Consider the following 115,343-nt stretch of genomic DNA (forward strand, 5'->3'; position numbering starts at 1 on the left):
CAGATCTTCCAGGAGGTGCTGGACAAGCGCGTGGTGCAGCATGGCCGCTCGCCCAAGGGGCGCTTGTGTGCGGCCATGTCACTGGGCAGCCCGCCGGTGGTTCAAGGCCAGCAGGTGAGCGCGCAAAGCGTGGTGCTGTTGCGTGACGGCGAAGAGTTCGTGTTGCATGCGCCGCAAGGCACGCACTTTTTCGCACTCAATGTCGATGCCGTGCGCTTTGCCAAACTGGCCGCCTTCGAACTATCCAACGATCAGCTCAAACGCCTGACCAGCGTGTCTGCGCTCAGCGTGGATGAAACGTTACTGTTGCGCATTCGCCAGCGCATCCACCCGCTGTTTCGTCACTTTTTGGAACATGCAGGCGCTATAAGCCCGGCCTCGGAAAAGATGCTGGAAGACGAATTGCTTGGCGCGTTCCTCGATCTGTTCAGCCATGCCAGCGACGAGGTGCGCTGCCGGCGTGGCAATTTCGCCGTCAGTGCCTACCTGGTCAGGCGCAGCCAGGAATTGATCATTGCCAGCGGCGATACGCCGTTGAGCATTCTTGATCTGTGTGAACAGCTGCACGTCAGTCGCAGGACCCTGCAAAATAGTTTCCAGGCCGTCACCGATATGCGACCGGTCGAATACCTGCGCAATTTGCGACTCAACGCCGTCAGGCGACAGTTGATCGCAACCCCTGCGAGCGAGAAAAACATCGGTGAGATCGCCGTGGCCATGGGTTTTTTTCACCTGAGCCATTTCGCCACGCATTACCGTGAGCTGTTCGGTGAATCGCCGTCCGAAACACGCCGAGCGTCATACTGACACGACAAAGCGCGTGCCAATGCGGGTGGATCTTCAACGTTGCCAGGATGACGCAAGGAAACACACATCGGCGCAAAGTGCATCGCCCACCTGTCACGGCCTTAAGCCAGCCCCGGGTCCACGCGCTTGCCGATATCTTTGAGCCGCGCCAGTTGGTCGATCGTCGACGGCGCTTCATCCAGGCAACTGACGAAGGTCCACAAGTAGGTCATCACCGCATAGATATGCCCGGCCTTCACCTCCGGCGCCAAGGCCAATTGGCTGATGGCAACCACGAACAGCAACGCCGCCAGCAAGCCGATGGACAGGAAGGCGACGGCCTCGCGGTCGGACAACCCGATTCGCAATCGCGACAGCACGTGGTAGTGACGGCGCAGGGTGTTGGCGCCGACTTTTTCCACCAGGCCGATTTCCTTTTCCAGGCGATTGTTCAAGCGTTCATGCAAGCGCTGGTTGCGCCGTGCGAAGCCCGGCATGAGGGTAACGCACAGCAGCAGTGCGAGCAGGCAGGCCAGGCCGACCCAGGGCTCGATCACCAACAGCATGCCCGCTGCGCCGACAACCGACACCAGCGCAGTGGCTATGGTGGGCACATGCTTTTCGAAAAAATCGACGAAATCCCGCGCCAGTACCACTCGCGCCGCCGCCCTGGAGGTGCTGTGGCGTTGCAGGCGCTGGTTGAGAATTACTGGCACCGCGAGGTCGGCATAGATGCGCGTGAACGTGCGCGTATCCACGGCCCGGCGAGCCGCGCCGACCACCCAGAAACCGAGGACTACGGCGGCGTACCACACGGCACTGCCGACATCGCCACGGATGATCGAGTCGACGGCAAACCCGGCGAACAACGGGTAGGCCAGCAGCAAAGCATTCTCCAACGCAACCAGCGACAAGGTGCCGAACAGTTTGCCGGGATAGGCTTTGGCGATCGCCTTGAGGGTCTGGCTGGCGGATTGCTGCCCCAGTCTTTTACTCTCTTCGAGCAGAATCGGCGGCGTTACGGGCTGCATGGGGCACCTGCGGCGCGCGTAGTTCGCTGATAGATGCCACGGGTGACATCGAGCAAATATCGCGCTTCATCGGTCATCAATAAAAGATCGATCTGTACTTCTTCGATAATGATTTCCACGGTGATCAACATACAAATAGCGGGTGCGATGACCAGCCAGTGGTAATACGACAGCGTCACTAAAGAAACGCCCACGCCGATCAGCCACAACGCCAATACACACCGCGGCGCGTACTTCTGCAGGGGAATCCAGAAACGTTGCAACTTTCTCAATTTAAACGTGTAGAGCGTCAGTGACGCTTCCACTTGTTTAAGGTCGATAGTGTTCCGAGCTGAATGCTGTGTCGGCATAACAGTTATCCACGTAATAACGTTAAACATCAGAGCCAGGCGGCAGGCGATACGGCTATTCGCTGCCCTGGCGCTCCTGGCTTGGCAGCGTTTGGCTGAGCCAGGCGAGATTGACTTCGTTGACTTCCACCCATTCACCCCTGGCAGGAATCCCTTCGCAACTCAAGAAAACAACGCAACGTCCGTGTATGTCCAGTAAGGCAAAGTGGCGATACTTTATTGCTCTCTTGAACAGGCCAATAGAGAGACGCATGCCATCACCTTAGTTGGTATTAATTGTTTATTGGTTGTCAGGCTTGAGTAGTAAACAAGGCGCCGCATGGCCAACTCAGCTCAAACACCGTGCCGCTGTTTATCGCCGTTCGACAGGTCACTGCGCCGCCATGGGCGAGGGCAATTGCCCGCACCACGGCTAGGCCCAGGCCACTGCCGCCCTGGGCACGCGAGCGTGAGCTTTCGCCACGCTGAAACGCATCGAAAATGTGTGGGGCGAATGCTGCGTCGACCCCCGGGCCCTCATCTGTGACCCTCAGGAAGTGGCCTCGCTCGTCACCGCCCAGTTCAATGCTGACGGTGCCCGGTGTAGCGTGTTGGCAAATATTGTCCAGCAGCGCGAGCAAAGCCTGGCAGATGCGATCGGGGTCGCAGTACACCGGGCCCTTGCGCAGGTTTAATTGCAGGGCAAAACCGGCGCTGTTCAGGCTGGGCTCGAACAAGCGCGCTTCAGCCTCCAATGCATCGGCCAGCCCCACCTCCTTGAGCGCCAATTCCAGGTGACCGTTGTCGCCCATGCCCACCACGCGAAGGTCTTCGACCAGGCGGGTCAAGCCTTCGACCTGGCCCAAGAGGCTGTAGAACTGCGCGGTATCCGGCTCGAATACACCCTCGGCCAGTCCCTGCAAGCGACCGCGCAGGATGGTCAGCGGGGTACGTAGTTCATGGGCAATCGCGGCGTTCCAGAAGGCTTGTTCCTCGGCCATGCGTTTCAATCGGTTCGCCATGCTATTGAAGTCATCCACCAGCAGGGCAGCTTCGCCCAGGGAAAGATCAGGCGCCACGGCGCGGGCATCCAGGTCACCGTCGGCCAGCCTGCGCAGGCTCACGGCTACCGAGTTAAGCGGCATCAGAATACGCTTGGACAACTTGACGGCCACCGCCACGCCGACGCCCAGGCTGACGCAGGTGATCAAGCCCATCCACACCCATTCCACGCCGCTGGGCAGCCACTCATCCGACTGCATCTCCAACTCCGTCGGCGGCGAAAAGGTCCAGAGCAATGCATAGAAGATGTAGGACCCGACCAGCGCGAGGGCGATCACACACATCACCACGGCCGACATCGACACGATAATCTGCCGGCTCAAACTGTTGGCCACTTTCATGCCTGGCTCCCGAACCGGTAGCCCACGCCACGGATGCTGGCCGGTACGCCGTGCAGGCCAAGGTCTTCGATCTTGCGACGCAACTTGCTGATATGGCTGTCGACGGTCCGCTCCAGGCTGTCGCTCTCCGGCGAGCAGAGCACCAGCAGTTCGGCACGGCTGAACACGCGGCGCGGCGCCTTGGCCAACTGTGCGAGCAACTTGAATTCGGTCACCGTCAGGTGCAATGGTTGTTTTTGCGTGCCGATGTGTACGTTCACCTCATGGCTGTCGATGTCGATTTCAAAGGCGTCGACGCGCAGTACGCGGTGGTCGGCGCCATGGCCTTGATCGCTGCAGCGGCGCAGCACGGCCTGGATCCTGGCGATGACTTCTGCCGGGTTGAAGGGTTTGACGATGTAGTCGTCCGCACCAATGCGCAGGCCCATGAGTTTGTCCATGTCCTGGTCGTGTGCAGTCAGCATGATCACCGGGGTGATACCGCGATGACGCAACTCCGCCAGCACCATCCAGCCATCCAGCTTGGGCATCATCACATCGAGCAGCACCAGGTCCGGCTTGAGCAGTTGATGCAGTTCGAGCGCACGACGCCCATCCTGCGCATGGGCGGTACGAAAACCCCCACGCTTGAGGTAGGCCGTGAGGATGTCGGCGATTTCCGGCTCGTCTTCGGCGATCAGCACCAGCGCCTGGTTAGGGAGCGATGCAAGGAGTGGTTCAGTCATGGTCTGCTCGGTGGGTGCACGGTTTTTCAGCAACGGATTGAATAATGCACCGCAAGCATGCACGTTCGGCGAAGGTTTTATGGAGAAATGATGGAGAGGGGAATTAATTTTTCGCGGGAACGGGGGGAGGGCACTCAGGCGAAGCGGATGCGCTCGGCGTAGGCGCTCTGCAGCATTCGGCGCTGGTAATCGCAGGGCGTCGTACTGACCAGCTTCTTGAAGTCGCGCAGGAAATGCGACTGATCGGAAAAGCCCAGGTCCAGGGCCAGGTCTGAAAACGACACATCGTGCCGGGTGTTCAGGGTTTCCAGCGCCGCCTGGCAGCGAATGATCCGGCAGAACGTCTTGGGCGACAGGCCGGTGTCCTGGCTGAACTGGCGATGAATCGTGCGGCTAGTGTACCCGCTGAGTTCTTCCAGTTGCTGGATACGCAGGTCACCGCGATGTGCAAGCGCCTGTTGGATGACCATGGTCGTGAGTTTCGAGCTTCGGCCGATTAGGCGCGGGGCCAGGTAATCGCTGAACAGCTTTATCTGCTCCTGCAGCTGTGGGGCCTGGACGATGCTTTCGAAAATGCGCTGGGCAAACGTCGATACTTCCAGCAGATCCCATTCCTGTTCGGTCAGGTCCTCGGCCACGACGTTGATGAAACCTGGGATAACCCCCGGCGCAAAGCGCACGCCGAAGTAATGGTGACCCTGCAGCAGTTCGACCTGCTGCGCCTCCAGCGGGGTACCACAAATCCTCACACTTGGGCGCGTGGCGTCACAGTCGAAAACGATATCCACGCAGCCGTCCGGCACCGCCAGCAGATCAGCTGAGTGAGCGACATCGAAGGCGTAGAAATGCGAAATCGCCGGGTGCTCGGAAGGCATTACCGAATACCGTGAAGAGTTGAGTACGAACCAGGGTTGTTCGTAAGCGGTTTGCCGCAGCGATGGTGAACACAGGTTGGGCATGGCCGGACCTTGGGGTGGTATATGCGGGAATATTCACGCATTTATCGCGCCAACTCTGCGGACGGGGACGAACCTTGATGTCCGAAATTTACAATACCGCCAGGAAACACTCACTGATACTCGACCTCGATAGCGTGGGAGCAGCGCCTACCGCAGCGACTTCATCTTCAGTCGAGAATAATAATGTCCACTACCACAAAAATTGACTTCATCTATCTGTCCGAGCAGGACATGATTCGCGCGGGCGTAACCGACATGCTTGCCTGTGTGAATACCATGGAAGAGATGTTCGGCCTGCTCTATAGCGGCGACTACCGCATGGCCGGGCCAAACAACGATTCTCACGGCGCGATGGTGGTGTTTCCGAAGGATTCGCCTTTCCCGAACATGCCCAAGCCCACCGCTGACCGCCGCATGATGGCGATGCCGGCCTACCTGGGCGGCAGCTTCTGCACCGCAGGCGTCAAATGGTATGGCTCCAATATTGCCAACCGCGAAAAAGGCCTGCCACGTTCGATCCTGATGTTCACCCTCAACGATCCCGACACCGGCGCACCGTTGGCGCATATGTCTGCCAACCTGCTGTCGGCCTACCGCACCGGCGCGATTCCCGGCGTGGGCGCGCGCCACTTGGCACGCAAGGACTCGAAGGTGGTCGGCCTGCTCGGCCCCGGCGTGATGGGCAAGACCACGCTCGCCGCATTCATCGCCGTTTGCCCGCAGATCGATACCTTGAAGATCAAGGGCCGTGGCGAGAAAAGCCTGAATGATTTTATTGGCTGGGTGAAGGACACCTACCCACAGGTGACCACGATCACCGTGGTCGACAGCCTCGAAGAAGTGGTCCGTGGTTCCGACCTTGTTACTTATTGTAGCTCCGGTGAGACAGGCGACCCCTCAAACTACCCAATTGTGAAGCGCGAGTGGGTCAAGCCGGGTTGCTTCATGGCCATGCCGGCATCCTGCTCGTTGGACGAGGGGATGGAACGCGCCGACGTGCGCAAGGTGCTGGACAACACCGGCCTCTACGAAGCCTGGTTCGAAGAATTGCCCAAGCCTGCGCACCACTGCGTGCCGGTGATCGGCGTGCGGTTCATGGACATGATCGCCGAAGGCACGATGCAGCCCGAAGAACTCGAAGACATCGGCAAGATCGTCGCCGGTGATGCCCAGGGCCGTCGCAACGATGAAGAGATCATCATCATGTCGGTGGGCGGCATGCCTGTGGAAGACGTGGCCTGGGGCACCGTGGTGTATCGCAATGCCGTGGAAAAAGGCATCGGCGTGAAGCTCAACCTGTGGGAAACCCCCGTCCTGCGCTAAGCCATCCTTTAACCCACTGACGAGACTTACGACATGACCAAAATCATCAAGCTCAAGACCGGCTCACCCTTTGAAGACCAGGCCAGCTATTCGCGCCTGGTAGTGGTGGACAACTGGATCTATGTGTCCAATACCGCCGGGCGCAACCCGCAGACCAAACTGATCCCGGAGGACATCCTCGAGCAGACGCACCAGGTGTTCGCCAACATTGAAACCGCGCTGGCCGCCGTCGATGCAAGCCTGGCCGATGTGGTGTGCTCGCGGGTATTTATCCAGGACCCCAAGGACGTGCCGGCGGTGATGGGCCTGATCGGCGAAAAATTCCGTGGTGTCGACCCGGCCAGTACCGTCACCTGCCCGCCGTTGGGTTCGACGGTTTACAAGGTGGAGCTGGAAGTGACGGCGTATCGCAACGCCTCCAAGGCCCAGGTCGAAGTGATTCGCCTGTCGCAATAACCCGTCCTGCGGCCGCGCCCTCGCGCGGTCGACCTCTATAGTTTTGCGAGTCTTGATCATGGCCCCGACTATTGCGCCCGTGAATACGTCCACCGAATTTCCCTCCACGACCGCCGTCGTCATCATCGGCGGCGGCATCATCGGCTTGACTGCGGCACTGACACTGGCCGAACGCAATATCCCGGTGGTGGTCCTGGAAAAAGGCCGTATCGCCGGCGAGCAGTCTTCACGCAACCTGGGCTGGGTACGCAAGACCAGTCGCCACGCTCACGATATTCCGCTGGCCCTGGCCGCTGACCGCTTATGGGCGCAAATGCCCGAGCGCATCGGTGCGGATGTGGGTTATCGCCAGGAAGGCATCATGTTCGTCGCCCGCAACGAGGCGCAAATGGCGATGCATGACAGTTGGCTCAAATCGGTCGAGCACCTGTCACTGGATTCGCGGTTGCTGAGCAACCGCGAAATCGCACAGAAAGTGCCGGGCGGCGCGGGTGAGTGGGCCGGCGGCATCTACACACCATCCGACGCGCGCGCCGAACCGACCCTGGCCAGCAGCGCGATCGCCAAGGCCGCCATGGCCCTCGGCGTGGTGATCATCGAGCAGTGTGCGGTGCGCACGCTGCAGATGTCCGCCGGCAAGGTCAGCGGGGTGGTCACTGAAAAAGGCGAGATCCGCTGCGACCAGGTGTTACTGGCTGGCGGCATGTGGTCGCGGCGATTCCTGGGCAACCTCGGGGTGTCGTTGCCGACCCTGGCCTTGACCTGTTCGGTGTTGCGCACCCATCCGATGCTGGGCCCCACCGAGATTGCCGTGGGCGCGCCGGACTTTTCGTTTCGCAAGCACAAGGACGGCGGCTTCATCATTACCCAGCGCGGCAAACTGGATGCTTTCCTGACCCTCGATCACCTGTTGCTGGCCAAGCAATATATGCCGCAATTTCGCGCGCAGCGCAGCGTATTGAACGTGTCACTGGGCAAGTATTTCTTCAATGACCTGGCGCTTTCGCGACGTTGGTCGGCCGACAGTGTCAGCCCCTTCGAACGCGTGCGCGTACAGGACCCGGCGGCCAACCCGCGGCTCAATAACGACGCGATGAACAACCTCAAGGCGGCCTGGCCGGTGTTCGAACAAGCCAGGATTGCTCAGGCCTGGGCGGGCACGATCGATGTGACGCCGGATTCGAACCCGGTGATCGGGCCGGTCGCGCAAATCCCGGGCCTGACCGTGGCCACCGGTTTCTCCGGGCATGGCTTCGGTACCTCGCCGGCGGCCGGCCACTTGGCCGCCGATATGGTCAGTGGGCATACCCCGATCATCGACCCGAGCCCTTATCGGTTTGATCGTTTCTAGGTCGCATGCACCGCGACAGTCCCAGAAAAACGGTGTTTCTCCTTTACTGAGCGGCGGAGCCAGGCAATGTCCCCAGACAGCATTTTTTTCACCAATCGCGCAGGCTTGCGTCTGCATTTTCTACGCTGGGGCAAGCCGGGCGGCGTGCCCTTGGTACTGCTGCATGGTTTGCGTGCTTATGCCCAGACCTGGGAGTCGCTGGTAGAAGCGCTGGGCGATGGCTATTGCATCTATGCCCTGGACCAGCGCGGACGCGGGCTGAGTGACTGGGCACCGGCCGCCAGTTATCACACGCAGTCCTATGTGGAAGACTTGCAGGACTTTGTCGCCTATGTCGGCTTGCAGCGGTTCGTGTTGCTGGGTCACTCGCTGGGGGGCGCCAACGCATTGGAATACGCACGGCAGCACCCGGGGCGCTTGATTGGCCTGATCATCGAAGACATCGGGCCAGGTTCCTCCAGCCAGGGCGACGGTGCGGCGCGCATTCGCCGCGAGATGAACCAGACCCCGTTGCGTTTCGACAACTGGGACGCCGCCCGTGCGTTCTGGCAGGCGTCGCGTCCTGGCTTGTCGGCGCAGGGCCTGGCGTCGCGGCTGGCGCACTCGATGAAGGACAGCGCGGGTGCGATCACCTGGCGCCACGATCAACAAGGCATCGCCGAGGCACGCCTGAGCATTGAGCCTACCGATCTGTGGCCGGCGGTACGCGCCCTGGATTGTCCGACGTTGTTCATTCGCGGTATGCGCTCGGACTTTCTGCCGGCGGCGACGCTGCAAGCCATGCGCGACAGCAATGCGCACGTGCGCACGGCCGAAGTCGCGGACGCCAGCCACTATGTGCATGACGACCAGGGTGGGACGTTCAACCGGCTGGTCACCGCATTTCTTGACAGCCTCGCGATCCCCGGCCGATGAAACCGCGGGCTCGCTTGATTGTGCTGCTCTCATCCCTGACGGCCTTCGGGCCATTTTCGATTGATACTTACCTGCCCAGCTTCCCGCAAATCGCCGAGGACCTGTCGACCAGCACCGCGCAGGTGCAACACACCATCAGCGCGTTTCTCGCCGGGCTGTGCCTGGGCATGTTGTGCTACGGTCCGTTGTCCGACCGCTACGGCCGTCGCCCGTTGCTGCTCGGCAGCCTGGTGCTGTACGCGGCTGCGACCCTGGGTTGCCTGTTTGCCGGTAGCGTCGAGCAACTGATTGCCTGGCGCTTTTTCCAGGCGCTCGGCGGCGCGGGTGCGCTGGTGCTGGCGCGCGCCGTCGCCCGGGACAGGGTAGGCCTGGCGGAGGCAGCCAAAGTGCTGTCGTGGATGCACGTTCTGACGATGATGGCGACACTGGTCGCGCCGATGATCGGCACTTGGCTGGTGTTGATCCAGGGTTGGCGCACGATCTTTGCCACCTTGTTCATCCTGTCCAGCCTGTGCCTGCTGCTGGTGGCCCTGACCCTGAAGGAAAGTCTGCCGGCGCAGGATCGCGGGGCGTCCGTTGGGGCGGCCTTCGCGGCCTACCTGACCATCGCCCGGCAACCCAGGGCGATGGCGCTGATCCTGTGCATGTCCCTGGGGTTTGGCGGCATGTTCGCCTTCATCACTGCTTCGCCTTTTGTGTACGTCGTGTATTTCGGTGTCTCGCCACGGGTGTTCAGCGCGTTGTTCGCCCTGAACATCCTCGGCATCATCCTGGTGACCTTTATCAACGCGCGTTGGGTGGGCCGTTTTGGGCCGCAACGCATGCTCGGCGTGGGGGCGGTGCTGGTGAGCGGGGCAGGGTTGGCGCTGATGCTGGTCGGGTATACCGAATGGGGCGGGCTGACGAGCATCGTGTGTTGCATGGTGCTGTACATGGGCGTGACCGGTTTGATCGGCGCCAATTGCATGGCCAGCCTGATGATGCTGTTTCCGCGCCAGGCCGGTGCGAGCGTGGCGCTGGGGGTTTCGGTGCAATTCGCCACAGGGGCGTTGGCCAGCCTGTGGGTCAGCCATTTGGCTGATGGCAGCGCCTGGCCGATGTGTTGGGTGGTGGGGTGTTGCGGGATGGGCTCGTTGGTCGCTTATTGCGTGACCCTTCGCACGCCTGCCCGGGCGGTTGCCGTGACGGCCGTCGTTAAGCAAACGTGAGCCGCAGTTAAAAAAGCCAGGATATTCAAATGAAAACTACAAAAATAAATCCGATCGATACAACCTCCGTCTATGTGTGTGCAGGCTTGGTTTCGGGTGCAGGTGCCTTGTTATTGAACGTGCTACCTGTGCTGTTTGGCGCGTTTGCCGAGCGTTTCGGGCTCGGCGAGCACCAACTGGGCAACCTGGCCATGGCCATGAACCTGGGGTTTGGCGCATTCGGGCTGGCGTCCCTGCTGTGGATTCACCGGCTCAGTTGGCGAGTCATATCGGCACTGTCGTCGGCGCTGGTGGTGGGCGCGCTCGTGTTTGTGCTGCGCGATCCTTCCTATGAAGCGCTGCTGGCGATCATGGCTCTGGCGGGCGCCGGTACCGGGGCCTTGTATGCCCTGGCGATGACGATCTTCGGTGACAGTTCGCAGCCTGAACGAGCGTTTGGTTTCAAGCTAGGTATCGAGACCGTGCCGGGCGCCTTCCTGCTCATCGTGCTACCCGTGGCGGTGGCGCCGGTGTGGGGCTTTGAAGGCATGCTGATCACCATCGCCATTGCCATGGTGGTGATGGGTATCCTGCCGCTGCCTTGGGTGCCGCGCCGTAGCGAGCGACACCTGGAAGCGTCCGGTACCGCCGTGCGGATTGCCAGCGCCGAGAGTCGCACCATCGTATGGTTGAGCCTGGTGGCCAGCCTGGTTTTCCTGACCGGCATCATGTCGGTGTGGGCGTTCCTGGAGCTTATGGGCAAAAAGACCGGCTTGGCCTCCGACACCATCGGCATGGTGCTGGCGCTGGGTTTTCTGATCAATGCCGGCGGCGGCTTCATCGCCTCGGCGATCGGCTTGAGGGTGGGACGCTTCATGCCGGTGGCCGTGATTATCCTCGCCGAGTTACTGGGTCTGGTGGCACTGGCGCAGTTTTCTTCCCTGACGACCTACGTCGTAGGCGTTATTTGCTTTCTCTTTTCGATCGGCTTCGTGCTGGCTTATACCTTCGGCGTCATGGCTGAGTTCGACCTGTCGGGCAAGCTTGTCGCGCTGGGCGCGCTGTGCCTGTCCCTGGGGGCGGCGTTCGGGCCAGCCATCGGTGGGTTTCTGATCGAGGCATTCGGCTACTCGGCGGTGTTGGTGTTCTCGGGCGCCTGTTCGGTGGCGGTGCTGGTCATCTATGGCGCGGCGGTGTTGAGAGCCCAGTGGGCGTTCCAACGCATGCGGGCTTCGGGTACCGCCGTGATGTCCGGGTTGTGAGCGAGTGAAGAGGGGGAACACCCATGCGTGGTCAAGCGTTGTCGACCTGGAACGAATGTGTGCGCGCGACCTGCGGTCGTTTCGACACGCGCTATGACCATTGCCAGAGCCTTTTCATCGGGGAAATGCAACAGACGCTGGTGGGCACCACGGCGGTCGCCCACATTCGCAGCAATGCCAGTGTGATTGCCAAGGCCGCTCGCTCAAGCGGGCGCAGCTCATCGGCCCGGTGTTTTCTTGTGTTGCAACAGCAGGGCTCGATGGTCATTGAGCTGGGCGACAAGGTGCTTGAACTGCACGCAGGTGACCTGGCTTTGCTGGACTTTTCCGGTGCGGTGAAAATGACCCCCAAGGGGTTGTTCGCCCATGTGTCGATCCCGTTGCCGTGTGAGTTGCTCAAGGGGCTGGACCGTAGCCGCTTCGGCAAGCTGTCGACCACGGGGGTGTGTGGCCAACTGCTTGGCACGCTGGTACGACAGGTCGCTGCGGGTGAGCTGGCCCAATGGTCTTGCCCGCAGGATGGTGATGGTCTGCCAAGGGCGCTGGTTGCCTTGCTGGCCTCGGTGTTGGAGTACCGTGCGAGCGACCATTCGCCTGGGTGGCAGCTGCATGAAGTGCAATCCGTCATCCAGCAGCGGCTTGACTCACCCCGGCTGTCGCCGGCGTCGCTGGCCGAAGAGCTGGGCATCTCCAGCCGCCAGCTCTACAGGTTGTTTGAGGCGAGTGGCGACAGCGTCTGCCGCTATATTCTGCGTGAGCGGCTGTTGAAGGCCGCGCAGGACCTTCGCGATCCCGTTTGCGCACAGCGCTCGATCACCGATATCGGCAGCTATTGGGGCTTTGCTGATTCGGCGCATTTTTCCAAGACGTTCAAGAAGCAGACGGGGCTGACACCCAGTAGCTATCGGCGCCGCGGGCACTGAGCCTGGTTGCGGCGTGGGAGCAGGCTCCCTCGCCACAGATCCGATGTGGTCAATAGCGGATGATCACGGATTTCAGCTCGGTGTAGTCGTCGATAAACGCACTGCCGAATTCACGCCCCATGCCAGACGCCTTCATCCCGCCAAACGGCACGCTCGGGTCGACAAATGTGTGCATGTTGACCCACACCGTACCCGCCTCGATTCGCGGGATCAGGCGCAAGGCCCTGGACAAGTCGTTGGTCCAGATACTGGCTGTGAGGCCGAACGGGCTGTCGTTCATCAAGGTGACCAGTTCTTCTTCATCGTCGAACGCCAGCACGCATACCACTGGGCCGAAGGTTTCCTCATGCAGCAGCGGATCATCCTTGCCGTTGGCGATGATCAGCGTCGGTTCCACGTAGTAACCGGCACGGTCCACGGCACGCGCACCGCATACCACCTGGTTGCTCTGCAGGGCACGGTCGAAAAAGCCGAGGATCTTGTCGAAGTGCGGCTTGTTCGACAGCGGGCCGAACTGAGCATGTTCATCCAGAGGCGAGCCTATGACCATCTGCGACAACATCGCCGCCATCTTCTGCGTCACCTGCTCGACGATGGAACGGTGCACGAACAAACGCTCGGGGGCCGCGCACACCTGGCCCTGGTGCACATAGGCCGATTGCACGAAGCGCGCTACGGCGTCATCGACATTGGCATCGGCCAGCAGCGCGGCGGCATTCTTGCCGCCCAGCTCCAGGGTGACGCGGGTCAGGTCGGCGGCCATGGCGGCCTTGCCCACCGCGATGCCGGTGGGCACCGAACCGGTGAACGACACCTTGCGCACGGCCTGGTGTTCGATCAACTGCTGGCCCACCTGGCCGCGCCCGTTGACCACGTTGATCACGCCCGGCGCAATTCCCGCCTCGATCGCCAGTTCCGCCAGGCGCAACAGGGACAGCGGTGTGTATTCGCTGGGTTTGAGCACCACCGTGCAGCCGGTGGTCAGCGCGGCGCCCAGTTTCCACACGCCTATCATCAGCGAGAAGTTCCACGGCACGATGGCCGCTACCACGCCCACGGGCTCGCGCAGGGTGTAGGCGCTGTACTGCTCACCCGCCATGGAAGGGAACGACGGGGTCATTGTCTGGCCGCCGATCTTGGTCGCCCAGCCGGCGAAGTAGCGCAGGAACACCGCGCTCTGGCCCACTTCGATATGCCGCGACAGGTTGATCGATTTGCCGGAACTCAGGGTTTCCAATTGCGCCAGTTCTTCGCCGTTGGCTTCTATCAGATCTGCCAGACGGTTGAGCAGCACGCCGCGCTGGTAGGGGGTGACTTGCGCCCAGGCGCCCTTGAAGGCAGCGGTGGCGCTGTCGACGGCCAGGTTCACATCCTCGGCCTGGGCGTCACGCAGCTGCGCGACGGTCTCGCCGGTTCCGGGATCGACCACGCCGATGCGCTGGGTGGAGGCGCTGGTGTGCGCGACGCCATCGATGAAGTTGGAATGGTCGCGACCCAGGAAGGCAACGACTGAGGGCAGCAGGGCAATGTGCATGGTGGCGCTCCAATGAAGGATTCGTCGCGCCCGGGGGCGCTCGAAAGACCCTTGCATTAAAAACCGATGCACGCGTGGCTGCTTGTTCGAGCCTGCCAGGAAATTGGTTATGCCTGACAGGTTGGGCCGCCGCTGACCTAGGGTTCGCCGAGGTTGTCGAACACCGTTTCGAGCATGCGGTTCAGGCGCTGGATCTGCGCTTCGGTCATACCGGTGAAACTGCGCTTGAACAGGTCACCCGTGGCGACCTGGATACGTTCAATCGCCTCGCGCCCTTGTTCGGTGATGCGCACCTGCGTCACGCGGCCGTCGTCCTCGCAGGGCGCGGTGTCCACCAGGCCGTCTTCCTTCATGCGATACACCGTCTTGGTGATGGTCGAGAGCTTGGCGATGGCGTGGGTGGAAATTTCGGAAATGCTCGATTGGCCGTTCTCCTTGAGAATGAACAACACCCGCCAGCGCGGGATATCCAGGCCGATTTTCTTCAGTGCCTTTTCCATGTACTGGCTGTAGCGACCATGCACCATGGCCAGCCAGTAGAACGGGAAATCCTCTTTGTGAAAGTCTTCACTGCCGGGGTCGTAGCGGCCTGCGTGTTTTTTGGGTGCGCTCATGGTCTGCTCATGTCGGGGGCGGCGGCCAATCATAGACTTTTCTCGTGAATTCGGCACGGCTTTTGCCCGGACATCAGCCTGTTTGTGCTGGGGAATTTAGTTGACAATTCACGTAATATTCGGTGAGTGTGAAAAAAAGGAAAGGGCGCATCGGGCGCCCCCATTCCGCATTTCACAGTGAAGGTAACCCGACATGACCCTGGTGATTGAACAGCTTTTCCTTGGCGGCGATGGGCCGACCGTGATGGTCAAGGACACAATTGATCTGGCTGGCCTGCCTACCCGTGCATCGAGCCAGGCCCTTGAGGATGCCGCACCTGCCACGGTCCACGCCGATGTGGTGCAGGCGCTGCTGGAGAAGGGCTGTCGCCTGGTGGGGAAGACCAGCCTGCATGAACTGGCGTTTGGCACCACGGGCATCAATCACTGGACCGGCACTGCGCCCAATCCGCGTTTCCCCGGGCGTATTCCGGGCGGTTCCTCCAGTGGCTCGGCAGCTGCCGTGGCGGCCGGGCTGGCAGATTTTTCCCTGGGAACCGACACCGGCGGCTCTGTGCGCATACCGGCGTGTTGCTGTGGGGTGTTCGGCTTCAAGCCGACGTTCGGGCGGGTCAGCCGCCGTGGCGTAATGCCGGCGCACAGCAGCCTCGACTGCGTCGGTCCGTTTGCCGCGAGCCTGCCGATGCTGGTCACGGCCATGCAGGTGATCGACGCCAGCTTCAAGCCGGTGTCGGCGCCGGACTCGCCGCGCCTGGGTGTCGTGACGGTGCAGGCTGGCGCCGCCGTACAGCGAGTGATCGATGCCGCCATCGCGGTGATCCGTCTACCCGGTGAACGTCTCACGCTGCCCAGCCTCAAGGCGGCCTATGACGCTGGCATGGTGGTAATCAACCGCGAAACGTTCGATGCCTGCGGTCACTTGCTGGAAACCGGCAAGGTGGGCGCCGACATTGCCGCGCGCCTGGCCGCCGCCGGCAATACCACGGCGGCCGCGTTGGCCGAAGCCGAGCGGGTGCGCAGGCAGTTCACGGCCGAAGTCGACGCCGCCTTGCAGCATGTCGATGTGCTGGTACTGCCGACCATGCCTGACTTCCCCTTGACCCTGGCCGAGGCCACTGACACCCAGGCAGTGCTCGGAATGACCGCCTTCGTGCGCCCGTTCAATCTGTCGGGACACCCGGCGCTGAGCATTCCGCTGGCCAGCGCCGAAGGACTTCCGGTGGGCCTGCAACTGGTGGGGGCCAAGGGTGCCGATGAGCAACTGCTGGCCATTGCCGGCCGCCTGCTCGAGCGTCTGTATGCCGGGGGAGAGGTCTGAAATGAACGCAACCATCCCGCGAGCGGACCTGGAGCGACGCCTGCGCCGTTTTGAAATCGAAGCCAGCGCCCGTGCCTGCATGAACCGCTACATGGTGCTGTGTGATGCGCTCGATGCACGCACGCCACTCCTCGAACTGGCCGGTCTGTTCACCCTTGATGCCGTGTGGGAGGGCAAAGGCGCGAAGTACGCCCACAGCTTCGGTGGCTATCGTGGACGCGAAGCGATTACCGCGATGTTCGCTGGTTACATGAAAACCCCGGCGCACTTTGCCCTCAACGTGCACTTCCTCACCAGCGAGCTGATCGAGGTGCAGGACGATACCGTGCTCGGCAGTTGGGTAATGTTGCAGACGTCCACCTTCGCCAGCGGCGCCTCCCACCTTAACGCCGCGCGCCTGAACGTGCGCTTTGCCGAGGAAGACGGGCAGTGGCGCATGGCGCACTTCCAGACCGAAAACCTGTTCAGCCGCCCGGTTGAGGCATGGAACAGCGACGCCGAGTTACCGGTGCCTCGCCAATAGCGCTCACTTCCCCCCCCCCTCGTTTTGCACGCTCCCGCGACTGCCCGACAAGGGCGGTCGCGCCGTGCGCGTAGTCCCTGGAGATTGCCTTGAAACTGTTCGAATTGTTGACCTTTACCCTGCGTGTTCGCACCGTGCCTCAAGCCTTGCCGCGTCTGGAGCGGAGCTTGCGCGAAGCGGGCGAGGGCGTGCATTTGATGGGCTGCTGGGTGTCGGAAATCGGCCAGCAGAATCGCATCGCGGTCCTGCGCGGGTTCGACGATGGCGGCGCTCGCGAACGCGAGCGCGAACGGTATCTACTGGCGGCCGATGGGTTTGCGATTGGCGAATTTCTGCTTGACCAGCAGGTGGACGATTACAGCGCCTTCGCCTTCGTAGAGCCGCTGCCTCCCGGGGCTCACGGCCCGTTCTACGAATTGCGCGAATACAACCTGGTACCCAGCGGGCTGGCACCGACGTTGCGCGGTTGGTGCAAGTCCATAGAGCGTCGCACCAGGACGGATTATTCCCGGGTATACGCCGCGTTCTATGCCACCAGCGGGCAGATTCCGCGTTATCTGCATATCTGGCCCTACAGCTCGCTGGAGCAGCGCCTTGAAGTACGTACTCGCGCCGTGGTCGACGGCGCCTGGCCACCTGAAGATTCGGCGCCGCAGCTCAAGCAGATGCATTCCACGGTTTACCTGCCGGCGCCGTTCTCACCATTGCGCTGAAAGCGTTACGAAAAAACAGCATGTTTTCCGATAATCGCACAATAATTTTCTGAATTATCCTCAAAGCATAAAGACATATCTAAACGCATTTAAACCAATTAAAACAGCTACTTAAATATTTTTATTCTGGATTTGTCACTGAATTATTACGTGATTAGTGTTGTTTTTAATCGCGATAAATCAATTGACAATTCACGTAATCGAGCTCAGATTCACCCCAACGGCACCCACAAAAACAAAGGTAACCACTATGCCGATCCATCGCCCCCGTTCCGTCTCCCGTCCCAGCTCGACACTGCCTTCCTGCTCAGCCCAATACCGTTCCTGACAACGGAGTAAATGTATGCATTCGCTAAAAAAACCAGCGGTCGATACCGTGAGCTCGCTTGCCAGTGGCCCGACCTTCGACGCCTTGCTTGTCGATGTGCGTGAGCGTGCCAGGGCCGGTGAATTCGACCGCCAGCGCCACATTTCGCGGGATGTGATCGAGTCCTTCAAACAGCACGGCATTTATCGGGCGCTGGTGCCCAAGCGCTTCGGTGGCCTGGAGTGTTCGCCGGCCGAGTTCTGCCAGTTGATCGAGCGTATTGCCCAGGCCGATGGTTCTGCCGGCTGGGTTGCCAGCTTCGGCATGAGCCCGGTTTACCTTGCCGCACTGCCGCTGGACAGCATCGCCAAGGTGTATGCCGATGGTCCTGACCGGGTATTCGCCGGTGGCATCTTTCCGCCGCAACCGGCGGAAGTGGTCGAAGGCGGCTTTGTGGTCAATGGTCGTTGGAAATACTCCAGCGGCTCCCTGGGCTCCGACATTGTCGGCGTCGGTATCGCCCCGAAGAACGGCGACACCTTCGGCCTGCCACGCATTGCAGTGATGCCGCGCAGTGAGATCCGCATCGACGAAACCTGGGACACCGTCGGCCTGCTCGGCACCGGCAGCCATGACTTGGTGGTGGAAAACGTGCGGGTCTGCGAGGAGTGGACCTTCGTGCGCGGCGGCCTGCCGAACCTGGACGAGCCGTTCTTTCGTTACCCGTCGCTGTCGTTCGCCACCCAAGTGCTGTCGGTCGTCGGCCTTGGCGTCGCCCGCGCGGCACTGGATGCCCTTTCGGACATGGCCAGCGGGCGCGTCTCGGTCACCGGCGCCCCGGCGATTGCCGACCGGCCCCTGGCCCAGGTCGATATTGCCCGGGCAGAAGCCGAGCTGCGAGCCGCGCGGGCGTTTTTCTACGAGTCCATCGACCGCGCCTGGAACTACGTACTGGCCGGCGATGCGGTGCCGGTGGCCGCAACCAACCTACTGCGCCTGTCGTCGACCCATGCCACCCGCGTCGCTGCCGATGTGGCGCGCACCGCGCAGATGCTCTCGGGCATGAGCGGTGTGTACAACGACAGCCCGCTGGCACGCTGCGTCAACGACGCCCAGGTGGTGACCCAGCACGCTTTCATGGGCGACATCACCTATCAAAATGCCGGAGCCATGTTCTTCGGCAAACAGCCTTTGCCTGGCTACCTCTAACCGTCGAGGAAATGAAATGAGCGATAAAAAGACCTTGCGCGTGCTGTTCTGCATGGGCATCAACCAGAATTTTTTCGATGCCCCGCGCGATGAACAATTGCAGGTGTGGGCAGCGTTCAGTGCAATGTGGAACGGTATCCACGACCTGGCCGGGGTCAAGGTGCTGGGCAATATGGATGACGACCAGAGCATGGTCGGGCCGTCCGATGGCTTCCCCTGGACCACCTACCTGTTGGCCGACGTGCCGGATATCGAGACCGTGCATGCCGCGTGCAACCTGTTTCGTAGCACCCCGGTGGGCGATGGCCCTTACAAGCTGTGGCGCTACACCAAGGTTGAAGCCCGGGTTGGGCGCGAGCTGATCATTCAGCGTACTTGATGCCGACGAGGATACTTCCATGAGCAAGCTGATTCCCGCTGTAAACCTCGCCGTCGACCCCGCTGAACGGGTACAGGCCGATCGCGTCCACACCTCGATGTATACCGATGCGCAACTGTTCGACGCCGAGCTGGAGAAGATTTTCTATAGCACCTGGATCTGGGTCGCCCACGAAAGCGAGATCCCCGACAACGGCAGCTACAAGACCACCTATATCGGCAAGCAGCCGGTGATCGTGGTGCGTGACCGCAAGAAAGACGTGCACGTGCTGCTCAACCGTTGTCGCCACCGTGGCGCCACTGTGTGCGAACACAAAAAAGGCAAGACCAACAGCTTCGTCTGCCCTTACCACGGCTGGGGCTACGCGCTCGACGGCTCACTGCGTGGCATCCCACACCCGGAAAGCTACGGCGACTGCATCGACAAGGCCGAGCTGCCGCTGGTCAGCCTGCGTACCGAAAGCTACGCCGGCATGATCTTCGCCACCTTCAAGGACGACATCGAGCCGCTGGAAGACTACCTCGGTGCGGCGAAAAAATGGATGGACCTGTTCATGAAGCAGGGCGCCGGTTATGGCATCAAGGTGCCGGGCGAGCACCGTTTTCGCTTCCCCGGCAACTGGAAGATCCAGCTGGAAAACACCACCGACGCCTACCACTTCCCGTTGGTGCACAAGAGTTTTCTGTCGTCGGTGGATGAGCAGACCCTGGCGCTGTTCGACTTCGTCAAAGGACCTGGCTACGTCGAGGACCTGGGCAACGGCCACAGCGTGATGGTGATGATTCCCGACTTGATCGACCTCGAAGCCGACCTGGACAAGCCGATTCCCGAGCGCTTCGAAGAGCTGGCCGCCGAGCTGCGTGACGAGGGCATCGAGGAGCAGCAGGTGCGCCGGATCGTGCGTGCGGTCGGCGGCACCGGCTTCAACCTCAACCTGTTCCCCAACGTTGCATGCTCGATGGCGTTTTTCCGGGTGCTGCAGCCGATCTCGGTGACCGAGACCGAAATCCACCACTCGGTGATCACCATGGACGGCGGGCCGGCCGTGGCCAACCGCTATCGACTGCGCCTGCATGAGCACTTCCAGGGGCCGATGGGCTTCGGCACTCCGGACGATTCCGAGGCCTGGGAGCGGGTACAGAAGGGCGCCAACGCTGGTGAAGATCTATGGATCATGCTCAACCGCGGCTTGCCCGGCGAGCAGGCCAGCGCAGACGGGCTGGTATCCGACGTGAGTGCCGAAACCGGTATGCGCGCCGCCTATCAGCAGTGGAAAAAGATGATGTCGGCCTGATCCGTGGAGAACCTTATGAACCTGCAATTACTGCAAGAAGTGACCGCTTTCATCTGGCAGGAAGGCGACATGCTCGACCACGGAGAATACGACGGCTGGTTGAAGATGTGGACCGAGAAGGGCACCTACATCATTCCCATCGACCCCAAGGAAACCGACTTCGAGAACACCCTCAACTACGCCTACGACGACCATCATATGCGTGAACTGCGGGTGCAGCGCCTGACCGGCGGCGAATCGATCTCCACCAGCCCGCAACCGCGAACGGTGCGCATGCAGTCGCGGTTCCGGGTGTTGGTCGATGACGGCGTGCAGGTGACTGTGCGCTGCGCGCAGAACATCCGTGAGTTCCGCAAGGAAAACCTGAAGTTCTACAGCGCCGACCTTACCTACCAACTGATCCGCAGCGAGGGTGGTTTCAAGATCCAGCGCAAAGTGGTCAGCCTGATCAACAGTGACGATGCCCTTGCCGGTATCGGCTACATCCTTTGAGGCGCGCCGACATGAGCCATATTGCATTGGTGACGGGTGCGGGGCAGGGGCTGGGGCAGCATTTCTGCGCCAGCCTCCTGCGGGCCGGGTACTCGGTGGCGATCACCGACCTCAACCTTGAAGCCGCACAGGCGTGCGCCCACCAGTTGGACCCGGGCGGCGAGCGCACGCTTGCGCTGCAACTGGACGCCGGGAGCAAAGCCGATTTCGAAGCGGGCCTGGACCAGGTGCTGGCGCGCTTCGGCGCGCTGAACGTGGTGGTCAATAACGCTGCCGTCACCAAGACCACGCCGCTGATGCAGATCAGCCCCGAGGAATTCGACGCTGTCGTGGGCCTGAACCTGCGCAGCGTCTTCCTCGGCTGCCAGGTGCTGGGCGCGTACATGGCCGAAACCGGCTATGGGCGGATCATCAACATGGCGTCCCTGGCCGGCCAGAACGGCGGTACTGCGACCGGCGCACACTATGCCGCGAGCAAGGGCGGCATCGTGACGCTGACCAAGATCTTCGCCAAGGAGTTTGCCGCCCGCGGGGTGACGGTCAATGCCATTGCCCCTGGCCCTATCGAGTCGGCGGCGGTGCGCGCAGCCATACCGGTCGAACGCCTGCCGGGACTGCTCGCCAATATCCCGGTGCAGCGCCTGGGAGATGCAGATTTTCTCGGTGACCTGATTGTGCAGTTGGCCCGGCCCGACGCCTATTTCACTACCGGGGCGACGTGGGATGTGAATGGCGGCTTGTTCATGCGCTGACTGATAGCGGCCGCCACGGCGGCCTTTGCGAACTCCATGGAATAACGGCCATGACTGAAGAACTGTTGGACGTAGTCGTGCGCAAGCGCGAGCTGCAAGGGGACGGCGTTGTCGTCCTGGACCTGACCCGTCGCGACGGCGCACCGTTGCCCGCGTTCGACGCCGGCGCGCATGTGGATATCCATATTGCCCCGGGGCTGGTGCGCCAGTACTCGTTGTGCGGCAACCCTGCGGATCCGAGCCTGTACCGCCTGGGTGTGCTCAAGGATCCGGCATCGCGCGGCGGTTCGGTCGGGGTGCATGACACCCTGCTCGAAGGCTGCGAGGTGCAGATCAGCGTACCGCGCAATCTGTTCGCGCTTGCACCGCAGGCGCGGCGTTCGGTGCTGCTGGGTGGCGGGATCGGCGTGACCCCGATGATCGCCATGGCCTACGCGCTGCACGCGGCCGGCCAGCCCTTCGAACTGCATTACTGCGGCCGTGAGCGCGGACGCAGTGCGTTCTTGGCGGAACTGGCCGACGCACCGTTTGCCGCGCAGGTGTTTACCCACTTCGACGATGAAGGGGCCGAACAGAAGCTCGACCTGGCCAAGGTGCTGGGCGAGGGCAAGACCGGCGTGCACATGTACACCTGCGGTCCCGCCGGCTTCATGGATTGGGTGATTCAGGGCGCCCGCGACCAGGGCTACACCGAAGCGCACATCCACAAGGAATATTTCCAAGTGGAAGTGGACAGCTCGGGGGGCAGCTTCGAAGTGGTAGCGGCCCGCAGCGGCAAGACCGTGCAGGTGGCAGAAGGGCAGAGCATTCTCGCCGCACTGGCGCAGGTCGGGATCAAGATCGAGATTTCCTGCGAGCAGGGTGTGTGCGGTACCTGCCTGTGCGATGTGCTCGAAGGCGAGCCGGATCATCGTGATGTGTACCTGACGGACGATGAGAAGGCCGGCAATGATCAAATTCTAGTGTGCTGTTCACGAGCCAAATCTAAAAAACTCGTGCTGGATATCTAAGGGGAACGACAATGGTAGACGTAGGCAGCTTTCGCAATGCAATGGCCATGCTGGGCGGTGCCGTGTCGGTCATCACCACTGATGGCGTGGCAGGCCGGTTCGGCTTTACCGCCTCGGCGGTGTGCAGCGTGACTGATTCACCGCCCACGCTGCTGGTGTGCATGAACCGTTCCTCCCACTCCAATGAGCATTTCAAGCGTAACGGCACAGTGTGCGTAAACACCCTGTGCGGCGATCATCAGCATTTATCCGGTGCCTTTGCCGACCGCACGTTGAGTATGGATGAGCGCTTTGCCGTCACAGGCTGGACCACGCTTGAAAGCGGTGCGCCCGTGATGCTGCAAGCGCTGGTGAATTTCGACTGCCGGATCGTGCAGGTCCATGAAGTGGGCTCCCACAGTATTTTCTACTGTGAGGTCCAGACCATTCGCCAAAGCGGCGCGGACGAAGGCCTAGTGTATTTCAACCGTGCTTACCACCGCTTGGGCGAGGCATCGAAGGCCTGCTGAGCCTCAGCGATACCCAGTGCGCGCGCCTTCATTTTCGCTGGAGAAACGAAACAGCGGCACCAAGGGGCCGAAGGTTTCTTCAGCAGTAGGCGCCGCCGTTGTTTTGAAGCGCGCCTGAGCGGTGGACAAAACTGATGTCATTCAGCTTCAGGGCGATGTTAGGTCGCGTGTAGTGGCAGAGCCCCGCAATTGATCCGGCGTTTTCACGAGCGTTGGCCCAAGGCCTCATTGCATGTATCGGAAGGCTTGAGCACGTCGCTGCAGGAGTGGTTACTGGACGGTCGGATCCAGGTCGCCGTGGTGTACAACCAGCCACTGCTTGAGGCCTTTGATGTGCGGCCGATTTTCAGTAAACGCATGGTGCTGGTCGGACCGCCTGGGGAGACGCCGAAATCGGTGCGCATCATGGGGCTGGCGGATTTTCCATTGATCCTTCCCGGTCTGCCTCACAGCAACCGCCGGCTGATTGAACAAGTGGCGGCACAGAGCGGATTTCATTTGAATGTGATATTCGACGTGGACAGTGTCAGTCTGACCAAACGGATGGTCGCCGAAGGCATGGGCTACTCGATCCTGGCGCATGCCGCAGTCCAGGAGGATGTAGCCATGGGGGGCCTGGTGGGTCACGCGATTGAACGACCGGGCATTCGCTCCACGGTCTCGTTGACCACGCTCAAGGATCGCAGGAGCAGTCGGCTGGCCTTGAGCTGGGAAAAAATTCTGTTGGAAACCCTGGAAGAGTTGGTGACGGCGGGGGCGTGGATGGACGCTACTCTTTGGCTTGGGCGAGAGTGATTTCGAGAGAGGCTTTTTGCGGGTCGGGCTGGGGGCATCCTTTTCAAACCATCCAAAGCATGCCCTCAGATGTGCCCCCAATGTAGCAATCCACTGGAAGTGAATGGAGCTCCATGGTTTGTGGAAAGGCAGAAATGATCAGATGAACAGCTCGCCCGGCGAAACCTAGAGACTCTCAGGATCCCCAAAAAACATCTGAATCCGCGACCGCAACCACCGCTCTCCCGGATCATTGTCCTGCGACCCTCGCCAAGCCATATGCAGCTCGAACGAGCGCACCGGCAACGGCGGTTCTTCCGCGCGCAAACCACCCGCAGCGGTCAGTGCCTCGGCCGCGTAGTCCGGCACGATGGCGACAATGTCGGTGCCCGAGAGCAGGGTGCCCAGCCCGTTGAACTGTGGTACCGCCAGCACCACATGGCGCTTGCGGTCGAGTTTCTCCAACTCTTCATCAATGAACCCGCTCAAGTCGCCGGCGAACGACACCAGGGCATGGGGGCGGGCGCAGAAGTCGTCCAGGCTCAGGGAGCCCGGCACGCTGTCGGCGCGCAGCAGTTTCGGCAGGCTGCGGCGCAGTACTTTGCGCTTGGCGTTGGCCGGCAGGTCGGCGGTGTAGCTGACGCCGATGGAGATTTCGCCGGAGGCGAGCAGGCCGGGCATCAGGATGTAATTGACGCGGCGCACCACCAGTACGATGCCGGGCGCTTCGGCGCGCAGACGTTTGAGCAGTTGGGGCAGCAGGGCGAATTCGACGTCGTCGGACAGGCCGATGCGGAACACCGCGGTGCTGGTGGCCGGGTCGAACTCGGCGGCGCGGCTGACGGCGGTGGAAATCGAGTCCAGGGCCGGGGAGAGCAGGGCGAAGATTTCCACGGCGCGGGCCGAGGGCTCCATGCTGCGGCCGGTGCGCACGAACAGCGGGTCATCGAACAGCCCACGCAGGCGCGACAACGCGGCGCTGATGGCTGGCTGGCCAAGGAACAATTTCTCGGCGGCACGGGTCACACTGCGCTCATGCATCAAGGTTTCGAATACGATCAAGAGGTTAAGGTCGACACGACGCAGGTCGTTACGGTTCATCTTGTATCCTGGAAGAGTCAGCTTTACTTGACGAGAACGGTCATACAAGAGCCCTGAGGGTCCATTCAGACGCGTGACCGGTATGAATCTTACGGGGAAAGGCTGGTACTCTGCACCGGCTAATTGAGTTTTCCTACCATACTTGAGGTCTATTCCTCAGATGCGGAATCAATGACAGACATGTCGACTATTAACGGCGACCGGTGGTCTTAGCCGGAAAGCCCAGATAGAGTTCATGGCAATAGAGGTTACTTTGACGAGGTTTGCGATGTCCCGCACGATCCGTTTTCACAAGTTTGGTCCGGCCGAGGTGCTCAAGTGCGAAGAGCATGTAGCCGCGCAGCCCGCACCGGGCGAAGTGCAGGTGCGTGTCGAGGCGATTGGCATTAGCTGGTATGACATTTTGTGGCGCCAGAACCTGGCGTCTTCCCACGCACGCCTTCCATCCGGCCTTGGTCATGAGATGGCCGGGGTGGTCGTAGCCTTGGGTGACGGCGTGGATGACTTGGCAGTGGGCGATAAAGTGGCCAGTTTTCCGGCCGAGAGCCCTAATGATTACCCGGTGTATGGCGAACAGATCGTCCTGCCCCGTTCGGCCCTGACCCGCTATCCGGACGTGTTGAGCCCCATCGAAGCCAGCGTGCACTACACGCCGCTGCTGATTGCCTACTTTGCGTATGTGGACCTGGCACGGGTCAAGCCCGGGCAGTTTGCCCTGGTGACCGACGCCAGCCACTGCGCCGGCCCTTCGTTTGTGCAACTGGGCAAGGCCCTGGGCGTGCGGGTGATTGCTGCCACCAAGGACAGCGCAGAGCGCGAGTACCTGCTCTCTCTTGGCGCAGAAAAAGTCATCGTCACCGAGGAACAGGACCTGCTGATGCAAATCAACAAGTTCACCGAGAACCGCGGCGTCGATGTGGTGTTCGATGGCTTGGGTGGCCCGCAGATGTCGTTGCTCGGTGATGTGCTGGCGCCCCGTGGCAGCCTGGTGCTGTATGGCTTGCAGGGCGGTAACCAGACACCGTTCCCGGCGTGCGCGGCGTTCCAGAAGAACATTCAGTTCTTTGTGCACTGTATCGGCAACTTCACCGGCAAACCGGAGCTGGGCATCATCCAGGATCAGGTAGCGTTGCAGCGCGCGTTGCGTGACATCAACCAACTGACCGCCGATCGTGTGCTCGTTCCCCTTAAAACCACGGTGTTTCCGTTCAATCAGTTTGTCGAAGCCCACCGTTATATGGACGAATGCCCGTGCCGCGAGCGGGTTGCTTTGCAGGTTGCGGCTGTTTGAGCTGTAGGAATATTCGTAAATGAGTGCTCCGACGCCTGAGTGAATGGGGCAAATGCGCCATTTGACAGGGCTTAACCCGCCCGCTCCAGAAGCTGCCGACCTGGCGCTTTAGCCCACAAATCCGGCCCTTTCTCCCTGACGCCGCCCTGAATTCCAGCGCGGCGTCGTTGCATGTGCGCCTTTTACGCGAAATCGGTTGCTCATCTGAACTGGTTTTCGGCCCGCTTCTGTATCTATTAATCATTATTCCAGCACTGATAATTGCGCCTTCACTTTCATCTCAAGGATTGAGCAATGATTGAATCTGTGACTCGACTGCAGATAGTTATCCGAACTATCGACGCGGCACGCATGTGTGCTCAGCAAGACAGGTACTTTCATAAAGCGTACCGACCATGCAAATGGAAAAGTTGTTTGAGCCTATTGTCGGACACTTCTTTAAAAGGCTGGTTAAAAAAGCGTAGGAGCTTGTCGGAAGAGTCCTAAGGCTAGCTTTTTAAAAGGATTTTTCCATTATTTTCATTGGGTTGTGCGCTTGTGCGGGTGAGAAATGCTCACCGGCAATTCATGTCGTTTTGTTGCGCGGTGCTAGTGTCTGAACATCGACGCACAATACGGGGCGCGATTTTCCTACACGCAAAATAGGCCAAGCAAACACTGTCAGCAGTTGCTTGAAACTGATATTTCAACTCAGGTAGTAGAACTATGAGCACTATTCACGAACAGGCTATGAATCATGTTTACCAGCAAGTTCTGCAACGTCTGATCGGGCACTTCACTCGCGCGGGACGAACCGCTCTCCAGTTACTGGTCCAGCGAATCATTGTCGCGGCAGGCGGGATGGAGCAGGTAGGGGATTTCAAGGTACTGGTGGCTCACGGTGGCGGTGAAGTCAGCAGCTATACCCTGGCGCTGCTCCGAGCTGCCCAACTGACCATTGCCGGTCGCGCGCCACGCACCTTTCAACTGAGGGTCGCGACGTTACGGCACGCGGGCATGACTGAGGGGCAGCTCGATACCCTGAATCGCGGCTACGGCCGGCTGTTTCTCCACGATGATCCGCGCGTTGAGTTGTTGATGGTGGAAAATCAGGAAGTACAACCCTTCAATCACCAGCGCCCGGCCTCAGCGATCGGGCGACAGATCAGCCAGCGCAATATGTTGATGGTGGGCCATGTGAGCGCCGGAGACTGCCGCGCCACACTGTGCAACGACACTTACCTGGCCGTCGGCGATTTTTACCAGCGTGTCACCACTTGCAATGGCGGCGTCCACGCGCTGGTCAGTGGTGACTCGCCGCGTAAGCAAAGTCAGTTTCTTGCCTGGCTCAAGAAAACCGCCCAGGGCGCAGGCATCCGCGTTACCAAGGGCCATCCACTATCGCTCAACGCGTTGTTCGCGCGCATGGACGAGTGGAGTACCGGTTATTACCGTGATGTGTTCGGTGAGCATTACACGGCCAGTGATAATCCCAGTACGGTGGGGCATCGTCACTTGGCTTACATCGGCATCGCCGACCTGCTGGACGATGTCGACATCGCGTCAACCACTCTGCTGACCGAGTTCATGGCTTACGTTCCCGATCCACTGGGCTTTCACTTCAGCCATCCGACCTATTCCAATCCGTTGCTGATGGCTCATCTGCGTGGGTTACAGGCCGAATGCCTGCGTGAGCTGGATTATGAAGAAGGCGTCGAAGGTTTTGTTCAGCAGGCCGCCGCGTACATGCGCCGTCTGCGCATGCCCGACGATTTGCTCATTCAGGCCGGGACCCGCGAAGGGCGCATGTTATGGAGTGCCTACGCCCAGGAGTTCTTCGGTTTGGATGAGACCCAACTGACCTGCCTGCTGTTTTCACCGTTTCTTCATCACGGAGAGCGATTGGAAGGTTATTTGCGCCAATGTCATCCGGGCATGCTGGTGGCGTTGCCTGAGTTGCACAAAGTCCTCCAGGGCAACGGTTCCGCCGAAATGCTGCAGCAGTGGGTAACGGACACCAGCGGTTTACCGATGCCCTTGTTGCAGCACCTGTACCGCAAACGGCCGCTGGCCAGTGAGAACGGCATGCGTCGCGCCGCGCAGGCCGTGCCATTGTTCGGGCAATGACGCTGCGCGACGAGCGTCAGGCGGATTTCGCGTATCAGGCGGTCTATCGCTACATGATCAGTCTGATCAACGAGGTCAGTACTGACACTCGGGTAAAACTGCCGTCGTTACGGCAGTTGGCCGGGCGCCTGAACGTGTCGATTTCGACGATCCAGTACGCCTATGCGCTGCTGGAGAAGGAGGGCAGAGTCTACTCGGTGGCCAAATCCGGCTATTACGCCTGGCCGATGTCGGCAAACCCGCTGGCGTGGGCCGGCGGGGATCTGCTTGACCGCCTCTACGCAGCGGCACGGCGCCCCGGCATGGTGGTACTCAGTGGCGACGATCCGGCATTGCTGGGCGCCCTGGATGAAACACTGCTGCGGCTGGAGCGGGAACTGGTGCGCCAGTACCCGTCGCATTTGCAACCCTGGTCCCAGCCTTGTGGTGTGTGGGAGTTACGCGCGGCGCTGGCCGCGCGCTATACCTCGTCGCCCACACGCTGCTGGCATGCCGACGATGTGTATATCGGTGCCGACCTGCGCGGCGTGCTGGATATCCTGATCGAAGTACTGGGCCTGCGGGGTACCACCGTGATTGTCGAATCGCCCTGCGACTGGCTGATCCTGCGCCTGTTGCAGGACGCCGGGGTGCGCATCATAGAGTTGCCCTGGACGCCGGAGGGCCGCCTGGATAGAACCGCGCTGGGGACGCTGTTGCGCGATGAGCCGGTGCATCTGGTGTTGCTCTCGTCTTCCGTCAGCCTGCCCAGCGGGGTGGCCATGTCGATCGACGAGCGTCTCGACGTGGCACACCTGCTGGGTCAGTCCGGTTGCTGGTTGCTAGAAAACGACACCTTTGGTGAGCTGGGTTTCGAAGCCCCCCACACGGCATTGCGCGAACTGGTGAACCCTGAGCGGCTGATCGTGTTTTCTTCGTTCGAGAAAGTGCTCGGCTCGGAAGCTCCCTACGGCTACGTACTGTGCCGACGCATGAGCAATGAGTTGCAGCGCCAGTTCCTGCTGCGCTCATTCCGTTTATCGTCGATCCGTCAGCGCGCGATTGCCCGTTTGTACCAAAGCAGGCGGATTGACCAGCACCTGCGCACACTGCGCCAACGCTTGAGCGAGCAGGCGGGGCACATGAGCCAGCGCCTGGAGCAGTATTTGGGCGACCAGGTGACTTATCGGATGCCGGCCGCCGGTGCCGCGTTCTGGCTGGCCTCCACCCGTGCGGTGGACATGCGCCAGGCATTTCAGCGCCTGCTGGCACGGCAGGTGGTGATCGCCCCCGGTGAACTGTTCAGTGTTAGTGGGTTGCATCAACAGAACCTGCGCGTGAGTCACACCTTTCACGGGCAACCCAATCTGGATATTGCCCTGGAAGCATTGAGCGACGCATTGCGCCAGGCACAGACTGGTTGAAGTTTCTCTTAACGATGTAGGATCGATACCGTCGCGCAGTAGTCCAACTCTCAGTAAACTGCCATTTTTCCGAATCCTTCTATCCGAGGTTTATGCATGACAATCAGTCCTTTTGCGGGCAAACCGGCGCCGGCCCAGTTGCTGGTGGATATCCCGCGACTGGTCACGGCCTATTACACCGGCCAGCCTGATGCAGCGATCTCCACCCAGCGCGTAGCCTTTGGTACCTCCGGGCACCGTGGCAGTTCGTTCGAACTGAGCTTCAACGAATGGCATGTGCTTGCCATCAGCCAGGCCATCTGCCTGTATCGCGAAGCCCAAGGCATCAATGGCCCGCTGTTCGTTGGCCTGGATACCCATGCGCTGTCGACCCCGGCCGGTGCCAGCGCTCTGGAAGTGCTGGCCGCTAATGGTGTGCATGTGATGCTGGCCGAAGGCGATGAATACACACCAACCCCGGCAATTTCCCACGCCATCATCTGCTACAACCGTGGCCGTACCAGCGGCCTGGCCGACGGCATCGTTATCACGCCATCCCACAACCCGCCGCAAAGTGGTGGCTACAAGTACAACCCGCCCAACGGTGGCCCGGCCGATACCCACGTCACCAAGTGGATCGAAGCCAAGGCCAACGAGTTGCTGGCCAATAAACTGGCCGGGGTCAAGCGCATGACCCATGCACAGGCGCTCAAGGCCGACACCACCCATCGCCATGACTACCTCAACAGCTACGTGGCCGACCTAATCAACGTGATCGACATGGACGCCATCCGCAGCGCCGACCTGCGCCTGGGCGTGGACCCGCTGGGCGGAGCAGGGGTGCGCTACTGGTCGGCGATTGCCGAACACTACCGCCTGAACCTGGAGGTGGTGAACACCGAAGTCGATGCCACGTTCCGCTTCATGAGCGTCGACTGGGACGGCCAGATCCGCATGGACCCGTCCTCCAGCTACGCCATGCAGGGCCTGATCGGTCTCAAGGAGCGCTTCGACGTAGCGTTCGCCTGCGACCCGGATCACGACCGTCATGGCATCGTCACTCCGTCCGGCGGCCTGCTCGCGCCGAATAACTACTTGGCGGTGTCCATCGACTATCTGTTTCAGAACCGTCCTGACTGGCGCGCCGATGCGGCCGTGGGCAAGACCGTGGTCAGCAGCGGCCTGATCGATCGCGTGGCCGCACGGATTGGCCGTCGCCTGTACGAGGTGCCGGTGGGGTTCAAGTGGTTCGCCGATGGCCTGTTCGACGGCTCATTGGGCTTTGGCGGGGAAGAAAGCGCGGGTGCCTCGTTCCTGCGTAAGGACGGCACGGTGTGGAGCACCGACAAGGACGGCCTGATCCCGGCATTGCTGGCGGCGGAAATGACCTCGCGCAAAGGCCAGGACCCGAGCCAGATCTACCGTGGCCTCACCGATGCCTTGGGCGAGCCGTTCGCCATTCGTGTCGACGCCAAGGCTACCCCGGCGCAGAAAGCGCTGTTGGGCAAGCTGTCGCCAGAGCAGGTGACCTCCACGCAACTGGCCGGCGAAAGCATCCAGCAGATCCTCAGCCATGCGCCGGGCAATAACCAGGCGATCGGCGGGTTGAAGGTGATGACCGAAAACGGCTGGTTCGCCGCGCGGCCGTCGGGCACCGAGGACATCTACAAGATCTACGCCGAGAGCTTCATTGGCGAGGACCACCTCAAGCTGCTGGTGGAAGAGGCGCAGGTGCTGGTAGACGGCGCTATCTCCCAGTAACACCGCAACCTCAATGTGGGAGGGGGCTTGCCCCCTCCCACATTTTATTGGGCCAAAGCGCTGGATCAGGCGAGGTCGACCAGCACGATCTCGCTGTCTTCAACCGCCGTGACCCGCAACACCTGCTCATCCTCAATCGCTACCCCGTCTCGAGCTTGCGCACGCACGCCATTGACTTCAATCACCCCCGTCGCCGGCACCAGGTAAGCCCGACGCCCGCTGTCCAAGCGGTATTCCGCGCTTTCCCCGGCTTTCAGGTTCGCCGCTACCAGGCGGGCATCCGCGCGGATGCGCAGGCTCTCGCTGTCACCGGCCTTGCCACTGGCCAGGGTCACAAACCCCTCGCGATCACCTTTCGGAAACGGCTTGGCGCCCCAGGAGGGCGGCAGGCCGGCCTCGTTCGGGATGATCCAGATCTGGAAGATCTTGGTCGGCGTGGCTTCCAGGTTGTACTCGCTGTGAGCGATCCCCGTGCCTGCGCTCATCACCTGCACATCACCGGCCTCGGTGCGGCCCTTGTTGCCCAGGTTGTCGGCGTGGCTGATGGCGCCTTCACGCACGTAGGTAATGATCTCCATGTCGCGATGGGCGTGCTGCGGGAAGCCGGTGCCGGGGGCAATGATGTCGTCGTTCCAGACCCGCAGGTTGCCCCAATGCATGCGCTTGGGGTCGTGGTATTCAGCAAATGAAAAGTGGTGATGGGCGTCAAGCCAGCCGTGGTGGGCGCCGCCCAGGGCGTTGAAAGGTCGAAGTTCAAGCATGATCGTCTCCTGTTGATGGCGCTATGATCCGTGAGCTCATCATCGATAAAAAGCGTAAAAAATGCCTGATTCCTATCGGTGGATTAGATTGATTGCTGGCGCTTTGACTTTCACTTCATCGCCTAACTGCATGACCGTAAAGCAATTGGCTGGAACTGAGCGCCGATTCCGGCGACCATGGCGCACTTGTCAAACCCCAGCTCATCGCAGGAGTCCGCGTGCCGCAACACAAGCCTGATCTGCCCCCCGAACTGCGCCCATTGGCGGAAATGCCGCTGCTCAAACGCCTTGCCGCACGCCTGTTTGGCCATGGCCTGACGCGTTTGCGCGCACAGCATCGGTTTTCCTGGTTGCACGGGCAGGCCGATGGTTTTCGCAGTGGTCACGAGGCCGGCGTGGAGTATGGCTATCGCGAGGGCAAGGCCGATGGCATCGAGGAAGGTCGACAAGTCCTGTTGATCCGCGACTTCCGTTCCGATGAGCACCGCGCGCCCGGCGTCGATGACAGCCTGTTCGACGATTGGCGGCTGCCCTTGACCGCCGACGTGAAGAAACGCATCAAGGCTGATGTGGCTCGGTTGTTACCGGCCCATGCCCAGCCGAGCGCGGCGCAATGGAAGATGATCTTCAGCGACACGCCGTCAACCTCGGTGATCGCCGGTGCCGGCGCGGGTAAATCCACCTCGCTGGTGCTGCGTATTTTGCTGCTCACCCATTACCTGGGCTTCGAATTGAGCTCGATGACCGTGGTGACCTTCACCCGCGAGTCGCGCAAAGACTTCATCAACAAGCTCATGGAAATTCTCGGCCTCTGGGGCCAACCCCTTGGCATGAAAGAAGCCCAGGCGGTGGTGCGCACTTTTCATTCGCGCATCCTGCCGATGGTCCGCAGCCTGCCGGGTTTTGAACGCCTGCAGGCTTTTGAAAACCTCAGCGCCGGTTTCGAAGACGCTGACAGCAACCCGTTCGACCTGCGCATCAGCGACGCCCAGCGCCAGCAGATGAATGCCTGTTATCACCGATTGCATAGCCAGAACCCGCGCTTTCGTGAACTGATTGCACCGTTGGCACGCCACGGCCTGCAGCTGCGCGAACTGGAGCGTGATCATCCGGATGTACAGAAGCGCGTAGCGGTGACCGAGCTGGCCGCCAAGCGCGACGAAGAACTCTGCGATGTGATCGAAGACCTGTGGTTTCGTGCCGGCGCCTGGCCAATCAAGGGGATTGAGCCCAGTCGCCAGCGCTTCGAAATCAATGGCGCGCAGTTTCACTGCCACGGCTATATCCCGGAGCTGGATGCGTGGGTAGTGCTGGGCTTTGACGCCAGGGAAAACCCCCAGATCAGCCGGCCGAATTCGAAGCTGTCGGTACGTGCAGAGTGGGCGGTAAAGCGCACCTTGTTTCAAGCTTTCTGTCGTAAGCCTTTGATATGGCTGGATAGCTATGATTCGTCAAAGCGGCTTTTAAGCAGCCTCGCAGGAGATGCCAGCGCAGGTCCCGGCTTTGATTACAAGGTCAAGGGCGAGCTGGCTTCGGCACCGCTGCTGGACAATTTCGTGATGGCAGCCGGCTTTATCGAGAACCTCGGCCTGGACGTGCCGACCGCTGTCGGCCAGATGAGCTTCGCCAAGGACGACCCGGACCGGTTCTTCTTTGAAGCCCTGAGCATTTTCTGGAAGGCCCTGGAAGACCACCTGCTCGACCAATCGCCGCCGATCATGACCTATAACCGCATGTTTTCGCTGTTCGGCGAAAACACCCCGGAAAACCTCAAGCTCCTCAGCGATCAGCTGCTGCGGCCGATGTCGCACTTGATGATCGACGAATTCCAGGACGTATCGCCCCAGATCGTCTCGTGGATACGCGCCAGCCTGCGGGAAATCCGCAGCCGTGGCCCGGCGATGCATGTGGGCCGTGGTGCGCAACGTTCGTCCTTGCTGTGCGTGGGCGATGACTGGCAGTCGATCTACGGCTGGCGCGGCAGTTCGCCCAAGTACTTCATGGAATTCAACCAGGAATTCCCATCGCCGAGCACTACCCGCGTCATGCTCAGCGAGAACTACCGCAGCCATCAGCACATCATCGACGCTGCGGAACATATCGTGCGCGCCGCACCGGCTATCCCGGGTAAAAAGGCCAAGGCCAGTGGCACGCCAAAAGCGTTGGTACCGGTCACCGTACTAGAGCGGGACGATGCGGCATTGGGGCGGCAACTGCTGGAACACTATCAAAAGGGCGATTCGGTATTAATGCTGTATCGAAAAAGTAGCGATAAGCTACTGATTCAGGAGCATATTCAGTCGATTGTTAATGTTGATTCTAGCTTGCCAGCAGCCGCGCGCAGGTTGAAGCAGCTGACGTACCACAGCGCCAAGGGCCTGCAGGCGGATGCGGTGTTCCTGCTCGGTGATTGCCAGCATGTGACCAGTTCGCCCTACAAGAACCAGGTCTATCGCATGGCGGGCCTGGGCAAGGACGGGGACAGCGAACCTTATGACACTGCGCAAAAGGACGAAGTGCTGCGCCTGGCCTACGTCGGGATTACCCGGGCCGTGAGCCATTGCTACTGGTATGTGGAAAAACCCGAAGGCCAGGCGGTGAATGTGCCCAAGGCCTCGGAGCGGGTTGACGGCAAGAAAGCGTTTTTCGACGATCAGCGCCATTAGTAGGGGACAAATGCGATCCCAATGTGGGAGGGGGCTTGCTCCCGATAGCAGGGAGTCAGTCACCACCTACAGTGACTGAACCAGTGCTATCGGGAGCAAGCCCCCTCCCACAGTTGACCTTCTTTCCTGTTGGCGGGGCCGGAGTCAGGCCCTCAGCGACAACGGCGGCACAAACGACTCCAACTCATCTTCCACCGCCTCGATAATTCGCTCCACATCGGCAGCATTCATCACGGTGGCGCAGGGGATGCCGGCGATGGCAATCAGCGTCTCGCCGCTGGCCCGGTCGAACAGGCGGGCGACCATACTGCCGGGCGCATCCATGCTGCCCTCGAAGCCCATCGGATGAAAATGCCAGCGCATCAGCTGGCAGGCGTTCGGGAACGTCACTTTATTCATGTTGCCCACCTTGTTCATTGAGCGCTTCCTTTAGCTCGCGGCAGGGGGCCAGGACCGTCACTGGTCGTGGCGTCGGAGGAGTTAAAAATAGCATTCGTTCGCAAGTACAAGTTGACTTTTTCTGCCCCGTTCGGCGGTTGTCAGCCATTCACTTGACGTGGGTCAGCTCCTGCTTAGGGACGGGCAAAACGCCACTAGTAAGAAGTTCCAATTGGCCATTGTCGGCGCGGGCAAAATTCGGCAATCTCCGAGGTTTACCCGTCTCAGAGCCTTCCATGCCCGACATCGCGCCAGACGATGATTGCCATTACACCCACGCCACGCGTGATCTGGTGCTGCGCCACCACCTGTGCTGGCGTCATCGCGACCTTGAGGGCGTGATGTCCTACTACCACCCGGACATCCAGTACCATGATTTTTTCCAGAACCGTGTGATCGGTTACGCCGAACTGCGCAAGTACCTGCAAGCCAGCATGCCCCGCGAAGCCGACGAGGCCATTGAACATACCGACCGCATCCGCGCCGATGGTGACACTGCGTTCATCCAGTACCGCATCACCTTGCGCGGCGGTCAGGGGCTAGTGTCATTCCGTACCAGCGAAGCCATCACCGTCCGCGATGGGTTGATCTGGCGCGTCAATGAGTACGCGTCATTGGTGCATGAACAGCCCTCCCAGACCCCGCGTCCCAGCGTCAGCCGCCTGGGCCTGTCGCCTCAGCAATTGGGGCATATGGCCAATGACTTGCAGCAGTACTTCGAGCGCAGGCAGCCTTATTTGGATCCGGAGCTGGACCTGCAGCGCGTCGCCAAGGAGTGTGGCTACAGCCGCAATCAGATTTCCTACCTGCTCAACCAGGTCTTGGGGCAAAGTTTCTACCGCTACGTAAACCAGGCGCGGCTCCAGCATCTACTGGCCGCACTGGATAAAGCGCAACTACCGATCAAGGTCGACGACCTGGCCTTCGCCGCCGGTTTCAATTCGTTGTCGGCGTTCTACAGCGCCTTTCGCCAGCACACCGGCCAGTCACCCAAGGCCTACGTCAAACACATTTCCCTGCGTGCACGCGCGCAAGACAGCGAATAACCCCGGGCTCTAGGATCAACCCTATCGAAATGTGGTAGGGGAGCTTGGCATGCCGGCATGGCGCAACATCAGTTTATGGATGGACCAGTTGGACGACCCGCTGATGGCGCGGCCGTCCCTCGAACATGATCTGGACGTCGACGTGGCCATTATCGGTGCCGGCTACACCGGACTGTGGACCGCCTACTACCTGAAACGCCAGGCGCCTGAGCTGAAGATTGCGATTATCGAGGCGCAAACCGCTGGCTTCGGTGCATCGGGCCGCAACGGCGGCTGGTTGATGGGCAATCTGCTGGGCGAAGACCGCTTGTTGGCCGGCCTTGCGCTTGAACAGCGCCGCGCCTCCTTCGACCTGCTGCATGGCATTCCCGACGAAGTGGCCCAGGTTCTGGCCCGTGAAGGCATCGACTGCGACTACCGCAAGGGCGGCGCGCTGTACTGCGCCGCGCGCTACCCCGAGCAGGAAGGCAGCCTGCGCGCTTACCTGGACACGCTCTACGCCCAAGGCCTGACCGAAGCCGATTACCGCTGGCTGAGCCCGCAACAGTTGGCTGGACAGATCCGCATCGCCAAGCCCTATGGCGGTATCCATGCCCCCCATGTCGCCACAATCAACCCGGCCAAGCTGGTGCGCGGCCTTGCGCGGGTGGTGGAGAACATGGACGTGACCATTTATGAAAGCAGTCCGGTCACTCATTGGCAGTCCGGCACTGTACGCACCGCCAAAGCCAGTGTGCGCGCTGCCTGGGTGGTGCCGGCTGTCGAGGGTTACGCGAATACCTTGCCGCCCTTGGGCCGATACCAGTTGCCGGTGCAAAGCCTGATCGTTGCCACCGAACCACTGCCCGCCAGTACCTGGGATGAAATCGGCCTGAGCCACGGCCAGGCCTTTGGCGAAAGCAGCCGCCAGGTCACCTATGGCCAACGCTCGGCGGATAACCGCCTGGTGTTCGGCGCCCGAGGCGGTTACCAGTTCGCCGGTAAATTGCGCCACAACTTCGATTTGACTGACAGCGAAGTGGCACTACGTCGCTACCTGTTCGGCGAACTCTTCCCACAGCTGAAAAAGGTGCGGATTACCCATTCCTGGGGCGGCAACCTCGGTATGTCGCGCCGTTTCCGGCCGCACATGCTCTGCGATCACAGGACCGGCATCGCCCTGGCCGGTGGCTACGGCGGGGAGGGCGTCGGCGCCACTAACCTGGGCGGCCGCACCTTGGCCGACCTGATCCTCGGTCGCGACACGCCGCTTATCCACCAACCCTGGGTGCTCCGCGAGCGCGGATTGGACGCGCTCAAGGCCTGGGAGCCGGAGCCGTGCCGCTGGCTTGGCTACAACGCGATCATTCGCAGTTTCGTCCATGAAGACCAGGTGCTCGCCAACCCCAACACCGCCCCTTGGCGCCGCAAGCTCGCGATCGGCATAGCCGGGTTCATGGAAGGTTTCATGCACTAAGTCGTTTCACTTACACGGGAAAACCCCATGAGCATCACTCAATTCAAAGACACGCTGAATGCCCACCTGCCGGACTCATCGCCGGTGGCCGTGCCCCTGGGCGAGCCGATCGCGGTGGCCTCAACCTTGAGCGTTGAACGCAGCGACGGCGTCGAAACCGGTATCTGGGCCTGCACCCCAGGTCGCTGGCGGCGGCAGATCAAAGCCCAGGAGTTTTGCCACTTTATCCAGGGCCGCTGCACGTTCACCCCTGACAACGGCGAAATCGTTCACATACAAGCCGGCGACGCACTGATGTTGCCGGCCAACAGCACCGGTATCTGGGATATCCAGGAAACCGTACGCAAGACCTACGTATTGATTTTGTAACGCTTTGATCCTTGATCGCCTGCCATAAAAACAGCCCTAAAACCGCCAGGAAATCGAACCATGAAAGCCATTGCCCTGTTGCCCGTGATGTTGGTGGCCTCTATCAGCCACGCCGCCGAAACGGTGAAGATCTACAACTGGTCCAGCTACATCGCGCCGGACACCACGAAGAATTTCCAGAAACAAACCGGCATCGGTTTCAGCTACGACGTGTATGACAGCAACGAAACCCTCGACGGCAAGCTGATGACAGGTAACTCCGGCTACGACGTGGTGTTCCCGTCCAACCACTTCATGGCGCGGCAGATCCAGGGCGGCGCCTTGAAGAAACTCGACAAGCGCCAGTTGCCCAACTGGAAAAACCTCAACCCCGTGCTGCTCAAGGCCCTGGAAAACAACGACCCGGGTAATGCCCATGGTTTCCCGTACTTGTGGGGCAGTACCGGCATCGGCTACAACATCGACAAGGTCAAGGCGGTACTGGGTGATAACGCACCGGTGGATTCCTGGGACCTGATCTTCAAGCCCGAGTACATGGAAAAGCTCAGTAAGTGCGGGGTGGCGATCCTCGACAACGGCCCGGAATTGCTGCCTATCGCCCTTAACTACCTGGGGCTGCCACCCCACAGTAAAAAACCCGAGGACTACAAAAAAGCCGAGGCACTGCTGATGAAAGTGCGGCCGTATGTAGCGTACTTCCACTCCTCGAAATACACCGGCGACCTGGCCAATGGCGACATCTGTGTGGCGGTCGGCTTCTCCGGCGACGTACTGCAAGCCGAAAGCCGCGCCAAGGAAGCCAAGAATGGCGTGAAGATCGGCTATCAGATCCCCAAGGAAGGCGCCGCAATCTGGTTCGACATGGTGGCCATGCCCGCCGATGCCCCCGATGAAAAGGCCGGCTACGCGTTCATGAACTACCTGCTGGAGCCGCAGGTGATGGCGGACATCACCAACTCCGTGCACTACGCCAACGGCAACAGTGCAGCGGATAGCCTGGTAGACCCTGAGATCAAGGCCGACACCAAGATCTACCCCAGCGACGAAATGATGGGCAAGTTATTCGCGCTGGAGGCGATGCCGCTGAACATCGACCGGATTCGCACGCGGGTGTGGAACACCATTCGTATGGGCCGTTGAAGAAGTCTGATGTGGGGGGGAGGGCAAGCCCCCCATTTTTTAAAATTAAAATAACTTACTGATTTTAAAGGGTTAAAGTTTCACTCTGAAATCTGAGTCTTGCATAAATAATTTCAGGCGTCCGTATTCTTGTGGTGAGCGGGCTTGTCCCGCGTCGGGCTGCGCAGCGGCCCCAAAACCAGACGCAAAGGAGTGCCTGATACACCGCATTCGTCTTCATCAGGGGCGCTTCGCACCCCAACGCGGGACAAGCCCGCTCGCCACAGAGGTCCCAATTTGCTGCGCGACAGCGCTACGTCGAAGAGGTTGTGGGACCTCCCACATTTGGTTTGAGTACAACCTTGGTTTCACGGGTTTTCCAGGTCATGCCCCAACGACTGGATAAACAACGAAAACAGTTCCGGCTGTGACGAGATGTCCAGCTTCGCGTACAGATGCCGGCGGTGCACCTTCACCGTGTCCGGCGAGATATGCAGGCGTTCGGCCATGGCCTTGGAGGAGAACCCGCGCAGCACCAGGCGGGCGATTTCCAGTTCGCGGTCCGAAAGCACACCGCAGCCGAATTGGCTCAGCGCATCCCTGATCTGGCTGTCCATGGCTGGCGCGCGCCGAGTGCTTTGTTGCCAGTGCTGCTGCATCAAGGGCAGCACCCAGGCCGACAGGGTGGTCATCAGCCCGGTTTCCTCAACGCTGAATCGCCGCTGCATGCCCAGTGACAGCGACAGCGTCCCCGCGCCCGGCAATTGCAGGATCAACTGCACCTCGTCTTCCAGCACATTGTCGTGAAAGTAACTGAGGAAATATTCGCTCTGGCGAAAATGGTCCGGCGCCACTTCCTCAAGGCGATACACACCGCTGGCATAACCCTCGCGACAGGCCTGGAAGAACGGATCGAGCAAATACAGGCCATTGAGGTACACCAGCATCGACGCCGGCTTGCTGCTCGGCTGGGCGTCGTATTCTTCCAGGGCCTGGGGCGGGCCTTCCACGGGGTAGAAGATCGCCAGCGCGTTATCGAAGGGTACGCATTGGTGCAACAACAGCACCAGCTGTTTCCAGAAACGCTCGGTGCCGATGTGCGCAACGGTGCGGCCCAGGCCAGCGTGCATGCCGACTTCACGAAACAGGCTCATGTAGCAGGCTCCCGCCAACAAAAGATCACCCCAAGGGTTCGGCTTTTGCCGGGTGCCGTCAAGGGGAGTACGCCAATAGGGGAATTGGCTGGCACTAGCCCAACCGTTATCGTCGGCAGCATCCAGCGGGAAACATATCCCGCCACTTTCAGACCTTTCGTTTCTGCCTCACACCAAGAACAACGACAGAGGATAACGATATGAGCACTTCCGCTGCGCCCGATGGCGTGCTGAAACCCACCCTGAGCGTCTTCGATGTGGTGGCCATTACCGTTTCAGCAGTGACCCCCGCCAGTTCCGTCTTCGTGATCGCGCCTTTTGCCATCCAGCAGGCTGGCAGCGGCGTGTTCCTGGCGTTCGTGATGGCAGGGCTGCTGGCGCTGATGTTCGCGTTTTGCTACGCCGAACTGGGCCGCGCCCATAACAGCGCCGGTGGCGAGTATGTGTATGCCAAGCGCGTGTTCGGTGGCATGGCCGGCTACGCGACGTTCCTGACCGTGCTGGTGATGCTGTTGTTTATTCCTCCGGTATTGGCCACTGGTGCCGCAACCTATCTCAACAATGCTCTGGGTACCACATTCGACGCGCAAACCGTGGCCCTGGTGATCGTGGTGTGCAGCTACGCCCTGGGCATCCTCAATATCAAGCTCAACGCGTGGATCACCGGGACCTGCCTGCTGCTGGAAGTCGCGGCGTTGCTGGTGATCGTGTGCATCGGCTTCGGTAACCCGGTGCAGCCCGCCAGCGTGCTGTTTCAACCCCAGATCGTCGAAAACGGTGTATTGCACCTGGCGCCTTGGGCCCTGGTGATTAGCGCGGTGGGCATTGGCCTGTTTTCCTACAACGGTTACGGCCCCGCTGTGTTGCTGGCCGAAGACATGAAATGCGGGGGCAAGGGCGTGCACAAGGCGGTGCTGTGGTCCCTGGGACTGGTGGTGGTGATCGAGCTGGTGCCGATCACGGCGCTGTTGATCGGCGCGCCCTCGCTGAGTGCGATGATCAGCAGCCCGGACCCCATCGGCTACCTGCTCACCAGTCATGGCAATGAAACCCTGTCGCGCCTGGTCAGTGCGGGCATCTTCCTGTCGGTGTTCAATGCCATCGTCGCCATCGTTATCCAGATCGGCCGCGTGGTGTTCAGCAGCGGGCGCGATGCATTGTGGACGCCTACCATCAACAAGCTGTTCACCCGCATTCATCCGCGCTGGGATTCGCCCTGGCTGGCCACGCTGTTCCTGGCGATCCCGTCGGCGTTGCTGAGCTTCAGCTCCAACCTGGCTGACCTCACTTCGTTCAGCGTATTGCTGATCATATTGGTTTACCTGGTGGTGGCGTTGAGCGCGTTGATGAGCCGCGTGCTGCTGCGCGACCGCGAGCATCCCTATCGCATGCCGCTGTGGCCGTTGCCGGCGTTGCTGGCTGCACTGGGCGCGGGTTACTTGCTGGTGACCTTGATCTACGCGGCGTCAGTACGCGACATCATGATCATCATCGGCTTGCTGGCCCTGTCGGTGATTCTGTATTGCATCAGCGGCCGGTCGAGTCCGGCCTTTCAGAAATTGTAAGGAGTGGTTATGCGTGCACGTCAATTGGGCATCACGTTGGGGCTGGGCACACCCGGTGAGTTGAATGCCATCACCGACGTTACCGGGGTTCGGGTCGGTCACAGTACGCTCAAGACCCGTGTCGACGGCAAACAGGTGCGTACCGGTGTCAGCGTGGTCCAGCCCCGCGCCGGGGAAGCGCGGTTGCAGCCGTGCTTTGCCGGGTATCACGTGCTTAATGGCAATGGTGACGCCACCGGCCTGGAATGGATCAGCGAGGCGGGCCTGTTGACCACGCCGCTGGCCATCACCAACACCCACAGCATTGGCATCGTGCGCGACACCTTGATTGCCCTGGAGCGCGAGCGCCTGGCGGACCCGGCGGTGTACTGGTGCATGCCGGTGGTGATGGAAACCTACGACGGTCTGCTCAACGATATCTGGGGACAGCACGTCAAGCCCGAGCATGTGCGCCAAGCGCTGGACAGCGCCGAACGCGGTCCCGTGCAAGAAGGCGCCGTGGGCGGTGGGACGGGGATGATCTGCCATGAATTCAAGGGCGGTATCGGCAGCGCTTCGCGGCGCTTGCCGGCAGAGCAGGGCGGCTGGACCGTCGGCGTGCTGGTGCAGGCCAACCATGGCAAGCGCCAGGAACTGCGGGTCGACGGTTATCCGGTAGGCCGCCGCTTGATGGACATCCCGTCACCCTTCGCCGAACGAGGCACGCCGGGCATGGGCTCGATCGTGGTGATCATCGCCACGGATGCGCCCCTGCTGCCGCACCAATGCCAGCGCCTGGCACAGCGCGCGTCTATTGGCATCGCGCGCACCGGGGGTGGCACCGAGGACTCCAGCGGCGACCTGTTCCTGGCCTTCGCCACCGGTAACCAGGATCTGCCGCCAGCAGACTACGCGCGCAGGGGCCTGCCGTTGAGCAGTACCTTACAGATGGTGAATAACGATCATATTTCCCCGCTGTTCAGCGCTGCGGCGGAAGCGGTAGAAGAAGCGATCATCAACGCGATCCTGGCGGGCGAAGACATGGTGACCGACGACGACGTACAGGTGCCGGGCTTGAAAGGCGAAACCTTGTTACAGGCATTGCACGACACGGGTTGGCGCGTGTCCCGGTAATAGGGGACAGCGCCGATATATAAATATAAATAGTGGCTGTTTAATGTTGCCAATGACACCGTGACAATATCGTGGATCCAATTATCAAGTGTGCCGCTCAACTTGAGCGGCTTTAGCGCTATTTAATATTTAAATAAGTGCCTGGTGTCTTTTGTCGGACAAAAGCAACGCTACCCAATAGATACGGAGCTGAACTTGTTGGCGCTGTTTATAGGCCAGCTTTCATGCAGGAAAAGATGTAGACGAAAGATTTCAAGTTGTGTCAGTTTCGTGACGCCTTCAAAAGAGGCGAGTGATAGGACGATCTCGCCCGCGGGATTCCTATCGACCCAAGACTGATGCATGTGCAAACAAGGAAGTACGTTTATGTCAAAAGCAAAAGACAAGGCTATCGTGTCGGCGGCGCAAGCCAGCACCGCTTACTCGCAGATCGATAGCTTCAGCCATCTGTATGACCGTGGCGGCAATCTCACGATCAATGGCAAACCCTCCTACACCGTTGACCAGGCGGCCACCCAGCTGCTGCGCGACGGCGCCGCGTACCGGGACTTTGACGGCAACGGCAAGATCGACCTGACCTACACCTTCCTGACCTCGGCGTCCTCGAGCACCATGAACAAACATGGCATCTCGGGCTTCAGCCAGTTCAACGCCCAGCAGAAAGCACAGGCCGCGCTGGCCATGCAATCCTGGTCGGACGTGGCCAACGTCACCTTCACCGAGAAAGCCACCGGCGGTGACGGCCACATGACATTCGGCAACTACAGCAGCGGCCAGGACGGCGCAGCAGCCTTCGCCTACCTGCCCGGCACCGGTGCAGGCTACGATGGCACCTCGTGGTACCTGACCAACAACAGCTACACGCCGAACAAGACCCCGGACCTGAACAACTACGGCCGGCAGACCCTGACCCACGAAATCGGCCACACCCTGGGCCTGGCTCACCCTGGCGACTACAACGCCGGCGAAGGCGCCCCAACCTACAACGACGCGACCTATGGACAGGACACGCGCGGCTACAGCCTCATGAGTTACTGGAGCGAGAGCAACACCCACCAGAACTTCAGTAAAGGCGGGGTCGAAGCCTACGCCTCCGGCCCGCTGATCGACGACATCGCCGCGATCCAGAAGCTCTACGGTGCCAACTACAACACCCGTGCCGGCGATACCACCTACGGGTTCAACTCCAACACCGGGCGCGATTTCCTCAGCGCCACGTCCAACGCCGACAAGCTGGTGTTCTCGGTCTGGGACGGTGGCGGCAATGACACCCTGGACTTCTCCGGCTTCACCCAGAACCAGAAGATCAACCTCAATGAGGCCTCGTTTTCCGACGTTGGCGGCCTGGTGGGCAACGTCTCCATCGCCAAAGGCGTGACCGTCGAGAACGCCTTCGGCGGTGCGGGCAACGACCTGATCATCGGCAACAACGCGGCCAACGTAATCAAGGGCGGGGCCGGCAACGACCTCATCTACGGTGGCGGCGGTGCGGACCAATTGTGGGGCGGCGCGGGCAACGACACATTTGTGTTCGGTGCCAGTTCCGACTCCAAGCCAGGGGCGGCGGACAAGATCTTTGACTTCACCTCGGGCTCCGACAAGATCGACCTCAGCGGCATCACCAAAGGGGCCGGCCTGACCTTCGTCAATGCCTTCACCGGGCATGCCGGCGATGCGGTGTTGAGCTACGCCGCAGGCACCAACCTGGGCACCCTGGCCGTCGACTTCTCCGGGCACGGCGTGGCGGATTTCCTCGTCACCACCGTAGGCCAGGCGGCGGCCAGCGACATCGTGGCATGATGCACCGGCGCGGCGCTCAAGCGCCGCGCCTCCAGGATGGAGCGTACAGATGCAGCGTTTTTACAATGTGATCGCCTGCGTGTTGCAGGTGATGTTCGTGTCGGCAGGAGCCCACGCAATGGCGAGCAGTCTTGTTTTACCCTCCAGCGCCCAACTGGCCGGGCATTGGCAGTTGCACCAGCAGGACCAGGTGTGTGCACTGGACCTGCTCGAGCAGGCCAATGCCCTGGGCGGCGATGTGGCCTGTGTGGCGCAATGGCTGGGGGACAAGCCCCTGACGTGGTCGCCGACCCCGGACGGTATCTGGCTATTCAATGCCGAAGGCAGCGGGATCACCCATTTGAATCGTCAGAAAGAAGGTGAGTACCAGGCATTGACGAAGTCCGGCACCTTGGTGGAGTTAAAACGAGTGCCTTAGTTATTGTTATAAGTCTATAACTCGATTTTATTAGTTGACGGCCTCTATAAGAGAGGGTGGGCAACTTATGCGCGTAATTTGGTTCAAGGAAGATCAGAACATATGGCCAAGCCCCATGCGGTTGCGCCCTTATTCAAGGCGCTGGGTGAATACAAGAGCATCTTGATCAGCATTGGCTGTTTCACGGCATTGATTAACCTGTTGATGCTGGTGCCGTCGATTTACATGCTGCAAGTGTACGACCGTGTGCTGTCCTCCCAGAATGAAACCACCCTCGTGATGTTGACACTGATGGTCGTCGGCTTCTTTGCCTTTATTGGCCTGCTCGAGGTCATCCGCAGTTTTATCGTGATCCGCATCGGCAGCCAGTTGGAGCGGCGTTTCAACTTGCGCGTGTACAAGGCCGCTTTCGAACGCAACCTGCAACGCGGCCAGGGGCATGCCGGGCAATCCCTGGGGGACTTGACCCATATCCGCCAATTCATCACCGGGCCGGCGCTGTTCGCATTCTTCGATGCACCGTGGTTTCCGATCTATCTTTTTGTGATTTTCCTCTTCAACGTCTGGCTCGGGGTGTTGGCCACCGCCGGCGCACTGCTGTTGATCGGCCTTGCGTGCCTCAACGAATACCTGACGAAGCAGCCATTGGGCGATGCCAGTGGTTTCTCCCAACAGTCGACGCAACTGGCCACCAGCCATTTGCACAACGCCGAAACCATTCAAGCCATGGGCATGCTTGGCGCGTTGCGCAAACGCTGGTTCGCCGTGCATTCGCAGTTCCTGGGTTTGCAGAACAAAGCCAGTGATACCGGCTCGGTGATCACCTCTCTGAGCAAGTCCTTGCGGCTGTGTCTGCAATCCCTGGTGCTGGGCTTGGGCGCACTGCTGGTGATCAAGGGCGATATGACGGCGGGGATGATGATCGCCGGCTCGATCCTGATGGGCCGCGTACTCAGCCCCATCGACCAGTTGATTGCGGTCTGGAAGCAATGGAGTTCGGCCAAGCTGGCCTATCAGCGGCTGGACGAATTGCTGCGTGAGTTCCCGCCGGAAGTGGAGCAGATGAAATTGCCCGCACCCAAAGGCCAGGTCAGCTTCGAACAGGTCAGCGCTGGCCCGCCCGGACGGCGCATGCCCACCCTGCATCAGGTCAGCTTCAACCTCGGCGCCGGCGAAGTGCTGGGCGTGCTCGGCGCCTCGGGCTCCGGCAAATCCACCCTGGCTCGCGTGCTGGTGGGCGTGTGGCCGACCTTGGCCGGCACCGTGCGCCTGGACGGTGCGGACATTCACCGCTGGGATCGCGACGACCTCGGCCCGCACATCGGCTATCTGCCCCAGGACATCGAACTGTTCAGCGGCAGCATCGCCGATAACATCGCGCGCTTTCGCGAGGCCGACCCCGAGCGGGTGGTGCAGGCGGCACAACAAGCCGGCGTGCATGAATTGATCCTGCGTCTGCCCCACGGTTATGACACGGTCCTGGGCGATAACGGTGGTGGCCTGTCCGGCGGCCAGAAACAACGCGTAGCCCTGGCGCGTGCGTTGTACGGCGGGCCGCGGTTGATCGTACTGGACGAGCCCAACTCCAACCTCGACACCGTCGGCGAGGCCGCGCTGGCCAGTGCCATTGTGCAGATGAAGGCCCAGGGCAGCAGTGTGGTGCTGGTGACCCATCGCTCTTCGGCCTTGGCCCAGGCCGACAAATTGCTGGTGCTCAACGAAGGGCGTTTGCAGGCATTCGGGCCGAGCCAGGACGTGCTGCGAGCGTTATCGGGCCAGCAGGAAGCACCGAAGGAAAAACCCGGTGTGAGTTTCAGCCGTCAGTATCAAGCCGGAAGGAATCCAGGCGCATGAGCAGTATCACTGTTGAACCACGTTTCAAAGAGCGCGACGCCCGGTTCTTTGCGCGTCTGGGCTGGCTGCTGACCGTGGTCGGTGCCGGTGGCTTTTTCCTCTGGGCCAGCCTGGCGCCCCTGGACCAGGGCATCCCGGTGCAGGGCACGGTGGTGGTGTCGGGCAAACGCAAGGCGGTGCAAACCTTCAGCCCCGGCGTGGTCAGTCGGATTCTGGTGAAGGAGGGGCAGTTGGTGAAGCAAGGCCAGCCGCTGTTCCGTCTCGACCAGACCCAGAATCAGGCCGACGTGCAGTCCCTGCAAGCCCAGTACCGCATGGCCTGGGCCAGCGTCGCGCGGTGGCAGAGTGAGCGCGACAACCAATCCGCTATCACCTTTCCCGCCGAGCTGAGCAGCAACCCCGATCCGGCATTGGCGTTGGTGCTCGAAGGCCAGCGCCAATTGTTCAGCAGCCGTCGCGAAGCGTTTGCCCGTGAACAGGCAGGCATCCGCGCGAATATCGAGGGCGCGACCGCGCAGCTCAACGGCATGCGCCGCGCCCGCAGCGACCTGACCGCCCAGGCCCAGTCCCTGCGTGACCAACTGAGCAACCTGCAACCCCTGGCCGACAACGGCTATATCCCGCGCAACCGGCTGATGGAGTACCAACGCCAGCTGTCCCAGGTGCAACAGGACCTGGCGCAGAACACCGGTGAGAGCGGTCGGGTGGAGCAGGGCATCCTTGAATCGCGCCTGAAACTGCAGCAGCACAGCGAGGAATATCAGAAGGACGTGCGCAGCCAGTTGGCCGACGCGCAATTGCGCAGCCTGACCCTGGAGCAGCAACTCACCTCGGCCGGCTTCGACTTGCAACACAGCGAGATCAACGCACCGGCCGACGGTATTGCGGTCAATCTCAGCGTGCACACCGAGGGCGCCGTGGTGCGTACCGGTGAAACCCTGCTGGAAATCGTGCCCCAGGGCACGCGCCTGGAAGTCGAAGGGCACTTGCCGGTGCACCTGGTGGACAAGGTCGGCACGCACCTGCCGGTCGATATTCTGTTCACCGCCTTCAACCAGAGCCGCACCCCGCGCGTGCCGGGGGAGGTCAGCCTGATTTCCGCCGACCAGATGCTCGATGAAAAAACCGGCGCGCCGTATTACGTGCTGCGCACCACCGTCAGCGAGGCGGCGCTGGAGAAACTCCACGGCCTGGTGATCAAGCCGGGCATGCCCGCCGAGATGTTCGTGCGCACCGGCGAGCGTTCGTTGCTCAATTACCTGTTCAAGCCGCTGCTCGACCGCGCCGGCTCCGCGTTGACCGAGGAATGAGCATGAAACCTGTGTTCATCGCCTTGCTGTTGACCTGCGCAAATGCCCAGGCGGCCATGGGCCCGTTCGATGTGTACGAGCAGGCCCTGCGCAACGATCCGGTGTTTCTCGGCGCGATCAAGGAGCGCGACGCCGGCCTGGAAAACCGCACCATCGGCCGCGCGGGCCTGCTGCCCAAGCTGTCGTACAACTACAACAAGGGCCGCAACAACTCCCAGGCCACCTTACCCGACGGGCGCGGCGGCAATTATCACGACGACCGCAACTACAACAGCTACGGCTCGACCTTCAGCCTGCAACAGCCGCTGTTCGACTATGAGGCGTACGCCAACTACCGCAAAGGCGTGGCCCAGGCGCTGTTTGCCGATGAAAGCTTTCGCGACAAGAGCCAGGCCCTGCTGGTGCGGGTGCTGAGCTACTACACCCAGGCGCTGTTTGCCCAGGACCAGATCGACATCGCCCGCGCCAAGAAGAAGGCCTTCGAGCAGCAATTCCAGCAAAACCGGCATCTGTTCCAGCAAGGCGAGGGCACCCGCACCGATATTCTCGAAGCCGAGTCGCGCTATGAGCTGGCCACCGCTGAAGAAATCGAGGCGCTGGACGAACAGGACGCCTCGTTAAGAGAACTGGGCGCGTTGATCGGTGTACAGAGCGTCAACATCCACGACCTGGCGCCGCTCAACCAGGATTTTGCCGCGTTCACCTTGACCCCGGCCAACTACGACACCTGGCATGAACTGGCGATCAGCAACAACCCCACGCTGGCGTCCCAGCGCCAGGCCCTGGAAGTGGCGCGTTATGAAGTGGAACGCAACCGCGCCGGGCATCTGCCCAAGGTCACTGCGTATGCCAGTTCGCGCCAGCAGGAGTCCGACAGCGGCAATACCTACAACCAACGCTACGACACCAACACCATCGGCGTGGAAGTGAGCGTGCCGCTGTATGCCGGTGGCGGTATCTCCGCGTCCACCCGCCAGGCCAGCCGTGCCATGGAGCAGGCCGAGTACGAACTGGAAGGCAAGACCCGCGAGACCCTGATCGAACTGCGTCGGCAGTTCAGTGCCTGCCTGTCCGGCGTGAGCAAACTGCGCGCGTATCAAAAGGCCCTGAGCTCGGCAGAAGCGCTGGTGGTGTCGACCCAGCAAAGCATCCTCGGTGGCGAGCGGGTCAACCTCGATGCGCTGAACGCCGAGCAACAGCTCTACAGCACGCGGCGCGACCTGGCCCAGGCGCGTTACGACTACCTGATGGCCTGGACCAAATTGCATTACTACGCCGGCAACCTGCGCGACACCGACCTGGCCAAGGTGGATGAGGCGTTCGGGCCAGCACCGCATTAATCGGCTTTCTCGACAATTCCAACAACAGAGAGGCAAGACCATGGGTGTGTTTGACTATAAAAACCTCGGGGCCGAGGGCTCCAAAGCGTTGTTCGCCGATGCCATGGCGATCACGCTGTACTCCTATCACAACCTGGATAACGGCTTTGCCGTGGGCTACCAGCACAACGGCCTGGGGCTCGGTTTACCGGCCACACTGGTCGGTGCTCTTTTGGGCAGCACGGATTCCCAGGGCGTGATTCCCGGCATTCCCTGGAACCCGGACTCGGAAAAAGCCGCCCTGGAAGCCGTGCAACAAGCCGGTTGGACGCCCATCAGCGCCAGCACCCTGGGCTATACCGGCAAGGTCGACGCCCGAGGCACCTTCTTTGGCGAAAAGGCCGGCTACACCACGGCCCAGGTCGAGGTGCTGGGCAAGTACGATGACGCCGGCAAGTTGCTGGAAGTCGGCATCGGTTTTCGCGGTACGTCGGGTCCTCGGGAAACGCTGGTCAGCGACTCCATTGGTGATCTGGTCAGCGATCTGCTCGCGGCCTTGGGCCCCAAGGATTACGCGAAGAACTATGCCGGCGAAGCCTTTGGCGGCCTGCTCAAGAACGTCGCCGACTACGCTAGCGCCCACGGCCTCAGCGGCCACGACGTAGTGGTCAGCGGCCACAGCCTGGGCGGCCTGGCGGTGAACAGCATGGCCGACCTGAGCAGCAATAAATGGGCAGGTTTCTACAAGGACGCCAACTACGTGGCCTACGCCTCGCCGACCCAGAGCGCCGGCGACAAGGTGCTCAATATCGGCTATGAAAACGACCCGGTATTCCGTGCGCTGGACGGCTCATCCTTCAATTGGTCGTCGTTGGGCGTGCATGACACCCCCCATGAATCGACCACCGACAATATCGTCAGCTTCAACGACCATTACGCTTCGACGCTATGGAATGTGCTGCCGTTTTCCATCACTAACCTGCCGACCTGGATCTCGCATTTGCCCACGGGATATGGCGATGGGATGACGCGCATCCTCGAGTCCGGGTTCTATGAGCAGATGAGCCGCGACTCGACAATTATCGTCGCCAACCTGTCCGACCCGGCCCGGGCTACTACCTGGGTACAAGACCTCAACCGCAATGCCGAGCCGCACAAGGGCGATACCTTCATCATTGGCAGCGACGGCAATGACCTGATCCAGGGCGGCGAGGGTGCGGACTTTATCGAGGGGGGCGAGGGCAATGACACGATCCGCGACAGCAGCGGGCATAACACCTTTTTGTTCAGCGGGCAGTTTGGCCAGGACCGGATTATCGGTTATCAAGCGACGGACAAGCTGGTGTTCACGGATGTGCAGGGCAGTACGGATTATCGCGATCACGCCAAAGTGGTAGGCGCGGATACGGTGATCAGTTTTGGCGGCGATTCGGTGACGTTGGTGGGGGTGGTTGGCTTGTCGGGGGAGGGGATTGTTATCGGTTAAAACGGTGGGAGGGGGCTTGCCCCCGATAGCGGTGGCTCAGTCAATAGAGATGTCGACTGGAATACAGCCATCGGGGGCAACCTCCACATTTGATCAGTGTTGGCCGCTGGAAATCAGTTTTCCTTGCGCACCGTCGCCACGTCGTCGGCTTTGACACGGATGCGCTTGCCGGCGATATCGGTGAACTCATAGAACCCGTCGGCAGTCTTGGTTTTTGGAGAGTCCTTGGTCAAATACTGCGTGCCATTTTGCAGCGTCACTACGGTTTGCGTCGCGCAACCGGCCAATACCAGAAAAGTGAGTGCAACCAGTGGCAGCCCCAAATTCTTCATCTTCATAACCCTTACCGTTAACCCTGAAAGTCCCGCGCCAAGGCTGCGGGCCATAAATTTTACGCCATTGACTCCCCATCTGATCACTTTTATACAAAAAGTTGCGTGCGCCATTTATCTATTACCGATTGCAACACCGTATGGGTAACGGCACTCTGTATGCATAACCAGTATTTGACCCGCGCGTGCCATGCCCAATCCTCTCGACGATCCGCTCTATTACCTGCATAACTTCCGCCAGGTCCTGCATTGGCTGGGGCAACGCTATGCCGATCTGCTCGACCCAGACGAACATCATTTTATTCAGCAATTCGACAGGTTGCCGCAAGCATCCCAGGCGCTGTTGGTGCGCATGGTGATGCGCAAGGGCGTGCATTTTCGTGCGGGCAAGCTGCAATACGTGGAAATCGGTTGCCCCCATGCCGCTGCCGCGCCCCTGCGGGAATTGGGTTGGGTGGACGACAACCACCTGCTGGCATTTGAAGCATTATTCGCCTTGTTGCAAAAAGGCGAGATCCTCAGCAACTTCACACCCTGGATCGACCAGCCCAAGGGCAAGAAGGCCGATTGGCTGGAAGGGTTGGTTGCGCAGTTCACCGACGCGCGCAGTTTCGCCGACTGGTGCCCGGACCTCGCCGACACGCTGTACAGCCTCACCGTGATGGAGTTGTGTGATCGCCTGCGCCTGATGTTCTTCGGCAACCTGCACCAGGACTGGTCCGAGTTCGTGCTCGCCGACCTGGGCATCTACACCTATGAAAAAGTCGAGTTCTGCGCCGAATCACGGGGGTTGCGCAGCCGCGCCGACGTGCACGGTTTTCTGTTCCTGCACCAATGCCAGCAGGCTTTTGAACGCGGTGAGGCGCTGGCGCAGGTGCTGGCTGAGGTCGCCACGCTGAACACCGATAACCCCTGGTTGGAAAAGCGCCGGGCCAAGCTGTTGTTCCAGCTCGGCCAATATTGCGAGCGCCGTGCCGAGTTGGACCTGGCGCAGCAGATCTACCGCACTTGCGCTTACCCTGGCGCCCGCGCGCGGCTGATTCGCGTGCTGGAGCGCCAGGAGGATTACGTCCAGGCGATGGCCCTGGCGAACGCCGCACGACAGGCACCGGAAAGCGCCGCCGAATGGCAGCATATAGGCCGGGTGTTGCCGCGCCTGCGCCGCAAACTGGGGGAGCCGGCGCTGCCCAAGGCCAAGCCCCGCGAGGTCATGCGCCTGGACTTGGCCCTTGCGTTGCCGGAGCCGTTAGTCTCGGTGGAGTACTGCGTGCAGGCCCACCTGAGCGAGCCCGATGCACCGGTGCACTACGTGGAAAACGGCCTGATCAATTCGTTGTTCGGGCTATTGTGCTGGGAGGCGATCTTCGCACCGCTGCCCGGCTCGTTCTTCCACCCGTTCCAGCGCGGGCCGGCAGACCTGCACAGCGAAGACTTCCACGCGCGCCGTGCCCCCCTGTTTGACGCGTGTTTCGCGCAACTGCAGGACGAGCGCTACAAGACCACCATTCGTCAACGCTACCTCGATAAGTGGGGGATCCAGTCGCCCTTTGTGTTCTGGAACCTGCTCAATGAAGACCTGCTGGAACAAGCCCTGGCCTGCCTGCCGGCCGAACACCTGCGCTACTGGTTCGAACGGCTGCTGCTGGATATCCGCGCCAACCGCGCCGGCATGCCGGACCTGATCCAGTTCTGGCCGGCGCAAAAAACCTACCGCATGATCGAGGTCAAGGGCCCTGGCGACCGCCTGCAAGACAACCAGCTGCGTTGGCTGGAGTTCTGCGGCGAATACCAGATGCCCGTCACCGTCTGCTACGTACGCTGGGCGGAGCAACCGGCTTGAGCTACAGCGTGGCGGTGCGGGCGCTGTGTGAGTTCACCGCCAAGGTGGGCGACCTGGACCTGCGCTTTACCCCGTCGCCCAGCGCCCAGGAAGGCATTGCCGGCCATCGCACCGTGGCCTCGCGACGCAGCGCGCACTACCAGAACGAAGTGGCTCTCGAAGGCGACTACCAGCAGCTCAAGGTGCGGGGCAGGGCAGACGGCTATGACCCGGACACCAACCGCCTGGAAGAGGTGAAGACCTATCGCGGCGACCTTGGTGCCCAGCCCGCCAACCACCGGCAACTGCATTGGGCGCAGGCCAAGGTGTACGGCTGGTTGATGTGCCAGAAGCTTGGCCTCACGGATATTGACGTGGCGCTGGTGTATTTCGATATCGTCGGCGAAGGCGAGACCCTGCTCAATCAACGTTTCCAGGCGGCCGAGTTGCAAGCGTTCTTTAACCAGCAATGTGCACTGTTTCTCGGCTGGGCCCGCCAGGAAATGCAGCACCGCGAAGCGCGCAACGCTGCGGCGCAGACCTTGAGTTTCCCCCATGCCGACTTTCGTCGCGGCCAACGCACTTTGGCCGAGTCGGTGTACAAGGCCGTCAGCACCGGGCGTTGCCTGATGGCGCAGGCCCCCACGGGGATCGGCAAGACCATCGGCACGATTTTCCCGCTGCTCAAGGCCTTGGCGCCCCAGCAACTGGATAAGGTGCTGTTCCTGACCGCCAAGACCCCAGGCCGCAAATTGGCGCTCGATGCCGCGCATGTGCTGCAGATGCAGACCAGCAGCCCCGACCTGCCGTTGCGCGTGCTCGAGCTGGTCGCGCGGGACAAGGCCTGCGAACACCTGGACAAAGCCTGCCACGGTGATTCCTGCCCCTTGGCCAAGGGCTTCTACGACCGCTTGCCCGCCGCGCGCATGGCTGCCTCCCAGGTGCGCCTGCTCAACCAGCGCAACCTGCGCGACGTGGCCCTGGCCCATGATGTGTGTCCCTATTACCTGAGCCAGGAGATGGCACGCTGGGCCGACCTGGTGGTCGCCGACTACAACTATTATTTCGACTTCGGCGCCATGTTGTTCGGCCTGGCCCAACTCAACCAGTGGCGCGCGGCGGTGCTGGTGGATGAGGCCCACAACCTGGTGGAACGTGCCCGTTCGATGTACAGCGCCAGCCTCGACCAGTACGGCCTCAAGACCCTGCGCGACAGCGCTCCCGACGTCTTGAAGAAACCTTTGCAGCGCCTGAACCGTGAATGGAACGCCCTGCACAAGGACCAGCTCGCGCCCTACCAGGCCTATGCCGACCGTCCGGAAAAACTCTTGCAGGCCCTGAGCCTGTGTATCCGCGCCATGGGCGACTACTTCAACGATCATCCCGAGTCATTGACGGGCGACCTGCAAGCCTTCTACTTCGAGGCATTGCACTTCGCCAAGGTCGCCGAGCTGTTCAACGAACACTTCATCTTCGATATCAGCAAGCGCCAGTTCAGTGGCAAGCGCAGCAGTTCGACCCTGTGCCTGCGCAATGTGGTGCCCGCCGAATTCATTCGCCCGCGTTTGACCGCAGCACGCAGCAGCGTGCTGTTTTCCGCGACACTGAGCCCACGCCATTACTACGCCGACCTGCTGGGCCTGTCGGCGAACACGGCATGGATCGATGTGGAGTCGCCGTTCAAGGCTGAGCAATTGCGGGTGCGCATCGTCGACGAAATCTCCACCCGGTTTGTGCATCGGGATACGTCGCTGGCCCCCATCGTCGACCTGATCGCCCATCAGTTTGCGCAACAACCGGGCAACTACCTGGCGTTTTTTTCCAGTTTTGATTACCTGCAACAAGTGGCGCAACGGTTGGCTGAGCGCCATCCGCAGATTGCGCTGTGGCAACAGTCGCGAGGCATGGCCGAGGCCGAACGCCAGGCGTTTCTCGAACAGTTCACCGAACATAGCCAGGGCATCGGCTTTGCCGTGCTCGGCGGTGCGTTCGGCGAAGGCATTGACTTGCCCGGCGCGCGCCTGATCGGCGCGTTTATCGCCACCCTGGGCTTACCGCAATTGAACCCGGTCAACGAGCAGATGAAGGCGCGCATGGGCGCACTCTTCGGCGCCGGTTACGACTACACCTACCTGTATCCTGGCATCCAGAAAGCGGTGCAGGCTGCAGGCCGGGTGATCCGCAGCCAGCAGGACAGGGGCGTGGTGATGTTGATCGACGACCGTTTCGGCGAATCGCGGGTGCGCCCGTTGTTGCCGCGCTGGTGGGCAGTTGATTGAGTTACCCCCATCGATCTCGCAGGCCAGGCAAAACCTTCAGAAAGGCCAAGTCAATGAACCCGCTGATCCCGCAAAAGATCCTTGTAAAGGAAGGGTATTGAGCTGTGCCTGCGCTCCCCGGCACTGAACGGTCAGATCACTTCCAGGTAAGAGCTGTGGATCGCACGCGCCAACTCGCGCACGGTGTCGATGAACTCCGTGAGACGGCTATGCAGGCCATCTTCGAGAATCTCATCAATCCCGGTGTACCTCAGCCGCGCTTCGAATTCCGCCGCCAAGCGCTGTGCCGTGCGCCCATAACTGCCAGGCAGGTCGGCGAGGATATGGCTCAACTCTTCGATACAGGCATGCAACGAACGCGGCACATCGCTGCGTAGCAACAGCAGTTCGGACACCGACCGCGCGTTCAGCGCATTCGGGTACAACTCGGTATACGCCTCGAACGACGACAACGCACGGAGCAGGGCGCTCCACTGGTAATACCCGCGTGCCGACAGGTCGCTGACTTCCTCCGACTCTTCGCCGAACATCTCGTAGCGCGCGTCCAGCAGGCGCAAGGTGTTGTCCGCGCGCTCGACAAAGGTACCAAGGCGAATGAACCGATAGGCGTCATTGCGCATGATGGTGCCCGAGGTCGCGCCGCGGAACAGGTGTGAACGCTGCTTGACCCAGTCACAGAAGTGGCTGATGCCATGCCGCCCCAGGCCACCGGCGGCGATGCTGCGCATTTCCAGCCAGGTGGCGTTAAGGTTTTCCCACATGTCGGCAGTGATGCGTCCGCGTACCGCATGGGCATTGCCCCGCGCGGCGCGCAGGCAGTTGTAGATGCTGGCGGGGTTTTCTTCGTCGAGGGCGAAGAAGTGCAGCATGCGCTCGGCATCCAGGGTTTGGTGGCGTTCCAGGTAACTGTCCAGGGTGCCGCTGCTGAGCAGCGACATGGCCAGTTCATCCAGGCCATCGCTACGCCCGGCCTGGGGCATCAGCGACAGCGAATAACTGACTTCGAGCATGCGCGCCAGGTTCTCGGCGCGTTCCAGGTAACGGGACATCCAATACAGATCTGCGGCGGTTCTACTCAACATACTCAGCCCTCCACCACCCAGGTGTCCTTGGTTCCGCCGCCTTGCGACGAGTTGACGATCAACGAGCCTTCACGCAATGCCACCCGCGTCAGGCCTCCGGGCACCAGGCGGGTTTCCTTGCCCGAGAGCACAAAGGGCCGCAGGTCGATATGCCGAGGGGCGATGCCGTTTTCGACAAAGGTGGGGCAGGTGGAAAGGCTCAGGGTCGGTTGGGCGATATACGCATGGGGGCGCGCCTTGATGCGTTGGCGGAAGTCTTCGATCTCGGCAGCCGTGGCCGCCGGGCCGACCAGCATGCCGTAGCCGCCGGAGCCCTGGGTTTCCTTGACCACCAGCTCGGCCAGGTTGGCCAGCACGTGGGACAGCTCATCCGGTTTGCGGCACTGGAAGGTCGGCACGTTTTGCAGGATCGGCTCTTCATCCAGGTAAAACTTGATCATCGCCGGCACATAGGGATAGATCGATTTGTCGTCCGCGACACCGGTGCCGATGGCGTTGGCCAGTACCACATTGCCGGCGCAGTAGGCGGCGACCAGCCCGGGCACGCCGAGCATCGATTCAGGGTTGAATGCCTGCGGGTCGAGGAAGGCGTCGTCGATACGCCGGTAGATCACGTCCACGGCCTTGGGCCCGTCGGTGGTGCGCATGAACACCTTGAGGTCGTGCACGAACAGGTCGGCGCCTTCTACCAGCTCCACGCCCATTTCCCGCGCCAGGAACGCATGTTCGAAGAACGCGCTGTTAAAGCGTCCAGGTGTCAGCACCACCACATTCGGGTTGTCCAGGCGGCTGGCGCTTTTCAGGGTCTTGAGCAGCAGGTTGGGGTAGTGGTCCACCGGCGCGATGCGCTGCTTGGCGAACACTTCGGGGAACAGGCGCATCATCATCTTGCGGTCTTCGAGCATGTAGCTCACGCCGCTGGGGGTGCGCAGGTTGTCTTCGAGCACGTAGTAGGTGCCGTCGCCGTCGCGTACCAGGTCCACACCGGAGATATGCGAATAAATGTCGCGGTGCAGGTCCAGACCGACCATCGCCTTTTGATAACCCTCGTTGCCCAGCACTTGGTCCGCCGGAATGATCCCGGCCTTGATGATGCGCTGGTCGTGGTAGATGTCGGCGAGGAACATGTTCAGCGCATTGACCCGCTGGATACAGCCGCGTTCGATCACGCTCCATTCAACGGCGGGGATGCTGCGGGGGATGATGTCGAAGGGGATCAGGCGCTCGGTGTCCTGCTCGTCGCCATAGAGGGTGAAGGTGATCCCGGCGCGGTGGAAGAGCAAATCGGCTTCGCGACGACGCTGGGCCAGCAGTTCCGGCGGCGTGTTGGCCAGCCAGCGGGAGAAATCCTGATAGTGCGCACGGCACACGCCGTTTGCATCATTCATTTCATCAAAGAAAGATCGAGCCATTCCAGTACCTTGTCAGTGCCGAGGGTTGCCTTGGGTGGCACTGCCGCTTTAAAAAACGCATTTTTTTATGAGCCCGTGGCTGATGGTGCCATCGGGCCTGGTCCTTACTTTCTTATGGGGTCGGCTCTGGGTCGGGGGGTAACGAATGTTCCTGTATTCGGGCAGATGAATGGATAAAGCAATGCGTGTGCCGGAATGGGCATACAGCACTGGATTTCCCCTGGCGGAGACCGGGCCTGTTGCGGTGAGCGGGCTTGCCCCGCGTTGGAGTGCGAAGCGCTCCCAGGATTTTTGCGGCCGCTGCGCAGCCCAACGCGGAGCAAGCCCGCTCGCCACGGCAAGCCCCTCACCATAAAGGCGCGGTTTGCGCACCATAGTGGTGCATCAACAAACTTGAACTTCGCCCCAGCCCGAATCTTCTAACAGGTCTCAGTCCAGCACGGAGCACGGATGTGCCCAGAATCATTTCACCCGACACCCCGCAAGCGAACCTGACCGATCACAGCGAACACAACGCCAAGATCTTCGGCTCGCCCAAGGACCGTCTGGACTTCTACCGTCGCGAAATCCAGTACGAAACCTCGATCCTCGCCAACCGCACCGATGCCTACCTCACGGCGCAGTCGTTCCTGGTGATTGCCTTTGTGTCCGGCATGGGCAACCTCAACCCGGAGTGGGGGAAGTTGTTCACCCTGGTGGTGCCGGCGTTCCTGGCGCTGCTTGGCATCCTCAGTTCCCTGAATGCCTGGCCAGGTATTCGGGCCGCCTACGAAATCATCGATCACTGGCATTACAAGCAGAGCGAACTGCTGCGCAGCGAACCGCTGATGGGCATGGCCTACGATGAGTCGCCGCTGTTTTCCGAAATGGAGTCGTCCCATAAGGGCTATCGCAAGTCGCTGCTGTTCTCCATGCGCGTGCCGTGGTTGTTCATGGTGTTCTGGGTGATGCTGGGCGCCTATGCGTTTTATATCCAGGTGGATAACCCGGGCTCTTAAGCAATTGGAACTTCAGCGACCGGCGCGGGACCTTACCTTTACGCAGTCCGCGTTTTTCAAGCGAGGTGACCCATGAGCACAGACAAAGACCCCCAGACCAGCAACCGTAACGACCCGGCCATCGACGGCGGCGAACCGGCCCCAGGCACGGCGGCCGATGCGCCCAAAGACCCGAAACCCGCCGCCGACCCCAAGGCCAAGGAAAACGACTACAGTCCAGACTTCAAGCCTGAGCGCGAGCCCAAGCCTGAAACCGATGCCGATATCGACACCCAAGGTGGTTAGAGGAGACGGTCATGTCCAAAGAACTGGAAGAAGAACTCAACGATCCGGGCAATGAAGACCCGGGTTCACTGATGGATGATGCGGAAGTGCCGCTCAACGATCTGGACGACGCAGCGGATGTGGGCAATACAGAAAAGCCCGATTAATCCCAACCATCCGTAGATACCGTCTTATCCAAGAGGTATCTACGGCGATTGATACCCGCGCCTACAAAACGTCAGGACTGATCTCTCGCCTGAGCACGTCGTTCATACCACGCCAGCATCGGCTGGGTACTCAGGCCATGAACGACGATGCTCAAGGCGATCACCGACAGGGTCAGGTTCACCGCGACCGCGCTGCTGGTGCCGATAAGGCCATGGTTGAGCGCGTAGAACAGATAGTAGATGCTGCCGATCCCGCGAATCCCGAACCAGCCCATCAACCCGCGCTGCCGGCGATTGATCAGGCCGCCCCAGGGCATCGCGAAGACACTGATTGGTCGAATCACGCAGAACAGCAATGCCGCCAGCGGCAACGCCCGCCAATCCCAATGGCTGACGAGCACGATCCCCAGCAACGTCACCAGGAACACTTCCATCGAGCGCTCCACCAGGCTGCCGAACGAGAGCATGTCGCCCATCATCACCCCTGCGGCGATCTGGGTGTCCGCCAGCTCGCTCACATCCCCCTGCAGCGCGCGCTCCGGCTCCACTTCCAGATGGCCCACCACCGGCAGCGCCAAATGCTCTGACGGAGTGCGCGAGTTGCCGGTTGACCTGAACTCTGCCTGACGCAAGCCGAGCCCGGCGGCGAACACCGACAGAAAGCCGTAGCCACCCAGCGCTTCGGCAACCACGTAGGCCAGGGCGATCAGGGCCAGGGTCAGGTAGTCATTGGGGGAGAGCGTGCTGTCACTGTTGGTGATACGCAGCCACAGCGTCGCGCGGCCAATGCCCCGGCCCATCCAGTACCCGATCAACAGCCCGGCCGGCACTGCCCACAGCAGGCTCTTCAACGCCCAGCCGCCCAGCCAGTCACCGTCAAAGCCGCCGTGCTGCATGAAGACCAGGGCAAAAATCACGAAGGGAAAGGCCGTGCCATCGTTTAACCCGGCTTCCCCGGACAGACCGAAGCGCAGCGCATCGTAGTCCTGTGCATTGTTGACCTGGACCAGGCCCGCCAGCACCGGATCGGTCGGCGCCAGAATGGCACCCACCAGCAGCGACACCCCCCACGACAGTTCAAACATGTAATGCAACGCCAGGCAGCTGCCGAGGATGGTCAACAGCATGACCGGGCCGGCCATGCCGAACGCGATGCGCCAGGTGCGATGGCCCAGGGGCAGGCGCAATTTGAGCCCGCTGACGAACAATGAAAACAGCACCGCGACTTCCGTGAGGTGCTCCATCCAGCGGGCAGACTGCTTGATGTCCAGGTGCAGCAGGTCCACGCCGAGGGGGCCAATGCCCACGCCCAGCAACAGGCACACCGCTGAGGTGGTCACCGGCATCCAGCGCAGGTAAGAAGAGGTGAGGGCAAGGGTCAGCAGCACGGCGCCGAGGACGGCCATCCATAGAATAAAAGTCATCGAGCAGTATCCAGGGCCGTGGTCTATTCACGTTCGAGGATCCTGGCCGGCTGCTGGTTCAATGTGATTGCGTCGGTTTGAGCGGGCCCAGTTCTACAGCGAAGATGCGCGCTCCAGCAGCAGCCGTTCCAGGGTGGCGGCGGGCAACGGTCGGCTGAACAGGTAGCCCTGGATCTGATCGCAGCCGGCTTCCTTGAGGAACGCCAATTGCGCCTGGGTTTCCACGCCTTCGGCCACCACCCGCAGGCTCAGGCTGTGGGCCAGTTCGATGATGGTGCGGGTGATCGCGGCGTCCTGGGGGTTGCTGGTGACCTCACGGATAAACGCAATGTCGATCTTCAGCGTGTCGATGGGGAAGCGTCGCAGGTAGGCCAGGCTCGAGTAGCCGGTGCCGAAGTCATCAATGGAGATCTTCACGCCCATGGCACGCAGGCGTTGCAGGCTGGCGATGGTGTGTTGGGTATTCTCCATCAGCGAGCCTTCGGTCAGTTCTACTTCCAGCCAATGGGGTTCGACGCCGGTCTCATTGAGGATGCGCGCAATATCGGCAATCAGGTCGCCCTCGATGAGTTGATGGCCGGAGACGTTCACCGACACCTCAACGGCGCCGATCGCGCTGCGCTGCCATGTCGCAATCTGCTGGCACACGCTGCGGATCACCCAACGTCCCACCTCGACGATCAAGCCCAGGCTTTCCAGGACGGGGACGAACACCGCTGGCGACACCGCGCCGTATCCCGGGCGTTCCCAGCGCAGCAAGGCCTCCAGGGCGCAGATCCGCCCGTCGGCCAAAGCGACCTTTGGCTGGTAATGCAGGGTGAATGCCTCGTGCTCCACGGCCTGGCGCAGGGCGTTTTCCAGGTCCTGGCGAGCGAGGTCGTGCACGTTCATGCGCGTGCTGTCGCCGGCATGTTGGCGTAGCTGCTGCTCAAGCAACTGGCTATGGCGCTTGAGTTGATCACCGTGGCTCTTGAGCCGCAGCAGGTTGCGCACGCGCAGCCACAGCTCGACCCGTTCCACCGGCTTGCTGATGAATTCCTCTGCGCCGGTTTCCAGGCCACTGACCCGTGCACTCGACTCACTGAGTGCCGACAGCATGATGATCGGAATGCTCGCCGTGGCTGCGTCGCCCTTGAGCTGGCTGGCGACTTCGTAGCCGTCCATGCCCGGCATCATGATGTCCAGCAGGATCAGGTCAGGCGGCTGTTTGGCCACCAGTTGCAAGGCTTCTTCGCCGCTGCTGGCACTCAGGGTCTGGTAGCCCTCGTGTTGCAACAGGGTTTCCAGCAGCTTGCGAACCTGGGGTTCGTCATCAACGATCAACAGCGTTGCGGGTTGGCTGGCCATGGAGAGGACTCATCTGAGGGGCGAGGTGGTAGTGGGTTGCAACAACGTGTCGATCACCTGGTAAAGCTCTTTGTAGCGCAACGGCTTGCTGATGTAGGCATCGCAACCGGCCAACCGGGTTTTTTCACGGTCTTCCTTCATGGCCATTGCGGTCAGCGCAATCACCGGGATATGGGCGGTGTGCGGGTCCTGCTTGAGCAGCGCGGTAGCGGCCAGGCCGTCCATGCCCGGCAGTTGGATGTCCATCAGGATCAACGCCGGTTGGGCTTCGCGGGCCAGGGTCAGGCCACTCTCGGCGTCGGCGGCCCACACCACCGTGTGGCCGGCGTTGACCAGCAGCAGCCGGGCCAGGCGCATATTGGCCTCGTTGTCTTCGACGATCAGGATATGGGCCATTCAGCCTCCGTGCCTCGGTGGAGTGGCAGCCACACCACAAACCGAGCGCCCAGGCCTTCACGGCTGGCTACCGCAACACTGCCGCCATGCAGGTCGGTGAGTTGCTTGACCATCGCCAAGCCCAGGCCAGTGCCTTCGAATTTGCGCGCCAGGCTGCTGTCGATCTGGCTGAAGGCCCTGAACAGCTTGCCCATGTCGTCCTCGGCGATACCGATGCCGGTGTCGCTGACGCTCAATTCGAGGAACTGCTGGTGGGCGCTGGGTTGCAGGGAAAACCCGTGCATCGGCCAATCGCCGGGCACCTGCCCGACCTGTTCGCGGGCCACCTGGCGCACCGCCAGGGTCACGGAACTGCCGTGCTCGCTGAATTTCACCGCATTGGCCAGCAGGTTGTAGATGATCTGCTTGGTCTTGCGCAGGTCCAACGCCAACGTGCCGAAGTCGTCCTGGCTTTCAAGCTTCAACTGAATGCGTTGCAGGGCGGCTTTTTCGCGCACGATCAACAGGCTGTTGGCGAGCAACCCCGCCAGTTCCACGGACTCCAGCTCCAGGTCCATCATCCCGGCCTCGACCTTGGACAGGTCGAGAATGTCGTTGATCAGTGACAGCAGGTGCTGGCCGCTGGTGAAGATATCGCCGATGTACTCCCGTTGGATCTCGCTCATGTCGCCCACCAGCCCGTCCTTCAACGCCTCGGAAAAACCGATCACCGCATTCAGCGGCGTGCGCAATTCGTGGGACATGGTGGCGAGGAATTCGGACTTCATATGGCTGGCATGTTCCAGCTCCAGGTTCTTTTCCTCCAGCGCGCGCTCAAAGCCTTTGCGTTCGGCTTCTTCCTGCTTGCGTGCGGTGTTGTCGGTGCCGATCAACAGGTAGCCGATGATGGTGTCATGGCGGTTGCGCAGCGCCGTCACCGACACCATGGCCGACAGGCGGCTACCGTCCTTGCGGATATAGGTCAGCTCGTAAATATCCTCGATGCCACGGGAGGCCTTGAACACCAGCGCTTCGAAGCCCGGCGTGATCGGCGTGTCCAGCTCCAGGCTGAGGGCGGCGGCGCGGGTGATCAGTTCGGCGGGGTCGGAGATGTCGGCGGGGGTGATGCGGTTGAGTACATCGTCGGCGGCATACCCGAGCATGCGTTCTGCGCCGACATTGAAGATCTGGATCACGCCTTTTTCATCGGTGGCGATGCTGGAGAAGTAGGCGCTGTTGAAGATTGCGTCTTGCAGGGCACCGGTTTTCAGCAGGGTCTTCTGGCGTTTGAATTCGACGATTTTTTCGGCCCGCGATTGGGCTTCGGGCGGGGATACAGTAGCGGGTTTGTCCATGGCGGTGTTTTCCAGGCGGATCAAGCCCGGCCGTGTCGACGACAGGGCCGCAGAGCATGCTCACAGAAAATCGCGTGGACGCGATGAGGAGGAGATGAGGTCCCCGGACAATAGCAGATACCGCCCGTCGCGCGGTATGAATACACTCAAACGAACGTACGCCGGCACAGGGCGGCGGGCCGCCCTGTTAGCGTGCGGCGCGGCTTAGAGCGTCACACTGCTGGTGACCTGGGTGCTGTCATCCGGGTCGATGACGCTGTGGAATCCCAAGGCATGGTTCAACTCGCGCAACGGCGCATTGGTTGCCGCGTCGACCGTGTACATGCGTTTGAAGCCATTGGCGCGCGCCGCCGTCATCAGGTGTTGCATCAAAATGCGCCCCAGGCCCAGGTGTTGCCACGCATCGGCTACGGTGACCGCGCATTCGCATGCATCCACCGTGGCCGCGGCATAGCGGGCCACGCCGATCTCGATGAGTTGGCCGTTGTCGTGCACCAGGGCGATAAAGGCCATGCGGTGCTGGTTATCGACATCCATCAATTGATCCATCAGCGTCTTGCCAGGCTCGTTGATTTCGCCCAGGAAGCGCGCGTGCCGCGATTCACGGGACAGGCCCTTGATGAAATTGTATTCCCGTTCACGGTCGTCGGCGCCGAGGGGGCGCACCAGTACATGGCGGCCATTGTCGAGTTGATCGAGCCAGTGCGGTTTCGGCAGTGCTGCGTAGGCGAGGGCGGCCTGCTGGTTACGTGCTTCGAGGGTAGGCATGGTGTGGGCTCCTGGCGGTCAGTCGAAGCGTTCGGGCGAGACCACCCAAACGCTGCATGGCATCTTGTACAGCAGCGATTCGGTGGTACTGCCCAGCAGTCGCGACAAGCCGCGATGACCGACGCGGCCCATGACGATCACATCAATGTTGTAGGCATCGGCGTAGCTGGCCAGGACCTTGGCCGGGCTGCCCAGGATCATATGGCGTTGCTCCGGCGGGATGCCGTTGCGCGCGGCCAGGTCATTGAACGCCTGGCCCTGCTCGGCGAACAGCAGTTTGGCCGCCTCTGAAGAGAAGAAGCCGGCGCCACTGCCAAATCCATACTCCTGGGTACTGAGGTCAGACAGATCGTGTGCGTAGACCACTTCCACCTCAGCATCACACGCGGTGGCGAGTTTGGTCGCTTCGTGCAGGATGCGGTCGTTGAGGCCTTCATAGCGGCCATCGCGATGAAACGGGTCGACCGCGGCCACGATCCTGCGCGGTAACCCATGCTGTACCCGGCTGACAAAGTGCAGCGGTACCGGGCATTCGCGCAGCAGGTGCACATCCAGCGAGGTGAACATCAGGCGCGACAGCAGCGATTCATGTTCGAGCGCCTTGATCACCAAGGCCATCGGCTCTTCCTTGAGCCGAATCAGCAGTTCCTTGAGCGGGTTTTCAACCCAGGCGACTTCGGTGGTGACCGTCAGCCCGAGGTGACGCAACGGCCTGGCCTGGTCTTCCAGCCACTGGTGGTGGCGCTCCACATAGCCCAGGCGCATTTGCTCCAGGGCCTGCTCGTTGACCAGACCGGCAGTGGCCAGGCCTTCCAGGTAGTCGAAGGCGAGGATATGCAGCGCGGCGCCTTCGGCCTTGGCCAGGGCGGCGGCGCGTTCGAGTGCCGGACTGTGCTCCATCAGTGGCGAAACCAACAACAGGTAACGTGCTTGAGCAGACATGGTGAACTCCCTTGTGAACCCGTGGCGGTGAAGGGCATCGGGCAGCGGTGCCTTGGTCGATCATGCCCCGGGGGGCAGGGGCGCCATTGATCTGCATCAAGACGCCTGGCCGCCGGACAGGGCAGGCGACGTTCGGTCATGTGCATCGGCAAAGGGTTGACCATGATCAACGTTCAGCGCGCCGTCGCGGCGCAGTCTGGTCCCACCCCACACGCCCAGCAGGAGGTCACACCATGGCAACCATGAGAGCCGCTGTCTTCGTTGAAAAAAACCGCATCGTCCTCGAGGACAAACCGATCCCCGAGGTCGGCCCGCTGGACGCCCTGGTGCGGATCACCACCACGACTATCTGCGGCACCGACGTGCATATCCTGCGCGGTGAGTACCCGGTGGCCAAAGGGCTGACGGTGGGCCATGAGCCGGTGGGCGTCATCGAGCGGCTGGGCTCCCAGGTGCGCGGCTTCGTCGAAGGGCAACGGGTGATCGCCGGCGCAATCACGCCCAGCGGGCAGAGCTATGCATGCCTGTGCGGCTGCGGCGCCCAGGACGGTCCCGACACCCGCCACGGTTTCCGTGCCGCCGGCGGCTGGAAATTCGGCAACACCCTCGACGGCTGCCAGGCCGAATACGTCCTGGTGCCCGATGCGCTGGCCAACCTGTGCCCGATCCCCGATGGCCTGAGTGATGAACAGGTGCTGATGTGCCCGGACATCATGTCCACCGGCTTTTCCGGCGCCGAGCGCGGTGAGGTCAACATTGGCGACACGGTGGCGGTGTTTGCCCTCGGGCCGATCGGCTTGTGCGCGGTAGCTGGGGCACGGCTAAAAGGTGCGTCGATGATCATTGGCGTCGACGGCGTCAGCGAACGCATGGGCGTCGCCCGCGGCCTGGGCGCGACCCATATCGTCGACTTCAAGAAAGGCAACGTGGTCGAGCAGATCATGGCCCTGACCGACGGCCGCGGGGTGGATGTGGCGATTGAGGCGTTGGGCACCCAAGGCACGTTCGAATCGGCCTTGCGCGTGCTGCGTCCCGGTGGCCGCTTGTCCAGCCTCGGGGTGTACTCCAGCGACCTGCGCATCCCCTATGACGCGTTTGGCGCAGGCCTGGGCGATTACAGCATCGTCTCGACCCTGTGCCCCGGCGGCAAGGAACGCATGCGTCGCTTGATGGCGGTGGTCGCCAGCGGCGGGGTGGACCTGTCGCCGCTGGTGACCCACCGCTTCAAGCTCGACGACATCGAGGCGGCCTATGAACTGTTTGCCCATCAGCGCGACGGCGTCATGAAAGTCGCGATTACCCCGTGAAGGCAGCGCCGGCATTGGGCCGGGCCGGCAGGTACGGATGACCGTTTCCCTCGGAATCGCCGGAGCCGCCGCCGCGCTGGGGATCGGCATGCTGGTGGGGCTTGAGCGCGAGCGCAGCAAGGGGCAGGGTGAACGTCGTGCCTTTGCCGGTCTGCGCACCTACTCAATCACCGCGTTACTGGGCTATGTCTCGCAGCAAGTCGGCGGCGCGCTGCTGCTCGGGTTGGTCGCGGTTTGCCTGGCGGTGATCGCCAGTACCGCGTATTGGAAGAGCCAGGACGAAGACCCGGGAATCACCAGCGAAGTTGCGTTGCTCACGGTGCTGGTGCTGGGCGCCCTGTGCGGAGCCAGTCCCGAGCTGGCCACGGCAATCGGCGTGGTCATGGTTGGTCTGTTGGCCTATCGCGACAAGCTGCACAACTTTGCCCGCAGCCAATTGACCGAAGCAGAAATGCGCGACGGCGTGCTGCTGCTGATTGTGGCGCTGGTGGTCTTGCCGCTGGCGCCGGATCGCTTCATCGGCCCCTATGGCGGGGTGAACCTGCGCACCATCTGCACCTTGACCGTGCTGTTGATGGCGGTAGGGGCGGTGGGGCATGTGGCGGTACGTATGCTGGGGCCTCGCTATGGTTACGCCATCGGCGCCGTGGCCTCGGGGTTCGCCTCCAGTACGGTGACCATTGCCGTCATGGGCCATCTTGTCGCCAAGGAACCGAAGCATCTGCGCACGCTCGCAGCGGCGGCGATTTTCTCGAATATCGCCACGGTGGCCCAGGCCGCACTGATCCTCGGTACCGTGGAGCCGGCGCTGCTGTCGCAGATGATGTGGCCATTGCTCGCCGGGTTTGCCACCACTGCGATGTATGGTGGATGCCTCATGCTCCGCGTGGCGCCGGCCGGCCAGGCCATCCGGGTAGGAGGCGCGTTCGACCTCAAGCTGGCGCTGATCATGGCGCTGACCCTGACCGGCATCACGTTCCTATCGTCCGTGATGCTTTATCACTTTGGCCAGGTGGGGGTGATGGTGACCGCCACCCTGAGCGGTTTCGCCGACGCTCACGCCACCACCGCATCGATTGCTGCCTTGGTCACCAGCGGCCAGCTCGCGCTCCACGCCGCACCGATCCCGGTGTTGCTGGCGATCAGTTGCAACTCGCTGAGCAAGTGCGTGGTGGCCTGGGTCAGCGGTGGCCGTCGATTTGCGGCCTATGTGATCGCCGGGCAGGTGTTGCTGACCGCCGCGATGTGGTTGGGCGCACTGGTCAGTTGATCGCCACCCAGGCGGGTCATCCAGGGATTTCCAAGGTCGCCCTCAAGCCGCCGGCCGCCAGGTTTTCCAGGCGCACCTGGCCGCCCAGGCGTTGGGCGATGGTTTGTACGATGGTCAGGCCCAGGCCGGCGCCCTGGGCATTGCCACGGCTGTAGAAACGCTCGAACAGGCGCTCACGCTGGCTCTCGTCGATGCCGGGACCCTGATCGTCGACGCTCAGGACCAATCCCTTGGCTGTTTTGCACAACCCCACGGTAATCACCCCATGCTCCGGGGAGAAGTTCGCCGCGTTGGTCACCAGGTTGGTCAGGGCGATATTGATTGCACCGGCATCGGTAGTTACAGGGTACTGGGCATCGTCGACATCGAACACCAGTTCGAGACCTTTGCTCAGCAGCCAGGGTGTCAACTGAATCAGCGTTTCACGCACCGTTGTCGCCAGGTCGATGGCCTGTACGGGGGGCAGCCCGGCGCTGGGTTCCAGGCGTGCCATGGTCAGCAATTGGTTGACCAGGCGGCTGGTGCGGTCGACACCGGTGATCAGGAAGGCCAGGGACTCGCGCCGTTCGGTTTCAGTGCCGGCTTCCAGCAGGTTTTGCGCGTGCACCCGCAATACCGCCAGGGGCGTGCGCATTTCGTGGGCGGCGTCGGCGATAAAACGCCGCTCGCGGCCGAGCATGTCCTGGATCTGCGCGAGCATGCGGTTCAACGCCGCCTGCATCGGCTCCAACTCCATGGGCAAGGGCGTCAGTTGCATCGGCTCCAGTGAGCCGGAATGCCGCGCGCGCAAGGTGGCGGCCATATCGGCCAGCGGCTTGAGCCCCCAACCGATGGCCAGCCAGACCATGGCCGCGAGGATCAGGCTGCCCAGGACGTTCGGCCATAACGTATGCCGCACGATGCGCTGGACCAGGTCGGAGCGCACGTCATCCCGCTCGCCGACCCAGATACGCAGGCCGTTGTCCTTGTCCTTGAGCACGAAACCGCGCCATTGGCGGCCATTAAGGTCCTCGATATTGCTGTACCCCGACTGTGCGGGGGGCGTGGCGAATGAAGGGGCGCTGGCGGTAAACACCAGCAGATCGCCCTGTGGGTTCCACACCTGGAAGGCGATTTTGCTTTCATAGGGGTGCCCGTCCACCTTGGGCATGGCGTTGCCCAAGGCTTTGTTGAAGGCGCGATACAGGTCGGCCTGGTCCTGGCTGGCCAGCGGCATGCTCATCACGCCCTGCAGCAGGCGGGCGTTCTGCGCCAACTGCGCGTCGTAGACTTCGGCGATTTCGTGATTGCTGTCATGCAGGTTGAGCACGCTGATCACCAGCAGCCCGGTGAGCAGCAGGCCGATAATCAGGCTCAGGGTTCGCCGCCGAATCGAGGTCATTGGCGCTCCTCCACCAGGTAGCCCACGCCGCGCACGGTGCGGATCAGTTCACTGGAGAACTTCTTGCGCAGGTGATGGATATGCACCTCCAGGGTGTTGCTTTCGGCTTCTTCGTTCCAGCCGTAGAGCAATTGCATCAACTGGTCGCGGGTCATCACTCGGCCCGGCGGCGATAGCAGTTCGTGCAGCAGCTGATATTCCTTGGGGGTGAGCAGTACCGGCGCGCCGTGGTAACTGACCTGCTGCGTGCTCGGGTCCAGGCAGATGCCTGAGTGTTCGATCAATACCCGTGCCCGGCCGGCGCTGCGGCGCAGCAGTGCACGCAGGCGTGCCTTGAGTTCGGCCAGGTCGAAGGGCTTGATCAGGTAATCGTCGGCGCCGGCGTCCAGCCCGGCGATGCGGTCTTCGGTGGCATCCCGTGCGGTGAGGATCAGCACCGGCAGGTTGGAGCTGCTGTCACGCAGGCGCCGCAGCACCTCCAAACCGTCCATGCGTGGCAGGCCGAGGTCGAGCACCGCCACGTCAAAGGTTTCGCTCAGCAGCGCATGCAAGGCACTGCTGCCATCCTGCAGCCAGTCGACGGTGTAGCCCTCACGCACCAGCGCCTGGTGAATGCCTTCGCCCAATGCCACGTCATCCTCGATCAGTAAAAGGCGCACGCAGACTCCTTGTCAGTAGAGTGTTGTCAGTTGAGTTTTTTGTTGATGTCGGCCAGCACGCTTTCGATCTCTTTGCGCCGCCCGGTATCGGCGGTTTCCCGGCCCGGCCGAGGTGCGGCCAGCAGGGCTTTTTGCAAGGCATCACGGGCTTCGCCATAGCGTTTTTGCCGGTACAGGTGGTCGCCCCAGAAGTACAGACTATCAATGCCCGTCGGGTTCAGTTGCAAGGCCTGTTTGAGTAACAGTTCAGCCTTATCGGCATCGCCAAAGCCGATTGGCCAGCCGGGCACCCGGTCGTACAAGGCGGCCAGGCTGGTATAGGCCGAGCCTTGCAGGGCCTTGGGGTCGAGGTCGAGGGCTTTTTCCAGGTCGACCTTGGCCGCCTTGACCTTGCTTAACGCGCCGAGCCCGCCCTGGGCGCCGGCCCAACTGCTGGTGACGATGCCTGACCAGATCCACGCCTCGGCGGCTTGGGGGCGGTCGTGGGTGAAGGCCGTGGCCTGGGTGGCGAGTCGTTCAAAGGCCTGGGGCCGCTGCTCCTCGGGCAGGTTGTATTGGATGTGCGCCCAGCGCGTCTGGATGGCGTTCAGGCGTTGTTGGTCGACGGCGTCCATCGCCCAGGTGAAGGGGCTCAGGGCGGTGAGCAGCAGCGCGGTAAAGAGTTTTTTCATGGCTTCGGGTCCTTATTCTCAAGTGTGTCGCTCAGGCGGCGTACCAGCGGCAGCTGTCTACGCAAACCCCGGTCGACCAGGTTAGGCAGCAGGCTGTTGAGGCGCACAAAGAAACGCTCCGGCCAGCCCAGGTACAGATCGCGACGCTGGTTGGCAATGGCTTGGATCACGGCCGATGCCACGGTATGCGGGTCATCGACGTTGGATTTGAGTGCATCGTTCAAGGCCTGCGCCGCCGGGCTGTTCATCGAGGTACGTGTCGCGCGCGGTGCCACGTACAGCACGCCGACGCGGGTGTCGGCCAGTTCCCGGCGCAGCGCTTCGGAAAAGCCGCGCAAGGCAAACTTGCTGGCGCAGTAGGTGGCGTAGCCGGGATAGCCGATGGAGCCATAGGTGGAACCGACATTCACCACCATGGCGCTCGGTGCCTGCTTGAGCAGCGGCAGCAGCAGCTTGGTCAGGCAGATCGGAGCGGTGATGTTCAGCGCCAGCATGCCGTTGATGTCGCTGTCTTCGAGTTGCTCAAGCATGGCGAAGTGATTGATGCCGGCGGCGTTGATCAGCAGGTTGATGCCGCCGATGGCTTCGGCGGCGGCCAGCACCTTACGGCGGTCGGCGAGGAAGGTCAGGTCGGCACCGATCCAGCAGAGTTGCTCCGGGTAGCGCTCAAGCAACCCCTCCAGCGGTGCACGGTGGCGGGCCACGGCCAGCACCTGCGCACCACTGGCGCACAGGGCGGTGGCAATCGCCAGGCCGATGCCGCCGCTGGCGCCGGTCAGCACCACGCGCGTTTCAGACAGGCGCATGGGGCGCCTCCCCGAGACGCGGCAGGCTGCGGAACATATCGGTATAGAGCGCGTACACCACCTTGGAGGCGCGAATCACGGCGGCCTGGTCGTCGGGGTCGTCCAGGCTGTTCATCAAGCGGCGGTAGGTTTCCATGTGGCCGATGTCCAGCGACCCGTGGGAACTCAGGTAGCTGAACGCCGTTGCCGGCAGTTGCAAGCGTTCACGAATGCTGCCGGCCGCGTGGGTGGCCAGGGCGATGCTGGTGCCTTCCAGCACATTGACCATGCCGAACAGGCCGACCGGGTTGTCACGGGCGATCAGGTCGTAGAGGTAACTGACCATCAGCTCGATGGGCAAACCGGGGCGCCCGTCACGTACCGCATCGTCATCACCGCCGCAGGCGGCAATGTCATTGAGCACCCACTGCTCGTGGCCGTATTCATCCTCGATGTACTCGCAGACGGCCTTGCGCAGCCATTCCAGGCGCGAAGGCAGGCGCGCACCGCAGGCCATCATCAACGGCACCGTATGCCGCACGTGGTAGTAGGCCTGGGCCAGGAATGCGCGATAGCTGTCCAGGCTGACCTGGCCCTCCAGGGCGTCGCGGATGATCGGCAGGCTGAACAGCGCCTGGCGTTCCTGTTGAGTGGCTTCTTGCAGCGTGTCGAAAAAATTCACGATGAGGTTTCCTCGTTGAATGCTGGGGCAAATTGGGTTTGATAACGGGCGACGATGGCGTCGCGCCGTGGCCGGCCATTGGCGGTGAGCAAGCCATTGGCGGCGGTGAAGGGTTGCGTCAGGCGCGTCCAGCGATGCACCTGGGCGTAGTCGGGCAGGCCGCTGTTGGCCTCGGCCACGGCGCGGGCCAGCTGCGCGTCGCTGCAGTCGGTGCGATGGGGCCAGAGCAAGGCGTGGTTCTGCGGCAGGGCTTCGCCATACACGAACGCCTGGGCGATGACACCGCCCTGGGTCAGCTCGGCCTCGACCCAATCCGGGTTGACGTTGCGCCCGTAACTGGTGACGAACTGATGTTTTTTGCGGCCCTTGAGGTAGAGAAAACCGTCCTCGTCAAAGGCGCCGAGATCGCCGCTGGGCCACCATTGCTCGGGCTGGTCTGTCTGGCCCAGGTAGCCGAGCAACGTCGAGCCCTTGATCAGCACTTCATCGTCTTCGGCCAGGCGGATTTCCACGTGGGGCAGAGGCCGACCGACACTGCCAGGACGGTGTGCCCCGGGACGATTGAGGCATACCACCGAGGCGCATTCCGACAGCCCGTAACCTTCATACACCGGTACGCCCAGTTGCTGCGCACGTTGCAGCAAGGCCTTGGAGACGCGCGCTCCGCCGACGGCGGCAAAGCGCAGGCCCTGGGGGCTGAAGGCCTTTTGCTCGGCAGCAATCACCAGCATCAACAGCAATTGCGGCACCAGGATCAGACTGTGGGGCTGACGGGTAGCCAGGCAGCCGAGCAATTGTGCGGCGTCCACCGCGCTGGCGCCCTGGATGCCCAGGCTCTTCTGGCTGGGCAAGCTGAGGGTAGCGCCGGCGTAGAGCGCGGCGTAGCAACCGAGGTTTTCCAGCAAAATCGCGATGGGCAACAGCGCCAGGTGATGGCGTGGGTCACTGCTGTGGCTGGCCTGGTACAACTCGCGGGCCACCCGCAGCAGGCTGTCGGCGCTCAGGCACACGCCCTTGGGCGCGCCGGTGGTGCCGGAGGTGAACGTCACCTTGGCGGTGCCGGCGGGTATCGAAGGGCGGCCTTCAAAGGTGCGGCACCAGAATTCGCCGCACGGGTGATAGCCGTTGGCGAGTAATTCAGCCTCCAGATGCGGCTCGGTGATCACCCGTTCGGCGTGGCTTTGTTCCAGGCAATGGGCGCGCTGGGCCGGGCTGAAGAACGGCGGCAAGGTCAGGCAGGTCAAGCCTTCGAACAGCACTGCCAGGTCCCACAGCATGGCCTCGACGCCATTGTCCAGGGCCAGGGCGACCACCTTGACGCCTTCTTCGCGCAGGCGCTCCTGTCGATACGCCACTTCGGCGAACATCTGGGCGTAATCCATTTTCAAGCTGTCGCCCCACAGGGCGATGGCGCCATCGTTGCGTTCGGCATGGCCTCGCAGTACGGCGTGGAAGCGGCGGGTTTCAGGCGACATGGCTGGCGTCCTCGAGGGCGGTTGGCAACCCCAGGCGTGAAAACAGGCCCATGTTGCGCAAATGGATGAACCCGGCGCGGATATTGCCGACATGCACCCACGGTTGGCTGTCGTAGTAACTGCCCCAGTGATGGCGCTCATCGCCCAGGCGCTGCGGGTCGGCCGCGCACAGGGTCACGGGCTTCAAGCCCAGGCGGTGGAAGCTGTTGACCAGGCCGATATTGCCGGTGAACGCCACCCACTCCAGGCCGCCCATGGCCAGCAGCCAGGTAATCGCGATGATGCTCAGGCGCGCACTGCCGGTGTCGCTGGCCGCGAGGTTGCCGACTTCGGCGATGGCGCCGCGCTCCACGGTCTGTTCGGCAGCGGCACTGATCAGCGGGTCGATCGGATGGTCCAGGTAACGCTCCAGGAACAACGGCTCGGCGCTTGCCAGGCGCACCCCGGCGACGGCGCACAGCTCGCCACTGGCCTGGCTGACGCCAAACAACTGCGGCATGAAGTGGCGGATATCGGCGCCGTGGGCAAGGCGAAAACGTTGTTGGATAAACGCCTCGAAGGCAGGCCTCTGCGGGTCTTGGGGCAGGGCGCGGGACAGGCGCATCGGTGCACTGTCGGCCTGGCCGAACAGCAGCGGCAAGGAAATGTTCCAATCGATATCGGGCATTGGCATTACGCCTCCCCAGTGAAGTTGGGAGGAGTATCGGAGGCATTTCTTAACGAAGTCTGAAGGTGGCAAAAGGATATTTTTCGCCATCTTCAGACTGCCTTAAGGCTTCGCGGGCAGGGTCGCGCGGTCTTTCCACGGCTGCTTGCGGCCACCACCTGCACAAGGCTCTTCCCATGACTGAACATCTGGTGATACAGCGCTACACGAAGCTGTCGATGACCCTGCACTGGCTGATGCTGGCGCTGTTTGTCGGCGTGTACGCCTGCATTGAAATCAAAGGCCTGCTGCCTCGCGGCCATGCACTGAAGGGCGTGTTACTCGGCGGTCACGCGCTGTTCGGTATCGGGATTTTCCTGCTGGTCTGGCTGCGCCTGCTGGGACGCCTGGCGCCGCGCCCGGCGATCCTGCCGCGTCCACCGGCCTGGCAGACTGCCGTGGCGCACCTGATGCACCTGGCACTATATGGCTTGATGATCGTGACGCCGCTGCTGGCCTGGCTGATGCTCAACGCCGCAGGCAAGCCCGTGCCGTATTTCGAGTTTGCCTTGCCATCGCTGGTGGCGGTGGACCCCGACCAGGCCAAGCAATTCAAGCACTGGCATGAGTGGCTGGGCAGCGCTGGTTATTGGTTGATCGGCCTGCACGCTTTCGCCGGGCTGTTCCACCATTACTGGGTGCGCGACAACACCCTGGTGCGCATGCTGCCAAAACGTTAGAAATGCCAAAATCACACTTTATGCGCCTGATGAAACGTTTCTTCTAGCGACAAACGGCTTACGCAAGCGCTTGCGTAAGTAAATGTATCTGATTAGAGTCGGTGGCAATCGGCTCTGATCAAAGGGGGCCGAACGACAAAAATAATAAAACCAGGAGCTCATTGATGAGCCTTGAACCCTTGCTTGAGATGCAGGGCATCAGCAAAACCTTCAACGGTTTGCGCGTGCTCAAGAATGTCGGCCTGAAGGTCTACCCCGGCGAAATCCACGCCTTGATGGGGGAGAACGGCGCCGGCAAATCGACCCTGATGAAAATCCTCTCCGGCGCTTACCAGGCCGATCCCGGCGGTGAAATCCGCATCGACGGTCAAGCCGTCCCCACGTTCAACCCCGCCACCGCCAAAGCCCTCGGCATCGCCGTGATCTACCAGGAACTGAGCCTGTGCCCGAACCTGAGTGTGGCCGAGAACATCTACCTGGGCCGTGAGTTGCGCCGTGGCTGGACCATCGACCGTAAGGGCATGCAGGACGGTTGCGTGGAAGTGCTGCAGCGCCTGGGCGCCGAATTCACCCCGGCAACCAAGGTCAGCAGCCTGTCGATTGCCGAGCGCCAACTGGTGGAAATTGCCCGTGCCTTGCACGCCCACGCCAGGATCCTGGTGATGGACGAACCGACCACGCCGTTATCGTCCCGCGAGACCGACCGCCTGTTTGCGCTGATCAAGCAGCTGCGCAGCCAGGGCCTGGCGATCATCTACATCAGTCATCGCATGGCCGAGATCTACGAGCTGTCGGACCGTGTCTCGGTGCTGCGTGACGGCCAATACATCGGTGAACTGACCCGCGACGCGTTGTCGGCCGAGGTGCTGGTGAAAATGATGGTCGGCCGCGACCTGTCCGGTTTCTACAAGAAGGAACATGCCGCCTACGACCCCGGTGCGGTGGTGATGCGCGTGCGTGACATGGCCGATGGCAAGCGCGTGCGTAACTGCAGTTTCGACCTGCATGCCGGTGAAGTGCTGGGTATCGCCGGGCTGGTGGGGGCAGGGCGCACCGAGTTGGCGCGGCTGATCTTCGCCGCCGACCCGCGCACCAGCGGCACCCTGGAAGTGGTGGGCAAGACCGTGACGCAACTGCGCAACCCGGCGGATGCGATTCGTGCCGGCGTGGTGTACCTCACCGAAGACCGCAAGGCCCAGGGCCTGTTCCTGGACATGAGCGTGGCCGACAACATCAATGTCTGCGCCTGTGTGCCGGATGCCCGCGCCGGTGGTGTACTCGACCGTGGCCATGGCTTGAAACGTGCCAATGAAGCCATCAAGTCACTGTCGATTCGCGTGGCGTCGGGCAAGGTCAATGTCGGCGCGTTGTCCGGCGGCAACCAGCAGAAGGTCCTGCTGGCGCGGCTGCTGGAGGTCAAGCCGCACGTGCTGATCCTCGACGAACCCACACGCGGCGTGGACATCGGGTCCAAGTCCGAGATCTACCGCATCATCAATCAACTGGCGCAGGCCGGCGTGGGCATCGTGGTGATCTCCAGCGAGCTGCCGGAAATCATCGGCACCTGCGACCGGGTGTTGATCATGCGCGAAGGCCAGTTGGTGGCCGAAGTCGGCGGGGCCTCCGGTCACGTCATCTCCCAGGAACGTATTATTGACCTCGCCACCGGTGGCGATCAGGTGGTTGCCCATGGCTGATTCAATGATTGCTACAACAGGCAAGGCAGAACGTGCCCGCGAACTGATGCGCACGGTCGGTATGTTGCCGGTGCTGATTTTGCTGCTGGTGGGCTTCGCCCTGGCCAGCGAGAACTTCCTGACGATGCAGAACCTGTCGATCATCACCCAACAGGCCTCGGTCAATGTGGTGCTGGCGGCGGGCATGACCTTTGTGATCCTCACGGCGGGTATCGACCTGTCGGTGGGAGCGATCCTGGCGGCGTCGGCCGTGGTGGCGTTGCAGGCGTCAATGTCGCCGCAGTTCGGCATGTTCGGGATTGCGGCCGGTATCGGCTTCGGGCTGCTGCTGGGCCTGGTCAACGGTGGGTTGATTGCGTTCATGCGCCTGCCGCCGTTTATCGTCACCCTTGGCGCACTCACCGCCATGCGTGGCCTGGCGCGCTTGCTGGCCGATGACAAGACCGTGTTCAACCCCGACCTGCCGTTTGCCTTTATCGGCAACGACTCGATCCTCGGCGTGCCGTGGCTGGTGGTGATCGCCGTGGCGGTGGTGGCACTGTCGTGGTTCATCCTGCGCCGCACGGTAATGGGCGTGCAGATCTATTCGGTGGGCGGCAACCCCGAAGCGGCGCGACTCTCCGGGATCAAGGTGTGGAAGGTGCTGCTGTTCGTCTACGCCATGTCGGGCGCCTTGGCCGGGCTGGGTGCGGTGATGAGTGCCTCGCGCCTGTTCGCCGCCAACGGCCTGCAACTGGGGCAATCCTACGAGCTGGATGCGATTGCCGCCGTGATCCTCGGCGGTACCAGTTTTACCGGTGGCGTCGGCACCATCGGCGGCACGCTGATCGGCGCGCTGATCATCGCGGTGCTCACCAACGGCCTGGTGCTGCTGGGGGTGTCGGACATCTGGCAATACATCATCAAGGGCATTGTGATCATCGGCGCGGTCGCGCTGGATCGCTATCGCCAGTCCGGTGCGCGGACCTGATTTCACTCCCATAACAATCACAAGAGAGACCCGCATGAACCTTAAACGCATCTTTCCCGTCGTCGCCTTGGCTGCCCTGATGTCCCAAGCCGTAGAGGCCCGCGAACTCAAGGCCCTGGGTATCAGCATGGGCTCGCTCGGCAACCCGTATTTCGTGACCCTGGCCGATGGCGCCACGGCCCGGGCCAAGGAGCTGAACCCCAACTTCAAGGTCACCTCGGTGTCGGCCGACTACGACTTGAGCAAGCAGTTCTCGCAGATCGACAACTTTATCTCGTCCAAGGTCGACCTGATCCTGATCAACGCCGTCGACCCTTCGGCCATGGCCTCGGCGATCAAGAAAGCCCGCGATGCCGGCATCGTCGTGGTGGCGGTGGATGTGGACGCCAAGGGCGTGAATGCCACCGTGCAGACCGATAACGTTGAAGCCGGCAAGCTGGCCTGCCAATACCTGGTGGACAAGCTTTCCGGCAAGGGCAACGTGATTATCCAGAACGGCCCGCAAGTCACCGCCGTGACCGACCGCGTCAAAGGCTGTAAAGCCGCATTGGCCGGCGCGCCGGACATCAAGGTGCTGTCCGACGACCAGGACGGCAAAGGCTCCCGCGAAGGCGGCCTGAACGTGATGCAGGGCTACCTCACGCGCTTCCCGAAAATCGACGGCCTGTTTGCGATCAACGACCCGCAAGCCATCGGCAGCGACCTGGCGGCCAAGCAGCTCAAGCGCAGCGGCATCATCATCACCTCGGTGGACGGCGCGCCGGATATCGAGAACGCGCTGAAGACCGACACCCAGATCCAGGCGTCTGCCAGCCAGGACCCGTGGGCCATGGCGCAGACGGCGGTGAATGTCGGCAATGACCTGCTCAACGACAAGGCCCCGGCCGAAGCGGTGACCCTGCTCACGCCAAAACTGATCACCCGCGACAACGTGGGTACGTACAGCGGCTGGTCGAGCAAACATTGATAGCGTGAGAGGAACAGCGTCGTGGTGACCATGGATGACGTGGCAAGCAGGGCGGGGGTGTCGACGTCGACCGTGTCACACGTGTTGAACGGCACCCGCAAAGTCAGCCCGGCCACGGTGCTGGCGGTGCGGCGGGCGATCCAGGAACTGGGGTATATCCCCAACACCCTGGCGCGCTCGCTGGCGCGGTCGAGTACCAACACGATAGGCGTGGCGATCTCGGCGCTGTCCAACCATTACTTCAGCGAGACGGTGCACGCGATTGAAACCGAGTGCGCCAAGCACGGCTACATGATGCTGTTTGTCGACACCCACGACGACCCGGAGCAGGAGCTGCGGGTGGTCACGGCGCTGCATCATCGGCGGGTCGACGGTATTGTGCTGGCGCCGTCGAACGGTTCGATGGCCCTGGAATACCTGCGCGCCAACGAGATTCCGGCGGTGCTGGTGGACCGGATGATGAGCGAGCAGTTTGATCAGGTCGGGGTGGAGAATGCCCAGGCCACCCAGGGCCTGATTGAACACCTGATCGGGCACGGGCACCGTCGCATCGGTTTTATCGCCGGGCGCACGGGGTTCAGTACCACGGATGAGCGGGTAGCGGGTTACCGCGCGGCGTTGCACGCGGCGGGGCTGGCCTTCGATCCGCAGTTGCTGGTTAACGGCGGCTCCAACACCGAGCCTGCGCGCCAGGCCACGGTGCAGTTGCTGGGCCTGGCTTCGCCGCCCACGGCGATCATGGCCGGCAATAACCTGATGACCCTCGGCGCGATGCACGCCTTGCGTGACGCGCAGCTCGACGTGCCGAGACAAATGGCCCTGGTGGGCTTTGATGATTTTGACTGGGCGGATTTTTTCGTGCCGCGCCTGAGCCTGATCGCACAGCCGGTCAAGGCCCTTGGCGCCCGCGCGGTCGACCTGTTGCTGCAACGCATGGCGTCGCCTGACGCAGCGCCCCAGAGCGTGCGCCTCGCGCCGACCCTGCAGTTACGTAACTCCTGTGGCTGTCATTGATTGGAATAACACACGCATGAACAGTCCTGTTTCCCTGGGCATTGACCTGGGCACGTCGGAACTCAAAGCCATCCTGATGGACGCCACGGGCGCGGTGCTGGCCCATGCCGGCGTGCGCTTGAGCGTTTCGCGCCGGCACAGCGGCTGGTCTGAACAGGCACCGGAAGACTGGTGGCAAGCCTGTTTGCAGGCGTTGGCGCAACTGCGCAGACACGAGGCGTTTACGCACGTGGCCTGTATCGGCCTGTCGGGGCAGATGCACGGCGCGGTGTTGCTGGGCGCGGACAACCGCGTGTTGTACCCGGCGATCCTCTGGGACGACTCTCGTGCGGTGGCCGAAGCCGAACAGCTGGGTCCCGGCTTCGCCGACGTCACCGGCAGCCTGCCCATGGCCGGGCTGACCGCGCCGAAACTGCTGTGGTTGCAACAGCATGAACCCGAGGTGTTCCAAGCGATTGATTGCGTGCTGTCGCCCAAGGATTACCTGCGCTTGCGTTTGAGTGGCGAGCGCATCAGCGAAATGTCCGACGCGGCGGGTACGTTGTGGCTGGATGTGGCGCGGCGGGAATGGTTTACCCCGATGGTTCGCGCTACCGGCCTTACGCCTGAGCAATTGCCCAGGCTGGTGGAAGGTGGTGCGGCGAGCGCTTTGTTGACGGCCACGGGACTGGGCTTATCAGCTGACGTGGTGATTGCCGGCGGTGGCGGGGATAACCCTGTGGCAGCGGTCGGCATCGGCGCGGTCAACGCCGGTGATGGGTTCATCACCCTGGGGACCAGCGCTGCCATCGTCGCCATCACCGACCATGCGGCGGGTAACCCGGCCAGTGCGGTACACAGCTTCTGCCATGCACTGCCCAACCGCTGGTACACCATGGGCGCCATGCTCGCCGGCGCCAGTTGTTTGCGCTGGGTCACACGGCTGACGGGCATGGCGGATGAACAAACGCTGCTGGAGCAGGTGCAGGCGCAGTTGCCGATTGAGCAGCACGTGCCTTTGGGAACGCCGTTGTTCCTGCCGTACCTGGCGGGCGAACGCACACCCCACAATGATCCGTTGCTGCGCGGCGGCTTCATGAACCTGGGCCACGATTGCACGCCGGCGATGCTCGGTTACGCGGTGATGGAAGGGGTGGGTTTCGGTTTGCTCGATGCGTTGCGCGCGGTGCAATCGACCGGCGCCGACGTTACCGCTTTTGCTCTGGTGGGTGGCGGTGCGCGCAGTGAGTACTGGGCCCAGTTGCTGGCGAATATCCTTCAGCGGGAAATCTTTACCTTGCAGGGCAGTGAATTGAGCGCATGTATTGGCGCGGCGAAGCTGGGGTTTGTGGCGATGGGGCAGGGTGCGCAGTTGCTGGCGGCGGGGATGCCGGTCAAGGCCCGGTACACGCCTGACCTGACGCAGCAGCCGGTGTTGGCGGCGCGTTATCGCAAGTTTCAGGGTTTACTGAGCGCCGCAAAGGTCCTTCACGACTAGGCATCTGTGGCAAGCGGGCCTGTTCTGATGGGCAGGCTCGTTGTGGCGAGCGGGCTTGCCACAGGAAGCCCACTTGCCAGAAAAGGCCCGCTCGCCCCAATGGGTCATAACCAGACAGCATCCCACAGTGGGTAATCGCCAATTCGCTCCACCAACCCTGCTCGCAGGGGGTTGGCGACGATATAGCGCGCCATTTTCCGAATATCGTCTTCAGCCCGCACCGCCCGGTCGTGGTAGCCACGCTGCCAGAATTTCTCCCGACTACCACGGGCGTTGTTGATGCTCAAGGTGCTGCGCGACTTGGTCTGGCGCATCACATCAGGCAGCGTCGTGCCATTGAGGTCGAGCAACCAATGAAAGTGGTCCGGCATGATCACCCACGCCAGCGAATTGACCTGCCCTGAGTCATGAACCCTCTTGAATTCCGCGACTAATAACCGGCCCAGGCGAAAGTCGCGAAACAATGGATGGCGTTGATGCACGACAGCGGTGACCAGGTAGGCTCGACCGGTTTCTGAATAGCGACCACGACGTAACAGGTGAGAGTTTGGCTGGCGAGGCAATTCGTTGCTCCTTCCCATGGATAAGAAGCTTTGACGCTAGCAGCGGAGGCGGAATAGCCGCGTTGAGTTGCGTATCTTTCTGTTGCACGGCTTCCTGTGGCGAATGGGGTTACTGTGGCGAGCGGGCTTGACCCGCGTTGGGCTCCGAAGCAGCCCCAATAAGGGCACCGCGTTTATCCAGGCACAATGAGTGGTCAGGTTTTGGGGCCGCTTCGCAGCCCAACGCGGGGCAAGCCCGCTCGCCACAACAAGCGCGCTCGTCCGAGGAATCGGGTTGTTACGGTTCAGTCGTTGGTCAGCGGGGGCAAACGTCGCTTTACCGGGGTTTTCTTGACGATGGCGGTGTTGGTTTCGGCATAGGCGTTGATCCGATCCAGCAGGCTGTCGAGATGGTCCATGGTGCGCACGTGCAGGCGCGCGATGAAGCAGTCCTCGCCGGTGACCTTGTCGCATTCGGTGAATTCGGGGATCGCCTGGATCTGGCGCTCCACCTCCTGCAATTTGCCGGGCAGGGGGCGGATGCGCACGATGGCTTGCAGCAGGTAGCCGAAATGCTTGGGGTCGATGTCGACGGTGTAGTGAGTCAGCACGCCGCGTTCTTCCAGGCGGCGCAGGCGTTCACCCACACTGGGCGAGGACAGCCCGGTGATGCCCGCCAGGGCCTTGAGGGATAACCGCGAGTCATCCATCAAAGCGGCGATGAGTTGCTGGTCGATGGTGTCGATCATGGTGTTCGCCTAATAAGAAAAGGTGTTTGCGGGGTTTTGCCTTTTTTAGTCGCTGGAGCCGCTCACAAGCAGATTGCCATAATTGAGCCTCACTTGAGGAGCATCAATCATGGATTCATCCATCCGTCGCGGTTCGTGGGAAATGATCGCCGCCATGCTGATCTCGGGCACCATCGGCTGGTTTGTGCTGGTGTCTGGCGTGTCGGTGATCGAAGTGGTGTTCTGGCGCTGCGTAATCGGTGGGCTGACCTTATTGCTGGTGTGCGCGCTGCTGGGTTACCTGCGGCTGGACCTGCTCAATTGGACCAGGCTCGGCCTGGCGATGCTCAGTGGCGTGGCGATTGTCGGCAATTGGTTGCTGCTGTTCGAATCCTACTCACGTGCATCGATCGCCATCAGCACCGCGGTGTACAACGTGCAGCCGTTCATGTTGGTGATGCTGGCGGCGCTGTTCCTCGGCGAAAAGATCACCGTGCAGAAACTGGCGTGGTTGAGCGTGGCGTTCCTGGGAATGCTGGCGATTGTCACCGCCCATGGTAATCAGCCAACCGGCGACGATTACCTGGCGGGCATCGCCTTGGCCCTGGGCGCGGCATTGCTGTACGCGATTGCCGCACTGATCATCAAGCGTTTGAAGGACGTACCGCCGCATTTGATGGCGTTGATCCAGGTCACGACGGGCGCACTACTACTGGCGCCGCTGGTGCCTTGGCATAGCTTGCCGGTCACCACCAACGCCTGGGCGGCACTGGCGACGCTCGGCGTGGTACACACCGGTTTGATGTATGTGTTGCTGTATGGCGCGATCCAGAAACTGCCCACCGCCATCACCGGCGCACTGTCGTTTATCTACCCGATTGCGGCGATCTTCGTCGATTGGATTGCCTTCGGGCATCGCCTGGGCTGGCTGCAATGGCTGGGGGTGGCGGCAATTCTGCTGGCAGCGGCGGGGTTACAGCGGGGCTGGTGGTGGCCCCGCTCACACAGGGTCAGTGCGTGCCCTGATAGATGAGATTTTCCGGGTTGAAATGCTCCACGACACTGCCCGGTTGCGGCAGCCCAAGGATATGCCCCTTGATTTTGCCCACCACATGCATCTCGCAGGGTTTGCAGTCGAACTTCAGGGTCAGCACTTCGTCGCCATGAATCAACTGCATCGGCGCAACCTTGGTTTTCACGCCCGTGACACCTTTGGCCTGTTTAGGGCACAGGTTGAACGAGAAGCGCAGGCAGTGCTTGGTGATCATCACCGGCACTTCGCCGGTTTCTTCATGGGCTTCAAAGGCCGCGTCGATCAGCTTCACGCCGTGACGGTGATAGAAGTCGCGGGCTTTCTGGTTGTAGACGTTGGCCAGGAACGACAGGTGCGCTTCCGGGTACACCGGCGGCGGCGTGGTCTCGGCCTTGCGCCCGCCACGTGGGTGTGCGGCAACACGGGCGGCGGTCAACGCTTCGATCACTTCGCGGCGCAAGGCCTTGAGCTGTGAGTTGGGAATGAAGAACGCCTGCGGTGCATCCAGTTCGATACGGGTAGCGTGATACTCGGTGGTACCGAGCTGGCCAAGCAGGTCGCGCAGGGTGTCCAGCGCCTGTTCCGGCTTGTTGGCCACGCCAAACGGGCCGGGCAGGGTAACGCTGGCGCGGATGCCTTCTTCGCTGGTGGCGGTGACTTCCAACTGCTCTTCACGCAAACGTGCGACCCATGACAGGCCGATACGGCGTTCGGCCGAAGTCTTGAGCAACGCCTGCTGCCAGTTGTGGTCGAGGTTGCGGTTCAGTGGGTGGTTGGGGCGCAATTGATGCAGGCCGGCCGGCATTTCATTCGGCTCGACGCGGTAGCGGTAGCGCTTCTCGCCGTCTTCCTCGAACTCGCCCTTGGGCTCGGCGATGTTGGCGCGGAAACCCACCACTTCTCGCTTGACCAGCACATTGAGGCCGTCGCCGTTGGACAGCGGCTCATGGGTGATCACTTGCAGGTCACGCTTGCCGGCTTTTTCCACCACACCCACCGGCAGGCCGGTGAAGGTCGGGGTATCGAAGGCGCCGATGTCGATCTTGCGGTCGCTGACAAAGTAGTCGGTGCTGCCACGGTGGAAGGTTTTTTCCGGGTCGGGCAGGAAGAAATGCGCGGTACGGCCGCTGGACGCGCGGGCGAGGTCCGGACGGTCTTCGAGGATCTCGTCGAGACGCTGGCGATAATAGGCCGTGATGTTCTTCACATAGCCCATGTCCTTGTAGCGACCCTCGATCTTGAACGAACGCACGCCGGCTTCGACCAAGGCGCGCAGGTTGGCGCTCTGGTTGTTGTCTTTCATCGACAGCAGGTGCTTTTCAAAGGCCACGACGCGACCCTGGTCATCTTTCAAGGTGTAGGGCAGGCGGCAGGCCTGGGAGCAGTCGCCACGGTTGGCGCTGCGGCCATTTTGCGCGTGGGAGATGTTGCACTGCCCGGAGAACGCCACGCACAGGGCGCCGTGGATAAAGAACTCGATGGCGGCATCGGTCTCGCAGGCGATGGCGCTGATTTCCTGCAGGTTCAGCTCACGGGCCAGGACCAACTGCGAGAAACCGGCCTGGTCGAGGAACTTGGCGCGGCCCAGGGTACGAATATCGGTCTGGGTACTGGCGTGCAGCTCGATGGGCGGAATATCCAGCTCCATCACGCCCAGGTCCTGCACGATCAGCGCGTCGACACCGGCGTCGTAGAGCTGATGGATCAGCTTGCGTGCGGGTTCCAGTTCGTTGTCATGCAGGATGGTGTTGAGGGTCGTGAACACGCGGGCGTGGTAACGGCGGGCGAATTCCACCAGTTGAGCGATATCGCTCACCTCGTTGCACGCGTTATGGCGCGCGCCGAAGCTCGGGCCGCCAATGTAGATGGCGTCGGCGCCATGCAGGATGGCCTCACGCGCGATGGCGACATCGCGGGCAGGGCTGAGCAATTCCAGGTGATGCTTGGGCAAGGACATAGTTTTTTTAGTCAGGCTTGTCACGGTTGAGGCGCGCATTGTAGCCGTGAATTGCCTGACCGGCATCAACTCAGGCCTTGGCGGCCATCGCGGTGACTTCCACGCGCATGCCGTCTACCGCCAGTGCCGCCACGCCAACCGCCGCGCGCACGGGCCAGGGCTTGGCGAAGAAGCGTTTGTAGACCTCATTGAAGGCGGCTCGGTCGGCCATATCGGTCAGATAAATGGTCAGGTGCATGACCCGGTCCATGGAGCTGCCGGCTTTTTCCAACGCCACTTTCAGCGCTTGCAGCGTGCATTCGCTTTGCAGGGTGATATCGCCCAGTTCCAGGCTGCCGTCGGCGCGGGTCGGGATCTGGGTGGAGACCAGGATGCCGTTGAAGCCGACGACATCGGAGGAAATCGAGTCTGCATCCGGGTCGGGGGTGTAGGACAGGTCGTGGTTGGTCATCGGTGCGCCTCTTGTCGGCTGGAACAGGAAGGCGCCATGGTCCTTGAAAATAGCAACAGGGGCAAATAAGGGCCCCCCGAAACACCGGGAATCCCCATGTTTCGCACAACATCTTGACGTCAAAAAATAAACAACTAATCCACGTAAAGTCCCGTATTCCGCGGCCGATAGCGAGGTTAGAGATAGATTTTCTGCACGGCTGAGGGCGCGTCATGTTCAATACAACACTCAAAACCGAACTGGCGGCCAGGACGGCCGAAGTCACCGAGTACAAAGGACTGATCAGCGCCCTGGAACGGTCCATGGCAGTGGTCGAATTCGACCTCAACGGCAACGTACTGCGTGCCAACGACAACTTCCTGAAGACACTGGGTTATACCCGCGACCAATTGGCGAGCAAATCCCACCGGGACTTTTGCTTGCCGGCGCTGACCAACAGCCCGGCCTACAGCCAGTTCTGGGGTGAGCTTAAGGCCGGTAAGTTTGTGTCGGGCACTTTTAAGCGGGTGGATGCTCACGGCAAGACCATCTGGCTGGAGGCCAGCTACAACCCGGTGCTGGATGAACGTGGCCAAGTGCTGAAAGTGGTCAAGTACGCCCTGGATGTCACGAGCAAAGTCGAACAAGAAGCGGCGACCCGCAGCAAACTGGCCGCAGTGGACCGGGCGATGGCAGTGATCGAGTTCGACTTGAACGGTCAGGTCCTGGACGCCAACGAGAACTTTCTGCACGTCATGGGCTATACGCTGGCCGAAATCAAAGGCAAACACCACCGCGTGTTTTGCGAACCCAGCCTGATCAACAGCAACGAGTACACGGACTTCTGGCGACGCTTGAACAACGGTGAGTTTTTTACCGGGCAATTCAAGCGTCTCGGCAAGCATGGCCGTGTCGCGTGGCTGGAGGCCAGTTACAACCCGGTCTATGACGGCGACGGCACGCTGATCAAGATCGTCAAGTTTGCCAGTGACATCACTGAGCGCGTGGAGAAGTTCGAGGAAGACTCACGCGGTGCCTCCCGGGCCTACCATATTTCCTCCGAGACCGAGCGGTTTGCCGAACATGGCACCCAGGTGATTCATGAAACTGCCGCCGAAATGCGCCGGATCGCCGAGAACATCGGTGCATCGGCGCGTCTGGTCGGGCAATTGGGTGAGCGCTCCGAGCAAATTACCGCGATCGTCAATACCATTCGAGGCATCGCCGACCAGACCAACCTGTTGGCCCTCAACGCGGCCATCGAGGCTGCCCGTGCGGGCGACCAAGGGCGTGGTTTTGCCGTGGTGGCCGATGAGGTCAGGCAGTTGGCGGGGCGTACCAGCCGCTCTACCGCAGAAATCGCCGAAATGATCGGCATGATCCTGTCGGAAACTCGCGACGCGGTGGCCAGCATGAGCTCCACCCAAGAGGGCGCGCAACGCGGCGTGAACCTGGCCGACCAGGCGGGTTCGGTGATCCTGCAGATTCGCACCAGCACCAGTGACGCGGTGCAGGCCGTGAGTATGTTTGCGTCGAAACTCGATGAGTCGGAAGTCATTCCCAAGACGGCCGTCGGCTGGGTGGGCTGATCGCGTTTTAGGCGTGGAGAGGGAGCAACTCCCTCTCCACACGGCCTCCTTACAGCAAGGTGAGCGGGTAGTCGACGATCACCCGCAGCTCATTCAAGTCACCATCGCGCTGGTCGGCGTTGGACGACACGATGGCATCACGCACGCGCAACGACAGGTCCGTGACGGAGTCGGCAAACGCCACGGGGCTGATACTGGCGCACACCGCCAACGCCAACAGGCTCCACTGTTTAATCATGTTATTAACGTCCCTGGAATAATGAATGCGCACAGAAACGCCGCACTGTTTGGCAGGCGTGCACGCTTGTATGGGCAGAGTTATAAAGTGAGGCGTTACGGTTTCTTATTGTCTTCGGCGGGTTTGTCGAAGCTGACTCCAGGCAGAGTTTGCGCGGCCTGTAGCCCTGCTGGGGATGAAACTCGATTAATAAAGCTTCACGGTTTTTAATCGGGCAGGGGAGTAGCGTGGGGCCTGTCTTAGCCGCTCTGCTTCGACAAAATCCTTTGGTTGCCGCCGCAGATATTGCGGCGGATTTTTTTCGTGGGCGGTGTTTCAGTCAGCGGCGTAGTTGAACGCTTACAAGGGCGGAGCGAGCGGTGAATCCAGGGGCGGGAGGAGGGATTCACCGCTGATGACGCTACTCTTTTACATCCATGAACTCTTCAGCCCAAGCCACGTAGCTCTCTGGCAGCGTGTAGGTATGGGTCAGTTCGGTAGCGCTGAGGTTCGATGTGCTGTGGGTCAACTGGCGCTGGGCACGCAGGCTGTCGTAGGTGGCCTTGATCGCCGCAAAATATGCGCCATGGCCGGCAACTACCACGCGCACGCCGAGGCTGGCCAGGCGTTGGGCGTCATGGAGCTTGGGGTTGCCGTAGGTCACCAGCATCAGCGGTACCGTGAGGTTTTCGGCGATCTGTTCCAGATGCTCGAAGTCGCTGACGCCGACCATGCAAATCCCATCGGCACCGGCCTGCTGATAGGCCAGGGTGCGCTCGATAACCGCTTCGGTCGGCAGCACACCGGCGTTGGTGCGGGCGATGATCGCCAGTTCAGGATCTACACGGGCCTCCAGGGCGGCGCGGACCTTGCCGATGCCTTCCTCGATGGAGATCAGGTCGGTGGATTTACGCCCGAATTGCGCGGGCAGCAGCGTGTCTTCGATGGTGAGCGCGGCGACGCCGGCACGTTCAAGTTCTTCGACGGTACGCATCACGTTAAGGGCGTTGCCGTAGCCGTGGTCGGCGTCTGCGATGAAAGGCAACTGGGCGACGCGGCCAATCCTTGTTGCCTGTTCGACGAACTCACTCAGCGTGATCAACGCAAAATCGGGCGCAGCCAGAACCTGCAGCGAGGCGACGGAGCCGCCCAGGATGCCCACCTCGAAACCCAGGTCAGCAGCGATACGTGCAGACATTGGGTCGAATACGGAGGCGGTTTCAACGCACACAGGCGTTGCAAGCAGTTCACGGAAGTTGCGGCGCAGGGCTGAGTGGGACTTTTTTGGCATGATCTTTCCTGGTTGGGCCATTGTCGACTGACGATCAATGCCTATTCATAGTCGCAGCAGATTAACACGCCGCAAAAAAGAGGATTATGACGTTTGAGCATGGGGTATGCGTGTAACACATACCCCAGGCCATTTTTGCTGGCTAAAGCTGATAAAGATCAACTAGCCGCCGCTGTGCACGGCTCAATCTGGAGGCCCATTCACGGATTGAGATGGCCACGTGCCGAGGTGCCCCATGTTGCAGACTCCGCGTTTACTGTTGATTGCCCCTTCCACCATGACCCGCACGCCGGCGTTCGAGCGTGCCGCTGCGTTGGCACACGCGATGCAACTGCCGCTGCACATCGTCGCGTTTAATTATTTACAGGCCCTGGCCATCGCCGGCCTGTTCGCGCCAGACCAGATCGATCGCGCGCGGGAAGGGTACCTGGACACCCATCGGCACTGGCTCACCGCACAGGCCGACTCGATGAGCAAGCACGGGCTGGCGGTCACCAGCGAGGTAGTGTGGGTACATCACCCCTTTGAGGAAATCCTGCATTTCGTCAACGAGATGTCGCTGGCTCTGATTATCAAGGATGCCGAGGACGTACCGGCGTTGAAACGGGTGTTCTTCCCACCCCTGGACTGGCAGTTGCTGCGCGATTGCCCTGTGCCGGTGCACCTGGTCACCGAGGCACGGCATCCGCTGCCGCGCAAGGTGTTGGCGATCGTCGATGTGTTGCGCAGCGAGGAGCAGGACCTGGTGTTCAATGACCAGATTGTCGAGGCCGCAGCCAAGCTGGCCTCCCAGTGCAATGCACAACTGGAACTACTGCATGTGTACGACTGGGCGGCGGTGTATGCCAAAGACATGGGTTACGGCGCTGTACCCCTGGTTTCCGGGCTCTACGAGGCGCTGAACGAAGCGCAGCATGAGGCATTCGCCGGTTTGGCGGAGCGCCAGGGGATTGCCGTCGAACAACGGCATTTTATCGAAGGGGTGCCGCTGTGGAATATCTGCAACTTTGCGCATGACCATCAGATCGACGTCATCGTCATGGGCACCGTGCGGCACGCCGGGTTGGACAAGCTGCTGGGCACCACCGCCGAAAGCCTCTTGCACAATGCGCCCTGCAGTATGTGGGCAATCAAACCCCCGCGTGGTTGAAGCCGGCCGGTAGCCTTGAGAGGACCTTGGGCTGCGGGTGGCAGCAACACCGAACGCGCCCTGTATTCGGTTCCTGGCAGCATTTTGGCGATCCGGCAGACCATTGACCTCGGGATAAGTATTTTCCGACCTGCTGGAGCGTGTCACAACCAGATACGCTTTGGCTGATCGAGATGTTTGGAATACAGGTGGAGCATTTTATGAATACCGATGAAACGCTTACACAACGGGTGATGGAAGAACTGAATTGGGACCTGGCATTGAAAGCCGACCAGATTCTGGTTCAAGTGTCCGACGGCATCGTGACGCTCTCCGGTAACGTCGCCAGCCATGCCGAGCGTTGGCACGCCGAGCAGGCGGTGGCCCATGTCGTCGGCGTGGTGGAGCATCGCTTTTGCCAGCGGCGGAAAACGCGTAAATCTTGCGCATCAGACTCAGGTAGCACTTTGGGACCCGTGAGCCAAAACAAGGGTAGAGTGTTCATCACTTTCTGTTCATAGGGCCTTCGCGTAGTCGCACTGAGCGGTTCCAGCGTCCGGACAGGGCAAAAAAAAAACGGTATATCAATTGTTAAGTGAAGAATGAATCGTCCGCTGTTTGTTTCTCTGGATGGGCCCAAGGGAACCGGCAAAACCACGCTGTTGGAGGCCGTTACGAAAGCACTGAGGACAGATAACAAAAAGGTGATCCGGCTTTGCGAGAGAAAAAGCGATCCCTACCGGGAGGGAACAATGGCGCTTGTTAACCAGCTCGTCAGAAGTCCCTCTCGGGAGTTGGAACTGCGGGTGTGTGAACGCTTTGCTGACAGCCGTGCCTGGATTTCCCAGCAGGTGCTGGCTAAACAGCCACCAGGCAGCATCATCCTGATCGATCGCTGGTACCCGTCGGATGCTGCGTTTCGCCGGATAATTCCGTTTGCAGAGATCCTGCAGTTGAACATTGATCGAAACGTGCGAGTGCCAGACCTGCATGTCGGGATTGTCACTGCCCCTGAGATTTCATGGGCGAGGGCAGCAACACGACGGCGTGGGCTGAGCAGCACGGTGATCCATAAGCTGGAAGAACATAGCGCGTGTACCCAGGCATTCGAGCGAGCGAGTGCAGATCACGGTTGGGTTGTATGTCGTAATGAAGGAACGATCGAAGACGCAACGATGCAGGTGATGTCCGCGATCTACAGAGTCCTTGCTTGCGCGTCCCCGGCAGTCATTCTACCGGCCCCGACCTCCATCGATTCCTTGTGCTATCCAGGCTTCTAATGCATCGGCGCTCATAGGCTTGGCTATCAAATAACCCTGTGCTTCGGAACATCCCCACTGTATTAACAGGTCCAGGATTTCTTGATTTTCTACGCCTTCTGCAACCACCTGGTAGCCGAGCCCCTTAGCCAGTCCGATCAGGGTTTTAACCAGTTGCTTGTCATTTTGATTGCTGCCCAGCCCGCTGATCAGAGATTGGTCAAGCTTGACAGTATTGGCCGGGAGCTCCTTCAAATAAGCCCAGTTGCTGTAGCCGGTGCCAAAGTCATCAACAGCAATCTCTACGCCAAACTTACGGACACGCTCCAGTTGCCGGATGACTTCTTCAGGGTTGGTCATGAGCATGCTTTCGGTAAACTCAAGTTCAAAGCCAGCGGGGTCCAGGCCGTGCTGTTGAATCTCATGGATCATCGCGTCGACGAATTCGGCGCTTTCAAGATCGCTGACGGTAATGTTCATCGCTATCCGCAGGCGCACACCTTGCGCTTTCCAAATAACCGCTTGCTGGATGATTGCGTTGAGCACCCACAATCCAACAGAGGGTATGAGTGCGGTTTTTTCAGCCAAGGGTATGAATTCAGCAGGGCTGATGGGCCCCAGTAAAGGATGTGTCCAACGTAATAGTGCTTCTACTGAATGACACCGTCCTGAGGGCAGTTTGATTTTTGGCTGGTACACCAGGCTGAACTGTTTGTCGGCGCTGACCGCCTCCGGCAACGAACTCAACAACATGAACGCGCGTTGTTGAGCTGCATCAAAATGGGGTTCATAGCGCGACCATCCCAGCCTGCGGTCACGCGCCTCATCCGCAGCGCTGACCACCAGGCGAAGCCAGTCTTGCTGGAGCCCTGAGCTATGAATAGGCAGGACGCCAATCCCAACTTGCATGAGTATGGGGATGGCGTGGCATTCGACAGGCTTTTTGAAGTCCTTGAGGATGTTTTCACAAATGTGCTCGGCCGTTTGATCCTCCTCAAGGAGGAAACCAAACCGCGTCGGGCTAATTTTATAAAGTAGACACTGAGGCGGTAACAGTTTTTGTAGGCGCGCTTTGATTGCCAGGACCAAATCTGTGGCAAAACTGTAACCCAGCGCCTTCACAATATCGTTGAGGAACTTTGGCGAGATGATGTCAACCGCATACGCTTGGCACGCGCTGTGGGTCTTGAGCGCTTGGCGTATATCCTCCTCAAACCGGAGTCGATTAAATAACCCTGTGGGTTGGTCGACGAAGTTTCGAGAGCGCATGCTGTGGATGCGCATCATCACCAGTTCAGCAAAACCGCTGAGCATCGCGCTATCACGCTCACTCATGGCTGCGCGTGAGACTGTATCAATGATGCACAGGCTTCCCAGCGTAAAACCCCCTTCGGTAATCAGTGGGGTGCCCGTGTAATAACGAATATACGGAGGCCCCGTTACCAGGGAATTGTCTTTAAAACGGGGATCAAGCGTCGCGTCCAATACCTCCAGCGCGGCGTTATCCAGCGTCGAGTAAGCGCAGAAGGACACTTCTCGTGGTGTCTGCGTCTCTTTAAGCCCTACGCGCGCCTTGAACCATTGCTGATGCTCATCGACGATCGAAATCAGCGCTATGGGTGCGTTGAAGTAAGCAGAAGTCATCTCGACGATTTTATCGAAGACAGTATCGTACTCGCTGTCAGCTGGACAAAATTTCGCGACCTCTTTAAGCCGTTCAATTTCATTCGGCGGAATAGGAGCGCCTGCGCCCATGACAATCCTCGGAGTGGCTGTGTTTATGTGCACGGTATCAGACAGTGCCATCATTATGATGTTGTTTTTTCTATTCCTCTGATAGCTCAACGGTATGCAGGCAGGCGGCCTCTCCTGTGTTGCCGGGAGAGGCGCGTGTTTGGCCTCAGCACTGCGTAGACCACATGGATCACACGTTGATTTGCTGTTCAGGGCCGGAAGGGTTGAGCTCCGTCTGTGCGGTGCGCCGCGAGAAATCCACTGCCAGCTAAATATTACTTATGACAGTTTTAAATCGACCCAACGTAATTGCAGTTGACGATGACCAGAAGCGAAGGATCGAAGCCTTACCGATGTATTGCAGCGGCAGAGCGGCCGGTGATGCTCGGTTGATAATATGCATATGCTCTTTTAGTCGTTGATTCTTAATCGGTTTCACTTTCAACTGGCTTCTTTTTGACAGGTGAGAGTTGATGTCCGAGCGGTGTGATGTAGTGGTATTGGGGTTGGGGGCCATGGGGGCCGCTACGGTGTATCAGTTGGCGAAGGCGGGTGCGAATGTTGTTGGTATCGACCGCCATCACCCACCTCACAACCTGGGATCCAGCCATGGCGATACGCGTATTACCCGGCTTTCGGTGGGTGAGGGCGCGCAGTACGTTCCCATTGTGCGCAATTCCCACCGCATCTGGCGCGAGCTTGAGCAATTGTCAGGGGAGTCGCTGTTCGAACAGTCGGGTCTATTGGTTCTGACTTCGAGTCCCGAGTTTGACCCCAACGATAAAACCGACTTCACATTGCGCACCATCGGCCTAGCACAGGCCTATGGCATCGAGCACGACGTTTTAACCGCCGACCAGATTCGCCAGCGCTTTCCACAATTTGCCAACGTACACGACACTGCCATCGGCTATTTCGAGCCAGGTGGAGGTTTTGTACGTCCTGAACGTTGCATTGATGTGCAGCTCAAGTTGGCCGAGCAACACGGAGCAATCCTCTACAAAGGCGAAACCGTCACTGGGATTAGCTCGAATGAGCAGGGAGTCCATGTCACTACGAATCTGCGCACGCTCTTTGCAAACAAGCTTGTGATTAGCGCCGGCAACTGGAGCGGCGGTTTGCTGGGCGAGCCGTTTGACAGCCTGCTCAGCGTCTACCGGCAGAAGCTGTTCTGGTTCGGGCTGGAGGAGGGCGCCGAGTTGGTGGATCACTCACCGACGTTTATCCTCACTCACGGCCGTGGCGACGACAAAATCAACTACGGCTTTCCCGCATTACACGGCGAGGCCAGCCTGAAAATCGCCACCGCGCAATACCACACTACTTCGTTGCCGCAAACAATGGATCGTACGGTCTCGTCGGCGGAAGAGCGGGACATGTATGAGCACCAGGTGCGCGGCCGCATCGTCGGTGTTACCTCGAACGTGGTCAAGTCTGCTGTCTGCGCCTACACCGTGACGCCGGATCGCCATTTCATTATCGATGAGCACCCGTCGTGGCAGCACACCTTGGTGGTGTCCGCCTGTTCCGGTCACGGCTTCAAACATTCCGCCGCGTTGGGCGAGGCGTTTGCACAGTGGTGCATACGCGGTTCGACCGACTTGGATCTCTCGTCTTTCTCCCTTAAACGCTTCGAGCGCTATCAATCATATTGTTAAGTTCAATATCTGCTGACGAAAGGCTTGGAAGCAGAGAGAGGAAAAGAACTAAAGCTAAACGCATACATTCCCTTATTCACATAACGTTTGGTAAAGGGGCGGCGGAACGTCGTGCCCGCGAGCGACTTAAACCATGTGTTAGACGCGAGGTAAGTCAAGCATTGAATGTGCAGGCGACGCCAAATGTACCTCAAGCCGAACCGAAAAGGTGGGCAACGAACGTGCGGGCGTTGGCAGATAAAGAAAGGCGAGGCGATCAATAGCGTTGCACTTCCTAATTGGCCTCAGTTCAAGGCAAAGAGGTATCTACGAAACCCGGGGCGATTCAGACAGAGTCTTCAGACTGGTCGGAAAAAGTGACGCCGCGCTCTCCCATGTGGCAGCCAAATACATTCTGTTTCTCTATTTGGGACTCACAGGAGGCGGAACGCTCGCGCTCTGGATTGCCGGGATGACGCCATTTGATGCCGTCAATCACGCCATGTCGTTGATCTCTACCGGTGGTTTCTCGACGTCGGACGCCTCGCTTGGGCATTGGACACAGCCTGCTATTCACTGGGTGGCAGTTGCCATCATGATTCTGGGTAGCCTGCCTTTTACGTTATACGTCGCGACATTACGCGGCCATCGGCGCGCGCTGCTGAAGGATCACCAGGTTCGTGGATTTATTGGGTTCTTGGTCTTCGCGTGGTTGGCGGTAGGTACTTGGCTTTGTCTTCACAGCGATTATGGATGGTGGGATGCATTTCGTATCGTGGCGGTGAATGTGACATCGGTTGTCACCACCACCGGCGTCGCCGTCGGCGATTACACCGTGTGGGGCAGTTTCTCCGTGTTGCTTTTTTTCTATTTGACCTTTGTGGGGGACTGTTCAGGCTCCACAGCGGGGGGTCTTAAAATCTTCCGTTTTCAAGTGGCGGCAACTTTGACGTTCTCATTCTTTTTCACCATCACGATTGCTGTGATTGCCTTGGGCTTGAGTCTGATTGGGCTGGATTGGACAACGGCGTTGAGCGGTGCCGCTACAGCGGTGTGTAACGTCGTGCCTGGGCTTGGCACAATCATTGGGCCGGCCGGTAATTTTTCATCACTGCCGGATGCCGCCAAATAGCTATTGACCATAGGCATGCTACTTGGACGGCTGGAAATCCTGACAGTGTTAGTGCTCATAACGCCGGTATTCTGGAGATATTGAGTGTTCACTGTTTATAGGCTGGAGCCAAGATAGAGGGTCAGCACTCAGGGCCGTCGCGACGCGAAGCACCGATGCATGTGCGGCCCAAAGGCTACTCGGTGATCCCATTCAGCGTGCAGTAATCCTTCCATGGCATCTCAACCATTTCTGACACTTCCCGATGAAACGCCAGGGTCAGGCGTTTCAGCTCTTGGGGGGACTGCGAAATCATTGTCAGCGTCAGCTCCCACACTTCTACCCCAAGCCTTGCGGCCTCTTGCTCAAAGGCCGATTCAATACACAGTTTCTTTTCAGCCTGACTCAGTCCCTGTACGGCGTCATTGAGGGATGAATCGCCTTCGAAGAATTTTGATAGCGCGAGCTCTTTGCGTAGATCATCGGAGTTCATGACCTTCTCCTCACTATTCACGTTACCTGGGCTTCATCGAACCAGCTGCGAACCGTCTGGGTAAAAAATAAATGCACGGTATCCCACCAACGTCGCCACCAATGACCTTGCTCTGCGTCCACTAGGACCACCAATGGGCGACTCCCCAGCTTATGCTCGGCGTCGAACAGGTCGAGTCTTCCGACGACCGTGCCTGCCGTGATAGGGGCTTCGATGGGGCCATCAAACGCCAGGCGCATCTCGACGTCACGATTTTTATTCTTGGGCAGCGTGAGGGTCATGTCTTCAAGCAAACCCACATTCACGTAGGGTTGTATGCCTTTCCAGAGCGCCACCTGCGAGAGTACTTCGCCACCTTTCTTATAGGTTTGGGTGGCATAGAAGCGAAAGCCGTAACCCATCAGTTTCTCTGTTTCTGCCGTACGCTTATGGGCGCTACTGGCGCCCAGAACTGCGCTGATCAAACGTTGCCCATCCCGCTGTGAGGAGGCGACCAAGCAGTAGCCCGCCGCCTCTGTGTGCCCGGTCTTCAAGCCGTCATAGGTGGAGTTACGCCATAAAAGCGCGTTGCGGTTGGATTGCTGAATGCCGTTCCAGGTGAAGGTTTTCTTGGCGTAAAGAGGGTAGTAGGTGGTCCCTTCGTTGATGACTTTTCGAGCCAGGGTCGCCATGTCACGTGCGGAAGAATAGTGCTCCGGGTCCGGTAGGCCGGTGGAGTTCATAAAGTGGGTGTTGAGCATTCCCAGTGTTGAAGCGGTTGAGTTCATCATCCCGACAAACCCGGCTTCGCTTCCAGCGATATGTTCGGCCAGCGCAACGCTCGCGTCATTGCCTGAGTCGATGATCACGCCGCTTAGCAAATCGTGAACCGAAGCAGAGCTGCCGGGCTTGAGAAACATCCGTGAGCCACCTGTACGCCAGGCATTTTCGCTCACGACGACCTCATCATTTGCGCTTATCAGGCCAGACTTAAGCTCATGCGTCGTGATATACGCAGTCATTAACTTGGTCAGGCTGGCCGGTGGTAGGCGTGCATCACTGTTGTGGCTGGTAATGACCCTGTTCGTTTTCGCGTCTATGAGTATCCAGGCTTCGGCTCCCAGCTTCGGCGCAGCGGGGATCATTGTCCCCATGGTCGCGTTGGCAGCCAGAGCGGCATTCGCCCAAAGAAGCGGTGGTGTTACACAGAGCACGGTTAAGACACGCAGGAACAACAGATATCTCACAAGCAAAAGGCCTTGGGTCAGCAATATGTGCTGCCAAACTAGGCCTGGGCGCCGAGGCGCTCAAATTAACCAGTATTAAGTAAAATTTAATGTTCAGGTACAGATCGATCCGTGGCTTGACCGCTGAACATCGGGCAGTGAATCAATACGCGTGTTCCCCTGCCCGAGGCACCGGGGTGGATATCCAGTGTGTATCCGTGCAATTTCACTATGGCGGCGACTAACGACAGGCCTAGGCCGTGGCCTGGGTTTATCTGGCTTCCCTCGCCGCGATAGAGCCGGCGAATGACATGCGTACGGTCCGCTTCAGGGATGCCGGTACCATCGTCCACTACTTCAATAATGACAGTTGAGTCCTTGATGCTCCCCCGCAATTCGATATGGCCGCCCTCCGGGGTAAATTTAATGGCGTTATCGAGCAGATTGACCAGCGCTTCGAACAGTAACGAAGAGTCGCCATACACCTGGGGACAATCGCTGGGAATGTCCAGCGAAAGCGTTTGGGCGCAGTCCAGTGCCATCGGTTCGTAAAACTCATGCGCCTGTTTCAACAACGTCATGATCGGGAAGGGCGCAAAGGCAGAGCGGCGACGAATATCCTCAAGCTCAGCGACCCGCAGCAGTCCTTGAAAGCGCACCATGATCGACTCGCTCTCCTCAAACGCCTGATTCAAGGTCTGCTTATGTTCTAGGGCCAGCGGTAACTGCTGGAGCTGATAGAGCCGTGCGCGTAAGCGGGTCAAGGGTGTGCGCAAATCATGGGCAATACCGTCGCAGACGCTTTTCACCTCATACATCAACTGCTCTATGTGATCAAGCATCGTATTGACGGCGTTGGCCAGCATATCCAGTTCATCGCGGCGTGCTGACAACGGCAAACGCTCAGCCAAGTTGCCCGAAACGATACTTTTGGTACACAGCTGCAGGCGTTTGACACGACGCAATGGGCGACGTCGCAGTAAGCGCCAGCCAATCAAACCGGGGATGAGTGTTAATGACAACCCCCACATCAGGGCCTGCTCAATAATGCCACCCACGGCGGAAATCGACCCGCCGTCACGTGCCAAAATCAGGATATGTCCGTCAGGGCGCCGTGCCAGCAAGGCATAGCTGCTTCGGGTTTCGGTGCTGGGTAACGCAATGCTCAGGCCGCGCTCAAGGTAGTGAACCTGGCCGTCGTCGGGTAGGTTGGAGCGCAGTTTCAGCAGGTCGCCGGCGACATGGGTGCCATCGGGTCCAAATAAACCGTAGGCGTCGATCCCGGGGGTCGAGTAAGCCTCACTCGCCGCCAACTCAGCAAGCAGGTTCGAGTCGTCGACCTTTTGATAATAGTGGGCGCGTTGCAACAACGTACGCTCGGCAACCGTGCCCAGATAGTGGGAGATTTCCCAGTACAGTACACCGGTAAAGAGTGCTCCCCACGCCACGAAGAACACCGCGTAAAACCCGATCAATCGACTACCGGACGAGCGCCATTCCTCATTTTTTGGTGGCGAGGACATAGCCGGCACCGCGTATTGTATGGATCACAGGTGAATCTTTGTCGCTTTCCAGCTTTTTACGCAGTCGTCCGATGTGCACATCAATGATGTTTGTCCCGGGATCGAAGTGATAGCCCCAGACGCCTTCAAACAGCATGGTACGAGTGACCAGTTGGCCGGCACTGCGCATCAGGAAGTTGAGCAGTTTGAACTCGGTGGGCAGCAACTGGATGTCTTCGTCATTGCGCGTCAGCTTGTGCTCCACCAAGTCCAGTCGCAGGTTGCCGCAACTGAGGTGTGGGTTGCTGGGGTCTGCGGCGGTGCGTCTGAGCAATGCGTCAAGGCGCGCGATCATCTCGACGGCCGAAAAGGGCTTGGTCAGGTAGTCATCGCCGCCCGCACGAAGTCCCAGAACGCGCTCATCCACGTCCGAAAGAGCGCTGATCATTAGGACCGGTGTCTGAATCCCAAGACTGCGCAAGGTGCTGACAATCGTCAGCCCGTCAAAGTCCGGCAGCATGCGATCCAGCGTAATGGCGTCGTAGCCGCCTGCAATCGCCAAGGCCAATCCCTCGCGTCCAGTGGCAGCCCACTTTGAGCTGAAACCGTGGCGTTGGAGTTCAGCTACGATGATTTCGGCCGTCACCTGATCATCTTCAATGACCAACGCATTACTCATGACTTCCCCCATTTGTGCGTGTTTTTCGGCGCTCCCGACTCAATGCCGACACCCAGTGCAAGCGAACCTTATTGATCTAAGTTGCGCGCGAATACTAACTATTTCTTAACCCACCTTAACCCTCTCACCTCGCCTACGCGGATATATTCGTAATAACAGCCGAACGCGCTCACGGACATGAGGGCAAATAATGACAACCTATCTGGCTTTCCTCTTGCTGACATTCGCTTTGGTATGCGTCCACACAAATTGGCTCACCCACAAAATAAAATCGACGTGATGGGGCCACTGAGCTGGGAGTGAATAGCTATATTTATCTGGTCACTGCCGGTTGGACGTGACCGTTTAACCCGTTAATCTTGTTTTTGCATGTTATTGAACCTCAACAACGGGAATCTGCTCGGGTGATCAAACCGATATTGCTGATACGTCGTCGCTTTGCCTCGATCCGATGGCGTACTCGGGTGACACTCTGGGTCGCTGCTACCCTCGCAGGGTTGCTGGTAGTGATGTTCGCCCGGTTGGCTGACCTGGCGCTGATGCAGTTCGCCCAACAGGCCGTCGCCCGGCCGTGGCTGCCGTTTATCTACACGCCGCTGATCGGCATGTTTGTGGTGTGGATGACCTCGCGTTTTTTTACAGGGGCTCAAGGTAGCGGTATTCCCCAGGTGATCGCGGCTACGCGGTTGGCCCACCAAGGCAAGCCCGTGAATAAGTTGGTATCGTTGCGTCTGGCCTTCGCCAAGATAGGGCTCGGTACCCTGGCCCTGACCGGTGGTTTTTCAGCGGGGCGTGAAGGCCCTTCGGTGCAAGTCGCCGCCTCGATCATGCATTTCTTTCACCGTTACCTGCCCAACGCACGCATCATTCGCCCTGAAGACCTCATCCTGGCCGGTGGCGCGGCGGGTATTGCTGCTGCCTTCAACACGCCCTTGGCCGGTGTGGCCTTTGCGGTGGAGGAGCTGGGGCGCAAGTTGGAAACCCGCACCAGCGGGGTGTTGCTCAGCACGATCATTTTGTCGGGTATGGTCGCGATAGCCTTGCAGGGCAACTACAACTATTTCGGGCACTTCGACGTACAAGAGGCCAATTTCGACATCGTTCTTCCGATACTGGCGATTGGTATTGGCTGTGGTGTTATGGGGGGATTTTTCAGTCGGATGCTCCTATGGCCACAGCGGTATCGCAGTTTTGTCGTCTGGGAATGGCGCCGCCTGCATCCAGTCTGGTTCGCAGGTGGCTGCGGCATGATCGTGGCGACTCTCGGTTGGCTCAGCGGTGGGATGTCCTTTGGCAGCGGTTACGGGATCACCTCCCAGATCATCGTGTCCGATGTTGGTTTGCCGTGGCACGCGCCGATTACGCGTTTTCTTGCGACCGTTGTGACTTATTTTTCCGGCATACCGGGCGGTATTTTTGCCCCCTCTTTGGCGGTAGGTGCCGCTGTCGGTGCCAATGTCGCTGAATACTTCGCCTTGGCGGCACAGCCCATCATTGCACTGTGCATGGTGGGGTTTCTGGCAGCAGTCACGCAATCGCCGATCACCTCTGCAATCATCGTGATGGAGATGATCGACAGCCATGGCATGGTCATTAGTCTGATGGCTGTTGCACTGATTGCCAAAGCAGTCAGTGCCAGGATGGGCCCCGAGCTCTATCAGCAGTTGGCGCGTGGCTTTCTGCAATCGGACGGCAGTGGCGCCGCCGCGCAAAAAGCCAACACGTAGATTGGGTCAGTGCAGCAGCGGTCGCGCCGCTGCTCTGAGCTTGTGCCGGTCCTCTTCGAGTACAAGCGCAGTGTTCGCGTGCTTGAGCAGCAGTTCTGCGTACCGTGTACAGGCACCCCTGAACATCGCCGGGTTTATCTGTGCCAGGCTTACAAGGGCCTTCATCATGCGCAGGTCGACTTCCACTAGACCCGCGCCATCTCTGGCAATCGGTGCGAAGAAGTCATCGAACATGTCATCCACCGTCAAACCGCGCAGGTAAACGTGCTGGCAGTGAGCGTCGATTTTCGCGGCGGGTTCTTTAGGTGTACCCCAACATGTCAGGCTTCTGACGCCGCGCCCAATGACGTCAATGGCGGTGCCGGGGTCATTGACGGCCGGCGACAAAGCGCGGGAGGCGATCTCCGACAACACTGACAAGCCGAACCGGGGGTCGTGTTCGAACGTTCGACGCACGCCGATAGCCAGGGTAGCGATGATTTTTTCGTTGCTCGACGCCAGTTCCTCCCCGCGTACCTTGCTCAAGCTAACGGTTCTTGCGAGCGGCATGCCGACATGCACAAAGCTTCCCGGCAAGACGTCCATAAATATCTGTATCTCGTCTGCATTGGCGATCGCGCCTAACGCCTGAACGTCAATGTGCTGGACGTACCCCGTGTGGAGGCTTGTGATGATCAGCGCAGAACTGGGGATCACTGACTCGCAAGGGTAGGCGGCCGCCCCCAAATGCGGCCATTGGACTCGATTGTTAATGGCATCAATGGCTGCCTGCTCGACACGGTCAATAGTTTCTCCCACCCGCCCAAGCTTGGACAAATGATCGATCCAGCGCAGCAGCGTGTAGACAATCAGAATGACCACGACAATGGTTACCGCGAATAGCAAAACCCTCCCTTGTGTACCGTAGGCGCCGGTACTCAGCGCAATGATCCCAACTAGGCTGAACAGGAAGGAGCCGATAAAGGTGGCCAGGGCATTTTGTGTCGTGGTGTCTTCCATCACCAGGGTGGTGGCACGGGGCGTCACACCGCTGCTCGCCGCACCATAGGCGCTGACCATGGTGCTTAACGAAAAGGTCGTCACCGCGAGCATGCTTGAGGCAATGATGCCCAATATCTTATCGACGGCGTCGGCACCAATGCGGGCGGGCAACGACTCGGGAATGTAGTCCTTGAAGAAAACGGCGAGTAACGCGGTCGCAATACCCAGCAACGAAAACAGGCTCGCCCTGAACCACAGCCGTTTGGTCAATTGGTGTAGCACCCAGCGCCAGCGTGCGAGCATTTTTTATACCTTCTGCAAATAACACGATGGGACCCACCGCAAGGATTCAGGGAAACGAAGGCGGTGAGTTGATTATCCTTAATGGAGTGTTTTGTCGGGCCGAGGGTTCATCCCTCGTCTTTGGTTGCCGCACACGGAATGACTCGCTTGACCAATTTACCGATCGACATGCCTTGGATTAGGATAGAAAAAACGACCACCAGGTACGTCAGGGAAACCACGATATCGCGAGCCGCGCCTGAGGGCAGCGACAACGCCAATGCTACCGATATCCCGCCACGCAGGCCGCCCCAGGTCATCACACTCCAGGCACCTTCCGGTAGGCGGAAGCGTTTACCCAATACCGCGATGGGAACCCCTACAGTCAACAATCGTGATAACAAGGTCAGCAATATGACCAGCAGGCCCGTGGTGAGCAATGGGTTGGAGAACTGGATCAGAACGACTTCCAACCCGATCAATACGAACAGCACAGCGTTGAGTATTTCATCGATCAGTTCCCAGAACATGTCCAGGTTTTTTTCAGTCTGCTCGGACATCGCATGGGAACGCCCTTGGTTACCCACAATCAGTCCCATCACCACCATCGCCAATGGGCCGGAAATATGGAACTGAGTGGCGAGTGCATAGGCGCCGAGAACCGAGGCCAGGGTGATGAGCACTTCCTCCTGATAGCTATCGATACTCTTGAGCATTCTGTAAGTGATATAGCCCACGCAGGAGCCTAACAGAGCACCGCCTCCGGCTTCCTTGAGTAACAGATACGATGCACCGATAACCGACGGTGCCTCCCCGCTGGCGATCATTGCGACGATCAGCGAAAACAGCACGACACTCACGCCGTCGTTGAACAGTGACTCACCGGAAATGACCAGTTCCACGCTATGGGGCGCGCCGGCAGATTTAAGAATACCCAACACGGCGATGGGGTCGGTGGGGGAGATCAGTGCGCCAAACACCAGGCAATAAGACAACGGTAGCTGCAGTTCTGTGAGGGACAACAGCGCCCAGAGCCCGAAGCCGATGAACAATGTTGAGAGCGTTGTCCCTACCAACGCCAAGGATGCAACCTGCCATTTGTAGGCCCGCAGCTCCGACAGGTCCACATGCAACGCGCCAGCAAAGAGCAGCAATGACAACATGCCTTGCATCAGCAGTTCGGAAAAGTCGATGGACTCCACCAGCGACTGCTCAAGGGTATGCAAGGCATGAAAGCCCAGCGCATCGAATGCCATATTCAAAAGTGACAGGCCCAAGGCAATGCCCATCACACCGATAGCGGATGGCAGGCCAACGTAGCGCCGATTGAGATAGGCAAGTACTGCCGTGATGCAAAGGAAGATCGCAATAATGTCCAGCATTGACCCGCTCCAATAACACAGGATGAGGAAAGCACCCTCGGCAATGCAGATCGCAAATGCCTCTGACCGTTCAGAAATAACCTCCACCTGCGCTGTACATTCAGTGAATGCCGCGCCTGCCGGGATTATAAATATGAAGGCCAGCCGTACAGAAAGGCCACTGCCCTTTGCGATGTAGGGCGCTCGCAACTTTAATTCTTTTCAGCATTTCGAGGTTTCATGTAAATCGAGTTACAGGAGATCAGCGACCACCTCTATCGTTTTGCTCCATTTGATACGCTGCCAAAGGAATCGGTAGACGCCATCGCTCGGCGGGTAGAAGTGAGTTATTTCAAGGCCGCAGCGACATCCTTGAAGCGGGCGCGATCATTCATGACTTGCACTGTGTGCGTAGCGGTGCGGTGGAGATTTACCGGCGAAATGGCGAGCTCTACAACCGACTAGTCGAAGGCGACCTCTTCGGTCAGGCCGGTTTGTTGCGCAGTAACAAGGTGCGTTTTCCCGCCCGGGCCTTGGAAGATAGCCTGATCTATTACATACCCGCCGACGTGTTCGCTGACCTTTGCGCGCAGCATGATGCTTTCGCTGATTTCGTTGAAGCTGAGGGGCACTCCAGGCTCAAGACTGCCGTTGAGGCGCAGGGGCGTGCCAGTGAGCTTATTCAGCTCAAATGCCGAGGCCTTATCTCTCGGCCCTTGGTGTGGGTCACATCGGATACCTGCGTCGGCGACGCGGCAAAAATCATGACAGAACAAAGCGTTTCTTGCGTTCTAGTGATGTCATCAGCGGGCTTGCAGGCGGCTGAAATCCAAGGGGTCGTGACGGATCGGGACCTTCGCACACGCGTTGTCGCGGCCGGCCGAAACGCTGACGAAACGGCTGCCCGAGACATCATGACGGCCGAGCCGGTAACGATAGGCGCAGACGACTCAGTGTTTGAAGCGATGCTGGTGATGTTGCGCCGGAATATTCACCATCTGCCGGTTGTCCATCATGGCCATCCGATTCGGCGTGTGCTCATTGTTACGTTCACCCAGACGAATCAACAGGAACTGATCCATCGCCTCCGCACCCAGGTCGGCGATCGCTACAACCTCGAGGTTCTGGGCTGGTACACATTCTTGCTTCGCCACTTTGTAAAACCGTTCCTGCCATTCAAATTTCCGGGGGAGCGGGTAGGGGGCTTCAACTTCGAAGGTCGCCCTAGCATGTACGCGAAGAACAAGCAGAGATTTATGGATAGTAGCAACCAGATCTACGCATGCGAACTCGGACGCCTCGCGCGGGAGCTTATCGCAGCCACCCCAGCGTTGATACGCAGACTTGAGTGCCTCTACGACGAAATCTTGATCGACGAGGTACAAGATCTCAGTGGCTACGATTGGGAAATCGTCCATGAATTACTTGAGTCGCGGGCCGACGTCCGCATGGTTGGTGACGTGCGCCAAGCGGTGCTCTCAACAAACCCTCGGGGACAGAAAAATAAACAATATGGGTATGCAGGTGCACTTGAATGGTTCCTTGCACGCGAAAAGGGAGGGCTGCTTAGCATTGAGTATGCGACCACGACTTACCGCTGCCGAACTGAGATCGCTACATTCTCTGATTCCATTTTTGATACGTCATGGGGCTTTCCAGAAACAACGTCAGAGAACCACGTAGCGTCTGAGCATGATGGCGTGTACTTGCTGCACTCCAAGCATGTCGACCAATACGTTGAGCGGTACCGGCCTCAATGCCTACGCAGTACTATAGCTTCTGGCAAAGAGTTCCCGTTGGACTTCATGAATTTCAAAGTGTCGAAAGGCGCCACATTCGAGCGTGTGATAATCATGCCTACGGCGCCAATAAAGTCCTTCATTCAGATAGTGTCACAAGGGCTGAAAGGGCAAGTCCCCCGACTCTTTATGCTGTAAGAGCATTGCATTGTCAGCAACCAGCCTTCGTTAGGCAATATCGCGGACAGTCCTTGGCATGTGAGCTTCATGTCGGATGATAGTGACACCTCGATCACAGACGACATTGTCTTTGTGAGTGAGGCGAGGGTGGATGAATGCCGTAGAACATGCATGCGGATTACCCGGGCCCGAAAAAAGAGTGAGACGTCAGCCCAGTTGCACTGGGTGATGAGCCAGGTATTTCCGACGCTGATGCCCAATGTGGTGTTCGAAGGCAGCCGCCCTAGCATCAAGGCGCTTGAGTTCGGTGATAGGCCTTTTTAGAACATTCAACGACCACAGCAAGAGGTGCTCGACTTGACAGCGATAGGTGCTAAAAGTCAGGGGGTTTTCCGCAAAATGCCGCAGGTACGCACGCGCGGCCAGGTATCCGTCGACGGCCAGAAGCTCTTTATCGAAACTTTCCAGTAGTCATTGACGCTGCGTATAGATGACCGACCCACAGTAAAATCCTGATCTAGAAAATCATCATGGGATTCAAATGCAACGGTCACATCAGCAGCATGTCGCCTGCAGGAAACGATGAACAAGGAGGCATGCAGAACCAATCAATAGAGTTGCACATTTGCACAAATTCTTACCACACAGTTTCAAATTTGCGGACAAAAAGGCAACAGCAGGGGTGTTCACACTCGAAAAGTCTCAAATTCGCGCAGTCGCAAGGGAGGTATGTGGGATTGGACACGAACCGAAGTGGCTGAGCCTGATACATTATTTAACATAATATACATTATGCGAACCAACAGAATGTCCTCGTTGGGCTCTGCTTGGCGCTTTTCACCAAGCGGCCCCCCCTGTAGTACTCGGAGTCCGCCGAACCAACCTTGACCCCAAATCTGGAAGTAATCGCGTTTTCTAGAGGTCTCGATTCCATAGGGTTCACTTTACTTCTCGCTTCATACGTTTTTCTCGGAATCACTTCGGCACGCTTGTCAACCGTTCAATGCCTATGCGTCACCGTCTTAGATTTGAATCATCCTGTAAAAAAAGCGCTTGGAGACGTTGAGAAAGTCATTCAGGAATCGACGCTTGTAAATTTGCTTCCATGTACCATGAAACCACGCCTCACTAAACATGCCGAAGAAATCGGACAAGTGGCTCCAAAAGTTTGCTGGAAGCGAACTTAGATGCTTGGCATCAAGGAAGTAATCCTAGGTGCATGGCATCAAATCTCAGGCGCGACACCTTTAATATTTAATGCGTAAAACTTCAATATAGTCCTTAATTACCGCACATTGAGTTCAGGTGGATGATCAGGTCATCGAGGCTACATTTTTGGCCATCGCACCAAGCGGATCGACACCATTCGGTAGGCTGGACACCCTCGTACATTTCGATTTAGCTTGCCGATATCGCCGCCGCTGCGGTCTAGATGTGGCCCACCCGTAAAAATGGCGCTTTAGGTGACGCCCACCGTCCCCAGCGCGAAAGCCTTGTAGGCCGGGCCTTTGCATGCAAGCAACGCCTCACGAATCTCCATAACATCGTTTTTTATTTCTGGCGGTACCGGTCAAAAACACATGGTTTGGTTCCGGACCACGATGGATGCCCGGCCAATGAAACTTGCGCTGATTCAAGCGTCGCGCCGCTAGGGGCCAGGCCACGAATAAAACACGCGCAGCCGTCCGGATCTGAGGCTGGCCATTTTACGGTGACGGATTTATCGCCCAGAGCCAGTTAGATGATCACCGTCTCTTCTGCTGCGCGCTTGGGTGCAGCTTGTACGGGGATAAAGGCCGGCAGAGTTGCGGGTGATTGATCCCGGTCGCTTAAAATACGAGGACACCATCGCCCTAAATACTGGAGTTCGGTAGGTATGTTCGCCATCCGCTTTCAATACATCAACAGGATCCGTAACAGCTTGCGCGACATAGAGCAGGAGTAACATCTCTTAGTCGGAGTGAGCCGGCCTATAGATTTGCGGGACTTATGCTTTCGCACTCTAAATGAATCATGCTAAAATGCCATCTTTTTAAGCATTGTAATTCGCGATCATTTTTCGTGAGTAATTTGCTTCCGCCTTGGTAATGGATTTTTAAGGATTGTGACATGCGTCGTATCTTAATTGCGTACAGTAGTCCAGCTGATGAAGAACCACTGCGGTTAGATCGCGAGCAACGACGCGTCAACCAAGCTATAGAAATAGAAAAAGCGGCGGCGCTAGTTGATTTTAAACAAGCGGCGACCCTTGAGGATTTGGCGCGGGCGATAGCGCAAACCAAATATGATATCTTGCAGTTTTCTGGCCATGGGGACAGTGGCGGGTTCTGTCTTGATATGCCCTCAGGCGACGAGGGTCACTATGTCGAATCCAAGCGACTGGCTGCACTGGTTGAGGCGACGCAGCCAGCGTTGTCCGCTGTCGTTCTTATGTCTTGTTATTCGGCAGATGCTGCAAAAAACTTTCTAAAAATTTCACCATATGTGATTACTGTTTCGGGGCTGGCTAATGACCAGGCAGCAATCGATTTCTCAGGTCATTTTTATGAGCACTATTTTAGAACGGGATCAGTTGAGATTGCGTTCAATTTTGCCAGCGCATTTGTGCATGACACACTGGATGTTAGTCTGACTAAGGGGGATGCGCACGAAAGAACAATTCCTCGTCTGGCGGTTTATCCTCATCCTCATAGAGATCCTCTTTATGTCGATCTCACAGAGGCGCGAGATACTATCGCAAAGCTTGATATATCCGAGGAGCGATTCTCATCAATAATGACTCGAAAATTGAAAGTTCACAAATGGATTTTTGATGGTGAGCGCGAGGACGTAATCCTACCAATTGCTGGTTACTTTGCTAGGTTTTCATGGAGAAATGCAAGGGATGTGGTTTACTGTCATTGGGTCTACAAACCCGATGCTGGGCTAAGTGTGGAGGTTTGTAGTTATATTGCGGAACTTATAGTTTGTTATAATGACATTTACGTTAGTTCTTATCGGCGCAGTGACAAGCCAGTGGCTCAGCAAGATCCACGAGCTTTCCGCTATGCGCTTAAGAGCCTTCATGATCTGAAAGATTATTTTCTGCTGAATGATTCCAAGTTCTCAATCTTCGAGGCAGTGAACCAGATTGGCGCCCGGATGTTATTGGCTACATGCGTCTCCAATTTGGCAAAGGCCGACCAGAAGGTGGCGCTTGGAGAACTATCCAGTGCTGTGATTTATGCAGAAACGGCGCTAAGCGCTATTCATGACGCGATCACGAGTCTTGTGGAGAGCATTTCGACCGGAAAATGATTTCCTTTTGACGCTTTGCACATGGTACCAAGCCTCAGCTGCAGGAGGGCAAGAGCGCGCGTGGATTCTTGCCTATCTTCATGAGATCTATCAGGCGCCGGTTTGGCGGAATAGCAGGTTCATCTGGAGCTTGTGGCAGTCCTGCTATCAGCTCCCGAGCTTTTGGTGAGCCGAAGGTTGCTCGCCTCCCCTGCCCGGATAATGCAGTTGAATATTACTCGATACACTCTAGTCAAGAAATACCACTAGGGCAGCGGCTGGGAGAGCGGACTGTTTTGAGAATTCATAATCCAGGGTTTCCGTTACCCTTCGCCGCTGCTTCGTACTATTATGAGATCCGTAGCATAGCCACCATATAACTCAACTAAATATTCATTTAGTTGAGTTAGGCGATAATGCTTTATTGAAACACATCTCAAGGTTTCATCTGAGGCTCAGACCCCACCGGCTCTGATCTTTTTATCGCGCCCTCTTTGTCCTCTGCATTCAGCAGCGCAATGATTTCGCTAGGACTAAACCCGTACTGTAGCGCTAAGTGGTCGAGCTCCCCAAGAAACCTTAAGCAATCCGCCACTCCCGGATCGTCCATCAGCTCGCAGGACAAGCGATAACGCAGCCCGATGTCCTGATTCAGCTCGATCAGCCGGCCCAGCTTCTGATGGATGGTTTTGCCTTGGCCCTCACCCATCTTCATGCCCCCCTCTCTACGCGGGCCTCACCCTCGATCAGGCTGAAGATGTGCCTCAAACGCGATACGGTCAGATTCGGTGCAAGCTCTAGATCTCCCCTCAACATCAGCAGCTCCACCACATCCTGAGAGGTAAACCCAAATTTTTGCATCAGCCCCTGAAGCTTTCCGTAGAATTCCACGTCTTGCGCATAGCCTGGATCCTGCTGGAGTGTATCAATCCGCTGCCTGAGCGTTTCGATCTGCTTTTCTGCGAGGCGGATGCCGACTAAACCGTGTGGTGAGGGGCTCATAAGGACTCCGATGCTTGACCTTCGTGATCCGATAGGGAGAGTGTACTGCACCACCCTCCACCCTAGTACCGCCCGTCTGATTCAAAATCCAGATTGTTGCAACCTTGGTAACTCAGACCCTGCGTTAAAATGGGGGGTCAATAGATTTTTACAGATATAGGTACAATGCCAAAAAACCGTAGGCGCCCTGCAATATTTGTGGCTCCAACCAAGGACTGTTTTAAGCATATATTGAAAGAGAAAAACTGCTCAAAAATTGCCCCCCATGCCGTCGGGCCGCAAATTCAGTTTCCTCAGCGATGACATCCCACCACACCTGAGCCGCATGTCTTGATCGCTCGCAGACCCGTGCGGTTGCGAGAAATCGACTATTCCAATAATTGACCTCTGACGTCCCTGGTTGCTATGCCGTGCCGTCGTCGCACCGGCCAAACGCGACTGTTTGGGTGTTTAGCCGCCCGTCCTGCAAAGATTCAAATGCCCAGTCAGCCGTGCCTTTACAGCCAAGAGCCATCAGGACGTTAAGGCAGCGGCGCTTCACAGCCTGATTCGCAGGGGCAAGTGTGCTGCGCCAAGCGGTCATTAACCCGAATGGGAGAATGGGAGTAAATGGGTCGCGGCCCCTGCTACTCAGCGTTGATCCGCTTACTCACCGAAGCCAGCCTGCGCTTAACGCCAATTTTTGGATTCAAAGCCAGCGCTTCCTCATAGACCTGTACTGCTTCGGGGTACTGGCCCAGCTGTTCGTGTGCAAGCCCTTGGACTTTGAGCGCTGTTGGCTTCCAGGCAGGGTTTTCATCTGCACCGAGCGAGCGGGCACGCTGTACAGCAGTCAGGACTTCCTGGGTGCGCTCGTCTGTCAGGTCGTCCTCCCCCAAAATTTTTTCTGCAGCGAGGATGATGCGGTCGTAACGGGAGGAACTGAGGTTGGCGTCGCCGAGCTGATCAGCATCCACGAATTGGCCATGAATGTCGTACCGGAAGCTGCCCATGTCCTTGAACAGCGCCACGAGTTCGCCCGTGCTCTCGTCCACTTCGTAGCTATCAGGCCATCCGGCCTTCGGGGTGGCACTGTACATTTCGACCCGATTGACCAGGTCAAACAGGAACACCTTGTTGCCATGATCCGTCGGGCTGTTGGCGGTAGCGCAGAATGCGTATTTCCCATGCCTAGAAATGCCGCTGGTGAGAATATTGGCCGTGAGCTCTCTGGTGAAGACCAAAGAGCCGCTGGGATCGTAAACGCTGAATGTCCCAGACAGGGTGCTGCCAAAATGCCAATCTTCCAGGCAAAACATGCCAGTGTCACTCACGTGTCCATTGTTTGGCCTGGGCATGCTCCCCTGGCATGAAACGGTACCGCTGTTCAGATCTGCAAGGACGTAGGCCCCTAATCCGGACTCCCTATGACCTCCGCGCCCTGCTGATGGATCAGAATCTCGCCAGGCGATCGCCCACTTCTTGGACTTGGACAGTTGATAGACGCCTGAGAAATCCAGCGACTCTATTCGGAGAAAATGCTTGTCACGTCGGATCTGAGGGGTAGCGCGTAGCTCTGGCTGAGCGGCTAGGGATTGAGCCTGAGCGGGCTGGTGCTTTGTTGCGGAATCGAATTTGACGGCCTTGGGCCCATTGAACAGCCAGCTAAAAATGCCCATCTCCTACTCCTTTGGAAATTTGAGCGTACTGGAATGCGGACGCATATTCCGAATAGTGTACTCGTTGCTCAGCGCCTAGCCACACACGACCAGCGGGAGCCATTAGCCTCGCAAACGATGCTCGCTCACTCTCCAGGCCTCTCACTCAACACCTGCCGCAATTGCTCAGCAAGTATCGGGCTCGTAACGGTGCGCCTTGGTCACGCCACTGCGCAGATTGTCGGGCACCAGGATCTGTGCGGTGCCGCCGAAAAAAGCAAAACAGCGGGCGTGCGAGCCCAGCCAGTCGGGCAGTTTCTGCGACCAGGTCGCCTCGGCGAAGGTGTAGCTGGAGGCGCCGAGGACGGCGACGAAGATCTGGGCCTGGCGGATCTCTCCGGTTCGCCGGTCGATGATCGTCACGGTCTGACCCGCGTAATCGACGAACAGCTTTTCGCCGGCGCGATGTTCCTGGCGCATGACCACGTCGACCTTGGCGGCCCAGAGCCGGTAGTGCTCGCAGAACCAGCTGTATTGAAAGCCTTGCTGATGAGCGAGTCGGTACTCTTGCCAGAGCAGAGCCAGAGTCACGCCGGGGCGGCGCAGCTCGGCATGCGCCCAAGCCCAATCAGGCATCGGCCTTTGATCGCTGGGAGCTGTTGGTGCTGGCGGAAACAGGCATCGCTCCAGCTCGGCGTCCGACAATGATGTCGGCCAAGTCAGCCCGCAAACGTTGAAACGGTGCAGGTAATTGCCGGCACTGCCGCTGCTGATGCGCAGGCTGGCGGCGATCTTGCGCACGGACAGGCCGGCGTCGAACTTTAGGCGTAGTACCTCTCGGATTTTACGCATGGATATACGCTCCACGACGACCTCTTCGCTTCGATAAAAGAGGCCGATGGTAGTGAATAGTCCTGCGTTGCTGCCTGCCTGAGCGTGGGTCGGATCAGTGAGAAATCACTGTCCAAGTCAGCGTGGAATCGCTGTCCAAGTGTTCGTGGAATGGGTGTCCAAATGCGCGTGGAATCCGCAAATAGCGGCCATCCGGTGTTATTGGATACATAACGCGTGTCTCGTAAGCTCATAAGACTAGGGACAACCAAAACCTCCGTATAACTTCATCGCACTTGTCTTTCAGTGCTGTGAGAGAACCGTGGGGCTGCCCCAGGCATGACGTTTTGTCTCAATTCGACTTGACCAGTCGTTTGCGTTCAGCGCGGCTGAGGCCGGTATGGCTTTGGAATCGTCATTGCTCGGCAAGCTATTCTTCAGGACGACTCGGGCCTTCAGGTGAGGCGCCGTGAATCTTCATTTGAGGAACATCACGTGGGCATCTAAACGACGACAAAGTTGATCAGCAACCGCCGCGAGGTGAATACCAATCTGCTGCTGACTGCAGGATGGACATTACTGCTCGTGGCTGATCGCCAACCCCTCTGCTAAGGCTTAATATCGATGTGAGCGTTGCTCAACGGTTGGCTACGCCCCGCTGCGCGCTCTGGTGACACGTATACCTCCAAATTCGCCTGGTGTGCACCTGAACCTTTCTTGATGACAGGCTCGCGGTACACGTAGCGTCCATCAGCACTCTGGTACATAGACTTACCTTCATATCCAGGATAGGGCTTCTTCACTGCCCCTTCGCCGACAAAGGCTTTCCCGACCGCATCCATTTCCTCAACAGTGGCTGTACCAGCCGAGTAGTTCATAATGAAATCGTCTTGAAGCCGGTAGAGCTCCGGATACTCACGCATAGCTCCAGAGACCACGGTCTCATGAGTTGCCATTAACTTCTCCGCCCGAAGCCTGGGGCCGCTTGCCGCCTCAACGAGGATTTTAAGAAATTTAGGTACCTTTTCTTCGACTGAAGACGCCCCGATAAAATCCTTAAGCTTAATGGCAATATACCTGGCGTAATTAACCGCCATTTCAATAGCGACTATATTTCTGGAGCTTACAACCGCCAAATCTTTAAATATCTCTATCCCTCTCGCAATTTCCCCAGCATACCCGAGGGTTGCCACGCTAAATATTGCAATGCCGTACTCGAGACTAGAGAGTTGTTCTCCCGTAATCATGTTTCGACCAGTGAGCGACTCGTATAAAGCCCTAACCGTTCCTGTTACAGGGTCAATCCCTATTAAAAGATCAGCAGCAGATCTAGCGATGCTGTAATAGTAGGCCGTTGAATCTTGATCACCCTTAGCTTCCGCTGCATCAGCTAAAACTACAGCGTTTAGCCCTATTGCTTTTATGTCTTGAGTGTCTGGGGTTGTAGCTGGGACTGTTTCAAGATCAAAGTAGGCTTTGCCAGCCAAGTCTTTGAATTCGCTATTTTGTGAAGACCATTTCCTTAAATGATCGGGATTTCCATCCTTCGAATACTGCACGAGCGCGCCAAAATAGTCCTTTTTGTTGTATATCTTAAGATATTCGTCAGTGGATATGTCTTCTTTGGGTGCACTGTTTATCTGCTCCCATTTCTTGGAGATCTCAGCGGCTCTCGCCTTCTCCTCTTCGGACTTTCTATTTATAACCTCTTGCGGAGGCATAGACGGAGAGGCCCCAATTGCCCCAGTCACAGGCCCCGATGTACCACCGCCGAACACCTGATCCATTCCTTGTCGGAGTGTATCGTTTCGCTGCTGGTCGACTGGAGCCTCTTGCCCTGGCGGGTTGTTACAGCCTCTGCCTGTATAATAGTTGCAAACTAAAGAGCCACCG

At 59.8% G+C, this 115,343-nt stretch carries 101 protein-coding genes and 5 pseudogenes (2 of these 106 cut by a window edge); 60 read left to right on the top strand and 46 right to left on the bottom strand.

Features of this window, described 5'->3' with window-relative positions; all coding sequences use genetic code 11:
* A protein-coding gene (locus tag HCF10_RS09175; protein ID WP_065930131.1) for a helix-turn-helix domain-containing protein crosses the window boundary here: on the top strand, positions 1-807 show its 3' portion. 135 nt of this gene lie to the left of the window's left edge; 807 of the gene's 942 nt are visible here — the last part of the coding sequence; the start codon falls outside the window, past its left edge; the stop codon is at positions 805-807.
* Between the two features lie 101 nt (positions 808-908).
* Here the strand turns inward: HCF10_RS09175 and HCF10_RS09180 are convergent, their stop codons facing one another.
* The 6 genes from HCF10_RS09180 to HCF10_RS09205 all read right to left on the bottom strand — a co-directional run bounded on the left by HCF10_RS09180 (position 909) and on the right by HCF10_RS09205 (position 5,233).
* Positions 909-1,817: an ABC transporter six-transmembrane domain-containing protein gene (locus HCF10_RS09180; RefSeq protein ID WP_078833288.1), complete on the bottom strand. Its 909-nt coding sequence runs from the start codon at positions 1,815-1,817 to the stop codon at positions 909-911.
* The gene (locus HCF10_RS09185) at positions 1,805-2,167 is read right to left on the bottom strand and encodes a hypothetical protein (protein WP_078833289.1); all 363 of its coding nucleotides are present in this window, start codon (positions 2,165-2,167) and stop codon (positions 1,805-1,807) included. Before HCF10_RS09185 ends, HCF10_RS09180 begins: the two co-directional genes overlap by 13 nt.
* Positions 2,168-2,222: 55 nt before the next feature.
* Positions 2,223-2,420: a hypothetical protein gene (locus tag HCF10_RS09190; RefSeq protein WP_167655334.1), complete on the bottom strand. Its 198-nt coding sequence runs from the start codon at positions 2,418-2,420 to the stop codon at positions 2,223-2,225.
* Between the two features lie 37 nt (positions 2,421-2,457).
* Positions 2,458-3,549 (bottom strand): ATP-binding protein, encoded by a 1,092-nt coding sequence (locus HCF10_RS09195; protein ID WP_167655335.1) that lies wholly within the window; start codon positions 3,547-3,549, stop codon positions 2,458-2,460.
* Positions 3,546-4,274 carry a response regulator gene (locus HCF10_RS09200; RefSeq protein ID WP_145338151.1) on the bottom strand — a complete coding sequence of 243 codons (729 nt, stop codon included), beginning with the start codon at positions 4,272-4,274 and terminating at the stop codon, positions 3,546-3,548. The genes HCF10_RS09195 and HCF10_RS09200 overlap by 4 nt, the downstream gene beginning before the upstream one ends.
* Before the next feature lie 134 nt (positions 4,275-4,408).
* Complete coding sequence (locus HCF10_RS09205; protein WP_065930128.1) at positions 4,409-5,233, bottom strand: AraC family transcriptional regulator; 825 nt, start codon at positions 5,231-5,233, stop codon at positions 4,409-4,411.
* 183 nt (positions 5,234-5,416) lie between these two features.
* On the opposite strand from HCF10_RS09205, the gene HCF10_RS09210 reads away from it, so the two are divergent.
* From HCF10_RS09210 to feaR, 7 genes are all read left to right on the top strand, one after another.
* Positions 5,417-6,556 (top strand): tyramine oxidase subunit B, encoded by a 1,140-nt coding sequence (locus HCF10_RS09210; RefSeq protein WP_099491972.1) that lies wholly within the window; start codon positions 5,417-5,419, stop codon positions 6,554-6,556.
* Positions 6,557-6,589: 33 nt separating this feature from the next.
* The gene (locus HCF10_RS09215) at positions 6,590-7,012 is read left to right on the top strand and encodes a RidA family protein (protein ID WP_017846980.1); all 423 of its coding nucleotides are present in this window, start codon (positions 6,590-6,592) and stop codon (positions 7,010-7,012) included.
* Positions 7,013-7,070: 58 nt separating this feature from the next.
* Positions 7,071-8,363 (top strand): NAD(P)/FAD-dependent oxidoreductase, encoded by a 1,293-nt coding sequence (locus HCF10_RS09220; protein WP_145338150.1) that lies wholly within the window; start codon positions 7,071-7,073, stop codon positions 8,361-8,363.
* Positions 8,364-8,429: 66 nt separating this feature from the next.
* Complete coding sequence (locus HCF10_RS09225) at positions 8,430-9,278, top strand: alpha/beta fold hydrolase (protein ID WP_145338149.1); 849 nt, start codon at positions 8,430-8,432, stop codon at positions 9,276-9,278.
* Positions 9,275-10,486 (top strand): Bcr/CflA family multidrug efflux MFS transporter, encoded by a 1,212-nt coding sequence (locus HCF10_RS09230; protein WP_145338148.1) that lies wholly within the window; start codon positions 9,275-9,277, stop codon positions 10,484-10,486. Before HCF10_RS09225 ends, HCF10_RS09230 begins: the two co-directional genes overlap by 4 nt.
* A gap of 119 nt (positions 10,487-10,605) precedes the next feature.
* On the top strand, positions 10,606-11,727 hold the full coding sequence (locus HCF10_RS09235; protein WP_256663586.1) for an MFS transporter: 1,122 nt from the start codon (positions 10,606-10,608) through the stop codon (positions 11,725-11,727).
* Between the two features lie 23 nt (positions 11,728-11,750).
* Positions 11,751-12,650, top strand: a complete 900-nt coding sequence (gene feaR / locus HCF10_RS09240) for a transcriptional regulator FeaR (RefSeq protein WP_145338146.1) — start codon at positions 11,751-11,753, stop codon at positions 12,648-12,650.
* 49 nt (positions 12,651-12,699) lie between these two features.
* Here the strand turns inward: feaR and HCF10_RS09245 are convergent, their stop codons facing one another.
* Both HCF10_RS09245 and HCF10_RS09250 read right to left on the bottom strand, forming a co-directional pair.
* On the bottom strand, positions 12,700-14,184 hold the full coding sequence (locus tag HCF10_RS09245) for an aldehyde dehydrogenase family protein (RefSeq protein WP_167655336.1): 1,485 nt from the start codon (positions 14,182-14,184) through the stop codon (positions 12,700-12,702).
* Between the two features lie 137 nt (positions 14,185-14,321).
* Positions 14,322-14,798: a MarR family winged helix-turn-helix transcriptional regulator gene (locus HCF10_RS09250; protein ID WP_065930120.1), complete on the bottom strand. Its 477-nt coding sequence runs from the start codon at positions 14,796-14,798 to the stop codon at positions 14,322-14,324.
* Positions 14,799-14,991: 193 nt separating this feature from the next.
* Here HCF10_RS09250 and HCF10_RS09255 point away from each other — a divergent pair, with 193 nt between their 5' ends.
* The 11 genes and pseudogenes from HCF10_RS09255 to HCF10_RS09305 all read left to right on the top strand — a co-directional run.
* Positions 14,992-16,116, top strand: a complete 1,125-nt coding sequence (locus HCF10_RS09255; RefSeq protein ID WP_099491979.1) for an amidase — start codon at positions 14,992-14,994, stop codon at positions 16,114-16,116.
* Between the two features lies 1 nt (position 16,117).
* Positions 16,118-16,639, top strand: coding sequence for a nuclear transport factor 2 family protein (locus HCF10_RS09260; protein WP_099491980.1), 522 nt, complete (start codon positions 16,118-16,120; stop codon positions 16,637-16,639).
* Positions 16,640-16,728: 89 nt separating this feature from the next.
* Positions 16,729-17,352: an NIPSNAP family protein gene (locus tag HCF10_RS09265; protein WP_099491981.1), complete on the top strand. Its 624-nt coding sequence runs from the start codon at positions 16,729-16,731 to the stop codon at positions 17,350-17,352.
* A 343-nt stretch (positions 17,353-17,695) separates the two neighbouring features.
* The gene (gene iacA / locus HCF10_RS09270) at positions 17,696-18,868 is read left to right on the top strand and encodes an indole-3-acetate monooxygenase (protein WP_167655337.1); all 1,173 of its coding nucleotides are present in this window, start codon (positions 17,696-17,698) and stop codon (positions 18,866-18,868) included.
* 16 nt (positions 18,869-18,884) lie between these two features.
* Positions 18,885-19,247, top strand: coding sequence for a hypothetical protein (locus tag HCF10_RS09275; RefSeq protein ID WP_017528258.1), 363 nt, complete (start codon positions 18,885-18,887; stop codon positions 19,245-19,247).
* Between the two features lie 19 nt (positions 19,248-19,266).
* Positions 19,267-20,541: an aromatic ring-hydroxylating oxygenase subunit alpha gene (locus HCF10_RS09280; protein WP_099491983.1), complete on the top strand. Its 1,275-nt coding sequence runs from the start codon at positions 19,267-19,269 to the stop codon at positions 20,539-20,541.
* Positions 20,542-20,556: 15 nt separating this feature from the next.
* On the top strand, positions 20,557-21,033 hold the full coding sequence (locus tag HCF10_RS09285) for an aromatic-ring-hydroxylating dioxygenase subunit beta (RefSeq protein ID WP_145338142.1): 477 nt from the start codon (positions 20,557-20,559) through the stop codon (positions 21,031-21,033).
* An 11-nt stretch (positions 21,034-21,044) separates the two neighbouring features.
* Positions 21,045-21,785, top strand: a complete 741-nt coding sequence (locus HCF10_RS09290; protein WP_167655338.1) for an SDR family NAD(P)-dependent oxidoreductase — start codon at positions 21,045-21,047, stop codon at positions 21,783-21,785.
* 50 nt (positions 21,786-21,835) lie between these two features.
* Positions 21,836-22,795 carry a PDR/VanB family oxidoreductase gene (locus tag HCF10_RS09295; protein WP_099491986.1) on the top strand — a complete coding sequence of 320 codons (960 nt, stop codon included), beginning with the start codon at positions 21,836-21,838 and terminating at the stop codon, positions 22,793-22,795.
* Between the two features lie 11 nt (positions 22,796-22,806).
* A complete protein-coding gene (locus tag HCF10_RS09300) occupies positions 22,807-23,304 on the top strand; it encodes a flavin reductase (protein ID WP_065930110.1) in 498 nt (165 codons plus the stop codon).
* Positions 23,305-23,484: 180 nt separating this feature from the next.
* A pseudogene (locus HCF10_RS09305) lies at positions 23,485-24,099 on the top strand (LysR substrate-binding domain-containing protein); the annotation flags it as partial.
* Positions 24,100-24,264: 165 nt separating this feature from the next.
* Here the strand turns inward: HCF10_RS09305 and HCF10_RS09310 are convergent.
* Positions 24,265-25,179 (bottom strand): LysR substrate-binding domain-containing protein, encoded by a 915-nt coding sequence (locus HCF10_RS09310; protein ID WP_120448544.1) that lies wholly within the window; start codon positions 25,177-25,179, stop codon positions 24,265-24,267.
* A gap of 268 nt (positions 25,180-25,447) precedes the next feature.
* Between HCF10_RS09310 and HCF10_RS09315 the strand changes: the two genes are divergently transcribed.
* The 4 genes from HCF10_RS09315 to pgm all read left to right on the top strand — a co-directional run bounded on the left by HCF10_RS09315 (position 25,448) and on the right by pgm (position 31,719).
* A complete protein-coding gene (locus HCF10_RS09315) occupies positions 25,448-26,470 on the top strand; it encodes a zinc-dependent alcohol dehydrogenase family protein (protein WP_131696393.1) in 1,023 nt (340 codons plus the stop codon).
* A gap of 705 nt (positions 26,471-27,175) precedes the next feature.
* Positions 27,176-28,576 (top strand): hypothetical protein, encoded by a 1,401-nt coding sequence (locus HCF10_RS09320; RefSeq protein ID WP_131696392.1) that lies wholly within the window; start codon positions 27,176-27,178, stop codon positions 28,574-28,576.
* The gene (locus HCF10_RS09325; RefSeq protein ID WP_167655339.1) at positions 28,573-29,979 is read left to right on the top strand and encodes an aminotransferase-like domain-containing protein; all 1,407 of its coding nucleotides are present in this window, start codon (positions 28,573-28,575) and stop codon (positions 29,977-29,979) included. Before HCF10_RS09320 ends, HCF10_RS09325 begins: the two co-directional genes overlap by 4 nt.
* A gap of 96 nt (positions 29,980-30,075) precedes the next feature.
* Positions 30,076-31,719: a phosphoglucomutase (alpha-D-glucose-1,6-bisphosphate-dependent) gene (pgm, locus tag HCF10_RS09330; RefSeq protein ID WP_167655340.1), complete on the top strand. Its 1,644-nt coding sequence runs from the start codon at positions 30,076-30,078 to the stop codon at positions 31,717-31,719.
* 65 nt (positions 31,720-31,784) lie between these two features.
* On the opposite strand, the gene HCF10_RS09335 is transcribed toward pgm, so the two are convergent.
* Positions 31,785-32,480, bottom strand: a complete 696-nt coding sequence (locus tag HCF10_RS09335; RefSeq protein ID WP_131696389.1) for a pirin family protein — start codon at positions 32,478-32,480, stop codon at positions 31,785-31,787.
* Between the two features lie 218 nt (positions 32,481-32,698).
* Between HCF10_RS09335 and HCF10_RS09340 the strand changes: the two genes are divergently transcribed.
* Positions 32,699-35,146, top strand: coding sequence for a UvrD-helicase domain-containing protein (locus HCF10_RS09340; RefSeq protein WP_167655341.1), 2,448 nt, complete (start codon positions 32,699-32,701; stop codon positions 35,144-35,146).
* A 144-nt stretch (positions 35,147-35,290) separates the two neighbouring features.
* On the opposite strand, the gene HCF10_RS09345 is transcribed toward HCF10_RS09340, so the two are convergent.
* Complete coding sequence (locus tag HCF10_RS09345) at positions 35,291-35,563, bottom strand: DUF1652 domain-containing protein (RefSeq protein WP_027605770.1); 273 nt, start codon at positions 35,561-35,563, stop codon at positions 35,291-35,293.
* 257 nt (positions 35,564-35,820) lie between these two features.
* On the opposite strand from HCF10_RS09345, the gene HCF10_RS09350 reads away from it, so the two are divergent.
* Genes HCF10_RS09350 through HCF10_RS09365 form a run of 4 tightly spaced genes read left to right on the top strand, consistent with a single transcriptional unit; the run spans position 35,821 to position 39,595 of the window.
* Complete coding sequence (locus HCF10_RS09350; RefSeq protein ID WP_131696387.1) at positions 35,821-36,630, top strand: helix-turn-helix transcriptional regulator; 810 nt, start codon at positions 35,821-35,823, stop codon at positions 36,628-36,630.
* Positions 36,631-36,679: 49 nt separating this feature from the next.
* Positions 36,680-38,086, top strand: coding sequence for an NAD(P)/FAD-dependent oxidoreductase (locus HCF10_RS09355; RefSeq protein ID WP_145338128.1), 1,407 nt, complete (start codon positions 36,680-36,682; stop codon positions 38,084-38,086).
* A 27-nt stretch (positions 38,087-38,113) separates the two neighbouring features.
* Positions 38,114-38,455: a cupin domain-containing protein gene (locus HCF10_RS09360; RefSeq protein WP_053136009.1), complete on the top strand. Its 342-nt coding sequence runs from the start codon at positions 38,114-38,116 to the stop codon at positions 38,453-38,455.
* Positions 38,456-38,515: 60 nt separating this feature from the next.
* Entirely contained in the window at positions 38,516-39,595 is a 1,080-nt protein-coding gene (locus tag HCF10_RS09365; protein ID WP_131696384.1) for a polyamine ABC transporter substrate-binding protein, read from the top strand.
* Positions 39,596-39,942: 347 nt separating this feature from the next.
* Here HCF10_RS09365 and HCF10_RS09370 read toward each other — a convergent pair whose 3' ends face one another.
* Positions 39,943-40,728, bottom strand: a complete 786-nt coding sequence (locus HCF10_RS09370) for a helix-turn-helix transcriptional regulator (protein WP_167655342.1) — start codon at positions 40,726-40,728, stop codon at positions 39,943-39,945.
* A 200-nt stretch (positions 40,729-40,928) separates the two neighbouring features.
* Between HCF10_RS09370 and HCF10_RS09375 the strand changes: the two genes are divergently transcribed.
* From HCF10_RS09375 to HCF10_RS09410, 8 genes are all read left to right on the top strand, one after another.
* Entirely contained in the window at positions 40,929-42,293 is a 1,365-nt protein-coding gene (locus HCF10_RS09375) for an APC family permease (RefSeq protein WP_145338125.1), read from the top strand.
* A 9-nt stretch (positions 42,294-42,302) separates the two neighbouring features.
* Entirely contained in the window at positions 42,303-43,406 is a 1,104-nt protein-coding gene (locus HCF10_RS09380; RefSeq protein ID WP_131696381.1) for a DmpA family aminopeptidase, read from the top strand.
* A 366-nt stretch (positions 43,407-43,772) separates the two neighbouring features.
* On the top strand, positions 43,773-45,206 hold the full coding sequence (locus HCF10_RS09385) for a serralysin family metalloprotease (RefSeq protein ID WP_167655343.1): 1,434 nt from the start codon (positions 43,773-43,775) through the stop codon (positions 45,204-45,206).
* 49 nt (positions 45,207-45,255) lie between these two features.
* Positions 45,256-45,624, top strand: a complete 369-nt coding sequence (locus HCF10_RS09390) for an AprI/Inh family metalloprotease inhibitor (RefSeq protein ID WP_167655344.1) — start codon at positions 45,256-45,258, stop codon at positions 45,622-45,624.
* Between the two features lie 102 nt (positions 45,625-45,726).
* Positions 45,727-47,478: a type I secretion system permease/ATPase gene (locus tag HCF10_RS09395; RefSeq protein WP_167655345.1), complete on the top strand. Its 1,752-nt coding sequence runs from the start codon at positions 45,727-45,729 to the stop codon at positions 47,476-47,478.
* Positions 47,475-48,788: an HlyD family type I secretion periplasmic adaptor subunit gene (locus HCF10_RS09400; RefSeq protein ID WP_131696377.1), complete on the top strand. Its 1,314-nt coding sequence runs from the start codon at positions 47,475-47,477 to the stop codon at positions 48,786-48,788. Before HCF10_RS09395 ends, HCF10_RS09400 begins: the two co-directional genes overlap by 4 nt.
* Before the next feature lie 2 nt (positions 48,789-48,790).
* Complete coding sequence (locus tag HCF10_RS09405; RefSeq protein WP_167655346.1) at positions 48,791-50,128, top strand: TolC family outer membrane protein; 1,338 nt, start codon at positions 48,791-48,793, stop codon at positions 50,126-50,128.
* 40 nt (positions 50,129-50,168) lie between these two features.
* Entirely contained in the window at positions 50,169-51,593 is a 1,425-nt protein-coding gene (locus HCF10_RS09410; protein ID WP_167655347.1) for a polyurethane esterase, read from the top strand.
* 113 nt (positions 51,594-51,706) lie between these two features.
* On the opposite strand, the gene HCF10_RS09415 is transcribed toward HCF10_RS09410, so the two are convergent.
* Positions 51,707-51,931, bottom strand: a complete 225-nt coding sequence (locus HCF10_RS09415; protein WP_167655348.1) for a YgdI/YgdR family lipoprotein — start codon at positions 51,929-51,931, stop codon at positions 51,707-51,709.
* 184 nt (positions 51,932-52,115) lie between these two features.
* Here HCF10_RS09415 and HCF10_RS09420 point away from each other — a divergent pair, with 184 nt between their 5' ends.
* Positions 52,116-53,765, top strand: a complete 1,650-nt coding sequence (locus tag HCF10_RS09420; RefSeq protein WP_167655349.1) for a VRR-NUC domain-containing protein — start codon at positions 52,116-52,118, stop codon at positions 53,763-53,765.
* Positions 53,762-56,023, top strand: coding sequence for an ATP-dependent DNA helicase (locus tag HCF10_RS09425; RefSeq protein WP_167655350.1), 2,262 nt, complete (start codon positions 53,762-53,764; stop codon positions 56,021-56,023). Before HCF10_RS09420 ends, HCF10_RS09425 begins: the two co-directional genes overlap by 4 nt.
* A 131-nt stretch (positions 56,024-56,154) precedes the next feature.
* Here the strand turns inward: HCF10_RS09425 and HCF10_RS09430 are convergent, their stop codons facing one another.
* On the bottom strand, positions 56,155-57,105 hold the full coding sequence (locus HCF10_RS09430; protein ID WP_167655351.1) for an alpha-E domain-containing protein: 951 nt from the start codon (positions 57,103-57,105) through the stop codon (positions 56,155-56,157).
* A 2-nt stretch (positions 57,106-57,107) separates the two neighbouring features.
* Positions 57,108-58,517: a circularly permuted type 2 ATP-grasp protein gene (locus HCF10_RS09435; RefSeq protein ID WP_131696370.1), complete on the bottom strand. Its 1,410-nt coding sequence runs from the start codon at positions 58,515-58,517 to the stop codon at positions 57,108-57,110.
* A 452-nt stretch (positions 58,518-58,969) separates the two neighbouring features.
* On the opposite strand from HCF10_RS09435, the gene HCF10_RS09440 reads away from it, so the two are divergent.
* The 3 genes from HCF10_RS09440 to HCF10_RS31690 all read left to right on the top strand — a co-directional run bounded on the left by HCF10_RS09440 (position 58,970) and on the right by HCF10_RS31690 (position 59,946).
* Positions 58,970-59,515: a hypothetical protein gene (locus HCF10_RS09440; RefSeq protein ID WP_145338119.1), complete on the top strand. Its 546-nt coding sequence runs from the start codon at positions 58,970-58,972 to the stop codon at positions 59,513-59,515.
* Positions 59,516-59,587: 72 nt separating this feature from the next.
* Positions 59,588-59,800: a hypothetical protein gene (locus HCF10_RS09445; protein WP_092358066.1), complete on the top strand. Its 213-nt coding sequence runs from the start codon at positions 59,588-59,590 to the stop codon at positions 59,798-59,800.
* Positions 59,801-59,811: 11 nt separating this feature from the next.
* Positions 59,812-59,946: a hypothetical protein gene (locus tag HCF10_RS31690; RefSeq protein WP_256221203.1), complete on the top strand. Its 135-nt coding sequence runs from the start codon at positions 59,812-59,814 to the stop codon at positions 59,944-59,946.
* Between the two features lie 71 nt (positions 59,947-60,017).
* Here HCF10_RS31690 and HCF10_RS09450 read toward each other — a convergent pair whose 3' ends face one another.
* The 6 genes from HCF10_RS09450 to HCF10_RS09475 all read right to left on the bottom strand — a co-directional run bounded on the left by HCF10_RS09450 (position 60,018) and on the right by HCF10_RS09475 (position 66,157).
* On the bottom strand, positions 60,018-61,370 hold the full coding sequence (locus HCF10_RS09450) for a cation:proton antiporter (RefSeq protein WP_167655352.1): 1,353 nt from the start codon (positions 61,368-61,370) through the stop codon (positions 60,018-60,020).
* A 93-nt stretch (positions 61,371-61,463) separates the two neighbouring features.
* Complete coding sequence (locus HCF10_RS09455) at positions 61,464-62,717, bottom strand: EAL domain-containing response regulator (protein WP_167655353.1); 1,254 nt, start codon at positions 62,715-62,717, stop codon at positions 61,464-61,466.
* Between the two features lie 9 nt (positions 62,718-62,726).
* On the bottom strand, positions 62,727-63,113 hold the full coding sequence (locus tag HCF10_RS09460) for a response regulator (RefSeq protein ID WP_131696366.1): 387 nt from the start codon (positions 63,111-63,113) through the stop codon (positions 62,727-62,729).
* Positions 63,098-64,447, bottom strand: a complete 1,350-nt coding sequence (locus HCF10_RS09465) for a sensor histidine kinase (RefSeq protein WP_167655354.1) — start codon at positions 64,445-64,447, stop codon at positions 63,098-63,100. The genes HCF10_RS09460 and HCF10_RS09465 overlap by 16 nt, the downstream gene beginning before the upstream one ends.
* Before the next feature lie 204 nt (positions 64,448-64,651).
* On the bottom strand, positions 64,652-65,215 hold the full coding sequence (locus HCF10_RS09470; protein ID WP_167655355.1) for a GNAT family N-acetyltransferase: 564 nt from the start codon (positions 65,213-65,215) through the stop codon (positions 64,652-64,654).
* An 18-nt stretch (positions 65,216-65,233) separates the two neighbouring features.
* Positions 65,234-66,157, bottom strand: coding sequence for a universal stress protein (locus HCF10_RS09475; protein ID WP_131696363.1), 924 nt, complete (start codon positions 66,155-66,157; stop codon positions 65,234-65,236).
* A gap of 233 nt (positions 66,158-66,390) precedes the next feature.
* On the opposite strand from HCF10_RS09475, the gene HCF10_RS09480 reads away from it, so the two are divergent.
* Together HCF10_RS09480 and HCF10_RS09485 are read left to right on the top strand one after the other, a co-directional pair.
* The gene (locus HCF10_RS09480; RefSeq protein WP_167655356.1) at positions 66,391-67,464 is read left to right on the top strand and encodes an NAD(P)-dependent alcohol dehydrogenase; all 1,074 of its coding nucleotides are present in this window, start codon (positions 66,391-66,393) and stop codon (positions 67,462-67,464) included.
* Positions 67,465-67,501: 37 nt separating this feature from the next.
* A complete protein-coding gene (locus HCF10_RS09485) occupies positions 67,502-68,734 on the top strand; it encodes an MgtC/SapB family protein (RefSeq protein WP_167655357.1) in 1,233 nt (410 codons plus the stop codon).
* Between the two features lie 16 nt (positions 68,735-68,750).
* Here the strand turns inward: HCF10_RS09485 and HCF10_RS09490 are convergent, their stop codons facing one another.
* The 7 genes from HCF10_RS09490 to HCF10_RS09520 are packed head-to-tail and all read right to left on the bottom strand — an operon-like array spanning position 68,751 to position 75,054.
* A complete protein-coding gene (locus HCF10_RS09490) occupies positions 68,751-70,115 on the bottom strand; it encodes a sensor histidine kinase (protein WP_167655358.1) in 1,365 nt (454 codons plus the stop codon).
* A complete protein-coding gene (locus tag HCF10_RS09495; protein WP_167655359.1) occupies positions 70,112-70,774 on the bottom strand; it encodes a response regulator in 663 nt (220 codons plus the stop codon). The genes HCF10_RS09490 and HCF10_RS09495 overlap by 4 nt, the downstream gene beginning before the upstream one ends.
* Positions 70,775-70,800: 26 nt before the next feature.
* Entirely contained in the window at positions 70,801-71,445 is a 645-nt protein-coding gene (locus HCF10_RS09500; RefSeq protein WP_131696358.1) for a tetratricopeptide repeat protein, read from the bottom strand.
* A complete protein-coding gene (locus tag HCF10_RS09505; RefSeq protein ID WP_167655360.1) occupies positions 71,442-72,251 on the bottom strand; it encodes an SDR family oxidoreductase in 810 nt (269 codons plus the stop codon). The genes HCF10_RS09500 and HCF10_RS09505 overlap by 4 nt, the downstream gene beginning before the upstream one ends.
* A complete protein-coding gene (locus HCF10_RS09510; protein ID WP_145338112.1) occupies positions 72,238-72,912 on the bottom strand; it encodes a TenA family transcriptional regulator in 675 nt (224 codons plus the stop codon). Before HCF10_RS09510 ends, HCF10_RS09505 begins: the two co-directional genes overlap by 14 nt.
* A complete protein-coding gene (locus HCF10_RS09515; RefSeq protein WP_167655361.1) occupies positions 72,909-74,387 on the bottom strand; it encodes an AMP-binding protein in 1,479 nt (492 codons plus the stop codon). Before HCF10_RS09515 ends, HCF10_RS09510 begins: the two co-directional genes overlap by 4 nt.
* Entirely contained in the window at positions 74,377-75,054 is a 678-nt protein-coding gene (locus HCF10_RS09520) for a thermostable hemolysin (protein WP_167655362.1), read from the bottom strand. The genes HCF10_RS09515 and HCF10_RS09520 overlap by 11 nt, the downstream gene beginning before the upstream one ends.
* A 176-nt stretch (positions 75,055-75,230) precedes the next feature.
* Here HCF10_RS09520 and HCF10_RS09525 point away from each other — a divergent pair, with 176 nt between their 5' ends.
* The 6 genes from HCF10_RS09525 to xylB all read left to right on the top strand — a co-directional run bounded on the left by HCF10_RS09525 (position 75,231) and on the right by xylB (position 81,898).
* Complete coding sequence (locus HCF10_RS09525) at positions 75,231-75,773, top strand: cytochrome b (RefSeq protein WP_131696353.1); 543 nt, start codon at positions 75,231-75,233, stop codon at positions 75,771-75,773.
* A 164-nt stretch (positions 75,774-75,937) separates the two neighbouring features.
* Complete coding sequence (locus tag HCF10_RS09530; protein WP_167655363.1) at positions 75,938-77,470, top strand: sugar ABC transporter ATP-binding protein; 1,533 nt, start codon at positions 75,938-75,940, stop codon at positions 77,468-77,470.
* The gene (locus tag HCF10_RS09535) at positions 77,463-78,440 is read left to right on the top strand and encodes an ABC transporter permease subunit (protein ID WP_027605811.1); all 978 of its coding nucleotides are present in this window, start codon (positions 77,463-77,465) and stop codon (positions 78,438-78,440) included. Before HCF10_RS09530 ends, HCF10_RS09535 begins: the two co-directional genes overlap by 8 nt.
* 34 nt (positions 78,441-78,474) lie before the next feature.
* Complete coding sequence (locus HCF10_RS09540; RefSeq protein ID WP_167655364.1) at positions 78,475-79,407, top strand: ABC transporter substrate-binding protein; 933 nt, start codon at positions 78,475-78,477, stop codon at positions 79,405-79,407.
* A gap of 21 nt (positions 79,408-79,428) precedes the next feature.
* Complete coding sequence (locus HCF10_RS09545; RefSeq protein WP_131696350.1) at positions 79,429-80,421, top strand: LacI family DNA-binding transcriptional regulator; 993 nt, start codon at positions 79,429-79,431, stop codon at positions 80,419-80,421.
* A gap of 16 nt (positions 80,422-80,437) precedes the next feature.
* Positions 80,438-81,898, top strand: coding sequence for a xylulokinase (gene xylB / locus HCF10_RS09550; RefSeq protein ID WP_167655365.1), 1,461 nt, complete (start codon positions 80,438-80,440; stop codon positions 81,896-81,898).
* Between the two features lie 104 nt (positions 81,899-82,002).
* On the opposite strand, the gene HCF10_RS09555 is transcribed toward xylB, so the two are convergent.
* Positions 82,003-82,461, bottom strand: coding sequence for an REP-associated tyrosine transposase (locus HCF10_RS09555; protein ID WP_145338106.1), 459 nt, complete (start codon positions 82,459-82,461; stop codon positions 82,003-82,005).
* 284 nt (positions 82,462-82,745) lie between these two features.
* Positions 82,746-83,189: an Lrp/AsnC family transcriptional regulator gene (locus HCF10_RS09560; protein ID WP_053130035.1), complete on the bottom strand. Its 444-nt coding sequence runs from the start codon at positions 83,187-83,189 to the stop codon at positions 82,746-82,748.
* A 109-nt stretch (positions 83,190-83,298) separates the two neighbouring features.
* On the opposite strand from HCF10_RS09560, the gene HCF10_RS09565 reads away from it, so the two are divergent.
* Entirely contained in the window at positions 83,299-84,201 is a 903-nt protein-coding gene (locus HCF10_RS09565; protein WP_145338105.1) for a DMT family transporter, read from the top strand.
* Here HCF10_RS09565 and HCF10_RS09570 read toward each other — a convergent pair.
* A complete protein-coding gene (locus HCF10_RS09570; protein WP_167655366.1) occupies positions 84,179-86,158 on the bottom strand; it encodes a peptidase U32 family protein in 1,980 nt (659 codons plus the stop codon). The genes HCF10_RS09565 and HCF10_RS09570 overlap by 23 nt on opposite strands.
* Positions 86,159-86,228: 70 nt before the next feature.
* Positions 86,229-86,609: a RidA family protein gene (locus HCF10_RS09575; RefSeq protein WP_167655367.1), complete on the bottom strand. Its 381-nt coding sequence runs from the start codon at positions 86,607-86,609 to the stop codon at positions 86,229-86,231.
* Between the two features lie 212 nt (positions 86,610-86,821).
* Here HCF10_RS09575 and HCF10_RS31980 point away from each other — a divergent pair.
* Positions 86,822-87,589: pseudogene (locus HCF10_RS31980) on the top strand (PAS domain-containing protein); the annotation flags it as partial.
* 111 nt (positions 87,590-87,700) lie between these two features.
* Positions 87,701-88,177, top strand: a pseudogene (locus HCF10_RS31985) (methyl-accepting chemotaxis protein); the annotation flags it as partial.
* Between the two features lie 49 nt (positions 88,178-88,226).
* Here the strand turns inward: HCF10_RS31985 and HCF10_RS31990 are convergent.
* A complete protein-coding gene (locus HCF10_RS31990; protein ID WP_405046409.1) occupies positions 88,227-88,415 on the bottom strand; it encodes a hypothetical protein in 189 nt (62 codons plus the stop codon).
* 400 nt (positions 88,416-88,815) lie between these two features.
* Entirely contained in the window at positions 88,816-89,685 is an 870-nt protein-coding gene (locus HCF10_RS09590; protein ID WP_131696344.1) for an isocitrate lyase/PEP mutase family protein, read from the bottom strand.
* 235 nt (positions 89,686-89,920) lie between these two features.
* Between HCF10_RS09590 and HCF10_RS09595 the strand changes: the two genes are divergently transcribed.
* The 3 genes from HCF10_RS09595 to HCF10_RS09605 all read left to right on the top strand — a co-directional run bounded on the left by HCF10_RS09595 (position 89,921) and on the right by HCF10_RS09605 (position 92,094).
* Positions 89,921-90,835: a universal stress protein gene (locus HCF10_RS09595; RefSeq protein WP_167655368.1), complete on the top strand. Its 915-nt coding sequence runs from the start codon at positions 89,921-89,923 to the stop codon at positions 90,833-90,835.
* 200 nt (positions 90,836-91,035) lie between these two features.
* Positions 91,036-91,335 carry a BON domain-containing protein gene (locus HCF10_RS09600; RefSeq protein ID WP_167655369.1) on the top strand — a complete coding sequence of 100 codons (300 nt, stop codon included), beginning with the start codon at positions 91,036-91,038 and terminating at the stop codon, positions 91,333-91,335.
* A gap of 81 nt (positions 91,336-91,416) precedes the next feature.
* Positions 91,417-92,094: a dTMP kinase gene (locus HCF10_RS09605; RefSeq protein ID WP_167655370.1), complete on the top strand. Its 678-nt coding sequence runs from the start codon at positions 91,417-91,419 to the stop codon at positions 92,092-92,094.
* On the opposite strand, the gene HCF10_RS09610 is transcribed toward HCF10_RS09605, so the two are convergent.
* Complete coding sequence (locus HCF10_RS09610; RefSeq protein WP_167655398.1) at positions 92,047-93,828, bottom strand: sensor domain-containing phosphodiesterase; 1,782 nt, start codon at positions 93,826-93,828, stop codon at positions 92,047-92,049. The two genes, HCF10_RS09605 and HCF10_RS09610, sit on opposite strands and share 48 nt — an antisense overlap.
* A gap of 452 nt (positions 93,829-94,280) precedes the next feature.
* On the opposite strand from HCF10_RS09610, the gene solA reads away from it, so the two are divergent.
* Positions 94,281-95,465 carry an N-methyl-L-tryptophan oxidase gene (gene solA / locus HCF10_RS09615; protein ID WP_131696340.1) on the top strand — a complete coding sequence of 395 codons (1,185 nt, stop codon included), beginning with the start codon at positions 94,281-94,283 and terminating at the stop codon, positions 95,463-95,465.
* Between the two features lie 326 nt (positions 95,466-95,791).
* Positions 95,792-96,660, top strand: a pseudogene (locus HCF10_RS09620) (TrkH family potassium uptake protein); the annotation flags it as partial.
* A 91-nt stretch (positions 96,661-96,751) separates the two neighbouring features.
* Here HCF10_RS09620 and HCF10_RS09625 read toward each other — a convergent pair.
* The 4 genes from HCF10_RS09625 to HCF10_RS09640 all read right to left on the bottom strand — a co-directional run bounded on the left by HCF10_RS09625 (position 96,752) and on the right by HCF10_RS09640 (position 100,434).
* Positions 96,752-97,048, bottom strand: coding sequence for a DUF6388 family protein (locus HCF10_RS09625; protein WP_131696339.1), 297 nt, complete (start codon positions 97,046-97,048; stop codon positions 96,752-96,754).
* Between the two features lie 17 nt (positions 97,049-97,065).
* Entirely contained in the window at positions 97,066-98,181 is a 1,116-nt protein-coding gene (locus HCF10_RS09630) for a D-alanyl-D-alanine carboxypeptidase family protein (RefSeq protein WP_237683100.1), read from the bottom strand.
* A 179-nt stretch (positions 98,182-98,360) separates the two neighbouring features.
* A complete protein-coding gene (locus HCF10_RS09635) occupies positions 98,361-99,776 on the bottom strand; it encodes a sensor histidine kinase (protein WP_167655371.1) in 1,416 nt (471 codons plus the stop codon).
* A complete protein-coding gene (locus tag HCF10_RS09640) occupies positions 99,754-100,434 on the bottom strand; it encodes a response regulator transcription factor (RefSeq protein WP_131696337.1) in 681 nt (226 codons plus the stop codon). Before HCF10_RS09640 ends, HCF10_RS09635 begins: the two co-directional genes overlap by 23 nt.
* 404 nt (positions 100,435-100,838) lie before the next feature.
* On the opposite strand from HCF10_RS09640, the gene HCF10_RS09645 reads away from it, so the two are divergent.
* Positions 100,839-102,161: a chloride channel protein gene (locus tag HCF10_RS09645; RefSeq protein WP_131696336.1), complete on the top strand. Its 1,323-nt coding sequence runs from the start codon at positions 100,839-100,841 to the stop codon at positions 102,159-102,161.
* 6 nt (positions 102,162-102,167) lie between these two features.
* On the opposite strand, the gene HCF10_RS09650 is transcribed toward HCF10_RS09645, so the two are convergent.
* Both HCF10_RS09650 and HCF10_RS09655 read right to left on the bottom strand, forming a co-directional pair.
* Positions 102,168-103,445, bottom strand: a complete 1,278-nt coding sequence (locus tag HCF10_RS09650) for a DUF2254 domain-containing protein (protein WP_131696335.1) — start codon at positions 103,443-103,445, stop codon at positions 102,168-102,170.
* 107 nt (positions 103,446-103,552) lie between these two features.
* Positions 103,553-104,806: a cation:proton antiporter gene (locus HCF10_RS09655; RefSeq protein WP_131696334.1), complete on the bottom strand. Its 1,254-nt coding sequence runs from the start codon at positions 104,804-104,806 to the stop codon at positions 103,553-103,555.
* A 386-nt stretch (positions 104,807-105,192) separates the two neighbouring features.
* Here HCF10_RS09655 and HCF10_RS31360 point away from each other — a divergent pair, with 386 nt between their 5' ends.
* The gene (locus tag HCF10_RS31360) at positions 105,193-106,722 is read left to right on the top strand and encodes a CBS domain-containing protein (protein ID WP_337782114.1); all 1,530 of its coding nucleotides are present in this window, start codon (positions 105,193-105,195) and stop codon (positions 106,720-106,722) included.
* A gap of 2,091 nt (positions 106,723-108,813) precedes the next feature.
* Entirely contained in the window at positions 108,814-110,001 is a 1,188-nt protein-coding gene (locus HCF10_RS09670; protein WP_167655372.1) for a hypothetical protein, read from the top strand.
* A 415-nt stretch (positions 110,002-110,416) separates the two neighbouring features.
* On the opposite strand, the gene HCF10_RS09675 is transcribed toward HCF10_RS09670, so the two are convergent.
* The 5 genes and pseudogenes from HCF10_RS09675 to HCF10_RS09695 form a co-directional block, all read right to left on the bottom strand.
* Positions 110,417-110,695, bottom strand: coding sequence for a hypothetical protein (locus tag HCF10_RS09675; protein ID WP_167655373.1), 279 nt, complete (start codon positions 110,693-110,695; stop codon positions 110,417-110,419).
* On the bottom strand, positions 110,692-110,982 hold the full coding sequence (locus tag HCF10_RS09680; protein ID WP_167655374.1) for a hypothetical protein: 291 nt from the start codon (positions 110,980-110,982) through the stop codon (positions 110,692-110,694). The genes HCF10_RS09675 and HCF10_RS09680 overlap by 4 nt, the downstream gene beginning before the upstream one ends.
* Before the next feature lie 626 nt (positions 110,983-111,608).
* Complete coding sequence (locus tag HCF10_RS09685; RefSeq protein WP_237683088.1) at positions 111,609-112,640, bottom strand: tetratricopeptide repeat protein; 1,032 nt, start codon at positions 112,638-112,640, stop codon at positions 111,609-111,611.
* A gap of 174 nt (positions 112,641-112,814) precedes the next feature.
* A pseudogene (istA, locus tag HCF10_RS09690) lies at positions 112,815-113,471 on the bottom strand (IS21 family transposase); the annotation flags it as partial.
* 587 nt (positions 113,472-114,058) lie between these two features.
* A protein-coding gene (locus tag HCF10_RS09695) for a pre-toxin TG domain-containing protein (protein ID WP_167655375.1) crosses the window boundary here: on the bottom strand, positions 114,059-115,343 show its 3' portion. It continues 68 nt past the right edge of the window; 1,285 of the gene's 1,353 nt are visible here — the last part of the coding sequence; its start codon lies beyond the right edge, outside the window; its stop codon occupies positions 114,059-114,061.

This window comes from Pseudomonas sp. B14(2022), assembly GCF_012030485.1.
GTDB lineage: Bacteria > Pseudomonadota > Gammaproteobacteria > Pseudomonadales > Pseudomonadaceae > Aquipseudomonas.

Coding starts and splice junctions, on each gene's coding strand:
- HCF10_RS09605 (WP_167655370.1), top strand. CDS start 91,417: ATGAATCGTCCGCTGTTTGTTTCTCTGGATGGGCCCAAGGGAACCGGC.
- HCF10_RS09460 (WP_131696366.1), bottom strand. CDS start 63,113: ATGGCCCATATCCTGATCGTCGAAGACAACGAGGCCAATATGCGCCTG.
- HCF10_RS09565 (WP_145338105.1), top strand. CDS start 83,299: ATGGATTCATCCATCCGTCGCGGTTCGTGGGAAATGATCGCCGCCATG.
- HCF10_RS09420 (WP_167655349.1), top strand. CDS start 52,116: ATGCCCAATCCTCTCGACGATCCGCTCTATTACCTGCATAACTTCCGC.
- HCF10_RS09300 (WP_065930110.1), top strand. CDS start 22,807: ATGGTAGACGTAGGCAGCTTTCGCAATGCAATGGCCATGCTGGGCGGT.
- HCF10_RS09485 (WP_167655357.1), top strand. CDS start 67,502: ATGACCGTTTCCCTCGGAATCGCCGGAGCCGCCGCCGCGCTGGGGATC.
- HCF10_RS09595 (WP_167655368.1), top strand. CDS start 89,921: ATGTTGCAGACTCCGCGTTTACTGTTGATTGCCCCTTCCACCATGACC.
- HCF10_RS09245 (WP_167655336.1), bottom strand. CDS start 14,184: ATGCACATTGCCCTGCTGCCCTCAGTCGTTGCCTTCCTGGGTCGCGAC.
- HCF10_RS09435 (WP_131696370.1), bottom strand. CDS start 58,517: ATGGCTCGATCTTTCTTTGATGAAATGAATGATGCAAACGGCGTGTGC.
- HCF10_RS09410 (WP_167655347.1), top strand. CDS start 50,169: ATGGGTGTGTTTGACTATAAAAACCTCGGGGCCGAGGGCTCCAAAGCG.
- HCF10_RS09520 (WP_167655362.1), bottom strand. CDS start 75,054: ATGCCCGATATCGATTGGAACATTTCCTTGCCGCTGCTGTTCGGCCAG.
- HCF10_RS09625 (WP_131696339.1), bottom strand. CDS start 97,048: ATGAACTCCGATGATCTACGCAAAGAGCTCGCGCTATCAAAATTCTTC.
- HCF10_RS09335 (WP_131696389.1), bottom strand. CDS start 32,480: ATGCTTGAACTTCGACCTTTCAACGCCCTGGGCGGCGCCCACCACGGC.
- HCF10_RS09570 (WP_167655366.1), bottom strand. CDS start 86,158: ATGTCCTTGCCCAAGCATCACCTGGAATTGCTCAGCCCTGCCCGCGAT.
- HCF10_RS09530 (WP_167655363.1), top strand. CDS start 75,938: ATGAGCCTTGAACCCTTGCTTGAGATGCAGGGCATCAGCAAAACCTTC.
- HCF10_RS09455 (WP_167655353.1), bottom strand. CDS start 62,717: ATGGCCAGCCAACCCGCAACGCTGTTGATCGTTGATGACGAACCCCAG.
- HCF10_RS09600 (WP_167655369.1), top strand. CDS start 91,036: ATGAATACCGATGAAACGCTTACACAACGGGTGATGGAAGAACTGAAT.
- HCF10_RS31690 (WP_256221203.1), top strand. CDS start 59,812: ATGTCCAAAGAACTGGAAGAAGAACTCAACGATCCGGGCAATGAAGAC.
- HCF10_RS09370 (WP_167655342.1), bottom strand. CDS start 40,728: ATGAGCCTGTTTCGTGAAGTCGGCATGCACGCTGGCCTGGGCCGCACC.
- HCF10_RS09350 (WP_131696387.1), top strand. CDS start 35,821: ATGCCCGACATCGCGCCAGACGATGATTGCCATTACACCCACGCCACG.
- HCF10_RS09315 (WP_131696393.1), top strand. CDS start 25,448: ATGTCCCGCACGATCCGTTTTCACAAGTTTGGTCCGGCCGAGGTGCTC.
- HCF10_RS09380 (WP_131696381.1), top strand. CDS start 42,303: ATGCGTGCACGTCAATTGGGCATCACGTTGGGGCTGGGCACACCCGGT.
- HCF10_RS09285 (WP_145338142.1), top strand. CDS start 20,557: ATGAACCTGCAATTACTGCAAGAAGTGACCGCTTTCATCTGGCAGGAA.
- HCF10_RS09430 (WP_167655351.1), bottom strand. CDS start 57,105: ATGTTGAGTAGAACCGCCGCAGATCTGTATTGGATGTCCCGTTACCTG.
- HCF10_RS09655 (WP_131696334.1), bottom strand. CDS start 104,806: ATGCTGGACATTATTGCGATCTTCCTTTGCATCACGGCAGTACTTGCC.
- HCF10_RS09575 (WP_167655367.1), bottom strand. CDS start 86,609: ATGACCAACCACGACCTGTCCTACACCCCCGACCCGGATGCAGACTCG.
- HCF10_RS09375 (WP_145338125.1), top strand. CDS start 40,929: ATGAGCACTTCCGCTGCGCCCGATGGCGTGCTGAAACCCACCCTGAGC.
- HCF10_RS09195 (WP_167655335.1), bottom strand. CDS start 3,549: ATGAAAGTGGCCAACAGTTTGAGCCGGCAGATTATCGTGTCGATGTCG.
- HCF10_RS09360 (WP_053136009.1), top strand. CDS start 38,114: ATGAGCATCACTCAATTCAAAGACACGCTGAATGCCCACCTGCCGGAC.
- pgm (WP_167655340.1), top strand. CDS start 30,076: ATGACAATCAGTCCTTTTGCGGGCAAACCGGCGCCGGCCCAGTTGCTG.
- HCF10_RS09480 (WP_167655356.1), top strand. CDS start 66,391: ATGGCAACCATGAGAGCCGCTGTCTTCGTTGAAAAAAACCGCATCGTC.
- HCF10_RS09385 (WP_167655343.1), top strand. CDS start 43,773: ATGTCAAAAGCAAAAGACAAGGCTATCGTGTCGGCGGCGCAAGCCAGC.
- HCF10_RS09680 (WP_167655374.1), bottom strand. CDS start 110,982: ATGAGCCCCTCACCACACGGTTTAGTCGGCATCCGCCTCGCAGAAAAG.
- HCF10_RS09325 (WP_167655339.1), top strand. CDS start 28,573: ATGACGCTGCGCGACGAGCGTCAGGCGGATTTCGCGTATCAGGCGGTC.
- xylB (WP_167655365.1), top strand. CDS start 80,438: ATGAACAGTCCTGTTTCCCTGGGCATTGACCTGGGCACGTCGGAACTC.
- HCF10_RS09635 (WP_167655371.1), bottom strand. CDS start 99,776: ATGTCCTCGCCACCAAAAAATGAGGAATGGCGCTCGTCCGGTAGTCGA.
- HCF10_RS09220 (WP_145338150.1), top strand. CDS start 7,071: ATGGCCCCGACTATTGCGCCCGTGAATACGTCCACCGAATTTCCCTCC.
- HCF10_RS09230 (WP_145338148.1), top strand. CDS start 9,275: ATGAAACCGCGGGCTCGCTTGATTGTGCTGCTCTCATCCCTGACGGCC.
- HCF10_RS09475 (WP_131696363.1), bottom strand. CDS start 66,157: ATGTCTGCTCAAGCACGTTACCTGTTGTTGGTTTCGCCACTGATGGAG.
- HCF10_RS09450 (WP_167655352.1), bottom strand. CDS start 61,370: ATGACTTTTATTCTATGGATGGCCGTCCTCGGCGCCGTGCTGCTGACC.
- HCF10_RS09465 (WP_167655354.1), bottom strand. CDS start 64,447: ATGGACAAACCCGCTACTGTATCCCCGCCCGAAGCCCAATCGCGGGCC.
- HCF10_RS09640 (WP_131696337.1), bottom strand. CDS start 100,434: ATGAGTAATGCGTTGGTCATTGAAGATGATCAGGTGACGGCCGAAATC.
- HCF10_RS09445 (WP_092358066.1), top strand. CDS start 59,588: ATGAGCACAGACAAAGACCCCCAGACCAGCAACCGTAACGACCCGGCC.
- HCF10_RS09415 (WP_167655348.1), bottom strand. CDS start 51,931: ATGAAGATGAAGAATTTGGGGCTGCCACTGGTTGCACTCACTTTTCTG.
- solA (WP_131696340.1), top strand. CDS start 94,281: ATGTCCGAGCGGTGTGATGTAGTGGTATTGGGGTTGGGGGCCATGGGG.
- HCF10_RS09320 (WP_131696392.1), top strand. CDS start 27,176: ATGAGCACTATTCACGAACAGGCTATGAATCATGTTTACCAGCAAGTT.
- HCF10_RS09630 (WP_237683100.1), bottom strand. CDS start 98,181: ATGGGGACAATGATCCCCGCTGCGCCGAAGCTGGGAGCCGAAGCCTGG.
- HCF10_RS09590 (WP_131696344.1), bottom strand. CDS start 89,685: ATGCCAAAAAAGTCCCACTCAGCCCTGCGCCGCAACTTCCGTGAACTG.
- HCF10_RS09185 (WP_078833289.1), bottom strand. CDS start 2,167: ATGCCGACACAGCATTCAGCTCGGAACACTATCGACCTTAAACAAGTG.
- HCF10_RS09225 (WP_145338149.1), top strand. CDS start 8,430: ATGTCCCCAGACAGCATTTTTTTCACCAATCGCGCAGGCTTGCGTCTG.
- HCF10_RS09515 (WP_167655361.1), bottom strand. CDS start 74,387: ATGTCGCCTGAAACCCGCCGCTTCCACGCCGTACTGCGAGGCCATGCC.
- HCF10_RS09470 (WP_167655355.1), bottom strand. CDS start 65,215: ATGCCTACCCTCGAAGCACGTAACCAGCAGGCCGCCCTCGCCTACGCA.
- HCF10_RS09180 (WP_078833288.1), bottom strand. CDS start 1,817: ATGCAGCCCGTAACGCCGCCGATTCTGCTCGAAGAGAGTAAAAGACTG.
- HCF10_RS09525 (WP_131696353.1), top strand. CDS start 75,231: ATGACTGAACATCTGGTGATACAGCGCTACACGAAGCTGTCGATGACC.
- HCF10_RS09650 (WP_131696335.1), bottom strand. CDS start 103,445: ATGCTCGCACGCTGGCGCTGGGTGCTACACCAATTGACCAAACGGCTG.
- HCF10_RS09390 (WP_167655344.1), top strand. CDS start 45,256: ATGCAGCGTTTTTACAATGTGATCGCCTGCGTGTTGCAGGTGATGTTC.
- HCF10_RS31990 (WP_405046409.1), bottom strand. CDS start 88,415: ATGATTAAACAGTGGAGCCTGTTGGCGTTGGCGGTGTGCGCCAGTATC.
- HCF10_RS09560 (WP_053130035.1), bottom strand. CDS start 83,189: ATGATCGACACCATCGACCAGCAACTCATCGCCGCTTTGATGGATGAC.
- HCF10_RS09685 (WP_237683088.1), bottom strand. CDS start 112,640: ATGGGCATTTTTAGCTGGCTGTTCAATGGGCCCAAGGCCGTCAAATTC.
- feaR (WP_145338146.1), top strand. CDS start 11,751: ATGCGTGGTCAAGCGTTGTCGACCTGGAACGAATGTGTGCGCGCGACC.
- iacA (WP_167655337.1), top strand. CDS start 17,696: ATGCATTCGCTAAAAAAACCAGCGGTCGATACCGTGAGCTCGCTTGCC.
- HCF10_RS09535 (WP_027605811.1), top strand. CDS start 77,463: ATGGCTGATTCAATGATTGCTACAACAGGCAAGGCAGAACGTGCCCGC.
- HCF10_RS09255 (WP_099491979.1), top strand. CDS start 14,992: ATGACCCTGGTGATTGAACAGCTTTTCCTTGGCGGCGATGGGCCGACC.
- HCF10_RS09365 (WP_131696384.1), top strand. CDS start 38,516: ATGAAAGCCATTGCCCTGTTGCCCGTGATGTTGGTGGCCTCTATCAGC.
- HCF10_RS09290 (WP_167655338.1), top strand. CDS start 21,045: ATGAGCCATATTGCATTGGTGACGGGTGCGGGGCAGGGGCTGGGGCAG.
- HCF10_RS09210 (WP_099491972.1), top strand. CDS start 5,417: ATGTCCACTACCACAAAAATTGACTTCATCTATCTGTCCGAGCAGGAC.
- HCF10_RS09205 (WP_065930128.1), bottom strand. CDS start 5,233: ATGCCCAACCTGTGTTCACCATCGCTGCGGCAAACCGCTTACGAACAA.
- HCF10_RS09280 (WP_099491983.1), top strand. CDS start 19,267: ATGAGCAAGCTGATTCCCGCTGTAAACCTCGCCGTCGACCCCGCTGAA.
- HCF10_RS09200 (WP_145338151.1), bottom strand. CDS start 4,274: ATGACTGAACCACTCCTTGCATCGCTCCCTAACCAGGCGCTGGTGCTG.
- HCF10_RS09190 (WP_167655334.1), bottom strand. CDS start 2,420: ATGCGTCTCTCTATTGGCCTGTTCAAGAGAGCAATAAAGTATCGCCAC.
- HCF10_RS09250 (WP_065930120.1), bottom strand. CDS start 14,798: ATGAGCGCACCCAAAAAACACGCAGGCCGCTACGACCCCGGCAGTGAA.
- HCF10_RS09355 (WP_145338128.1), top strand. CDS start 36,680: ATGCCGGCATGGCGCAACATCAGTTTATGGATGGACCAGTTGGACGAC.
- HCF10_RS09675 (WP_167655373.1), bottom strand. CDS start 110,695: ATGAAGATGGGTGAGGGCCAAGGCAAAACCATCCATCAGAAGCTGGGC.
- HCF10_RS09490 (WP_167655358.1), bottom strand. CDS start 70,115: ATGACCTCGATTCGGCGGCGAACCCTGAGCCTGATTATCGGCCTGCTG.
- HCF10_RS09345 (WP_027605770.1), bottom strand. CDS start 35,563: ATGAACAAGGTGGGCAACATGAATAAAGTGACGTTCCCGAACGCCTGC.
- HCF10_RS09295 (WP_099491986.1), top strand. CDS start 21,836: ATGACTGAAGAACTGTTGGACGTAGTCGTGCGCAAGCGCGAGCTGCAA.
- HCF10_RS09500 (WP_131696358.1), bottom strand. CDS start 71,445: ATGAAAAAACTCTTTACCGCGCTGCTGCTCACCGCCCTGAGCCCCTTC.
- HCF10_RS09275 (WP_017528258.1), top strand. CDS start 18,885: ATGAGCGATAAAAAGACCTTGCGCGTGCTGTTCTGCATGGGCATCAAC.
- HCF10_RS09215 (WP_017846980.1), top strand. CDS start 6,590: ATGACCAAAATCATCAAGCTCAAGACCGGCTCACCCTTTGAAGACCAG.
- HCF10_RS09505 (WP_167655360.1), bottom strand. CDS start 72,251: ATGCGCCTGTCTGAAACGCGCGTGGTGCTGACCGGCGCCAGCGGCGGC.
- HCF10_RS09395 (WP_167655345.1), top strand. CDS start 45,727: ATGGCCAAGCCCCATGCGGTTGCGCCCTTATTCAAGGCGCTGGGTGAA.
- HCF10_RS09405 (WP_167655346.1), top strand. CDS start 48,791: ATGAAACCTGTGTTCATCGCCTTGCTGTTGACCTGCGCAAATGCCCAG.
- HCF10_RS09610 (WP_167655398.1), bottom strand. CDS start 93,828: ATGGGCGCAGGCGCTCCTATTCCGCCGAATGAAATTGAACGGCTTAAA.
- HCF10_RS09260 (WP_099491980.1), top strand. CDS start 16,118: ATGAACGCAACCATCCCGCGAGCGGACCTGGAGCGACGCCTGCGCCGT.
- HCF10_RS09310 (WP_120448544.1), bottom strand. CDS start 25,179: ATGAACCGTAACGACCTGCGTCGTGTCGACCTTAACCTCTTGATCGTA.
- HCF10_RS09400 (WP_131696377.1), top strand. CDS start 47,475: ATGAGCAGTATCACTGTTGAACCACGTTTCAAAGAGCGCGACGCCCGG.
- HCF10_RS09670 (WP_167655372.1), top strand. CDS start 108,814: ATGCGTCGTATCTTAATTGCGTACAGTAGTCCAGCTGATGAAGAACCA.
- HCF10_RS09540 (WP_167655364.1), top strand. CDS start 78,475: ATGAACCTTAAACGCATCTTTCCCGTCGTCGCCTTGGCTGCCCTGATG.